This window comes from Olsenella profusa DSM 13989, assembly GCF_030811115.1.
GTDB classification, from domain to species: domain Bacteria; phylum Actinomycetota; class Coriobacteriia; order Coriobacteriales; family Atopobiaceae; genus Olsenella_F; species Olsenella_F profusa.
On the sequence record NZ_JAUSQK010000001.1, the window covers coordinates 688,583 to 803,925 of the forward strand.

At 63.7% G+C, this 115,343-nt stretch carries 92 protein-coding genes, 8 tRNA genes and 1 pseudogene (1 of these 101 cut by a window edge); 58 read left to right on the forward strand and 43 right to left on the reverse strand.

The features are described from left to right. Positions 1-30: 30 nt before the first annotated feature. The 3 genes from J2S71_RS03145 to clpB all read right to left on the reverse strand — a co-directional run bounded on the left by J2S71_RS03145 (position 31) and on the right by clpB (position 4,632). The gene (locus tag J2S71_RS03145) at positions 31-249 is read right to left on the reverse strand and encodes a hypothetical protein (protein WP_307388716.1); all 219 of its coding nucleotides are present in this window, start codon (positions 247-249) and stop codon (positions 31-33) included. 16 nt (positions 250-265) lie between these two features. Next, entirely contained in the window at positions 266-1,777 is a 1,512-nt protein-coding gene (locus J2S71_RS03150) for a PASTA domain-containing protein (RefSeq protein ID WP_307388717.1), read from the reverse strand. Between the two features lie 194 nt (positions 1,778-1,971). Then, positions 1,972-4,632: an ATP-dependent chaperone ClpB gene (gene clpB, locus J2S71_RS03155; protein WP_021726930.1), complete on the reverse strand. Its 2,661-nt coding sequence runs from the start codon at positions 4,630-4,632 to the stop codon at positions 1,972-1,974. A gap of 400 nt (positions 4,633-5,032) precedes the next feature. Between clpB and J2S71_RS03160 the strand changes: the two genes are divergently transcribed. The 6 genes from J2S71_RS03160 to pknB all read left to right on the forward strand — a co-directional run bounded on the left by J2S71_RS03160 (position 5,033) and on the right by pknB (position 14,731). Further along, positions 5,033-6,781, forward strand: coding sequence for a serine/threonine-protein kinase (locus tag J2S71_RS03160; RefSeq protein ID WP_307388719.1), 1,749 nt, complete (start codon positions 5,033-5,035; stop codon positions 6,779-6,781). Further along, the gene (locus tag J2S71_RS03165) at positions 6,768-8,006 is read left to right on the forward strand and encodes a DUF3662 and FHA domain-containing protein (RefSeq protein ID WP_021726931.1); all 1,239 of its coding nucleotides are present in this window, start codon (positions 6,768-6,770) and stop codon (positions 8,004-8,006) included. Before J2S71_RS03160 ends, J2S71_RS03165 begins: the two co-directional genes overlap by 14 nt. Continuing rightward, positions 8,003-8,416, forward strand: a complete 414-nt coding sequence (locus J2S71_RS03170; RefSeq protein WP_021726929.1) for an FHA domain-containing protein — start codon at positions 8,003-8,005, stop codon at positions 8,414-8,416. The genes J2S71_RS03165 and J2S71_RS03170 overlap by 4 nt, the downstream gene beginning before the upstream one ends. Further along, positions 8,413-9,705 (forward strand): Stp1/IreP family PP2C-type Ser/Thr phosphatase, encoded by a 1,293-nt coding sequence (locus J2S71_RS03175; protein ID WP_307388721.1) that lies wholly within the window; start codon positions 8,413-8,415, stop codon positions 9,703-9,705. The genes J2S71_RS03170 and J2S71_RS03175 overlap by 4 nt, the downstream gene beginning before the upstream one ends. 4 nt (positions 9,706-9,709) lie before the next feature. Then, positions 9,710-12,586 carry an FtsW/RodA/SpoVE family cell cycle protein gene (locus tag J2S71_RS03180; protein ID WP_307388723.1) on the forward strand — a complete coding sequence of 959 codons (2,877 nt, stop codon included), beginning with the start codon at positions 9,710-9,712 and terminating at the stop codon, positions 12,584-12,586. Between the two features lie 123 nt (positions 12,587-12,709). Further along, on the forward strand, positions 12,710-14,731 hold the full coding sequence (gene pknB, locus J2S71_RS03185) for a Stk1 family PASTA domain-containing Ser/Thr kinase (protein ID WP_307388725.1): 2,022 nt from the start codon (positions 12,710-12,712) through the stop codon (positions 14,729-14,731). Between the two features lie 397 nt (positions 14,732-15,128). Here the strand turns inward: pknB and J2S71_RS03190 are convergent. The 13 genes from J2S71_RS03190 to J2S71_RS03250 all read right to left on the reverse strand — a co-directional run bounded on the left by J2S71_RS03190 (position 15,129) and on the right by J2S71_RS03250 (position 27,069). Continuing rightward, positions 15,129-15,204, reverse strand: a tRNA-Arg gene (locus J2S71_RS03190). A gap of 246 nt (positions 15,205-15,450) precedes the next feature. Beyond that, positions 15,451-15,759 (reverse strand): 30S ribosomal protein S10, encoded by a 309-nt coding sequence (gene rpsJ, locus J2S71_RS03195; RefSeq protein ID WP_021727426.1) that lies wholly within the window; start codon positions 15,757-15,759, stop codon positions 15,451-15,453. A gap of 60 nt (positions 15,760-15,819) precedes the next feature. Next, positions 15,820-17,916, reverse strand: a complete 2,097-nt coding sequence (fusA, locus tag J2S71_RS03200) for an elongation factor G (RefSeq protein ID WP_021727459.1) — start codon at positions 17,914-17,916, stop codon at positions 15,820-15,822. Positions 17,917-17,937: 21 nt separating this feature from the next. After that, a complete protein-coding gene (rpsG, locus tag J2S71_RS03205; RefSeq protein WP_307388726.1) occupies positions 17,938-18,408 on the reverse strand; it encodes a 30S ribosomal protein S7 in 471 nt (156 codons plus the stop codon). A gap of 48 nt (positions 18,409-18,456) precedes the next feature. Next, positions 18,457-18,831, reverse strand: coding sequence for a 30S ribosomal protein S12 (gene rpsL, locus J2S71_RS03210; RefSeq protein ID WP_021727427.1), 375 nt, complete (start codon positions 18,829-18,831; stop codon positions 18,457-18,459). 214 nt (positions 18,832-19,045) lie between these two features. Beyond that, on the reverse strand, positions 19,046-19,399 hold the full coding sequence (locus J2S71_RS03215; protein ID WP_021727354.1) for an ArsR/SmtB family transcription factor: 354 nt from the start codon (positions 19,397-19,399) through the stop codon (positions 19,046-19,048). 134 nt (positions 19,400-19,533) lie between these two features. Further along, positions 19,534-20,247 carry a hypothetical protein gene (locus J2S71_RS03220; RefSeq protein WP_307388729.1) on the reverse strand — a complete coding sequence of 238 codons (714 nt, stop codon included), beginning with the start codon at positions 20,245-20,247 and terminating at the stop codon, positions 19,534-19,536. After that, the gene (locus J2S71_RS03225) at positions 20,234-21,130 is read right to left on the reverse strand and encodes a phosphoribosylaminoimidazolesuccinocarboxamide synthase (RefSeq protein ID WP_307388731.1); all 897 of its coding nucleotides are present in this window, start codon (positions 21,128-21,130) and stop codon (positions 20,234-20,236) included. The genes J2S71_RS03220 and J2S71_RS03225 overlap by 14 nt, the downstream gene beginning before the upstream one ends. A gap of 90 nt (positions 21,131-21,220) precedes the next feature. Next, a complete protein-coding gene (locus tag J2S71_RS03230) occupies positions 21,221-22,717 on the reverse strand; it encodes a sensor histidine kinase (RefSeq protein ID WP_307388732.1) in 1,497 nt (498 codons plus the stop codon). Between the two features lie 16 nt (positions 22,718-22,733). Beyond that, positions 22,734-23,453 carry a response regulator gene (locus J2S71_RS03235; protein WP_021727376.1) on the reverse strand — a complete coding sequence of 240 codons (720 nt, stop codon included), beginning with the start codon at positions 23,451-23,453 and terminating at the stop codon, positions 22,734-22,736. Between the two features lie 92 nt (positions 23,454-23,545). After that, positions 23,546-24,757 carry a Tat pathway signal protein gene (locus tag J2S71_RS03240; RefSeq protein ID WP_307388734.1) on the reverse strand — a complete coding sequence of 404 codons (1,212 nt, stop codon included), beginning with the start codon at positions 24,755-24,757 and terminating at the stop codon, positions 23,546-23,548. An 83-nt stretch (positions 24,758-24,840) separates the two neighbouring features. Beyond that, positions 24,841-26,190 carry an adenylosuccinate lyase gene (gene purB / locus J2S71_RS03245; RefSeq protein WP_307388736.1) on the reverse strand — a complete coding sequence of 450 codons (1,350 nt, stop codon included), beginning with the start codon at positions 26,188-26,190 and terminating at the stop codon, positions 24,841-24,843. Positions 26,191-26,208: 18 nt separating this feature from the next. After that, positions 26,209-27,069 carry a SinI family restriction endonuclease gene (locus tag J2S71_RS03250; protein ID WP_307388737.1) on the reverse strand — a complete coding sequence of 287 codons (861 nt, stop codon included), beginning with the start codon at positions 27,067-27,069 and terminating at the stop codon, positions 26,209-26,211. A 130-nt stretch (positions 27,070-27,199) separates the two neighbouring features. On the opposite strand from J2S71_RS03250, the pseudogene J2S71_RS12230 reads away from it, so the two are divergent. Together J2S71_RS12230 and J2S71_RS03255 are read left to right on the forward strand one after the other, a co-directional pair. Then, positions 27,200-27,352, forward strand: a pseudogene (locus J2S71_RS12230) (helix-turn-helix domain-containing protein); the annotation flags it as partial. A gap of 48 nt (positions 27,353-27,400) precedes the next feature. Then, positions 27,401-28,546: a DNA cytosine methyltransferase gene (locus J2S71_RS03255; RefSeq protein WP_307388738.1), complete on the forward strand. Its 1,146-nt coding sequence runs from the start codon at positions 27,401-27,403 to the stop codon at positions 28,544-28,546. 34 nt (positions 28,547-28,580) lie between these two features. Here the strand turns inward: J2S71_RS03255 and argH are convergent, their stop codons facing one another. The 6 genes from argH to J2S71_RS03285 all read right to left on the reverse strand — a co-directional run bounded on the left by argH (position 28,581) and on the right by J2S71_RS03285 (position 36,639). Beyond that, on the reverse strand, positions 28,581-29,972 hold the full coding sequence (gene argH, locus J2S71_RS03260; RefSeq protein WP_307388739.1) for an argininosuccinate lyase: 1,392 nt from the start codon (positions 29,970-29,972) through the stop codon (positions 28,581-28,583). 133 nt (positions 29,973-30,105) lie between these two features. Continuing rightward, on the reverse strand, positions 30,106-31,338 hold the full coding sequence (locus J2S71_RS03265; protein WP_307388740.1) for an argininosuccinate synthase: 1,233 nt from the start codon (positions 31,336-31,338) through the stop codon (positions 30,106-30,108). A 408-nt stretch (positions 31,339-31,746) separates the two neighbouring features. Further along, positions 31,747-31,822 (reverse strand) — tRNA-Lys (locus J2S71_RS03270). A gap of 38 nt (positions 31,823-31,860) precedes the next feature. Next, on the reverse strand, positions 31,861-33,141 hold the full coding sequence (locus J2S71_RS03275) for an aminopeptidase (protein ID WP_307388742.1): 1,281 nt from the start codon (positions 33,139-33,141) through the stop codon (positions 31,861-31,863). A 50-nt stretch (positions 33,142-33,191) separates the two neighbouring features. Next, positions 33,192-33,266, reverse strand: a tRNA-Gly gene (locus J2S71_RS03280). Between the two features lie 385 nt (positions 33,267-33,651). Continuing rightward, positions 33,652-36,639: a M28 family peptidase gene (locus J2S71_RS03285; RefSeq protein ID WP_307388743.1), complete on the reverse strand. Its 2,988-nt coding sequence runs from the start codon at positions 36,637-36,639 to the stop codon at positions 33,652-33,654. Between the two features lie 186 nt (positions 36,640-36,825). Here J2S71_RS03285 and J2S71_RS03290 point away from each other — a divergent pair, with 186 nt between their 5' ends. Beyond that, the gene (locus J2S71_RS03290) at positions 36,826-37,794 is read left to right on the forward strand and encodes a helix-turn-helix transcriptional regulator (RefSeq protein WP_307388744.1); all 969 of its coding nucleotides are present in this window, start codon (positions 36,826-36,828) and stop codon (positions 37,792-37,794) included. Continuing rightward, the gene (locus J2S71_RS03295) at positions 37,781-38,719 is read left to right on the forward strand and encodes a helix-turn-helix transcriptional regulator (protein WP_307388745.1); all 939 of its coding nucleotides are present in this window, start codon (positions 37,781-37,783) and stop codon (positions 38,717-38,719) included. Before J2S71_RS03290 ends, J2S71_RS03295 begins: the two co-directional genes overlap by 14 nt. A 13-nt stretch (positions 38,720-38,732) precedes the next feature. Here J2S71_RS03295 and J2S71_RS03300 read toward each other — a convergent pair whose 3' ends face one another. Both J2S71_RS03300 and J2S71_RS03305 read right to left on the reverse strand, forming a co-directional pair. After that, entirely contained in the window at positions 38,733-41,657 is a 2,925-nt protein-coding gene (locus tag J2S71_RS03300; RefSeq protein WP_307388746.1) for a helicase C-terminal domain-containing protein, read from the reverse strand. A gap of 19 nt (positions 41,658-41,676) precedes the next feature. Next, positions 41,677-42,651, reverse strand: coding sequence for a D-alanine--D-alanine ligase family protein (locus tag J2S71_RS03305; protein WP_021727393.1), 975 nt, complete (start codon positions 42,649-42,651; stop codon positions 41,677-41,679). A gap of 110 nt (positions 42,652-42,761) precedes the next feature. On the opposite strand from J2S71_RS03305, the gene rlmN reads away from it, so the two are divergent. Then, a complete protein-coding gene (gene rlmN / locus J2S71_RS03310) occupies positions 42,762-43,823 on the forward strand; it encodes a dual-specificity RNA methyltransferase RlmN (protein ID WP_307388747.1) in 1,062 nt (353 codons plus the stop codon). Positions 43,824-43,910: 87 nt separating this feature from the next. On the opposite strand, the gene J2S71_RS03315 is transcribed toward rlmN, so the two are convergent. From J2S71_RS03315 to rpmH, 9 genes are all read right to left on the reverse strand, one after another. Then, complete coding sequence (locus J2S71_RS03315; RefSeq protein ID WP_021727405.1) at positions 43,911-44,153, reverse strand: hypothetical protein; 243 nt, start codon at positions 44,151-44,153, stop codon at positions 43,911-43,913. Beyond that, the gene (locus J2S71_RS03320) at positions 44,143-45,018 is read right to left on the reverse strand and encodes a ParB/RepB/Spo0J family partition protein (protein ID WP_307388748.1); all 876 of its coding nucleotides are present in this window, start codon (positions 45,016-45,018) and stop codon (positions 44,143-44,145) included. The genes J2S71_RS03315 and J2S71_RS03320 overlap by 11 nt, the downstream gene beginning before the upstream one ends. Continuing rightward, positions 45,011-45,811: a ParA family protein gene (locus J2S71_RS03325; protein ID WP_307388749.1), complete on the reverse strand. Its 801-nt coding sequence runs from the start codon at positions 45,809-45,811 to the stop codon at positions 45,011-45,013. The genes J2S71_RS03320 and J2S71_RS03325 overlap by 8 nt, the downstream gene beginning before the upstream one ends. Before the next feature lie 108 nt (positions 45,812-45,919). Next, the gene (gene rsmG / locus J2S71_RS03330) at positions 45,920-46,642 is read right to left on the reverse strand and encodes a 16S rRNA (guanine(527)-N(7))-methyltransferase RsmG (RefSeq protein ID WP_307388750.1); all 723 of its coding nucleotides are present in this window, start codon (positions 46,640-46,642) and stop codon (positions 45,920-45,922) included. A gap of 98 nt (positions 46,643-46,740) precedes the next feature. After that, entirely contained in the window at positions 46,741-47,328 is a 588-nt protein-coding gene (locus tag J2S71_RS03335) for a Jag family protein (RefSeq protein WP_051333022.1), read from the reverse strand. A gap of 27 nt (positions 47,329-47,355) precedes the next feature. After that, a complete protein-coding gene (locus J2S71_RS03340; protein ID WP_307388753.1) occupies positions 47,356-48,117 on the reverse strand; it encodes a YidC/Oxa1 family membrane protein insertase in 762 nt (253 codons plus the stop codon). Between the two features lie 33 nt (positions 48,118-48,150). Then, on the reverse strand, positions 48,151-48,378 hold the full coding sequence (gene yidD / locus J2S71_RS03345) for a membrane protein insertion efficiency factor YidD (RefSeq protein ID WP_021727362.1): 228 nt from the start codon (positions 48,376-48,378) through the stop codon (positions 48,151-48,153). After that, positions 48,375-48,704: a ribonuclease P protein component gene (gene rnpA / locus J2S71_RS03350; protein WP_040652580.1), complete on the reverse strand. Its 330-nt coding sequence runs from the start codon at positions 48,702-48,704 to the stop codon at positions 48,375-48,377. Before rnpA ends, yidD begins: the two co-directional genes overlap by 4 nt. 4 nt (positions 48,705-48,708) lie before the next feature. Beyond that, positions 48,709-48,843, reverse strand: coding sequence for a 50S ribosomal protein L34 (rpmH, locus tag J2S71_RS03355; RefSeq protein ID WP_021727380.1), 135 nt, complete (start codon positions 48,841-48,843; stop codon positions 48,709-48,711). Between the two features lie 452 nt (positions 48,844-49,295). Between rpmH and J2S71_RS03360 the strand changes: the two genes are divergently transcribed. From J2S71_RS03360 to gyrA, 7 genes are all read left to right on the forward strand, one after another. Next, a complete protein-coding gene (locus J2S71_RS03360; protein WP_307388756.1) occupies positions 49,296-50,111 on the forward strand; it encodes an ATP-binding protein in 816 nt (271 codons plus the stop codon). A 136-nt stretch (positions 50,112-50,247) separates the two neighbouring features. Beyond that, complete coding sequence (locus tag J2S71_RS03365) at positions 50,248-51,735, forward strand: DnaA ATPase domain-containing protein (protein ID WP_021727363.1); 1,488 nt, start codon at positions 50,248-50,250, stop codon at positions 51,733-51,735. A 247-nt stretch (positions 51,736-51,982) separates the two neighbouring features. Beyond that, the gene (gene dnaN / locus J2S71_RS03370) at positions 51,983-53,086 is read left to right on the forward strand and encodes a DNA polymerase III subunit beta (RefSeq protein WP_021727374.1); all 1,104 of its coding nucleotides are present in this window, start codon (positions 51,983-51,985) and stop codon (positions 53,084-53,086) included. A 23-nt stretch (positions 53,087-53,109) separates the two neighbouring features. Beyond that, positions 53,110-54,189, forward strand: coding sequence for a DNA replication/repair protein RecF (recF, locus tag J2S71_RS03375; RefSeq protein ID WP_307392409.1), 1,080 nt, complete (start codon positions 53,110-53,112; stop codon positions 54,187-54,189). Beyond that, complete coding sequence (locus tag J2S71_RS03380; protein ID WP_307388759.1) at positions 54,170-54,730, forward strand: hypothetical protein; 561 nt, start codon at positions 54,170-54,172, stop codon at positions 54,728-54,730. Before recF ends, J2S71_RS03380 begins: the two co-directional genes overlap by 20 nt. 423 nt (positions 54,731-55,153) lie before the next feature. After that, positions 55,154-57,148 carry a DNA topoisomerase (ATP-hydrolyzing) subunit B gene (gyrB, locus tag J2S71_RS03385; protein ID WP_307388761.1) on the forward strand — a complete coding sequence of 665 codons (1,995 nt, stop codon included), beginning with the start codon at positions 55,154-55,156 and terminating at the stop codon, positions 57,146-57,148. Positions 57,149-57,193: 45 nt separating this feature from the next. Beyond that, positions 57,194-59,953, forward strand: a complete 2,760-nt coding sequence (gene gyrA, locus J2S71_RS03390) for a DNA gyrase subunit A (protein ID WP_040652615.1) — start codon at positions 57,194-57,196, stop codon at positions 59,951-59,953. A gap of 398 nt (positions 59,954-60,351) precedes the next feature. Here the strand turns inward: gyrA and J2S71_RS03395 are convergent, their stop codons facing one another. Continuing rightward, complete coding sequence (locus J2S71_RS03395) at positions 60,352-60,855, reverse strand: bifunctional nuclease family protein (protein WP_307388762.1); 504 nt, start codon at positions 60,853-60,855, stop codon at positions 60,352-60,354. Between the two features lie 162 nt (positions 60,856-61,017). Here J2S71_RS03395 and J2S71_RS03400 point away from each other — a divergent pair. The 17 genes from J2S71_RS03400 to J2S71_RS03480 all read left to right on the forward strand — a co-directional run bounded on the left by J2S71_RS03400 (position 61,018) and on the right by J2S71_RS03480 (position 75,269). Beyond that, positions 61,018-61,094 (forward strand) — tRNA-Ile (locus tag J2S71_RS03400). Between the two features lie 83 nt (positions 61,095-61,177). After that, a tRNA-Ala gene (locus tag J2S71_RS03405) sits at positions 61,178-61,253 on the forward strand. A gap of 129 nt (positions 61,254-61,382) precedes the next feature. Then, entirely contained in the window at positions 61,383-61,811 is a 429-nt protein-coding gene (locus J2S71_RS03410) for a hypothetical protein (protein WP_232204542.1), read from the forward strand. A gap of 420 nt (positions 61,812-62,231) precedes the next feature. Further along, positions 62,232-64,070 (forward strand): translational GTPase TypA, encoded by a 1,839-nt coding sequence (gene typA / locus J2S71_RS03415; protein WP_307388764.1) that lies wholly within the window; start codon positions 62,232-62,234, stop codon positions 64,068-64,070. Positions 64,071-64,153: 83 nt separating this feature from the next. Then, on the forward strand, positions 64,154-64,357 hold the full coding sequence (locus J2S71_RS03420; RefSeq protein ID WP_021727412.1) for a helix-turn-helix domain-containing protein: 204 nt from the start codon (positions 64,154-64,156) through the stop codon (positions 64,355-64,357). 309 nt (positions 64,358-64,666) lie between these two features. Beyond that, positions 64,667-64,757: transfer RNA gene (locus J2S71_RS03425), tRNA-Ser, on the forward strand. Positions 64,758-64,797: 40 nt separating this feature from the next. Next, positions 64,798-64,888, forward strand: a tRNA-Ser gene (locus tag J2S71_RS03430). 174 nt (positions 64,889-65,062) lie between these two features. After that, complete coding sequence (locus J2S71_RS03435) at positions 65,063-66,520, forward strand: DUF4013 domain-containing protein (protein ID WP_307388766.1); 1,458 nt, start codon at positions 65,063-65,065, stop codon at positions 66,518-66,520. 343 nt (positions 66,521-66,863) lie between these two features. After that, positions 66,864-67,157, forward strand: a complete 294-nt coding sequence (rpsF, locus tag J2S71_RS03440; protein ID WP_021727432.1) for a 30S ribosomal protein S6 — start codon at positions 66,864-66,866, stop codon at positions 67,155-67,157. Positions 67,158-67,202: 45 nt separating this feature from the next. Beyond that, positions 67,203-67,685, forward strand: a complete 483-nt coding sequence (locus tag J2S71_RS03445) for a single-stranded DNA-binding protein (RefSeq protein WP_021727468.1) — start codon at positions 67,203-67,205, stop codon at positions 67,683-67,685. A gap of 42 nt (positions 67,686-67,727) precedes the next feature. Next, complete coding sequence (rpsR, locus tag J2S71_RS03450; RefSeq protein WP_021727381.1) at positions 67,728-68,000, forward strand: 30S ribosomal protein S18; 273 nt, start codon at positions 67,728-67,730, stop codon at positions 67,998-68,000. A gap of 57 nt (positions 68,001-68,057) precedes the next feature. After that, positions 68,058-68,621 (forward strand): 50S ribosomal protein L9, encoded by a 564-nt coding sequence (rplI, locus tag J2S71_RS03455; RefSeq protein ID WP_021727445.1) that lies wholly within the window; start codon positions 68,058-68,060, stop codon positions 68,619-68,621. Between the two features lie 466 nt (positions 68,622-69,087). Beyond that, entirely contained in the window at positions 69,088-70,479 is a 1,392-nt protein-coding gene (gene dnaB / locus J2S71_RS03460; protein ID WP_307388768.1) for a replicative DNA helicase, read from the forward strand. Between the two features lie 79 nt (positions 70,480-70,558). After that, complete coding sequence (locus tag J2S71_RS03465) at positions 70,559-71,839, forward strand: adenylosuccinate synthase (protein WP_307388771.1); 1,281 nt, start codon at positions 70,559-70,561, stop codon at positions 71,837-71,839. Between the two features lie 293 nt (positions 71,840-72,132). Further along, complete coding sequence (gene purD, locus J2S71_RS03470; RefSeq protein ID WP_307388772.1) at positions 72,133-73,437, forward strand: phosphoribosylamine--glycine ligase; 1,305 nt, start codon at positions 72,133-72,135, stop codon at positions 73,435-73,437. A 13-nt stretch (positions 73,438-73,450) separates the two neighbouring features. Further along, complete coding sequence (locus J2S71_RS03475; RefSeq protein WP_307388774.1) at positions 73,451-74,215, forward strand: NUDIX domain-containing protein; 765 nt, start codon at positions 73,451-73,453, stop codon at positions 74,213-74,215. Between the two features lie 76 nt (positions 74,216-74,291). Continuing rightward, positions 74,292-75,269, forward strand: coding sequence for a hypothetical protein (locus J2S71_RS03480; RefSeq protein ID WP_021727450.1), 978 nt, complete (start codon positions 74,292-74,294; stop codon positions 75,267-75,269). 265 nt (positions 75,270-75,534) lie between these two features. Here the strand turns inward: J2S71_RS03480 and J2S71_RS03485 are convergent, their stop codons facing one another. Next, entirely contained in the window at positions 75,535-76,407 is an 873-nt protein-coding gene (locus J2S71_RS03485) for a bifunctional hydroxymethylpyrimidine kinase/phosphomethylpyrimidine kinase (protein WP_307388778.1), read from the reverse strand. Between the two features lie 437 nt (positions 76,408-76,844). Here J2S71_RS03485 and purE point away from each other — a divergent pair, with 437 nt between their 5' ends. The 14 genes from purE to J2S71_RS03555 all read left to right on the forward strand — a co-directional run bounded on the left by purE (position 76,845) and on the right by J2S71_RS03555 (position 93,902). Then, positions 76,845-77,306 (forward strand): 5-(carboxyamino)imidazole ribonucleotide mutase, encoded by a 462-nt coding sequence (purE, locus tag J2S71_RS03490; protein ID WP_307388780.1) that lies wholly within the window; start codon positions 76,845-76,847, stop codon positions 77,304-77,306. A gap of 1 nt (position 77,307) precedes the next feature. Further along, a complete protein-coding gene (locus J2S71_RS03495; RefSeq protein WP_307388782.1) occupies positions 77,308-78,261 on the forward strand; it encodes a class B sortase in 954 nt (317 codons plus the stop codon). Positions 78,262-78,306: 45 nt separating this feature from the next. Continuing rightward, a complete protein-coding gene (purM, locus tag J2S71_RS03500; protein WP_307392414.1) occupies positions 78,307-79,377 on the forward strand; it encodes a phosphoribosylformylglycinamidine cyclo-ligase in 1,071 nt (356 codons plus the stop codon). Beyond that, positions 79,374-80,036 carry a phosphoribosylglycinamide formyltransferase gene (purN, locus tag J2S71_RS03505; RefSeq protein ID WP_021727388.1) on the forward strand — a complete coding sequence of 221 codons (663 nt, stop codon included), beginning with the start codon at positions 79,374-79,376 and terminating at the stop codon, positions 80,034-80,036. The genes purM and purN overlap by 4 nt, the downstream gene beginning before the upstream one ends. Positions 80,037-80,458: 422 nt before the next feature. Beyond that, the gene (locus J2S71_RS03510) at positions 80,459-81,412 is read left to right on the forward strand and encodes a lactate/malate family dehydrogenase (RefSeq protein ID WP_307388784.1); all 954 of its coding nucleotides are present in this window, start codon (positions 80,459-80,461) and stop codon (positions 81,410-81,412) included. A gap of 277 nt (positions 81,413-81,689) precedes the next feature. Next, positions 81,690-83,162 (forward strand): radical SAM/SPASM domain-containing protein, encoded by a 1,473-nt coding sequence (locus J2S71_RS03515; RefSeq protein WP_307388786.1) that lies wholly within the window; start codon positions 81,690-81,692, stop codon positions 83,160-83,162. A gap of 255 nt (positions 83,163-83,417) precedes the next feature. Continuing rightward, a complete protein-coding gene (locus J2S71_RS03520) occupies positions 83,418-85,493 on the forward strand; it encodes an elongation factor G (RefSeq protein ID WP_307388788.1) in 2,076 nt (691 codons plus the stop codon). 288 nt (positions 85,494-85,781) lie between these two features. Continuing rightward, entirely contained in the window at positions 85,782-86,453 is a 672-nt protein-coding gene (hypB, locus tag J2S71_RS03525; protein WP_307388790.1) for a hydrogenase nickel incorporation protein HypB, read from the forward strand. 3 nt (positions 86,454-86,456) lie between these two features. Then, positions 86,457-89,363 carry an FAD-dependent oxidoreductase gene (locus J2S71_RS03530; protein WP_307388792.1) on the forward strand — a complete coding sequence of 969 codons (2,907 nt, stop codon included), beginning with the start codon at positions 86,457-86,459 and terminating at the stop codon, positions 89,361-89,363. Continuing rightward, on the forward strand, positions 89,364-89,708 hold the full coding sequence (locus J2S71_RS03535) for a hydrogenase maturation nickel metallochaperone HypA (protein WP_021727446.1): 345 nt from the start codon (positions 89,364-89,366) through the stop codon (positions 89,706-89,708). It begins immediately after the preceding gene. A gap of 150 nt (positions 89,709-89,858) precedes the next feature. Then, entirely contained in the window at positions 89,859-91,208 is a 1,350-nt protein-coding gene (locus J2S71_RS03540; RefSeq protein WP_021727409.1) for a hemolysin family protein, read from the forward strand. Between the two features lie 75 nt (positions 91,209-91,283). Then, a complete protein-coding gene (locus J2S71_RS03545) occupies positions 91,284-92,645 on the forward strand; it encodes a hypothetical protein (protein WP_307388795.1) in 1,362 nt (453 codons plus the stop codon). 70 nt (positions 92,646-92,715) lie between these two features. Continuing rightward, positions 92,716-93,165 (forward strand): YtxH domain-containing protein, encoded by a 450-nt coding sequence (locus J2S71_RS03550; protein WP_307388797.1) that lies wholly within the window; start codon positions 92,716-92,718, stop codon positions 93,163-93,165. A gap of 20 nt (positions 93,166-93,185) precedes the next feature. Then, on the forward strand, positions 93,186-93,902 hold the full coding sequence (locus J2S71_RS03555; RefSeq protein WP_021727350.1) for a PRC-barrel domain-containing protein: 717 nt from the start codon (positions 93,186-93,188) through the stop codon (positions 93,900-93,902). Here the strand turns inward: J2S71_RS03555 and J2S71_RS03560 are convergent. The 6 genes from J2S71_RS03560 to J2S71_RS03585 all read right to left on the reverse strand — a co-directional run bounded on the left by J2S71_RS03560 (position 93,871) and on the right by J2S71_RS03585 (position 101,012). Then, positions 93,871-95,523, reverse strand: a complete 1,653-nt coding sequence (locus J2S71_RS03560) for an ABC transporter ATP-binding protein (protein ID WP_307388799.1) — start codon at positions 95,521-95,523, stop codon at positions 93,871-93,873. The genes J2S71_RS03555 and J2S71_RS03560 overlap by 32 nt on opposite strands. 295 nt (positions 95,524-95,818) lie before the next feature. Beyond that, positions 95,819-96,736 carry a helix-turn-helix domain-containing protein gene (locus J2S71_RS03565; protein WP_307388801.1) on the reverse strand — a complete coding sequence of 306 codons (918 nt, stop codon included), beginning with the start codon at positions 96,734-96,736 and terminating at the stop codon, positions 95,819-95,821. A gap of 34 nt (positions 96,737-96,770) precedes the next feature. Next, complete coding sequence (locus tag J2S71_RS03570; RefSeq protein ID WP_307388803.1) at positions 96,771-98,006, reverse strand: Nramp family divalent metal transporter; 1,236 nt, start codon at positions 98,004-98,006, stop codon at positions 96,771-96,773. Position 98,007: 1 nt separating this feature from the next. Further along, complete coding sequence (locus J2S71_RS03575) at positions 98,008-99,846, reverse strand: magnesium transporter MgtE N-terminal domain-containing protein (RefSeq protein WP_307388805.1); 1,839 nt, start codon at positions 99,844-99,846, stop codon at positions 98,008-98,010. Between the two features lie 424 nt (positions 99,847-100,270). After that, positions 100,271-100,822 (reverse strand): LemA family protein, encoded by a 552-nt coding sequence (locus tag J2S71_RS03580; protein ID WP_021727429.1) that lies wholly within the window; start codon positions 100,820-100,822, stop codon positions 100,271-100,273. Between the two features lie 100 nt (positions 100,823-100,922). Next, a tRNA-Ser gene (locus tag J2S71_RS03585) sits at positions 100,923-101,012 on the reverse strand. 62 nt (positions 101,013-101,074) lie between these two features. Here J2S71_RS03585 and J2S71_RS03590 point away from each other — a divergent pair. Beyond that, positions 101,075-101,635 carry a nucleoside deaminase gene (locus J2S71_RS03590; protein WP_021727361.1) on the forward strand — a complete coding sequence of 187 codons (561 nt, stop codon included), beginning with the start codon at positions 101,075-101,077 and terminating at the stop codon, positions 101,633-101,635. Positions 101,636-101,726: 91 nt separating this feature from the next. Here J2S71_RS03590 and J2S71_RS03595 read toward each other — a convergent pair whose 3' ends face one another. After that, positions 101,727-102,821, reverse strand: a complete 1,095-nt coding sequence (locus J2S71_RS03595) for a glycerol dehydrogenase (RefSeq protein WP_307388807.1) — start codon at positions 102,819-102,821, stop codon at positions 101,727-101,729. 514 nt (positions 102,822-103,335) lie between these two features. Here J2S71_RS03595 and J2S71_RS03600 point away from each other — a divergent pair. The 8 genes from J2S71_RS03600 to J2S71_RS03635 all read left to right on the forward strand — a co-directional run bounded on the left by J2S71_RS03600 (position 103,336) and on the right by J2S71_RS03635 (position 114,074). Next, positions 103,336-105,195, forward strand: a complete 1,860-nt coding sequence (locus J2S71_RS03600; RefSeq protein WP_307388809.1) for a carbon starvation CstA family protein — start codon at positions 103,336-103,338, stop codon at positions 105,193-105,195. Between the two features lie 472 nt (positions 105,196-105,667). Then, positions 105,668-107,671 (forward strand): oxidoreductase, encoded by a 2,004-nt coding sequence (locus J2S71_RS03605; RefSeq protein ID WP_307388811.1) that lies wholly within the window; start codon positions 105,668-105,670, stop codon positions 107,669-107,671. A 192-nt stretch (positions 107,672-107,863) separates the two neighbouring features. After that, positions 107,864-108,850 (forward strand): thiamine pyrophosphate-dependent dehydrogenase E1 component subunit alpha, encoded by a 987-nt coding sequence (locus tag J2S71_RS03610; RefSeq protein ID WP_021727411.1) that lies wholly within the window; start codon positions 107,864-107,866, stop codon positions 108,848-108,850. Continuing rightward, positions 108,850-109,821 (forward strand): alpha-ketoacid dehydrogenase subunit beta, encoded by a 972-nt coding sequence (locus J2S71_RS03615; RefSeq protein ID WP_307388814.1) that lies wholly within the window; start codon positions 108,850-108,852, stop codon positions 109,819-109,821. The genes J2S71_RS03610 and J2S71_RS03615 overlap by 1 nt, the downstream gene beginning before the upstream one ends. A gap of 88 nt (positions 109,822-109,909) precedes the next feature. After that, on the forward strand, positions 109,910-110,929 hold the full coding sequence (locus J2S71_RS03620; protein ID WP_307388816.1) for an ATP-NAD kinase family protein: 1,020 nt from the start codon (positions 109,910-109,912) through the stop codon (positions 110,927-110,929). Between the two features lie 19 nt (positions 110,930-110,948). Next, positions 110,949-112,289, forward strand: a complete 1,341-nt coding sequence (locus tag J2S71_RS03625) for a dihydrolipoamide acetyltransferase family protein (RefSeq protein ID WP_307388818.1) — start codon at positions 110,949-110,951, stop codon at positions 112,287-112,289. 12 nt (positions 112,290-112,301) lie between these two features. Then, positions 112,302-113,744 (forward strand): dihydrolipoyl dehydrogenase, encoded by a 1,443-nt coding sequence (gene lpdA, locus J2S71_RS03630; RefSeq protein ID WP_307388820.1) that lies wholly within the window; start codon positions 112,302-112,304, stop codon positions 113,742-113,744. 30 nt (positions 113,745-113,774) lie between these two features. Then, positions 113,775-114,074 (forward strand): DUF6506 family protein, encoded by a 300-nt coding sequence (locus J2S71_RS03635; RefSeq protein WP_021727466.1) that lies wholly within the window; start codon positions 113,775-113,777, stop codon positions 114,072-114,074. Between the two features lie 533 nt (positions 114,075-114,607). Here J2S71_RS03635 and lplA read toward each other — a convergent pair. Then, positions 114,608-115,343, reverse strand: partial view of a lipoate--protein ligase gene (lplA, locus tag J2S71_RS03640; protein ID WP_307388823.1) — the 3' portion only. Its footprint extends 419 nt past the window's final position; 736 of the gene's 1,155 nt are visible here — the last part of the coding sequence; its start codon lies beyond the right edge, outside the window; it ends in the stop codon at positions 114,608-114,610.

Consider the following 115,343-nt stretch of genomic DNA (forward strand, 5'->3'; position numbering starts at 1 on the left):
TCCTTGCCGGGCGATAGGCGGCTACAGCGGCTACATCCAGGGATCGCGCTCAAAGAGCGGCTCGTGGCGCGCAGGGCGGTCGGAGAACGGGTCGTAGCCATCGTCATCCTCGTTCTCTGCGCGCAGATAGGGGTTCGGGGGCTTCCGTGTCGACGGTGTCGCATGCGCCCCTGCAGGCGAGATTGCACGCGCCGGCCGCATCGTCCCCTGCCCGGGCTGCGCGTCATGCCCTGTGAGCCACTCACCCATACGTCCCCCCGAGGCCCTAGGCCGTGTACGTGTCATAGTAGGCGATCATGTCGCAGACGTTGCCCCCGTAGGGCGAGAGGTCCATGGAGGCGTAGAGCGCCTTGGGTGCGGCTGTCGCGGTCGCACGGGTGCCGCCGCCCTCATTGGCGATCTCCACCGTCCAACAGTAGTCGCCCATCTCGCCATAGGCACACACGAACTGCTGGCCAGAGGCGGTGACGCCTGACGGCAGCACGATGCTGCCCTGGTTGATGGAGCGCAGCTGCCCCGAGAGGCCGCACATCGCCACCAGCTGCTGCAGCGCGGCATCGGAGAGGCTCGCGGCATCTGACGGCAGGTCAGCCGCGGGGAACTCGAGGCGCAGGCCCGAGTAGGCCGTCCCACTGCGGAGCAGATCCTCCGTCCCGCCCTCGTCGAAGGCGAAGTCATGCGAATAGGGCGTGTCGGTGAGCACGATGGCGCCCTTGTCCGTTGAGCTGTAGAGCGCCTCGAGATGGCCCGAGCCATTGGTGTAGGAGCTGGCAATCGTGAAGCCCTGCTGGGAAAGGAAGTATGAGAGCTCGAGCGCGTTGCTCTGGTAGTAGTCGACGAGGTGATGGTAGTCGGTGGGGAGCACGGCAGACACCGTGATCGTGACCGTGGCGTCTCGGTTTGCCCTGGCACCCCCAGCGGGGTCGCAGGAGATGACCGTGCCACGTGGCTTGTCGGACGGCGCGTAGACGACCTGCGCCTTGAGCCCGGCATCCTTGATGGCCTTCGTCGCCTCGTCCTGGGTCTTGCCCACCACCTGCGGCACGGCAAAGGGCCTTGCCACGGTGAGCGTGACGGTGTCGCCGGAGCTGAAGGCGTTGCCCGTCTTGGGATCGACATCGATGACGGTGTTCTCCGGCTTGTCCGAGAGGACGAGCTGGACGGCTATGTTCTGGGCACCCGCCGCCATGAGGGTGGCCTTTGCGTCGTCGACGTTCTTGCCCAGCACATCGGGAATGGTGCGGGAGACTCCCACGTACACGGTCACGGGACTGCCCGCATCCATGCGACTCCCCGCGGGTGGGTTGGTCGACAGCGCGGTACCGGGGGCGTCATCCGTCGGCTGGCTCTCCACCGTGACAGAGAAGCCCTTTGCCTCGAGGGTGAGCTGAGCCTCGGCCTGCGACTGACCGCTGACGTCGGGAACGGTGCGACCGCCCCAGACCTCGAGGGCATAGGAGGCATACACCCCAACGCCCACAAGAAGCACAATCAGCACGGCGAGAATGACGGGCGCCGTACGGCTGGCGCGGGTCTTGGGCGCCGGGACATCCTGGTCGCCGGCGGCGCCGGAAGAAAGGTCGCCCGTAAGCGGCACGACGTCCGCATCGCCTGCGGGCGCGGGGTCGGGTCGCCCCCTGAAGTCAGCGGGAAGGGGCTTGAGCTGCGTCTGAGCCACCTCCGGACGGGAGTCCGCGGGCACGTGCCCTCTCGTGTGGGTCGTTGGGTCGACCTCGGGTGTGGGAGCGGTCCCTCCCCTGTCGCTGTCGTGAGGCATGGCCGCTCCTCTCATACTGGCGGGATTACGTTTGTGCTGCTAGCGCCATGCGGCGGCGAGTGTGCCCACCACAAGGATAGCACGGAGGCGCGCCGCGCCCAATCCCCCACGCCAAGCGACCTGCAATGGGCGAGGGGGTGCGGCCACGTGTGACCGCACCCCCTCGCCCCATGACGCTCAGGGCGGCGCAACGGCTACTCCATGCTGTCTGGCTCGATGGGCTCGTCATCCATCGGCACGGCCGCAGCGGCACGATCGCCAGCCTCGTCGTCGCGCACGGCAAACAGGCGGTCATCGGGACCCACGTCGATGCGCACGGTGTCGCCCTCGTGAAGCCTGCCGTCGATGATGAGGCTGGCCACGTTGTCAACCACCTGGCGCTGGATGAGGCGCTTGAGCGGACGCGCGCCATAGACGGGGTCGAGCCCGTCAAGCGAGAGCGTCTGGACGGCGGCACCGGAGAGCGTGAGCGTGATACGCTCGCGCGCAAGGCGCTTGCGCACGTCCCTGAGCTGGATGTCCACGATCTTCTCGATGTCGTCCAGGCTGAGCGCATGGAACACCACCACATCGTCGATGCGGTTGAGGAACTCCGGCTTGAAGGTCTGACGCAGGGCATCGTTGACCTGCTTCTGCACCTCCTCCGGATCGCTTGACGCATTGGCCCCGGCGATGAACTGGCTGCCCACGTTGGACGTCATGATGATGATGGTGTTCTTGAAGCTCACGATGCGCCCCTGGCCGTCGGTGAGGCGGCCGTCGTCCAGCACCTGCAGCATGATGTTGAAGACGTCGGGATGGGCCTTCTCCATCTCGTCCAGCAGGATCACGCTGTATGGCTTGCGCCGCACGGCCTCGGTGAGCTGGCCGCCCTCGTCGTAGCCAACGTAGCCGGGGGGCGCGCCGATGAGGCGCTGCACGGAGAACTTCTCCATGTACTCGGACATGTCGATGCGCACGAGGGCCCTCTCGTCATCGAACAGGCACTCCGCCAGCGCCTTGGCAAGCTCCGTCTTACCCACGCCGGTGGGTCCCAGGAAGAAGAAGCTACCCAGGGGGCGATTGGGATCGGAGAGCCCCGCGCGGCTGCGACGCACGGCGGCGGCCACGGCCTCGACGGCCTCGTTCTGTCCGATCACGCGCTTGTGCAGCTCTGCTTCGAGACTCTTGAGCTTGTCCATCTCACCCTGCATCATCTTGGAGACGGGGACGCCCGTCCACGTGGAGACGACCTCGGCAATCTCCTCGGGCGTGACCTCCTCCTTGAGGATGCCACCCTCATCCTGCCGGGACGCAAGCGCACGCTCCGCCTCGTCATACTGCCTCTGCAGCGTGGGGATGGTGGAATAGCGAAGCTCGGAGGCGCGGGCGAGGTCGCCGTCGCGGATTGCACGCTCGACCTCGGCCTTCGACTGCTCGATCTGGCCCTTGAGGTCCTGGACCACGTCCACGGCCCTCTTCTCGTTCTCCCAGTTGGCCTTCATGCCATCGAGCTTCTCGCGCGTGGTGGCAATCTCCTTGCGCAGCACCTCCAGGCGCTCCTTGGATGCGGCATCCTCCTCCTTCATGAGGGCCTGCTCCTCGATCTGCCTCTGCGTGAGCTCGCGATCGACGGCGTCTATCTCGGCGGGCATGGAGTCGAGCTCCATGCGCAGGCGGCTCGCAGCCTCATCCACGAGGTCGATGGCCTTGTCGGGCAGGAAGCGCTCGGAGATGTAGCGGTTGGAGAGGTCCGCGGCCGAGACCAGCGCGGCATCGGTGATGCGCACGCGGTGGTGCTGCTCGTACCTCTCCTTGAGTCCACGCAGGATGGAGACCGTCTCCTCCACCGTGGGCTCGCTGACCATGACGGTCTGGAAGCGGCGGGCAAGCGCCTGGTCCTTCTCGATGTACTTGCGATACTCATCCAGCGTGGTGGCACCGATGGCATGGAGCTCGCCACGGGCAAGGGCCGGCTTCAGGATATTGCCGGCATCCATGGAGCCCTCGGTGGCACCGGCGCCCACAATGTTGTGCAGCTCGTCGATGAACAGGATGATCCTGCCGCTGGACTTCTCCACCTCCTTGAGCACGCTCTTCAGTCGATCCTCGAACTCACCACGGTATTTGGCACCCGCCACCAGGGCAGACATGTCGAGTTCGACGATGTCCTTGTCCTTGATGGTGGAGGGGACGTCCCCCGCAACGATACGCTCGGCCAAGCCCTCGACGATGGCGGTCTTGCCCACGCCCGGCTCACCGATGAGCACGGGGTTGTTCTTGGTGCGACGAGAGAGCACCTGGATGGTGCGACGGATCTCCTCGACACGCCCGATGACCGGATCGAGCTTGCCTTGACGGGCGAGGTCGGTCACATTGCGGCCGTACTGCTCGAGGGACTCGAACTGGGTCTTCTGATCCTGGCTGGTCACACGCTCGTCGCCCCGCAGGTCGTCATAGGCCTCCTGCACCCGCTTGCCCGTGACGCCTGCGCCCTTGAGGGCGCTGCCGGCATCGCCGTGCTCGTCTGCCAGCGCGCACAGCAGGTGCTCGCTGGTCACATAGCTGTCCCCCATCTTGCTGGCAAGCTTCTCCGCCGCGTCACCCACGCGCGCAAGCTCGCTCGAGATGCCCATCTTCGTCATGTCGCCCGTGACCTTGGGCTGACGCGCGATGGTGTCATCCACCTGTGCCTCCACCTGCGCGGGATCGGCACCCACGCGCTCGATGATGGCGCGCAGGTTGCGCTCGTCCGAGGAGAGCAGGGCCTTGAGAAGGTGAATGGGCTTCACCTCGCCGGCCTCCGCATCCGCGGCAATGCTCAGTGACGACTGCAGCGCCTCCTGGGCCGTGACCGCCCACTTGTCAAACCTCATATGCATCACCCCTCTGGTGGGCCACGCACATGCGGGATGGCGGGGCCGCTGTCCTATCGAGGCGTATTGTTCCCGCCCACGTTGGGTCTATACGTAAATCTAAGCGCTTATATATAAGATTTTCTATGCCGTTTGCTGAAGACCACATGACGCTGCGGCAGCGCACGGACACCGGCGCCGGGGCACCACCCCTTTCCGCCCCATGCGTGTCCCTTGGGCCGTGTGGATGGCCGGGGTGTCGGGGCGACCTTGACGACCACGGACGTTCGCCGTCTCGCGCGGGCAGATGTGCTGCGCTAGAATACAGGCGACGTCACGGCCAACGAAACACACCACACCCGCACAAGGAGCCGCCGTGAGAGAGCCTGCCAACACAGCCCCCGCCCCGCCGTCGCGGAGCATGCCACGCCCAGACGCACGTCCCTGCCACGAGACGATTCTGGGCCGCTACCGCGTGATGGCCACCAGCGGAACGGGCGGCTTTGGCACCGTACTCACCTGCTGGGACACGCGCCTACAGCGTCGCGTGGCCATCAAGCGCATGCCCCTGGCAACGGCGGACGGATCGCCCCCCTCTCGCCAGATCATCGATGAGGCGCTGGCCGAGGCACGGACCTCAAGCCTGTTGGCACACCCCAACATCGTGACGGTATACGACTTTGAGGTTGACCGCGACTGGGCCTACCTCGTGATGGAATACGTCGATGGCCCCACCCTCACCGAGCTGCTGGCGCGCGTGGAGGGGGGCACCCTCACCAATGACGAGGTGGCCTTCTTGGTGGAGTCCGTGGGGGGCGCCGTTGCCCTTGCCCACGAGAATGGCGTCCTGCACCTGGACATCAAGCCCTCGAACATCATGTTCGAACGTACGGGCACCATCAAGATCTGCGACTTCGGCATGGCGACGCTTGCCTCGGCCACCGGCTATGGAGGCGCACGGGGCGGCACCGTAGGCTACATGCCTCCCGAGCAGCTGGAGGGCGGCATGGTGGACGAGCGTACTGACGTGTTTGCCCTGGCCGTGGTCTGTTGGCAGGCCCTGCTCGGAGAGAACCCCTTCCTGGCGCCCACGGCGCAGGAGTCGCTCACGCGCATGGAACGCGGTCCCCGCAAGTCCATCGACCGCATGGATCCCGAGATCAAGGGCATGGCAGCCGAGGCCATCATGCAAGGCGTCGACCCAAGTCCCGCGGGCCGCCCGCCATCGATCGAGGCGTTTTCCCATGAGGTGGCCTTTGGCCTGGGGGATGCCGGGGCTGGCGCCGCGTCCATACGGCACCTCCTGGAGCAGTATGCCAACGACGGGGAGGTGCCCGACAACGGCGAGGTGCGCAAGCGGCTCCCGCTCTCCTTTCGCTACCCCTGGCTCGAGGGTGCCGTCGCGCGCGGCCTGGCAGCGCTCACCTGTGCCATCCTGGCGCTCGAGACGACACGGATCCTGCTGGCCGGCAGTGGCACCGCCCAGGCGGTCACCTGCGTGCTCGCCGCTGGGGCATCGGCCGCATGGCCACCTCTCGCCTCGGTGCTCGCCATCGGCGGCGTGTGCGCCGCCGTGTTCGCCACGTCGGACTCGGTGGCATCCATCATGATGGGCGGCACTGTGCTGGTGCTGCTCGTGACATGGTGGGCCTACGCGGGGCGGGCGACCCAACTCACCTCCACGGCGCTTCTGCTGCCCGTATGCACGGGAACGCCCGCACTCGCCCCCTTCGTGGCGGCCTTCTCCGAGACGCCCGGCCATGCCATGCTCGTCTCCCTGGTATCCTGGCTGCTGGCACAGCTGACGCGCGACCTCATGGCGACGGGCTTCGTAGCCACCGCCACGCTGCCCCTCCTGGCCGGTCAGGTCCTCTCGCCAACGGGCCTCGCATCGCTTGCGTCCACTGCGGCCGGCGCCGGCCTCGGCTCGCTCATCACCCGCCGTGGCAGCGTGGGCGCGGGCATGGCGGCTCAGATCCTCTGCCTCGTCCTGGTGCCCGGGAGGCTCCTCGTGAGTGCGCTGGTGGAAAATGGCGGATTGTGGGGCGCTGAGAGCTGGGTCTCTCTCGGTCTTGGGGTACTCTTGTGTGTATTCTTGTGCATTGCGACCGCAGCCAGGGGTCCCATGTACCCTGACGAGGAGGCTGGACAGATCGATGAAGCTGCTTAAGACATTCGAGAGTCGCATGAGCGATGTCTTCGGCGAGGCTCCGCAGGGATTTACCGCACCATTTTCGCTGAAGAAGCTGGCAAAGCGTACCGTCCGCGAGATGGAGGGCGAGACGTTCGTGGTCGATGGCGTGGACACCGCGCCGGCGCTCTTCACGCTGCTGGTGTCCCCGACGGACGACACCGCACTTCGCCCGCTCTACTCCAAGCTCACCAAGGAGATCGTCTCGTTCGTGGAGGCCCAGGCCAAGGCGAGGAGCTACGTCTTCGTGGGAAGGCCACTCGCACGCTTCATGGTTGACCCATCGCTCCGTAGCGGCAGGTTCGCCGTGTTCGCGGAGAACGTTGACGCCCGCACGCTCACGCGCCTGCGTGACGAGGAGGAGGCGTTCCTCTCCAGTTCGCTGGGGCTCGGTGGCGCGGCGGCCGCGCCTCGCGACGGCGAGGGCGCCTCGGACTATCTGCGTTCGCACGCACGTTCGGAGCGGAGGCCTCGGACGATGCCTGCCGTCGCCGAGCCAAAGGACGATCAGGAGCCTCTGGAGCCGGCCGTCTCCCTGGACGATGACCCCTATGTGGCACCCGCGCCACAGGACGGCCTTGTGGACTTGGGCATAGATGCCGACGTCAGCAAGACGCCGATGGAGCGCGGCGAGGCATCTGACGCATCCGCGGGACTTGCCGTCCTGCCCAACGACGTGGTCCAGGATGCGCTGCAGGATCCCTATGACGACGCCTCTGGGGAGGGCGAGCCAGAGGAGCGGGCGCCCGAACCTGACGGTCTCCCTGGCGCGCCCGTGCGCCCGGCACGCCCGTCGCACCTCGCACCCCCGGCGGATTCCCACCCCGTGGCGGTGCCAGCGACACAGCGGCGCAACGTTCCCCTGGTCAATCAGCAGCGCCAGTCCCCCGTCGCCGGACGTGCCGCCGACGGCCCCTCATGCATGCTCGTTGACCACCAGACGGGGCGCACGTACCGCGGCGTCGCGCCAGAGACCATCGTCGGCCGTGAGCGCACGCCGGGGGGCATCGTCATCCATGACCCCAACGTCTCGCGACGCCATGCGGAGCTCTCCTATGATGGCCACAGCTGGCACATCCGTGACCTTGGATCAACCAATGGCACGCTTGTCAACGACGTGGACGTTGACGTCTGCACCCTCCGAGATGGCGACCTCATCACCCTCGGCCTCACCAACCTCGTGTTCCAGGAGGAGGCTCGATGATTGACCTTGCTCTCTTTGGTGGTCGTCTCGTCCTGGTCGTCATCCTCTTCCTGTTCCTGTTTGCCGTCATGCGCACAGGGGTGGGACTCGTGCACGGCCAGCGCAAGGACGCCGCCATCTGGTCGGTTGACGTGGAGAAGGGCGAACGTCGCCTGCGTGGCCTGCATGTGGACATGCTCGGCCCCGTGGTCATCGGCCGCTCCCCCTCCTCGGACATCGTCATCGACGAGCCCTACGTCTCCGCCACGCATGCCCGCTTCACCCTGCAGGGCCCCGCGCTGGTGCTCGAGGACCTCGGATCCACCAACGGAACCCTCGTCAACGGCCACGCGATCACCCAGCCCGTGACCCTGCGCGATGGCGACGAGGTGCAGGTGGGCGATGCCGTCATGCGCGTGAGCCGTCGATGAGGGGCTTCCCGATACATAGGGAGGACATCGAGGAGCTGCTCGGTGCCCGCACGGCACCCGAGCCCGTCCAGAGCCCGGGTCACGAGAGGGTCGTCGTCGAGGATCGCGAGGGCTCGGGCACCAAGAGCGGCAGCTCGGCCGCGCTCTCATGGGGAGCGCGCACCGACGTGGGTCTGGTGCGCGACCACAACGAGGACTCCTTCCTGGTGCAGCCACCCGTCTTTGCCGTGTGTGACGGCATGGGTGGCCATGCCGCGGGCGAGGTGGCAAGCTCCATCGCCGTCGAGACCATTGTCAGTCACGCGCCGCTCCATGCGGACGACGTGCTGCTGGGTGCCGCCGTGGAGGCCGCCAATGCCTCCGTGATCGATGGTGCGGCCCTGGGGGTCGGCAAGCCCGGCATGGGGTGCACGGCCTCCTGCGTGCTCATCGAACGTGGCAGGATGGCCATCGCCCATGTGGGTGACTCGCGTGTCTACCTGCTGCACCAGGGGACGCTCGTGCGCCTCACGCACGACCACTCCTACGTCGAGGAGCTCGTGGATGCGGGCGAGATAACGGCCGACGAGGCCCGCGTCCACCCCTCCCGCTCCGTCATCACCCGTGCCCTGGGCAACGACCCCGACATGTACGCCGACCACTTCCTGCTCGACGTCATGCACGGCGACCGCATCATCGTGTGCTCCGACGGCCTCTCCTCCATGATCGAGGACTCCCGGATAGAGGCGCTCTCCTGCTCCACCGCAACGCCCCAGGCGGCGGCAGACGCCCTGGTGGCGGCGGCGCTCAAGGCCGGTGGCTCGGACAACGTGACCGTCGTGGTCGTGGACGTGCTGGATGACGGGACGTTCGACCGTCATCGCTTAAGGCGCAGGCGCATCGCCGTCACCGCTGCCATCGTGGCCGCCGCACTCGTGGGCGCCCTTGCCCTCGGGATCGGGCTCTTCGTGAACAGCTCCTGGTACCTCGCAGACAATGCCGGCACCGTGGGCATCTACCATGGCGTCAACGGCAGCTTCCTGGGGATTCCCCTCTCGCAGCTCGACGAGACGACCTCCGTGCAGACAAAGGACCTCCCCGCACCCGTGCAGGAGAGCCTCTCCGAGGGGCTGACCGTCTCCAGCGAGAGCGAGGCACACGACACCGTGGAGAACTACCGCGACCAAATAGATGCCGACAAGAGCGCTGCCGCCGTGGCGGCCAACCGTTCGACCACGGGCACCGACACATCGGCGGACAGACCGGCGACGCCGGAGAGCTCCGACGGCGCACGACCGGGTGGTGAATAGCGTGATGCCTCAACTAAACACCAGGCGCAATGGGGAGCTGGCACTGCTCGTGCTCGCTGCCATACCCGTCATTCTGCTGTGGGCGATGTATGTCATCAGCATGCAGGTTCCCCTCAGCCTGGGGGCGCTTGCGGTGCCGCTGGGGCTTTTCGTGGCGTTCGCCGTGGCCCACGTCGCCGTGCGCATGTATGCGCCGGGCGCCGACCCCTGTCTGCTCCCCCTGGCGTTCTTGCTCTCGGGCATAGGCATCGCGTTCGTGACCAGGCTCGCACCCTCATTGGCGGATGGCCAGGTCATATGGCTCTTCATCTCCGTGGCAGCCATGGTTGCGGCGCTCATCATGGTTCCCAGCGTAGAATCGCTCGCCCAGTACAAGTACACCATCGGCATCGTCGGCATCGCCCTCCTGCTGCTGCCCATGCTCATTGGCACCGAGCGCGGCGGCTCCAAGCTGTGGCTCGCGCTGGGCCCCTTCTCGTTCCAGCCAGGCGAGCTGGCGAAGATCCTCATCGTGGTCTTCCTCGCCGCCTACCTGGCCGAGAACCGCGAGCTGCTCTCCGCCTCCACCAGGCACATCGGCCCCCTCTCGCTGCCGCGTCCACGCATGCTGGCACCCATGCTCATCATGTGGGGCATCTCGCTGCTGGTCGTGGTGTTCGAGCGCGACCTGGGCAGCGCCCTCCTCTTCTTCACGTTCTTCGTGGTCATGCTCTATGTGTGCACGGGACGTCTGAGCTACGTGCTGGTGTCCATCGTGCTGTTGGCCATCGGCGCCATGCTCTCATACCACCTGTTCTCACACGTGCAGGTGCGCGTGCAGATTTGGCTCGACCCGTTTGCCGACGCCTCCAACAAGGGCCTCCAGATCGTGCAGTCGCTCTTCTCGCTGGCGGACGGCGGCCTTGTGGGCAGGGGCATCGGCAAGGGCATGCCGACGCTCATCCCCGTCGTCGAGTCCGACTTCATCTTCTCCGCTGTCGGCGAGGAGATGGGCCTCCTGGGCGCCAGCGCCGTGCTCATCTGCTATCTGCTGCTGGCAATTCGCGGCCTCACCACCGCCGCCCGCGCGAAGTCCGATGTCGCGGCCTTCACGGCCGTGGGCCTGTCGGCAGCCGTCCTGGTGCAGGCCTTCGTCATCGTGGGCGGGGTCACCCGGCTGCTGCCCCTGACCGGCGTCACCCTGCCCTTCATGAGCCAGGGCGGAAGCTCGCTCTTGGCCACCTTCATCATCCTGGGCCTGTTGCTCAAGGCGGGCGACGAGGGAACGGGCCGTCACGCCCAGATGGAGATGACCGACGCGCAGGCGTCGTCGCTGCTCGCGGGCGCACATGCCAGTGATGACGAGGATGTCGAGGCCGCGCAGGTGGTACACGGCTCGCATGCCCGCGCGCACTTCGGCATGCTCACCGCCGAGTCGGGCGTGCTGGGGCGCGTCGCCCTGGGCAAGCGCCTCACCGCCCTGGTGGTGGTCTTCTCCGCCATGGTCATGCTGCTTGTGGCAAACCTCACCTATATCCAGGTGTTTGATGCCGGCACGCTGCAGAGGATGCCCAACAACAACCACACCATCACCCGCACGGCACACGTGCAGCGTGGGGCCATCATCACCTCCGATGGCGTGACGCTGGCCGAGTCGCTCGCACAGTCCGACGGCACCTATGCCCGGAGCCACCCACAGGGAGCCCTTGCCACCCACACCGTTGGCTACGTCTCCACCCAATACGGCGCCACGGGCATCGAGTCCTCCTATAACGACGTGCTCACGGGCAAGTCGGATTACTCCAGCTGGCTGAACGCCCTCTACTCTGTGGCGGGCGTGCAGATGCCGGGCTCCTCGGTGGTGCTCACCATCAACTCCCAGATGCAGAAGGCCGCTCAGGATGCGCTGCGGGGCAAGACGGGAGCCATCGTCGTGCTCGACCCCACCACGGGCGCCGTGCTCGCCAAGGCGTCTTCGCCCAGCTACACCTATGACAACATCTCCAGTCTCGTCTCGGCCGACTCCGGCGCGGGCGAGCTGGTGGATCGCACCACACAGACGCTCTACACGCCCGGCTCCACCTTCAAGGTGATCTCTCTCGCGGCGGCGCTGGATAGTGGGACCGCCACGTTGAACACCACCTATCCCGCACCCGCCTCCCTCAACATCGGTGGGGCTCCCGTGACCAACAACGACAATGACAGCTGGAGCAGGCTCTCGCTCAAGGACGCCTTCGCATACTCCACCAACACCGTCTTCGGCCAGCTGGGCACCCAGATCGGTGCCAACAGGCTCGTCTCCTACGCCAACGCCTTCGGCTATGGAGCCGCCCTGGGCCAGGACTTCTCCGCTCAGGCATCCCTCATGCCCAGCCCCTCGGAGATGACTGAGTGGGAGACGGCATGGGCCGCCGTGGGACAGCCCGTGGGCAACCACGCGAGTCCCGCCGGGCCTCAGGCAACCGTCATGCAGAACGCCGTCGTAGCCGCGGCGATTGCCAACAGCGGCATAGCCATGAACCCCTATGTGGTCGATCACATCCTCTCACCCGAGGGGGCCACCACCTCCACGACGCAGTCCAAGGCCCTGGGCCAAGCCGTCTCCTCGCAAACGGCCTCCCAGGTGAAGGAGGGTATGCTCGCCGTGGTGGAGGGCGGGTCGGGCACCGGCGCGCGCGTCCGCGGCGTGAAGGTGGCCGGCAAGACGGGCACGGCGCAGACCTCATCCTCCGTCGCCAATTCGCTCTTCATAGGCTTCGCGCCCTATGACCAGCCCACGCTTGCCATTTCCGTATGCATCGAGGGCTCCGAGTCCAACGACGTCCACGGTGAGGCGGCCACGGTGGCAGGCAAGGTGCTGGCCACCTGCCTTAACGTACAGGCAATGGGGGCGAGTTCCTGATGAGGGACGAGACGCTACGGCCCCATGCAGGGTGCCAGTCAGGCACACCGAACGTGCAGGGGGACACGCATACGCTGATGATGACTGGCGGCAGGCACGAGCCGCCTTGGGATGGGAGAGAGAATGGCTGACAGGATTCTGGGCGGGCGCTACAAGGTTCAGGACAGAATCGGAACCGGTGGCATGGCCATGGTGTATCGGGGCCTCGACGAGGTCCTGGGCAGAACCGTCGCCATCAAGACGATGCTGCCACAGTACGCCTCCGACCCATCGTTCGCCGCCCGCTTCAAGCAGGAGGCCCAGGCTGCCGCCGCTCTGCAGAGCCCCTACATCGTCTCGGTGTACGACTGGGGGCAGGATGGCGACACGTACTACATCGTCATGGAATACCTGCGCGGAACCGACCTCAAGAACGGCATTCGTCGCCATGGCGCCCTGGACTGCAAGAAGGTCGCACAGATTGGCTCGCAGATTGCGCAGGCCCTCTCCGTGGCTCACGCGCACGAGATCATCCACCGCGACATCAAGCCACAGAACATCATGGTTCAACCCGATGGCAACATCAAGGTGATGGACTTTGGCATCGCCCGCGCCAAGAACAGCCATCTCACGCAGGACAATTCCGTGCTGGGCACGGCCCACTACGTCTCTCCCGAGCAGACACAGGGCAAGGAGCTTGGGCCCACCACCGACATCTATTCGCTGGGCATCGTCATGTACGAGGCAGCCACCGGCAGTGTGCCCTTCGATGGCGATGATGCCATCTCCGTGGCGCTCAAGCAGGTGAACGAGCAGCCGGAACCTCCCAGCAAGCGCAATCCCAAGGTGGACGCCGCACTGGAGGGCATCATCCTCAAGTGCATGCAGAAGGACCCCGCCGACCGCTTCCAGACGGCCAACGAGCTGGCCCGCGTGCTGAGGGACTACCTCGCCGGTCGCATCCGGGCGGTCAACAGCGCCACGGCATCCGTGGCCCCGGCGGCCGTCCCGATGGGGCAGGCGACCGCACCCCTGGCTTCGAACACCTCGAACATGCCACGCGCAAACACGACGGCGCGGCGCATGGGCACGGGACGCATGAAGCCACAGACGGCCACCGAGAAGGCCCGCAAGGAAGAGGAGGAGCGCAAGCGCAGACATAGGCGCCGCCTCATCATCGGGGCCATCGTGGGCGCACTCGCGCTCGTGGGCATCGTGGCCGCCATCGCAAATGCCATGGGACTGTTCAACCAGACGCGCGCCGTCCCCAACCTCAGCAACCTCACCGAGGAGCAGGCACTCGCGGAGATTGACGGCAGTGGTGGCTTCTTCCAGCGCGGCTCCGTGAAGGAGGAGTACAACTCCACTGTCGCGCAGGGGCTCGTGATAGATCAGACGCCCGACGCCGGCCAGAGCGCGCCGCGTGGCACCCAGATCGACCTGGTGATCTCCAAGGGGCCAGAGCCCGCCGCAAGCGTGACGGTACCTGACCTCACGGGCATGTCGGCCCAGGAGGCGGATGCCGCCCTCAAGGCCGTCGGGCTGGTGGGCCAGCCAGGCGACGACGTGAGCGACGACAAGGTCGATGCCGGCAAGGTCGCCGCGCAGAATCCCGCAGCAGGCGCGACCGCCAAGGCGGGGGACACCGTCACCTACCAGCTCTCCAAGGGCCCCGAGACCACCAGCGTGCCCAGCGTCGTGGGCATGACCCAGGACCAGGCCACCAAGAAGCTGCAGGATGCCGGCTTCACCGTGACGGTCAAGAACGCCGACAGCGACTCCGTGGAGAAGGGCAAGGTCATCTCGCAGTCGCCGAGCTCGGGCAGAGCAGCCAAGGGATCGACGGTCACCATCACCGTATCCAATGGCTCGTCGACGGTGGACGTGCCGGATGAGACAGGGAAGGATGAGGAGGCTGCCAAGCAAGATTTGAAGAGCAAGGGCTTTTCGGTGACCGTCCAATACGAGGCGAGCAAGACCGTGGAGAAGGGCAAGGTCATCTCGCAGTCGCCGAGCTCGGGTAGTGCCGGCAAGGGGTCGACGGTCACCATCACCGTAAGCACGGGCCCGTCAAACAGCGACAATGGCGGTAAAGGCAAGAGCGACGGTGGCAACGGTCCGGCTCCAAGTGACCCAACAAACGGAACGGATGGCGCCAGCCCCTGACAGGATGGAGCGACGGCATCCCAGCAGGGGACTGCACTCCCCCTCCCCGCTGCCGACTCCCTCTCTTCTCGGGCTGTCAGCGGATGGTCGCGCCCCTCTGCCCCCATCCAGGAGCGTTTTGGCCCCAAGTGCGTGATGGGCCCAGCGGCGTATGCCTCTCCAACGCCTTGGAAAGCGAGTGCATGCGCGCCTTTATGCTGGTGGGGAAGTACCGAGACGACATCCGAGGCCATGACATGCCTCATATTGCGCGTTTGATGACCCCGTTTGGGTGACTTCCATCACGCACTTGGGGCCAAAACGCTCCTCCCTCGCCTCAATATGGTCGCGGGGCAAGGGGCATCGAGGTCTCAACGAACAGGCCGGCCGCATGTGCGGCCGGCCTGGGACATGCATATGGTGACCCCGGGCGGATTCGAACCGTCGACACCAGGTTTAGGAAACCTGTGCTCTATCCCCTGAGCTACGGGGCCATGCAAGCAATGATTCTAGCATCTCTGGCGCACGCCCACCGCCGACAACGCCCCGTATCGCAAAGACTCTGGCATGGCGCCACCCTAGGGAAATGGCCCCGCGGCGGCGAGGACTCTAGCAAAGTTCACGGCGCTGAGTCTATGTCAGGCTACGAGACTTCGTGCCAGCCCGAACGCACAGAGATAGGCACCCGGCGGCAGAAGCCAACCGGGTGCCTCCCCTCTCGCCCTGTACGTCGGGAGAGCCTAGAGCTTGATCTCGATGTCCACGCCCGCAGGCAAATCGAGACGCATCAGCGAGTCAACCGTGGTCGAGCTGGGATCGAGGATGTCGATGAGGCGCTTGTGGGTGCGCATCTCGAACTCCTCGCGCGAGTCCTTGTCCTTGTGGGGCGAGCGGATGACCGTGTAGAGGTTGCGCTCGGTGGGCAGGGGGATGGGGCCAGACACGCGGGCACCCGTCTTCTGCGCGGTGTCGACGATGAGCCTCGAGGACTGGTCGACGACCTCGTGATCGTAGCCCTTGAGGCGGATCCTGATCTTCTGGCTGGACACGATACTTACCTCCATCATGAGCGAGCTCGAACGGGAGCTGGGCGCTCGTTGCGTGGTTACTTACGAAGCGTTTCCGCCGTTCTTGGACACGATCTCCTCGCGGATGTTCTTGGGAACGGGCTCGTACGAGTCGAACTGCATGGTGTAGCTCGCACGGCCCTGCGTCTGGGAGCGCAGGTCGGTGGCGTAGCCAAACATCTCGCCCAAAGGCACCTTGGCACGGATGACCTTGGTGTTGGTGCGATCCTCCATGCCCTCGATCTTGCCGCGCCGGCCGGAGAGGTTGCCCATGACATCGCCCATGTACTGCTCGGGCGTCTCGACCTCCACCTGCTCGATGGGCTCGAGGAGCACGGGGTTGGACTGCTGTAGGGCGTTCTTGATGGCCATGGAGCCGGCAACCTGGAAGGCCTGTTCGGAGGAGTCGACCTCGTGGTAGGAACCATCGACCAGGGTCACCTTGATGTCCTGGACGGGATAGCCGGCGATGACGCCTGACTCGAGCGCACCCTGGATGCCCTTGTCCACCGAGGGGATGTACTCCTTGGGGATGGAACCACCCACCGTGGCATTCACGAACTCGTAGCCAAAGCCGGGCTCCATGGGTTCCACGTCGATGATGGCATCACCGTACTGGCCGCGACCACCGGACTGGCGGACGAACTTGCCCTGCACGTGCTGCACGGCATGACCGGCGGTCTCGCGGTAGGCGACCTGGGGCTTGCCCACGTTGCACTCGACCTTGAACTCGCGGCGCAGACGGTCGACGATGATCTCCAGGTGCAGCTCACCCATGCCGGCGATGATGGTCTGGCCGGTCTCGTGGTCGGTGTGCACGCGGAAGGTGGGATCCTCCTCGGCGAGCTTGGCGAGGCCCACGGACATCTTGTCCTGTTCGGCCTTGCTCTTGGGCTCCACGGCCACGTCGATGACGGGGTCGGCAAAGTCGATGGACTCGAGTACGATGGGGTGCTTCTCGTCGCAGAGGGTGTCGCCGGTCGAGGTGTTCTTGAGGCCCACGCAGGCGACGATGTCGCCGGCGGAGCAGTTCTCGCGGTCGACGCGGTCGTTGGCGTTCATCTCGAGAATGCGACCCAGACGCTCGCGGTTGTCCTTGAGGGAGTTGTAGACGTAGCTGCCCGCATCCGCCTGACCGGAGTATACGCGGATGTAGGTGAGCTTGCCCACGAAGGGGTCAGTCATGATCTTGAAGGCCAGGGCACTGAAGGGCTCCTTGGGATCGGAATGACGCACCTCGGTCTCACCCTTGGGGTTGGTGCCGTCGATCTCCTTGACGTCCAGCGGGCTGGGAAGGTAGTCGATGACGGCATCGAGCAGCTCCTGGATGCCCTTGTTCTTGTAGGCGGAGCCCACGAAGACGGGATTGAGCTCGTTGGCAAGCACACCGGTGCGGATGGCGCCCTTGAGCAGATCCACGGGAACCTCCTCGTCCATGAGCACCTTCTCCATGAGTTCGTCGGAGTAGTTTGAGGCGGCGTCGAGCAGCTCCTCGCGCTTCTGCTGGGCAATCTCGGCGAACTCGTCGGGAATCCCTTCCATGGGCTCGGGGTAGATCATGCCCTTCTCATCTTCCTTGAAGTCCCACGCGGTCATGGTGACGAGGTCGATGAGGCCCCAGAAGTTGGACTCGGAACCCATGGGAACCTGGGTGGCCACGGCCACGGCACCGAGGCGGTCCTTCATGGTGTCGATGGCATGCCAGAAGTCCGCACCAACGCGATCGAACTTATTGATGAAGGCGATGCGCGGCACGTCATAGTTGGCAGCTTGGCGCCAGACGGTCTCGGACTGGGGCTGGACGCCCGCGACGGCATCGAAGACGGCAACGGCGCCGTCGAGGACGCGCAGGGAACGCTCGACCTCGGCCGTGAAGTCCACGTGGCCCGGGGTGTCGATGATCTGGATGACGTGATCCTTCCAGAAGCAGGTGGTTGCGGCGGAGGTGATGGTCACGCCACGCTCCTGCTCCTGAACCATCCAGTCCATGGTGGCGGCACCGTCGTGGACCTCACCTATCTTGTGGGTCTTGCCGGTGTAGTAGAGGATGCGCTCCGTCGTGGTGGTCTTGCCGGCGTCGATGTGCGCCATGATGCCGATGTTTCGGAGGTCCTCGAGCTTGTACTTAGCCTTTGCCATGTGTTGTCTGCTCCCCCGTGCCTAGAACCGATAGTGCGAGAACGCGCGGTTGGCCTCGGCCATCTTGAAGAGGTCCTCGCGGCGCTTGACGGAGGCGCCCACACCGTTGGCGGCATCCATGATCTCGTTGGCGAGGCGCCCGGCCATGGTCTTCTCCTTGCGGTCACGCGAGAAGTTGACGATCCAGCGGATGGCGAGCGTGGTGGCACGACGGGAGTTGACCTCCATGGGCACCTGGTAGGTGGCGCCGCCCACGCGCTTGGGCTTGACCTCGAGGGTGGGGCGCACGTTGTCCATGGCCTTCTTGAAGACGGACAGGGGATCCTGCTCGGTCTTCTGCTGCACGAGGTCGAAGGCGCCATAGACGATGCGCTCTGCGGTGGCCTTCTTGCCATCGAGCAGGACCTTGTTGATGAGCTGGGTCACGAGACGGTTGTTGTAGACGGCGTCGGGAGTGACCTCACGACGGATTGCTGCTGCACGACGCGGCATGTTGCATCTCCTCAGAACTGGTTGCGAATTCAGACGGAACGCTTGTGGCTACTCCTTGGGGCGCTTTGCGCCATAGCGGGAGCGAGCCTTCCTGCGATCCTGAACCGCCGCGCAGTCGTAGGCGCCGCGGACGATCTTGTAGCGGACGCCGGGGAGGTCGCGCACGCGGCCACCACGGATGAGCACGATGGAGTGCTCCTGAAGGTTGTGGCCCTCGCCGGGAATGTAGGCGGTGACCTCGATGCCGTTCACCAGGCGCACGCGGGCGACCTTGCGCAGTGCCGAGTTGGGCTTCTTGGGCGTGGTGGTGAAGACGCGGGTGCAGACGCCACGCTTCTGCGGATTGTGCTGCAGGGCAGCGTTCTTGGACTTGGCCTTGTGGGACACGCGGCCCTGGCGGACGAGCTGGTTGATGGTAGGCAAAGCTGTTCTCCTTCATGAGGGCTTACGGTGGGTGGTGCGCAAGCACCTATGCATCAGAGGGGGCGCAGCACCGTCTCCTCGGATCTTCAGCGCGACGAATGACTTTACTCGCGCTCCGTGCTGTTGTCAAAAGACCACGGCTCCGGGTGTATCCCTATTCCGGGCAGATTACATGCTTTGCACACAGCTGGCACCCCGGCTCGCGGCGGGTGGCCTACGGCAGCTCCGACGCATCCTCGGCACCGGCGTCTTCGGCGGCATGGGCGAGCCCGATGCACATGAGGTCGGTCACGTGCTCGTCGGAGAGCGAGTAGATCATGCGCTGGCCATCGCGGCGCGCAGACACCAGGCCACGGTCACGCAGGAGCCTGAGCTGATGCGATATGGCCGACTGCGAGACGCCGCACACCTCCTGGAGCTCCGAGACCCCTCGCTCCCCCTGCAGGAGCACGCCGATGATCTGGAAGCGCGTGGAGTCGGAGAGCGCGTCGAAGATCTGCGTGGCACTATAGACCACGTCGTCGTTGTCGAGCAGCTCGCCTATCCCGTCTGCATCGATCCCCCGCATGGGGCTCCCTGCCCTCTCCCGAAAGGGGCGCATGCCCCATGGCCAGCCTGCCTGCACCTACCTCAGTGTAGCGCCCCAGGCACAGGCGGGGCCCTCGTCAACGGGGTCGCGCCGCGGTGTGCGCACGAGGGCGGCTATCTGCTCTGCTCGTGCCGCGTGGATCGCCTGGCGCGGCGCGCCTCCTTGGCCTTGGCCCTCTCGGATGCCCGGGTGGCACGCTCGCGATCGTCGGACTCAATGATCTGCTGAAGCTTCTTGGGTGTCATGCTTGCCGCCAGCTCGCTCGCCGCGTTTCGGATGGGGCTCACCTTGCGCCAGTCATAGACGAAGCCGCCGATGATGGCACCATAGGACAGCACCAGGCAGACGATGGCAAGGAAGCCCGCCACGGTGCTGTAGTCAAGGTTGCCGCCAGGGAATGCGCTGAGGGCGGTGGAGACAAGAATCAAGGCCATGCCCACGCCCATTGTGATCCACCACACCCGTTGGTTCCTGCGGTACTCCGGATTGCGCCGCATCAGCACCCGGGCGGCCTGCGCCACCCGATCATCCTGCTCACGCCGCGCACGGCGCGCGTTCTTGCGCTCCTCCCTGCTCATCTCGGCGTGGCTCTTGCCGCTGGCCGCCTGCCTGCCCGAGCGCACCGAGCTCGCGCTGACCACACGCACGCCCCGTGCCGCCTCGCGGGCGGGCTTGGCGCGGGCGACCGAGCGCCGGGCAAAGCCGCGGGGTTCCTCCGCCTCGTCCGCGTCGGACGTGTCCTTGGGGGCGCCCTTCTTGGGAAGGCCCAGGCCTCCTGCCCCGGCCGCCTCCCTGCGGGCGCCTTCGATGGTCTCACGCAGTGACATTGGACTCCTTCATGGGCTTGAATGCGGTACCGGTGATCCTCTGGAATGCCTCCTCGTAGCGGCCGGTCGTTTCCGTTATGACCTCGGCGGGTAGGTGGGGTGGCTCGCCCGTCATGTCCCAGTTGGCCCTGAGCCAGTCTCGCACATACTGCTTGTCGTAGCTGGGCTGCACCCTGCCGGGCTCGTAGCCCTCCGCCGGCCAGAAGCGGCTGGAGTCGGACGTGAGGCACTCGTCGATGAGGGTGAGCTGGCCATCGATATAGCCAAACTCGAACTTGGTGTCGGCGATGATCATCCCGCGGCTCGCGGCGTAGTCTGCTGCGGCGCGATAGAGCTTGAGCGACGCGGAGCGCAGCCGCTGGGCCACCTCGTCACCAACAAGCTCGGCACAGCGATCAAACGAGATGTTCTCGTCGTGGTCGCCCAGCTCTGCCTTGGTGGACGGTGTGAAGAGGGGCTCTGGCAGCCTGGAGGCCTCCGTGAGGCCGGCAGGGAGCTTGATGCCGCAGACGGTGCCGTCCTGGTCATACGTCTTCTTGCCCGAGCCGGTAAGGTAGCCACGCACGATGCACTCGATGGGGATGGTCTGGGCCTTCCGCACCAGCATGGAGCGACCCATGAGGTAGCTGGCATAGCGCTGATACCCTGCGGGGTAGTCCGCCACGTCCATGGAGATGAGATGGTTGGGCATGAGGTTGGCGAACCTATCGAACCAGAAGCGCGAGATGCGCGTGAGCACCTCTCCCTTGTGGGGAATCTCGTCCGGCAGGACGAGGTCGAACGCGCTGATGCGGTCGCTTGCCACCATGAGCAGGTTCTCCCCGCAGTCGTAGAGGTCACGCACCTTACCATGGGAATCGGGACGAAGCTCCATAGCCGCCATGCTTTGGCCTCCTTTGGGTGTCGTCACAAGGATGGGCGTCCTTGATTGTAGCGCGTCGCCTCCCGCGCGTGACCACGCGTGGGCACATGGCTATCCAAGCGATTCCTTGTGGACAAGCGGTATGCGAATCGTAAACGTGGTTCCCTTGCCCAGCTCGGACTCCACGTCGATGGCGCCATTATGGCGGCCGACGATCTCCTTGGTGAGGGCCAACCCCACACCCAGCCCGCCAGAGACGCGCTCACGGCTGGCGTCAGAGCGCCAGAACCGAGAGAACACGCGGGAGACATCCTCCTTGGCGATGCCCATGCCCGTGTCCTGCACGGAGAGCAGGGCCATGCCACCGCGCCCACGCCCAACGCTCACAAGCACCTGCCCGCCCTCTGGCGTGTAGCGCAGGGCGTTTGACATGAGGTTGGTGAGCGCCTCACGGATGAGGTCGGGACTGACCTCCGCAACGAGCCGATGGTCGTGTGTGCGGTCGTCGAAGTTAAGCCGCAGACCCTGGTCGGCGAAGAGCTGCTGCTGCACGGAGACCAGACTCTTGACGAGCGTGACCAGGTCCGTCCGTTCGACCTTGAGTTCCGTGGAGCCATTCTCCAGGCGCGAGAGGTGCAGCATGGCATCAACCAGGCGAGAGAGGCGGCGGACCTCCTTGTCGACGGTCTCGAGGTGCTCGCTGTCGGTGGGCAGCACGCCATCCTGCATGGCCTCCACCGTGGCAATCATGGCCATGAGGGGCGTGCGCAGCTCGTGGGCCACATCGCTGGTGAGCCGGTGCTCGAACTTGATGTCCCGCTCCAGTTCGGATGCCATGCCGTCGAAGGTCTCACCCAGGCGGCCGACCTCATCGTCCCCCTTGAGGCCCGTACGCGCCGTGAGGTCGCCGTTCCTGATCTGCATGGCGGTGTAGGTGATCTTGCGTATGGGCCTCAGCAACCTGCGGGAGGCAAAGTAGCCAATGACGGTGGCGGCTATGACGCTGATGATGCCCGCCTCGATGATCGCCTGGTACGAGTCCATCTTGAGGTCGTTGTCACTCTCAGCCAGCAGGAAGCCCGACCCCAGGGACCACATGCGCACCGTTCCCACGACGGTGCCACCCGCGTCAACGATGGGGGCATCGACCACCTTCGAGGCGTCTGTCTGGGAGAGGCTGGGAATCAGGCGGTCGGGGTGGCGGTCGGAGCCATCATAGATGACCTCCCCGGCAGAGGAGAGCACCTGAACGCTCGCATCGTCACTGCTGTCATCGAGGGCCGCCGCGCGGGCGGACACGTCATCAGACCAGCCGCCGGCATCCTCATAGCAGCGCGCGATCTCGATCGCACCCCGGTCTGCCATCTGCTGCAGCCTCTGGTGCGAGTGGCTCTCGAAGCGTCTCTCCCAGACCACGGCAAGAACCAGGGCGAACACAAGCGTGGTGGCAATCGCCGTAAGCACGAAGAACAGCACCGAGCGTCCGCTGAAGGTCTTCCCCGGTCCAGCGGGACGCGAGTGACGCTGCATGGTGCTATAGCGGGACTCCCCCGAAGGGGGCTCGCCGTTGTTCCCGGGGAAGCTCGTGTGTTCCCGTTCCGTTGCCATGGCTACCTATTGGCGTCTATGCATCCTGAGCATCAGGCTTCTGCGCCGCCTCGAAGCGATAGCCAACCCCATGCACGGTGTAGAGCCATTTGGGGTTGCGCGGGTCATCGCCTAGCTTGGCACGAAGGTTCTTCACGTGGGAGTCGATGGTGCGCTCGTAGCCCTCGAAGTCGTAGCCAAGCACCTTCTCCACCAGCTCCATGCGGGTATAGACGCGCCCTGGATAGCGGGCCAGGGTCGTGAGGAGCTTGAACTCGGAGGCCGTGAGGTCGATCTCGGAGCCATTCACCAGCACCTTGTGGCCAGAGATGTCTATGACCAGATCGCCAAAGTCCAGGACCTCCAGCTGGGGCTCCGCCTCGGCGTGGGCGCGGCGCAGCAGCGCGCGCACGCGGGCGACGAGCTCGCGCGGAGAGAACGGCTTGATGAGATAGTCATCGGCGCCCAGCTCAAGGCCAATGATGCGATCCTCCACCTCACCCTTTGCGGTGAGCATGATGATGGGCACGTTCGAGGTCTCGCGCACGGCGCGACAGACCCTCTCACCCGAGAGCTTGGGGAGCATGAGGTCGAGAATGATGAGGTCGAACGTGTGCTTCTCGAACTCCTCGATGGCGCTTTGCCCATCGCCAACCCCGCGGACGATATAGCCCTCCCGCTCGAGATATGCTGCAACGGCATCGCGAATGGTCTTCTCATCCTCGACAACGAGGATCTTCTTTTCTTCCGTAGCCATAGGGCCTCCTCTGTCTAGCTGAACGCCCACCTGTACACAAACTCTCTGCATTTCCTCCATATTAGCGCAGGGAGGATTGGAATGCACGGACTTTAGAGCGCGAACGCACGCACGCTGACCGATTCGGGATAGCCCGTGTCCTGCGTCTTGACGGTCGCATAGGTGACGAAGGTATCACACGTCCCGGCGCGCACGGGATACTCGCCATAGTCAAGCGCCCTGTTCGCCGCAGGAAGCGTGGCATAGGTGCGCGCATCGGTATCGATCACAAAATAGGACGCGTTGGCACGGACGATATAGACGCTGCCCTTCCCCGCGACGGGCGCGGACGGCTCGCGGGAGAGCGCCACGAAGGGTCCCTCCCCATGACCGATGTAGGTTCCCATCTGCCCAAGCAGTCCGCCGGACGAGTAGTTGGCCTCGATGGAGAATGCAAAGTCGTCTCCCATGCGCACGGCACTGAAGGGCTTGACTTCCGAGGGAAGCACGAGCTGGTCGATCTGAGAGCCCATGCCATCGGAAAGGCCGTAGGCCGTGATGCCGTAGTATGTGCCGGCGTCCGCGTTCACGCGCGGGGTGAGGGTGACGATGCCATCGGACACGGTCGGAGCGGTGCCAAAGCGTCCGGGGGAATCGACAGCCGTCGTGGCGGAGGAGTCACCCACCGTCCAGAGGTAGCAGTAGGAGTGTTCGGAGCGCCTGCTCCCGGAGTTGGAGGGCATGACCTGCCAGATGACCATCTTGCCCGAGACCACGAAGGACGCGGGATCCCAGTCGGCGCCCGCAGACCAGAGCGACGTGGGGTCGCCCGCGAGCTTGCCACTCGAAAGCGCCGTCGCATAGAGAGCCCAGTCATGCGTGAGCAGGTCGAGCTCGACCCAGGCATAGACCGAGTCGGAGCAGCCCACGTCGTAGATGACCACGTTGCCCTTGTCGTCGGCGACCGGTTCGGTCACCAGCTCGGAGATTGCCCCCGACGAGATCGAGAACGTCGACGCCTTCACCATGGGGGCGGCGGACGATCCGGCCGTCGTCGCGGCGACGAGCGATCCCTCGCTGGGCTTGAGGACGTTACCCACGGCGATGGTCCAGGAGCCCGTCTCCTTGAGGGAGAGCTCGGCGGAGGAGTAGTTGCTTTCGTTGGTGCTGGGATCTATGACGTAGTCGGCAGAGCCCCCATCCACCACCGTAGGACGGGTGGAGCCATCATCTTTGTGCTTGCAGCCCGCAAGCACGCCGATGGAGGCCACGGCAATGCCCGTCGCCACGCCAGCGCGGAAGAGCCCGCGCCGCGTCGTGGTCAAGAACCCCTGTGTCCGTCTGCCCATCTGTCGCCCACCACCCCCGGGCTGTCCCTAGTGGAGGCGCCCAGTATACTCGCATGCCGCTACTCGTCGAAGCTCAGCCGTTCGAGGCGGTCGAACACCACGTCGACACGCGCCAGGAAGCTCCTGGGGTCAAAGATGCGGTCGAGCTGCTCTGCCGTGAGCGTGCAGAGGGGGTCTGCCGCAAGCTTCTCGCGAAACGAGGTACCCGAGACGCACTGCTGCACCTCTCGCCAGGTGTCCATGGCGTTCCTCTGCACGATCTGGTAGGCGTCCTCGCGCGTGATGCCCGTGTCCACGAGCGCCAGCAGCACCTTGGAGGAGTAGATGAGGCCCCGCGTCCTGTCGAGGTTGGCCAGCATCCGTTCCCGATAGAGCACGAGGCCATCGACGACACGGATGAGGCACTGGAGCATGTGGTCGAGCGCGATGAGGCTGTCGGCCTGCGCGACGCGCTCGGCGGAGCTGTGGCTGATGTCGCGCTCGTGCCACAGGGCCACGTTGTCGAAGGCCACCTGCGCGTTGGCCTTCACCACGCGTGAGAGGCCACAGACCTTCTCCACGGTGATGGGGTTGCGCTTGTGGGGCATGGCGCTGGAGCCCTTCTGGCCCTTCCTGAACGGCTCTTCCACCTCGAGGGTGTCCGTCCTCTGGAGGTTGCGCAGCTCGGTGGCGATGCGCTCGCAGGTGGCAGCCATCGTCGCCAGCACGCCCGCCAGGTAGGCGTGATGGTCGCGACTGATGACCTGTGTGGAGAGCGGGTCAAAGTCCAGTCCCAGGTGCCCGCAGACGTAGGCCTCCACGCGGGGGTCGATGCTGGAGTAGGTTCCCACGGCGCCGCTGATGGCGCCCACGGCGACGCCCCTGCGGGCGTCGAGCAGGCGGTCGAGGTCACGGCGCAGCTCCCAGGCCCAGGAGCCAAACTTCATGCCAAAGGTCATGGGCTCGGCGTGGATGCCATGCGTGCGCCCCACGCAGGGCGTGTCGCGCTCCTCGAAGGCGCGGCGCTTGCAGAGGGCACCCAGCGCGCGCACGTCCTCGATGATGAGGTCGCAGGCCTGCGTCAGCTGGTAGCACAGCGCCGTGTCGCCCAGGTCGGAGCTGGTCATGCCATAGTGAATCCAGCGGCTGGGCTTGGGATCCCCCTCGGGGACGTCCCTGTCCACATAGGCGCCCATGTTGGTGAGGAAGGCGATGACGTCATGGTTGGTGACGGCCTCGAGCTCGTCCACCTCGGCCCTGTCGAAGGCCGCGTGGTCGCGGATCCACTTGGCCTCCTTTTTGGTGATGCCATTCTCCCCCAGCTCGGCATGCGCCTCGCAGGCGAGCACTTCGATCTCCTGCCAGATGGCGTACTTGTTCTCAAGCGAGAAGATGCGTCCCATCTCGGGACGGGTGTAGCGGTCGATCATGTGGATTCCCTTCGATTTCTATCCCTCATCACCAGTGATAAGATCCGGATTCTTCGAAGCAACCTTGGCAACAAACTCAAGGTAATCTCGTTCGCTTAATAGGTCATCGGCGATGTTTTGGGTCAATCCACCCGGACCTCTCAATAGCGCTACAAGGTCAGGCCAATATGTGACAATGCGACCGTCTTGTCTTTCCGCCTTCATTCGGTGCCACACTTCTGCCCCTCTATACTCGCGAAAACCCTTTCCCGAGCTATTTTCTGTGTTCGTCTTATTTTTCACTTGGAACATATGAACACAGTCTCTGTGGCAGAAATCAATAGCTGTTAGAATGGTGCCACGACACCAAATCCACCCGTATGATGCTACTTTTTGGCCGATATACTCTTCCAGTAGGTTACCGCCTATATTCTCTGCAGACATGAAAAGGTTATGATGTGTTGCCCATTCATAGGCTAGGGCCTCTGAACCAGCATGATAAGGAGACTCCACCATCTTAACGAGCGCTTCATCCGTAACGGTACCCTTTTGGTTGGCACACCGTTCGCTAGGAAGTATCTCCCAGGCCTTGACATATTTTCCCACCCACTTCCTAAGCCATAGCTCCAAAAACTCGTCTGCACTGAGATTGAGGGATGAGTCCCTCATGGGTATTGAAGGAACCATACCGCGTGTCTGTCTAGCGGATAGGATGGGAAAAAGGGACTTCATCTCATGTGATCTCGCCACGGCATCATATTTACAGGTGCTTGCCGTGATAAGATGATCCACAATCGATTCAAAAAGTTGTTGAACCGGCCTATGGTGAGAGTCACAGTAGGCTATGGAATCTTCTAGTTTGCGTTTTATAGCCTGTTTGTCAGCGTTTTTGGAAGCCATGATTCCCCATTCTACAAATTAATAGTGCCGTCAGAGAATTATCTCACTACTATGTGCAACTCAGGGTAAGTTTAATGGTAGTATGGTCTATAATATTTTCATAATCTATATTATTTTAGTCCCTTATCAGATGGGAGGCTCCTTGACTCTTCTTAGTACCAGCGCAGTTGCAGACATGCTAGGCATAACGCAACAAACCGTCTCAAGAATATCGCGAGAGGGGGTATTACCCTACGAGATATGCGGTAGTAGAAGAGTCTACAACCTCAATGACATCGATGAATATATGCGGAGAGAAAACCTCTCAAGAGCTCCCCATGATCATCCTCGAATGGTTGACGACTTACCTGAGATAACTGCTATTTCCTTCTTCTCGGGAGCATTGGGGCTAGATATCGGCCTTGAAGAGGCGGGGGTACCAATCCTGCTACATGCTGAGAATGACACGAAATGCCGTATGACAATTGATACCAATTCCCCCGAGGCGGCTCTGCTGGGGGACGTGAACAGCCTTGGTGTTGAACAGGTTCGTACCTATGCTCGAATACCAAGCGGAAGAGAAGTTGATGTTATGGTAGGAGGGCCACCTTGTCAGTCTTTTTCGACGGCAGGTGCTCGAAGAGCGTTCGATGATGCAAGAGGAAACGTATTTCTGCGCTTTCTCGAACTTGCAGAGGAGATTCAGCCCCGATATCTCGTAATTGAGAACGTGCGAGGCTTACTCTCAACAGCTTATCCACTTAAGCCCGGCGGCAACCCTGTACATGGAGGCGCGCTTCGACTTATCCTCAATCGGCTTAAGTCAATGGGTTATGGCGTGAGCTTTAATCTGTATAATTCTGCAAATTTTGGTTCCCCTCAAATGCGTGAAAGGATCATCGTCGTCGGAAAACGTGATGGAACTATTGCGCCTTGGCTAACACCTACAAACTCATCTGATCCGATATGGTCTCTCCCCCAATGGAGGACATTTCGTGAGGCCGCATCTTCCATCGATGGTGAACAGCACTTTACTCAGTTTCCCGACAAGAGGTTGCGTTATTTTAAGATGCTCTCTGAAGGTCAATATTGGAAAGATTTGCCAAAAAACGCACAGGCTTTAGCAATGGGTAAAGCGTACCGACTCTCTGGGGGAAAAACTGGCTTCTATCGTCGCATATGGTGGGACAAGCCATGTCCCACTCTAGTAACGAGCCCCACCATGCCTGCAACCGACTTGTGTCACCCTACCGAGAATCGTCCTCTTTCTATCGAGGAGTACCGAGCGGTACAGGAATTTCCAAAAAACTGGATTGTTCGCGGTGGATTAACTGACGTGTATCGCCAACTTGGAAATGCAGTACCGATTGCTCTAGGGAAAGCGGTTGGTCAGACAATTTTAAACGATATGATTGGAATTGACACTTCAATCCCCTATCGCGATTTTCCTTACTCACGATACAAACGTACGAGCAATATCACTTGGAAGATGCCGTAGTCAAAATCTTGAAGTCACATCTAACGCTCGGAATTTACCCCATCGGCTGACCGTCGCGCTCGAGCACCGACGAGGCCTCGTCCAGCTGTTCGACCACCGCATCGTGGCCGGTGCCGCCGTAGGTGTCGCGCGCGTTGGCGATGCCTGCAGGATCGAGGTCATGAGTGATGTCGTCATCGAAGAGGGGGCTCGCCGCGCGGAACTCATCGGCCGTGAGATCCTCCAGATCCTTGTGATGCTTCTCACAGTACAGCACGAGCTTGCCCACCACCTCATGCGCCTCACGGAAGGGCATGCCCCTCTTTGTCAGGTAGTCGGCCACGTCGGTGGCCGCGGTGAAGCCACGGCCCGCCTGGGCGAGCATCGCGTTGGCATGCACGGTCATGGTCTTGAGCATGCCCGCCACGATCGCCATGCAGTCGTGCAGGGTCCGAGCCGCATCTGTGGGGCCCTCCTTGCATTCCTGCAGGTCCTTGTTGTAGGCAAGCGGCAGGCCCTTCATCGTGGTCAGAAGCGCCATGAGGTCGCCGTACACGCGTCCCGTCTTGCCGCGCGCGAGCTCGGCAAAGTCGGGGTTCTTCTTCTGTGGCATGATGCTCGAGCCGGTGGAGTAGGCGTCCGAGAGCGTGACGAAGCCAAACTCCGTGCTGCTCCACAGCACGATCTCCTCGCAGAGGCGCGAGAGGTGCATCATGGACACGCCGCAGGCGTACTCGAGGTCGAGCAGGTAGTCACGGTCGCTCACCGCGTCCATGGAGTTGGGGATGGCGTGATCGAACCCGAGGAGCTCCGTGGTGAGCTGTCGGTCGAGCGGGTAGGTGGTGCCGGCAAGCGCCGCCGAGCCCAGGGGGTTGGCATCGGCCGCGCGCAGGGCGGCGAAAAGCCGCGTGAAGTCCCGTGTGAACATCCAGAAGTACGCCAGCATGTGGTGGGAGAACAGCACGGGTTGCGCATGCTGCAGGTGCGTGTAGCCCGGCATGACCACGTCCAGGTTGTCCTTGGCGACGCCCAGCAGCACCCGCCGCAGTCCCAGGTTGCCCTCGAGCAGCTCTCGACAGAGGTCCTTCGCATACAGGCGCAGGTCCGTGGCAACCTGGTCGTTGCGCGAGCGTCCCGTGTGCAGGCGCGCGCCGGGCGTGCCGATGGCTGCCGTGAGCTTGGACTCCACGGCCATGTGGATGTCCTCGTCGTTCACGTCGTAGGCAAAGCCGCCGGCAGCCATCTGATCTGCTATGTCCGCAAGGCCCGCATCGATGGCCGCCTGATCCTCGGGCGAGATGATGCCCTGCGCGGCCAGCATCTTCGCGTGGGCACGAGAGGCGCGGATGTCCTGCTGCATCATGACCTTGTCGGCCTCGAGCGAGGCGCCAAACTCCTGCGTGAACTCGTCCACGCCCTGCTCGAACCTGCCGCCCCACAGTGCCATGAGCCCTCCTTCATGTGCCAGAGCATCCGTCGCCGCATCCCAGTGTACACAACGGCCCCGCTCCCCTGAGAGAAGCGGGACCGCAGCCGTCACCCATACGCCATGCGTCATGGGCAATCCGGCCGAGAGACCCCTATGCCCCCTGCAGGCCCGAGCCGGGACCCTGGATGCGAGACCAGGTCTTGGACTGCAGGCCGTGGATGGTGATGAAGCCCTTGGAGGCTGAGTGGTCGAAGCTGTCACCCTCGTCATAGGTGGCCAGGTTGTAGTCGTAGAGGCTGTAGTCGCTGTGCAGGCCATCCACGAAGAGGCCACCCTTGCAGAGCTTGATGCGAACCTCGCCGGTGACGTACTTCTGCGTGTAGGCGTTGTACGCGTCGATGGCCTCACGATTCTGCGAGAACCAGAGGCCGCGATACACGGTGGATGCCCACTCCACGTCGAGCTTGGCCTTCTGCTTCAGGGTCTCGGCGTCGAGGCACAGGGTCTCGAGCGACTGATGGGCCTGGATGAGAAGGAGCGCGGCGGGACACTCGTAGCACTCCCGGCTCTTGATGCCCACAACACGATCCTCGATCATGTCGATGCGGCCGAAGCCGTTGCGCCCGGCAATCTCGTTGGCCTTGATGATGCAGTCGAGAAGCGGCATCCTCTCGCCATCAATCGAGACGGGCAGGCCGCCCTCAAAGCCGATGATGACGGTCTCGGGGTCGGCGGGGCAATCCTCGGGGTTCTTGGTCATCGTCCAGATGTCCGAAGGCGGCTCGTTCCAGGTATCCTCGAGCACGCCACACTCGATTGCGCGACCCCACAGGTTGTCATCGATGGAGTAGGGCTTCTTGTGGGTGGTGGGCACGGGCACGCCGTGGGCTTCGGCCCATGCCATCTCGGAGTCGCGCGTGGTGAGATCCCACTCGCGCACGGGCGCGATGATGTTCAGCGTGGGGTCGAGGGCGTGGATGGAGGCATCGAAACGCACCTGGTCGTTGCCCTTACCGGTGCAGCCATGGGCAACGTGCTTGGCGCCATACTGGTGCGCGATGTCCACGAGGTGCTTCGAGATGATGGGGCGAGAAAGTGCGGAGAGCAGTGGGTAGATGCCCTCGTACTTGCCGTTTGCCCAGATGGCCTTGGAGATGATGGCCTCGGCGTACTCCTCGCGCATGTCCACGGCCTCGGAGGCAATAGCACCCATGTCGAGGGCCTTCTGCTTGATCCAGGTGAGGTCCTTCTCGTCCTGACCAACGTTGCCGCAGATGGCAATGACGTCCATGCCCTTCTCGACCTGCAGCCACTTCACGATGACAGACGTGTCCAGACCGCCGGAATATGCGAGGACGACCTTCTCCCTGGTGCTTTCTGACATGATGCTTCTCCCTATTCTCCGCTCGCATCCGCCACCTGCGGACATCGAGACGTATTGGCTGGTTGGTGGTGCCCCTCTGGTCGCTGCGGGCGCCGGCAATAAAAAGCACCCGGCGAGCCGGGTGCCGTTCAGTTCAAAGACACGTCATGAGCCGAGCTCATGGGAACCGAAGCTACACGCACGGGCGTCGCAGCGAGACTCGTCGATCATGGCGTCGGAGGGAGCGTGTGGCCCACTCGATGGTCATGGCTTCCTCCCTCTGTCTCGTGCGCTGCGCGCGGCGGCTTCTGCGGAGTACTGTAGGCAACCCATGGATGCCCACGGGCACGAACGCGATCCCTTAGCCATATGGAAACAAACGGCGATGACGGGGCCGGGGAAAGACGCCTCCCCGGCCCCGTGCGCTTCTGGTGGGTCGTGAGGGCCTCGAACCCTCGACCTTGGGATTAAAAGTCCCCTGCTCTGCCAGCTGAGCTAACGACCCGTGGCGCTGATTCTACCACGCGGGCGCTCGCGGCCGCGCTAGTCCGTCTCCCAGGCCCACTGACCGTTGACGAAGACGGGAACCGCCTCACCGCCTTCGGTGTAGCCCGTGATGTCCATGTCATCGGTACCGATCATGAAGTCGACGTGCATATGCGACTGATTGACGCCGTGCACGAGCAGCTCGTCCGGGCTCATGTCAAAGCCGCCCTCCACACACTCGGGAAAGCCCATGCCCAAGGCCAGATGGCAGCTGGCGTTCTCGTCGTAGAGCGTGTCAAAGAACAGTCTGCCGTTGCGGCGGATGGGCGTGTTCTTTGAGATGAGGGCGCACTCGCCCAGGCGGGTGGCGTTCTCGTCAGTCGTGAGGATGTGCTCCAGGACGTCCTTGCCACGCCGTGCCTCACATTCCACGACGCTGCCGTGCTCGAACCTCAGCCAGAAGTCGTCCACGATGGTGCCGTCGTGGACGAGGGGCAGCGCGGAGTGCACGATGCCGTCGGCCCGCATGCGATCGGGTGATGTGAACACCTCCTCGGTGGGGATGTTGGGAAAGAACACCGTTCCGTCCTGCGTGCGGGCAGCGCCGCCCTCCCAGACGTGCGCCTGGGGGAGCCCAACCGTCAGGCTGGTCCCGTTCGAGGCGACGTACCGCAGGCGGTCGAAGCACTGGGCGTTGAGGAAGCGCTTCGTCTTCTCGAACGTGGCGTTGTGCGTCTCCCAGGCGCTCTGGGGGTCCTCGCCATCTGCGCGTGCGACGTTGAGGATGGCCATCCAGAGGTGGTAGACGGCCTCCTCGTCGGGTTGTCCCTCGAAGACCTTGCGCGCCCAGGCGACCACGGGTACGCCTGCAATGCACCAGGCGTTATGTCCGAAGTCCATGCCCTCACGAAACGATCGGCAGTCACGGTTGCGAGCGAGCATGGCGGCGGCTGGCTTGGCAGGGTCTATCCCATCGAGGGCCGATGGGTCGCTCCCCTCCAGAAAGAGAAAGGACGCACCCGACTCGGCGAGCGAGTTGAGCTGTTCGCGCCTCCAGCCTGGCGTGCTCCTGAAGTACTCGATGTCCACGTTCTCGTACTCAAGCCGCTTGAGGGCATCATCGTCCCAGATGACCGTCACATGTCCCACACCGGCCCCGTAGGCCGCCGCGACGACGATGCGCGCGAAGTCCGCACCTTCCACCGGGGCAAAGACGACAAGCTCCTGCCCGGGTCGTACGGCCGCCCCCTTGCGCACCAGCAGCTCGGCATACCCTTCAATTTCCGGTTGCAGGCCCTCCAGGGCATGAAGGCACTCGTCCGGAGTCATGTCGCTCATAGGCCCCCCTCAAAAAGCATGGGTCCCAGAGGGACCCATGATGTGAGCTATGGAGCGGGCAACGGGACTCGAACCCGCGAATGATGGCTTGGGAAGCCATTGCCTTACCACTTGGCGATGCCCGCGTGTGTGAGGATTCTATCACAGGCATCGGGACCGCGTTGCCCACGTTTGGGCGCCTTCGAACCGTGTGGGAAACTTCGCCTCCCCTGCCTGCGTCGGTGCGCACGGACGACGAGACGACGCCCCATCCCGCAGACTCGTGCAGGCCCAGGCAAGGGCTGCGCAAGATCGGGCCGCTATGCTCTCCCCAGCTCGGAAGGGAGCACGCCATGAGAGACGAGAGGGGCCCCACGCCCAACGAGGTGTGGGATCGCAGGCCGCAGGCCAACGTGCCTCCCACCACGCGCCTCATGGGCGGGGACATCCCGCACGGTTCATGCCCCAGTGGGATAGGCCATGCCGGCAGACGCGCGCTCGGCCTCTGCGCATGGCCCCCTCCCCACATCCCTATGAGCGACGGATCAGTTCGGCCACCAGCTCGGTGACGTCCACCACCTGCGCCGCATCGACGTTGGCGGCGGTATCGTCGGCGGAATGAGCGTTGGCAGGGGTGCCGGCCTCGCTCATGCCCATGACGGTCATCGCGCGCATGGACGACTGGAGGGCGCTGTACGCGTCCGTCTCAGCCCAGTCATGACGCCTCTTGGCCAGGCTTATGTGCAGGTCGGACGCAATGGTGCTCAGCAGGCGCACCATGCGACGGTCGGCACGACGAGGCACCGACGCGCCTTCGGAGGTGAGCAGCGTCAGGTCGCCGGCACCGATGCATTCCAGGTTGACGATGAAGGCACCGCGCGCCTGCTTGCGGTACTCGGCCAGGAACTCCCTCATGCCGGCATGGTTGAGCTCGGAGGCACCCGTTGCCACAAACCACACGTCATGTGCGATCAGCTCGTCATCACCCATGCCAAGCACGGCCTCGCGCTCGCGTTCCTGATCGGGCTCGTCGGCGGCGTTCCGCTCGACCACACGAAGGTCGGAACGGGTCGTCGCACCACCCTTCCAGTGGCTGGGATGATCGGCGTCGTGACTGGGGCGCGTGTCGTTCCTCAGCTTCCTCTCTCGAGCTCGCGGGGTCGGCTCCGTAGAGTCAAGATCCTCCCCCTCGGCTCCCTCGGACGCCGCAAGCGGATCGCTTGGGGCCTGGGCGGGATCGGGGAGGTCAAAGAGCACGGCACGACGGGCGGTCGAGGAGACCTGGGGCGCATACTCGGCCTTGCCCCAGTTGGGGTCCTCGACGCCCTCGGGGCGCGATGTGCGCTCGGCGGGACCGGACGGTTCGTCGTCCTGAACATGAAGACCACTGGTATCAAGGTCGCCGATGGTGCCAAGGTCCTCGTGCGGAGCGTCCATCGCGGCAGTGTCCGAGACGGAGCCCCCTCCGGAGGGTGCGTCCTCGGACGAGCCCGCACCCTCCCGCTCGGTGGCGTCGTCGGGTGCCCCATCATCCTCCAGCAGCTCGGGCACGGCGATGTCAGCGTCATCAAGAGGTTCGTCGTCCTGGGGCTGACGCCGATCGAGCCCCGCGAAGAACGCGCGGATCCGCTGGCCTATGCTCGGCGCATGCTCCCCCTCGTCCTCAAGCGCCTCATATTCGGGAACAGGGACGCTCTCGAGAAGCTCATGGGTTCTCTCCCGGCGGGCCTGGGCGTGTGCATGTGGCTCCCCGGACAGGCCATCGTCCCCATATCCCTCCTGCACCTCAGGCACATAGGGGCGTCCTTCGCCCGCACGCTCCTCGGCGGCGCGGCGCGTGTACCCGTTGTCCAGGAAGGATGGTGCATAGCCGGTATGGTGCGCCGGCTCCTCGACCCCCACGCCCTCTTCCGGCTGCGGCTCCTCCTGCTCCGGCTCGGGCTCAAGGAAGTCCTTTACGGAGAAGTCAGGAATTTCGGGGATCTCCGGCAATGTCGAAAGATCAAGGTCAGGAACGGGCGGCAGGTCGTAGACGATCTCGCAATCCTTGGGAAGGATGTTGAGGCGCTCGATGAACGCCGCACCACGTCGCACCGACTGGGACGCGGTGAGGTCAAGCTTATGGATGGGGGGGATGGATGGCGCTGAGACCTGCGTGGGCCCACCCTCTGCCGGTGGCTCTGGCTCGGCGGTGCCGATGGGCTCGGACGCGCTCACCATGGGAGCCTCGGAGGACGTGGGCTCTTCGGATTCCGTGGGCTCTTCGTGCTCGGGCACCTCGGGCTCGGCCTGCTCGTCTTCGGGCCCGGGCATCTCCTCGGGCGCAGCGGCCTCCTCGGGCGCTGGTGCTGTCTCGTCCATGGTCTCCGCGACCGCAGGCTCGATCTCCTCAAGAGGCGTCAGGATGGCAGGCGCCCCCTCGCCCTTCGTCGCGTCATCCGGCTTGGACGCGTCGGGAGCCTCGTCATCGATCCCCTCATGGGTCGTTGCCTCGCGAATGCGCCTAAGCATGCCCGTCGCACCCTCGCGCACCTTTCCAAACATGGTGGGTAGGCCTTCCGCGCCCTCGTGCGACACCTTGCGCCCATCCACCCAGTCGGCATCAATCTGGATGGTGCCGGGCGAGTAGACGTGAGTCGCATCCCCCTCCGTCTCGGTGCCTGCTTCAGGTGGGGCGGCGTTCCCATCCTCGGTCGAGGAAGCTTGGCCCTCCTCGCCCCCCGTATCATCCCGCACAGTGGGTGAGGCAATGGCCGCATGGGGATGTGCCTGCGCCCATCGTTGTGTCTCGTCGGTGCCGGGGCGAATCTTGTCCAGGACCCCGAGCATGGCAGCAACGGCGGCCTTGTTGTCGTTGGCACCCTCCGTACAGGGCGCAAAGCGCTCGTACACGTCATTGACGCCAATGGCCAGAAGCGGCAGGGACGCCACGATGCCAATGATCCAGAACACGTGGCGCGCCGGTGCGGGAAGGAAGCCCATCACCTGGAAGAGACAGCACGTCGCAACCATGAACACGCACCAGAAGGCAGAGCGCTTGAGCGCGGGCAGATAGCGGACGAGCGTCCGCCGCCACAGCAGGCCCTCGTTGGGTGTGTCGTAGTGGGCGACGATCACGATCGGTCGGTTGCCCTTGACCACCAGGGGTCCCGAGGCGCGATGCACACCGATGACGTTCTGGCTGCGTGCCTTGGGTCCCAGATTGGCTAGGATGTCATAGCCACCAAAGCGCAGGGCAAGCAGGACGATGCCCACGAGCACGATGACCCTGCCGATGGCGCCCGCGGCCGAGCCCAGCACGCCACCGAGGACGATGCCCACGAACAGCAGGAGATAGACGATGCTGTGCGCAAGGTCCCCCGCCACGGGCATGTCAAATTCCTGAAGCGTGGTGTCAAGTCCGTGCTCGTCCATCAGCTCCTTCACCAGGTGGGCGGCGTCAAGCTCCTCCTGGCTGTTGGCAGGTGCGATGTCAACCTGGTCATTGAGGTAGTTGAGATAGTTGCGCGTCGATGCCATGCTCTTTGTTCCTTTGCCCTAGACTGCAGGTTGGTAGAGCGGTCTGACCGTGAATTATACGTCTATCGCAACAACTTTGCCGCGCGGCCACTATCCTTACGTCCTAAGCGGACGCGAGACCCCGCGCGAGGCATGGTCGGGCGCGATAGTGACCTCGCACGCCATTGGAAGAGCTTGGGGGCGCATATGACAGCATCTGGTGACGCAGGCACCTCCAAGACGTACCTCACGGCCCAACGGCTCGCAGGTCTCGTGCTGGGGTTCTCCAACAGCAGGACTCCCCTCTCCTCCACAATGCTGCACGAAGCCTACTATCCGGACACGCGGTCGAAGAGCTTTCAGAGGGCCTTTGAGCGAGACCGCCAGAGGCTTGAGACGATGGGCTTCGTTGTGTGCGAGGTGGGCAGGAATGCGAACGGCGTGTCCCTTTGGCAGGTCGACCGCAGCCAAAGCCTGGTGGAGGGGGTCGCCCTCTCCGAACGGGACGCGCTCGTCGTGGACGTGGTGTGCCGTTCTCTCGCAAGCGATGAAGAGTTTCCCTATGCGACCGAGCTTGGGAGTGCGCTGCGCAAGATCGATCGCTACTTTGCCGAGGATGCCGTGGCATATCCCGCCGTTCGCGTACACAACGAGACGGCACGGACGCTGGTCTCCTGCCTCTCGAGACGTCAGACGGTGCGTGCGGTCTACACGGACGCCGGGGGGATGACCACTACGCGCGACCTCGAGCTGTTGGGAAGCTTCACCCTGCGCGACCATGCCTATTTCGTGGCCCGCACACGGCAGCGGCCCAACCACAGACCCCGTACCTATCGCCTCGACCGCTTCACGCAGGTACAGGGAATCGGAAGTCCGGCGGCATACGACATTCCCATGGACTTTGACGCACGGGACTGGTGCCTGCTGCCCTTCCAGCTGGGTGCCACCTGTGCGGAGGCAACGTTCCGACTTCCCGAGGCCCCCGATCCCAGCCTCGCCGCGCGACTCTCGTCCAAAGGGACGTTCCTTTCGGACGGCAGGTGGCAGACGAACGTGGCAGACATCCAGTGTGCGGCGCGGTGGGCCATCGCCACCGGTCTCGTGCCCACGGCGCCACAGGGGCTTGTGACCGCGTATGACCATGTGCTCGAGGAGGCGTCCCGTGTGCGCCCATAGACGGGGCAGGAGAAGGGGGACGGACGTCACCGCCGAACTGCTCGCCCTTCTCTCGGCACTCGATGGGAAGGGGAGCGTCATCGATGCGGAGGGCATCGTGAGGCGCCTGGGCTGCACGCGCGAGCATGCCCGGGAGCTGCTCGAGAGTCTTCTTGCCCTGAGGGATTCGGACGGGATCGGGCTTCCCCTGCTGGTGGATGACCAGGAGGGAAGGGCCGACTCCTTGGACATGGCCTTTGGTGGTGGCGTACGGGGATATGCGCTCACGCTGACCCCCCTGGAGACACAGGCGATCATCGCCGCGCTGAGGACGATGGGCGTTGGGGAGGAGGGCCTCCTTGCCCGTCTTGAGCGGGCAAGGAGGCCCTCGCAGACGTCCACGCACGAGCTCCTTGCGCTGCTCGGTAGGGAGCTCGCCTCATCCAGCACCCTTGCCATCTGTGCCGAGGCAATCGCCGAGATGCGCGAGCTCTCGTTTGCCTACCACAAGCCCCAAGGGGAGCCTGAGCTTCGACACGTGTGGCCCGAGGAGCTTCGCCCGCAGGACGGCCTTTGGTACCTTGACGCCTATGACATCGACCGTGCCGGGACACGCATGTTCCGCCTCGACCGCATGAGCGAGGCACAGGTAGGGAGGCACATCTACAGATCGGCCCCCGAAGGCGACGACGTCACCACATCGATGACGGTCACGCTGCATTTTGCCCCCGGCGCACCACTGCGGGAGCTCGATTGGCCTCGGCTCGAGATTCGTGCCGTAGAGGAAGCCTCGGGCGTCGTGACGGCAACCATACCCTACTTTGGGGGCGATTGGCTCGTGAGGCACCTTGCCGCCTGCGGCGACACCGTGACCATCGATGACCAGCAGCTTGCTCGGCGGGTACGGGCCTATGCCGCGACGCGGAGGCAGGCTATGGGCCGCTAGGCCATCAGCGTTGTCAACGTTCGCGCGAGGAGCGCCACAGCCTGATGAGGCGGCCCACGTTGTCACACTCCACCTGCATTGCATCGGGATTGGGAAGCGAGCTTGTGAACTGCCTGCCATAGCGCTTGCTCACCAGACGGGAGTCCGCCAGCACGAGGACGCCTGTGTCGGTGGCGCTTCGTATGAGGCGGCCTGACGCCTGCTTGACGGAGATGACGGCCTCGGGCAGCGAATGGCGCCACCATGAGCGATCCTCGCGCAGCTCGCGCTCCCTCACCAGCGGATCCTGGGGACTGGCAAACGGCAGCTTGGGAATGACGACGCAACGCAGCGTGTCTCCCCCGGCATCAAACCCCTCCCAGAACGAGCGCAGGGCAAAGAGCGAGGTCGACGTGTGAGCCATGAACTGCTCCCGCAGGCGGCGTGGGGATGCGCCTCGGTTCTGGCACAGCAGGTCGATGCCCTCCCGCGCAAGGCGCGCCTGAAGCGCGCCGTACAGGCACTCCATGTCCCTACGATTGGTGAAGAGCGTGAGGGTGGAGCCGCCCATCGCAACGTGTACGTCAAAGAGCAGTCCCTCGAGGCGCTCCAGGTAGTGCGCGTCGTTGGGCTGCGGCATGTCACGCGCGATCACCACCGACATGTGGTTCCCGAAGTCAAAGCTCGACCCTAGGCGCACGTCCCCATGCTCGCTCGCAGGAAGCCGGTCGAGTCCCACGGCATGGTCGAAGTGGGCGAAGCTCTCCCCCACCGCCATGGTCGCAGAGGTGAAGACCACGCTTTCCATCTCAGGCAGCCAGCGTTCGGCAAGGTCGGCACCGATGTCAAGCTTCTCCGCAACCAGACGCTCGACGCCCACGGCGCGCCTCGCACGGCTCAGCTCGGCAGAGTACACGTAGCTCTCGTCCGTACCCTCCATGATGAGACGCATGGTATCCAGCAGCTCCGTCGAGAAGCGTCCTGCCTCGCCGAGGTCGGTCGCAAGCTTGGCCGAGCTGCCCCCAATGGCCTCCTGCGCCTCGCCAATGTCCTTCGCGAGCTCACAGAGCCGCTGTTCGGCGGCCTTGAACGCCTCGTACAGGACCCGCCACTCACCACTCTTGCGAACCGCGCCATCGACCCACAGGGTGAGCGTCTCATAGCCCCCACCCGTGACGAGACCGGAAAGATCATGTAGGTGGAGGAAGAATTCGCCCATGGAGACGGACGCGCGCGCCGCGCAGGAGGAGGTCTTCGTCAGAAGTCGTAGAAGGAGAGCGGAGCCCTCCAACGATGATGCCTCCCCCATAAGCGTGTGGATGATGCCGGCCCTCGTGGTCCCCAGCGTCTCGAAGCCCCTGCGAACCGCCTCCCCCGAAACCTCACGCGCCCACTGGCGGCGGGCCTCCTGCTCGAAGCCGTGGGCCTCGTCCACCACCCAATGGCGTATGGGTGGCAGGATCTTGCCCTCCATGTCCACGTTGCACAGGAGCAGGGCATGGTTCGTCACGACGACATCGCATGCCGCGGCGCGCCGCCGCGCCGCATGCACGAAGCACTCCTTGGGAAAGAAGGGGCACATGGCGCGCAGGCACTCGGTGGCCCTCACCGTGAGCATGGAGCGCGGCACGTTGCGCCAGCGGATCCCCAGGGCATCGAGATCCCCATGGACCATCTGGCAGGCATAGGCATAGCTCACCGCCAACGCCGTGAGCATGTCGGATCGCACGGTCCTCATCGAACGCCCGCCATCGCAGGCGGCCTGCGTGGGAAGGTCCAGGGCAGTCGCGAGCTCCAGCCGGTGCAGGCAGAGATAGTGCTCGTAGCCCTTGAGGCCTGCAAAGCTCACGCCTCCCGGCAGGGCGCGGTCAAGTGCGGGCAGCTCTTGGGTGACAAGCTGGTCCGCCAGGGCGTTCGTCTTCGTCGCGACGCCCACGGTCACGTTGTTGCGCTTGGCAAGCAACGCCTCGGGAAGGAGGTAGGCCATGGACTTGCCAACCCCCGTCCCCGCCTCGATCGCACGATGGGTGGAGGTTCCCAGGGCCCTGGCGACCTCCTGTGCCATGTGGAGCTGGTCGGGGCGCTGCTCGTAGCGTTCATACAGGGAGGAGACCACGCCGCCAGGCTTGAATGCCGTTTCTACCTCCTCCGGGGCCGGAGCCGTGGGCGGCGAGGCGGCGTCGGCGGCGTCGCGCTTGGGCCCACGGCCTCCCGATGCCTCCATCCCAAGCCTGAGGCGCATGTCACGGAGGGAGAAGGGCTCGGTGGAACTCATGTTCGCGATGTGAGAGAACACGGGACGATAGGGCCAGTCGACCTCAGGATGCATGCCCGCCAGAAGGGACAGAAGCCCCGAGGGCAGGTCAGAGAGACCAAGCAGGATGATGCGCCACATGCCACAGAGGGCGTCCACGTCATCCATGGCACGGTGTGTGACACCGTCACAACCAAATGCCGTGGCCATGTCGGAAAGTCGATGCGTCCTCAGGCAGGGCAGCGCAATGCGCGAGAGCGCCAGGGAATCAATCCACAGGTCGCTCACGGAGGAGCCACCGGCGGCCTTCTGGATGAACGTGCGGTCGAACGTGGCGTTGTGCGCGATCACAGGCATGCCGCCCACAAAGTCGGACAGGCCAGCGACCGCCTCGCGCGGTGTGGGAGCATCGGCCACGTCCACGTCACGGATGTTCGTGAGGCGCGCAATCTCCGGGGGTATGGGCTGCCCCGGGTTCACGAAGGTGTGATAGCGCCCCACCACGGCGCGCCCCTCCAGCCGTGCGGCGGCGATCTCGATAAGCTCGCAGTCCCTGAACGAGAGTCCCGTGGTCTCGGTGTCGAGCACGATGACACCGTCCTCCAAGGGTCCAAAGTCCACCACCTCCGCACGCGCGGAAAGGCCGAGATAGGCATTCCTCGTGCTCGCGGGAATGTCGGGAAGGAGAAGGTCCTCTAGCTGCATGCCGTGCTTCGCCCCATGCCTATCGTGGCGTCCGTGCGTCGCACTCGTCCAGCGCGTCCTGGACGAACCGCTTGCAGAGCTCGGGGAAGCCGATGCCCGCGCGGGCCGCCGCGTCCGGCAGGAGGCTCCGCTCCGTCATGCCAGGAACCATGTTCGTCTCGAGCATGACCGGCGTTCCGTCGTCCTTGACGATGAGGTCCGTCCGTGAGACGCCCCGGCAACCGAGCGCCTTGTGGGCGGCGATGCCCATCTCCTCGGCACGACGATAGACGTCCTCGGGCAGGCGCGCGGGAATCACATGATGCAGTGCGCCCGCCTCGTACTTGACCGTGACGTCGTAGAAGTCCGCATCGAAGACGATCTCCACGATGGGCAGGGCATAGGGCTTGGCGGTCCCCACAACGGGCACCGTGATCTCGATGCCCTCGATGCATTCCTCGATGAGCACGTCATCCCCCCCGGCCCCTGCCCTATCCACGGCATCCTGGAGCTGGCGGGCGGCCGTCACGCGACTCACGCCAAAGCTGGAGCCGTTGGAGGCAGGCTTGACGAACATGGGGTAGCCGAGCGTGTCCTCAAGGGTGCTGACGTCCTTCGGGGTAAGCACGGCGTCATGCGCGACCGTCATGCCCCGAGGAAGCGTGATGCCTGCCGCGGAGCACACCGTCTTGGCAACGGACTTGTCGGTCGCCACGGCCGAGGCAAGCACGCCCGAGAACGTGTAGGGAAGGTGCAGTATCTCGAGAAGGCCCTGGATGCAGCCATCCTCCCCATAGTGGCCGTGCATGGCGACGAACGCCACGTCGTAGCCGCCGTTGGCAAGCGTGGTGACAAAGCCGTCATCCGCCACGTTCAGAACCTCCACCTGGGTAAAACCGACCTCATGCAGGGCCCTCTCGACATTTCTGCCCGATTCCATCGAGATGGGGGCCTCATCGGACCAGCCGCCGGCAAGGATGGCGACCTTGTTCTGCGTTAGCTCGGGCTTTGCCATGGTGGCTCCTTATTGCTCAGGTGAGGTACGCTAGACTCTCATCGACGAGCACTCGTCGACTTTGAGGATACTCCACCTCACCGGTGAACAGCGAGCAAGAACTGACGGACATGCAAGACGCCAACAGAGCCTCCCGCGAGCGTACGGACCTCCATGCCCTGACCCATGGCCAGCTCGTGGAGCTCCTCGCAAAACTTGGACAACCAGGCTTTCGGGCCAGGCAGATCGAGGACTGGGTGTGGAACAAGAACGCCTCGTCGCTGGATGACATGACCAATCTTCCCAAGGGACTGAGGGCCGAGCTGGCACGCCGTGTCACCCTTGACTCCGTCACCGAGGTCGCGCGTCAGGTCTCGCAGGACGGTAGCCATAAGTACCTGCTACGCCTTGAGGATGGCACCACCGTGGAGTGCGTGGGCATGCCATCGGCGGGCAAGCTTGCCGTCTGTGCCTCCAGTCAGGCTGGCTGTGGCATGGGGTGCGCCTTCTGTGCGACGGGGACTGCCGGCCTCACCCGCTCCCTCACAGCTGGGGAGATCTACGAGCAGGTCATGCATGTACGCGACGACTTTGGCCGCCGTGTGACGAGCGTGGTGCTCATGGGACAGGGCGAGCCCTTCACCAACTACGATGCAACGCTCGCGGCGCTCAGAAGGCTCAATTCCCCCGATGGCACAGGCATTGGCGCGCGCCACCTGACGGTTTCCACGTGCGGCATCATCCCCATGATCAGGCGCTTTGCCAACGAGCCAGAGCAGTTCACCCTCGCCGTCTCGCTTCACTCCGCCGTGCAGCGCACACGCGACCTGCTCATGCCAGGCGTCAAGAAGTACTCCCTCATGCACCTCTATGACATCATGGGCGAATACGTCGACAAGACGGGGCGGCGACCAACCTACGAGTATGCGCTCATCAAGGGTGTCAACGACACGGAGGATGAGATTGGCGCGCTGTGCGACTTCTGCCGCGGCAATCTCGCACACGTCAACCTCATCAGGCTCAATGACGTCAGGGGCTCGAAGTTCCGACCGTCCTCGGATGCGAAGGCGCAAGAGTTCGTGCGCCGCCTTGTGAGCGTCGGTGTCGAAGCCACCATCCGGGCCTCGCGTGGCTCTGACATAGATGCGGCCTGCGGACAGCTCAGGCAGAACGCTGGTCGCATGTTGAGGTAGTCGCCCATTGCGTCCAGAGAGAGGGGAGGGTGGCGGTGACGAACAAGTGTTCGTCACCGCCACCCTTAGGGTCGCATGCGCTGGCAACTAGAATCCTACACTCTCCCATTCCTGCCTGAGTTCCTCGCGGTTACGGGCGAGCACCTCGTCCTCATCTGCATACGAGCGGCGTATGCCCAGTGCGTCGGACACCCTCCCATAGCCATCCACAACCGTCATGACCGCACTCCTCAGGTTCTCACGGGCATCGTCGGTAAGCAGGAGTCGATAGGCTGCCACTGCCGTCCCCACAAGCACGCCTGTGAGGATAAGTCTCCCTTTACTCCTCATCGGGATCCTCCATCCTCGCCTTAAGGAGTCTGGCAACCAGCTCCGCCAGTTGATCCTCGTCGGAGAATTCGATTTCAATCTTGTTCTTGTTGCGCACGTGCTTTACCCGAACATTCGTATCAAGCGCGAGACGAAGCTGCCGTGCAGCACGTCTGAATGAGCCGGGAGTAGGTTCACGTACGGATTTAGGCGTCTTCGTGCCAGAAAATAGTGGGGCAAGACGTTCTGTCTGTCGGACGGTCAGCCCATCGTGGAGAACCCTCTGGGCAAGTTTCTCTCTCTGCTCGTCACCTGCCACGGCAAGGATCGCACGTGCATGACCGGCAGTAAGGACTCCCTCCGCCATCATATCCTGCACGGTCTGAGGCAGGTCAAGCAGTCTCAGTGTGTTGGCTATGGCCGATCGTGACTTGGAGAGCACATGACCAAGCTGCTCTTGTGTAAATCCATTGTCCCTGATGAGCTTCTCATACCCCTGAGCCTCCTCGATGGGATTCAAATCGGTGCGCTGCAGGTTTTCGATAAGTGCGATCTGGAACACTTCACTGTCGGAGATATCGCGCACTACGGCTGGTATTTCCTTCAATCCAGCCAACTTTGCCGCTTGATAACGGCGCTCGCCCGCAACGATCTCATAGCCCGTTCCAGACTTGCGAAGCAGAATGGGCTGAATGACACCATTCTGTTGGATGGAGTCAGAAAGCTCATGGAGCTTTTCCTCATCAAAGTTCTTGCGCGGCTGGTTCTTGTTGGGTTTGATCTTGTCCAATGCGATGGACGTGTCAGGGGCAACGGCCGCTATCTCGGCGTCCGCCCCTCCCATGAGTGACTCTAACCCCTTGCCGAGTCCCCCTTTTCTAGCCACGGCGCATCACTTCCTTTGCGAGCTTGGAGTATGCAACGGCACCCTTGTTGATACGTGAGTAGAGGTTGATGGGGACGCCGTGTGATGGCGTCTCTGAAAGCTTGACGCTTCGTGGAATGACGGTCTTAAACACCCTGTTCCCAAAGTAGTTTCGTACCTCCTCCACGACTTGCTTTGAGAGTGTCGTTCTGCCGTCATACATCGTCATCAGAACGCCAAACACATCGAGGTCCGGATTGAGGTTGCCACGGACCATCTTCATGGACTCCAGAAGCTTCGTCACACCTTCCAGCGCATAGAACTCACACTGTATCGGAATCAGGAGTGAATCGGATGCCACAAGGGCGTCCACCGTCAAAAGGCCGAGGGATGGCGGACAGTCTATGAAGACGTAATCAAAGTCGTCTCGGATAGGATCCAGTATTCCTTTGAGGATTGTTTCACGTGAAACCTTACTTACAAGCTCGATCTCTGCGCCAGCGAGCTGGATCGTCGCAGGAATCATATACACATAGTTTTGGCATGTCGGAATGATGAGATTCTCGATTTCATAGTCATGGAGGAGGGCATCATAGACATCCGCATCAAGTCCCTCTTTGTCTATTCCGTAACCGCTTGTCGTATTGCCCTGTGGATCAAAGTCGAGAACGAGAACCTTCTTCCTATTCTCACCCAGATATGCCGAGAGGTTCACGGCCGTCGTTGACTTACCGACACCTCCCTTTTGATTGATGATTGAAATGACATGGGCCGGACGATCTGGATAACCCCGTTTTATTTCCTTGTAGTCCACAGATGCCTCCTCGAATTAGAATGATCTACCTATGCATTCGATCAAGCTGCTCCCATCATACAGGAGATGTACCTCATGAGACGACAGGAGGAAGGTATGTGACCGTTCCTATAAGGGCATATGCTTTGCCATGCCAGCCTGTCGTGGAAGCCTTACCGTTGCTGCACCAGTCTTCCTATAGCTCAGAATCTCTCGATGCCCCATGTCCAGAGGTAGTTCGAAGGTTTCACGTGAAACATGATGAAAGCCACAGAGTGGGGCAACTTGCTTGGCATGACGAAGCTCTGTGTCAGGAACGTGTGCCTTCGAGCAGACGAGCAGTCCATCGCGTTTCAGAAGTGGTGAGGCATACTCGAGGAGGACTGAGATCTCTGCGACGGCCCGTGCGGTGACCACATCAAAACACAGAGGATTACTGCGCGCAAGGTCTTCAGCGCGAACAGTCTCGACGCTCACCCTATGTCTGAGTCCCAGCTCCTCTACGAATTCACGTACTGCCCTAGACTTCTTTCCAACGGAATCTATGAGAAGCCCCCGCCAGGCACCCATGACGACCAAGGGTATTCCCGGAAAGCCAGCTCCGGTTCCCACATCGACGAACTGGGCATGGTCGTTGCTGGATATGGTCTGAGGAATACCCTTCATGAAGAGCAGGGAGTCAAGGATGTGCTTTACGATCCCCTCACTGATCGAATCGATCCGCGTGAGGTTGAGAACCCTGTTCTTCTCAATCACAAGGTTTAGGTGTCGGAGCACGAGCTCCGCTTGATCGAGTGACAACGGGACATCATATGAGACGGACATACGCAGAAGTTCCTCGAGACTATTCATCGTCACCTCAGACAGAAATTTATGACTCAACCATTCTTGACAAAAAAGGAGGAGAGACAGCGTCTCTCCTCAGAGTACCAGCAGTTGATCTGATTGGACTAGCTGCGCATATATGTCACAATCACACGGCGCTGCGGTTCTTTGCCCTCAGAGTGCGTGGAGACGTTCCCATCGTCAACGAGAGCAAGGTGAACGATACGGCGCTCATAGGCGTTCATGGGAGCCATGCACACGTCTTGTTGCAGCTTGCAGGCGCGATTGGCGGCGGTCTTGGCCAAGGATACCAGCTTGTCCTTGCGTCTTGTCTTGTATCCTTCGATGTCGACTATGATGGGGTAGTGGAAGTGAAGGCGATTGCTCAGGTAGGAACTCACGATCATCTGCAAGGCATCAAGCGTCCGCCCATGCCGCCCTATGAGTACGGCAAGATCTCCACCGCTGATGTCCAGGATGAGCTCGCCATCGTCTCCGTCATACTCATCGACGGAGACGTTCTCCTCACCAAAGTAGGAGAGCAGCGACCGCAGGTAGCTCACGGCAAGGTCGGCAATGGCATCGACGTCCACGTCCGTCAGACCCTGATCTCCTTCGTACCGTGACTTGATCTCGGCGAAGGAGTCATCGGATGAGGAAGTGACATCATCTTGGACATCCACATCATAAGACTCAGTCTCAGAATCGAACATATGTTCGTTATTCATATGAGCCTCCGTTTACTTGGACTTCTTCTTTGGGCGAGGCTTATGCTCCTTGCGCACGACCTCAACTTGCGCGCCCTGCGCTTCGAGCTTGGCCTCGGTCTCTGCCTTGACCTTGTCCATCACACGCTGGGTGACGACCTTCTGCTGGATGACCTGCCACACGGCAGACGTGTCATAGTACAACAGGACGGCTGCAGGGACGCCCCAGCCGAACCACAGCATCATGACAGCAATGACGATACCCATGAGAAGCGACTGGCTCCGCTGCTCGTTGGGGGTGTTCTTGAGGTTCATCACCATGGGGATGAGCGTCAGCACGCCGAAGGCCACATCAAAGAGGATGTACACCCAGGCGCCCACGAGTCCGACCGAACCGACCATGTCGGACACCGACACTGAGATGGAGGGCATGATCCCCAGGAAGTGGGCGTCGGTGGGAACGTTGCGGGCAACCGTGAACAGCGCGAAGAAGATCGGCATCTGCAAGATGACCGGCAGGCACCCACCAAGAGGATTGAACTTGTTCTCGGAATAGAACTTCTGCATCTCCTCGTTCATGCGCGCCGGGTCATCGGCATACTTGTCCTGAATCTCCTTCATCTTTGGCTGGAAGGCCTGCATGCGAGCGGATGACGCCGTCGAGCGCGTCATGAGCGGCGTCAGAAGCACACGGATGATGAAGGTGAGCACGATGACGGCAAGGCCCCAGTCATTCGTGAAGCCCGCGAGGCCAGCCAGGATGCTGGTGAGCAGATTGACAAACCAATCCCACATGGTTCCTCCGGTTAGGTAGGTGACCTTTGATCATTAGGGTACGGGGTCGTACCCGCCATGATGAAACGGATGGCAGCGCAAGATCCGCTTGAGGGCGAGCCAGCAGCCCATACGCACACCATGGCGCTCAAGCGCCTCGAGCGCATACTCGGAGCAGGTGGGCTCGTAGATACAATGGGATTTGAACAGGGGAGAGATCGTATCCTGATAGAGTCTCACACCCCGTACGAGCGCCGCCTGGACGACACCATCCCTGCTCACGAGCGAACACCAGCCTTCTCGACGAGAGACCGAAGCGCGGACGCAACTTCCTGTGGGGTGCAGTCATGCGTGTCGCGCGTCGCAAAGAGAATGACATCCGCTCCCTTCATGGGAAGGCCACTCTGTCGAGCGGCCTCGCGGAGCACCCTCTTGCACCTGTTCCGGAACACCGCCGTGCCCAGTCTCTTTGGAGCAACAAAGGCGACCTTCCCCCAGTCGCCTTTGTCACCTGAACGCACTGTCATGCGCACGAGTCTATGGCTCATGCGCCGTCCGTTTGAGAAGACCCTCTCAAATTCACTTCTGGATTTGATGGTCCCCGTCATGAGACTAGACGGTCAGCTGCTTGCGGCCCTTGGCGCGACGACGCGAGAGGACGGCGCGGCCGGCCTTGGATGCCATGCGGGCACGGAAGCCATGGGTCTTGGCACGCTTCCTCTTGTTGGGCTGATAGGTACGCTTCATGTGTAACCCCTCCTGGGACGGTGTCATCAAAAATGGTGTCAACAAGCCACAAGATTGTAGAGGCGCCCCGTGGGATGTGTCAACTAAAGGACAGCTAGGTCACACAATTCATCCGTGACCGTCGGCCATCGAGCACAAGGGGCGTGCCATCCTCATTCACCATCCCACCGATGGCATGAATGAATACGGGGATGGCTGCGCCCGGACGACCCGGGTAATGGTAGAATCATTCATCCCATTCCTCGAATCGGCATGGAGTTATGAACGATGTTTCACCAGTGTTGAAAACATTCATCCATATCTATTCGTGAACGAATGTTTTCATCAATGATGAAAGAGTGGCGAGGGGATGCTTCGGCGTGACAAGAGACTTCTATCCATTCGTAGAGGAGCATCCGGCCTCTCCCGCCACCCCCGACCCTCCCTCGCTTCATGTTGACTACCCAGCTCGTGTGGCTGTGTATGATGATGCCGCGACCGCGCCACGCGTGGTGATCATCGGGCCAAAGGGCGTTCGCGACTATCTCGAGGAGATAACGGCAACCGTCTCGCGCCTTGCCAAGGAACAGGGGGGCAGCATCCCCTTCATGGTCATCCGCGAGGTCGTCGAGAACTTCATTCACTCATACTTCCAACAGCCGACCATCAGCATCCTCGAGGATGGCAACACCATTCGCTTCAGCGACCAGGGACCAGGGATCCAAGAGAAGGAGCGGGCGCTCGAATATGGGACGACCTCCGCCACAGAGGAGATGAGGCAGTACATCCGCGGCGTGGGGTCGGGCCTGCCCTATGTCCATCAGTACATGCAGGACAAGGGCGGCTCGCTCACGATCGAGGACAACATAGCCGGCGGAGCAGTGGTGACAATCTGCGCGAAGGCCCCAACCGTATCAGGAGGTGGGAGGGCGCAGGCCCTTGGCCAGCCGCCCATCCGGACCGCACAGCAGGCTGCGACCACGGGACAGCAGGTCGCCTGGCAGCCACGGGCACAGGATGCGGCGACTGCCCGGCAGGCACAGCCACGACCCCTCTTCCCGGCTCCCGCACCGATCGAGCTGAGCGCCCGCGGCCGCACGATCCTCAGCTGGCTGACCACGCATGAGAGCGTTGGTCCCACGGACCTCGCGAGAACCTATGCGGGATCACAGCCAACCTGGTCGCGGGAGCTCCAGCGCCTGGAGGAGATGGGGCTCGTCGCCAAGCGCGCGGGCCAGCAGAAGCGCTTCCTCACCGCCTCGGGACGGGCCATCCTCAACCTCCCCTAGGCCGCCACACGACAAGCCAAGGGCACAAACTCAGGACGCCGCAACCCTCGATCGAGTTTTCATCATATACTGGTGCCCCAGTTTTCAACATGTGTGAGACGGGCGTCACGCAACGGGGCGGGCAGATAGGGAGTACATGGCCAAGGAAGACGGACAACTGCTCTGGGCGGATGCCCTCACCCTCATCGAGGCAACGAACATGCAGCCAGCGACCATTGCGATGCTCAAGAGCTGCGAGGTGGAGGACTTCAGTGGTGACACCCTCACCATCTCCACGGGGCTCGGGTTCGCGCGCATGCGCATCCAACGCGAGAGCGACACGATCGAGCGCCTGCTCGAAGAGGCGGCGTTCCAACCCGTCCACCTTGTCGTGGAGCTGACGGCGCGCGCACGGGAGCCCAAGGCAAGCATCTCGAACGAGATAACCCAGGCCGAGGCACAGCACCTCCAGACATCAGCTGTCACCGCCACATCCGGCGCCGCCGCAGCGACGCCCATGGCACCCAACCTCTCCACGCTGCTCGATGACCCCGCCGCCGTACGCGAGAGCAAGCTCACGTTCGAGCGCTTTGTGGCCGGAGAGGAGAACATGCTTGCCTTCGAGGCGGCAAAGCAGGTGGCCAACGGTGAGAACAAGGGGTACAACCCCCTCTTCATCTTCGGTAAGAGCGGCCTCGGCAAGACGCACCTCCTGAGGGCCATCCAAAACTACATCGTCCTCAACGACTCGAGCAGGGCCTGCTCCTACCGCACCGCCGCGGAGTTCGTGGAGGACTACCGCATAGCCTGGAACGACAAGGAGACCTCGGCCCGAAGCGCGCTCTCCACCAACTACCAGAGCGTGGACGTGCTCATCATCGATGACGTGCAAAACATGAGTACCGCGGCGGGATCGATTCGCTTCTTCTTCGAGACGTTCAACGCCCTCATGGCACGTGGCAAGCAGATCGTCCTCGCCGCCGACCGTTCGCCCCTCCAGCTTGGGATGGGGGAGAGCAAGTTCGACGAGCGCGAGACGAGCCGCATGGACTCAGGGGTGACCGTAAGCATCCAGGTACCCGACTATGAGCTCAAACTCAACCTCATCAACACCTTCTATGAGCGCATGAGGCAGGATGCCGAGTGCGAGCATATCGGGGGCATGTCCGGAACCATCTCCAAGGAGATGCGACGGCTCATGGCCGAGCGCGCGGGAACCAACATCCGCACCATGGAGGGGTTCGTGCAGACCTGCATCATCAATGCCACGCGCCTGGGCGAGAAGGGGCAGGACCTTGGCAGGGATGACATCATAAGAATCGCCGCCGCAAAATGGCCCAGTGCCCAGCGCACCATCTCCATCGAGCAGATCCAGAAGGCAGTGGAGAGCTACTATGATGTGTCCCACGATGACCTCGTTGGCGCCAAGCGCAACAAGGAGGTTGTCGAGCCGCGACACGTATGCATCTGGCTCGTGCGCGAGCTGACGGACAACACCCTCGCCGACATCGGCAAGCGCTTTGGCGGAAGGAGCCACGCCACCGTGAAGCACAGCATCAAGTGGGTCGAGACGACGCGCAAGGAGGACCGGATCTTCCTCGATCACCTCGAGAGCATCAAGGACAGCATCATCGCCAAGAGCTAAATGGAGACAAGTTGGTGCAGTCCGTGTCGAAACGCGTTCATAACCGGCCTCTCGATGTAGAAGGAGTTTTCGACACGGGAGGCCGTGTTGGCTATGGTGAGGGGACGATGAACGACGAGAGGGGAATAACGCAGCGCTGACCAGCACATCCCCTCGGTTATTCACATTTCGACAGACCTTATTAGTACTACTATCCTTATATATAGATAGCTACTATTAGATATGGGATCACGATGGAAGGCACCTCATGAAGTTCTCCGTCAGTCAGTCGTCACTCGAGCAGGCCCTCTCCATCGTCGGCAAGGGCATGGCGTCGAACTCGACGCTCCCCATCCTCTCTGGCATCTACCTCAAGGTACGGCAGGGTACCCTCACCCTCGAGGCGACCGACCTCACCATCTCCATCCGTCACGAGACACCGGCAAACGTGGAGGAGGAGGGAGAGGTGGTCGTTTCGGGCAAGATCCTCGCCAACATCGTCAAGACGCTCTCCAACGCGGCCGTCACGTTCAGAGATGAGGGGAGCCTGCTGACCATCACCTGCGAGAAGTCGACCTTCCGTCTCAACACCCTCGAGTCCTCGGATTTCCCGGAGTTTCCCCAGTATTCGCTCGAGCGCTCCATCGAGCTGCCAAGCGATCTGCTTACCAGGATGGTCGATAAGGTCTATCGGGTCACGTCGAGGGACAGCTCGCGACCGGTGCTGGGGGGCGTGCTCCTCTCCGTCGTGGACAACACCATCCGTCTGGTGGCTACCGATTCCTACCGCCTGGCCATCTGTGACTCCAACACCGAGACGAGCACCTCAGAGGAGGAGTTCGTCACTCTCGTGGCCGGCACCACCCTGCATGAGGTGCTCACGATGCCCTCCCTGGAGGGGCGCATCCTCATTGGGACGACACAGAGCCAGGTCGTGTTCTCGTTTGGCACCACGACCTATGTGGCACGCAGGATCGAGGGCACCTTCCCCAACTACAAGCAGCTCCTTCCCTCCTCATGCAACACGTCGGTGACCATTGACGTGGAGGGGTTCTCCGCCGCGCTCAAGCGCGTGTCCGTCATCGCGCTGGCAAACCCATCCGTCCGCTTTGACATCGATGCCGATGGTAAGGTCATGAAGCTCTCGGCCTCCTCGCCCGACCAGGGTGAGTCGACCGAGCTTTTGCCCGTGGAGGTGACCGGAGAGAGCGTTGCCATCGCCCTCAACTACCACTATGTCTTTGACTGCGTCAATGCGGCATCCAATGAGAGGCAGATCACGCTTGAGCTTCAGAGCACCATGCAACCAGGCATCTTCAAATCGTACGGGAGGATCAACTACCTGTATCTGCTCATGCCCGTGAGGATGTAGCCTTGGGTCTTGCTGCCTCCACATTGACCCTTGATGATTGGAGGAACTTCGGGCACCTGGAGCTCGCTGTCTCCCCAGGCATGACCATCCTCCATGGCCAGAATGCCGTAGGCAAGACCAATGTCGTCGAGGCGCTGCAGCTGCTTACGGCAGGCAGCTCGTTCAGAAGGCCACATGCCGCGGAGTTTGTTCGCGAGGGGGCCACGTCCGCCCGAGCGGCCCTGGCTCTTACGGGAGATGGCCGTGTGGTGGACATGGCGGTGTGCGTGGCGGACGGAAGGAGGCGCTTCGCGCGCAACGGCAAGAAGTGCGCCGCCGCCGACGTCCCCCAGACGCTTATGAGTGTGCTGTTCAACCCTGACGACCTCTCGTTCGTCAAGCGCGGTGCCGCCTGGCGCAGAGACGAGCTGGATGGCTTTGGCCGCCAGGCCAACCGTGGGTATGGTCGCCTGTCGGTCGCCTACCAGCGCGCCATCGAGCAGCGCAACCATCTCCTCAAGGAGGATCGTCCGGACCTCTCCATGCTCGCCGCCTGGGACGCATCCGTGGCCGCTGGCGGTGCGGCGCTCCTGTCAGCCCGTCTGCGGCTGTTCTGCCGTCTGAGGGGCCACCTCGTCGCCGCCTATGGCGAGATTGCCCCGGGCGAGCGACTGACGTGCACCTATAGGTCCTCGCTTGGTGCCGAGGAGGAGCTGGTGGGACTGTCGAGGGATACCCTCGCCGAAAGGCTGGCAGATGCGCTTGAGAGGACGCGTCCAGAATCGCTTCGGCGCCAGCAGACGACGGTCGGCCCCCAGCGTGACGAGCTGGCCTTCCGCATCGACGACCGCGACGTGCGATCCTTTGGAAGCCAGGGGCAACAGCGCTCCATCGTCCTCGCCTGGAAGATGGCGGAGGTCCGCCTGGCCCACGAGATCGTGGGCCAGGCGCCGCTCCTGCTGCTTGATGATGTCATGAGCGAGTTGGATGCCCGACGCAGGGAGACCATGACGCGCTTCGTACAGGGTGGTGTGCAGACGGTGGTGACCACCACCAATCTGGGATACTTTCCACAGGAGCTCCTCACCAAGGCAAGGGTGGTGCATGTTGGCCTATCGCTCTGATACGGATGATACGGAAGAGGCTCTGCGCGAGGTGCTACAGGAGGAGATGCCGTCGCATTCCGTGGAGACCCCTGCGACGCTCATGCAGGGACTGATCTCCCATGACATGTGGTCGAAGATGGGGGAGGCCCAGCGGGCAGGCTGGGCATGGAATGTTGCGAACGGCGAGGTCGAGCGCACACATACCACGGGCGTATACGTGCGCCACGCCGCCAACGCCACACATGACCTCATCCTCGGGGTGTACGTGGACACCCATGCCCGCCTGAGCGACTTTAGTGCCAACCGGGAGGTCTATCGCATACGCCTGCACGAAGTCGGATTCGATGTGACGGCCATCGAGTTCAAGCTCAACAGACGGCCCTTCCGTCCCCGCAGCCATAGGCGCGAGGACACGGACGGCACGCGCGACGTAAGGAGGGTGGCCCTCTCGCCAGAGGATGAGGAGCGCGTCGAACAGGAGGTGTCGGTGCTCCCTCCCAGGCTGAGAGATGCTGCCCGACGTGCCATGACGGCAAGCCTCCAACGGGATGGCTTATAGGCTGGCCGCTCCGATGGGCAGCCTCCGGCCGCGTTCCGGGGGCATCCGTGTCGTGGCATACGCATGCAGGGGACCGGGTCGCCACCCCGATCGCCAGCCTGCCCCACTGGGTGTCGCGGGGGCTGGTGTGTGCGGCATGGCAAGATAGTCACGTGTGCAGACGCTGGTTCGTCCCATACACGGGCACGTGTCGAATGGGCTAAATACAAGCCTCTCAGTGGCTTTGAAAAGATATCTGCCAGTTTTGACAAGAGAATACTTTGTGTCCGGACGTTTTGGCATGGTTTAAGCCGCCCATATGGCTTAAAATCAATAGGTCTGGTCATACCGATGGAATGCAGCCATCCGGACGCGCGGCATGCCTCCCTTGTCCTGGTTCCCTCCGTGGCCAGACCCCTCTGTGTCATCCGAGGAAGGAAACACGTGGCAAGGAACGAGAACAAGTACGGCGGCAACGAGATCAAGGTCCTCGAGGGGCTTGATCCTGTGCGCAAGCGCCCGGGCATGTATATCGGCACCACCTCTGCCTCTGGCCTGCATCATCTGGTATGGGAGATCGTGGACAACTCCGTGGACGAGGCCATGGCTGGCTTCTGCACGAGAATCAAGGTCACCATCCACATGGATGGCTCCATTACCGTCGAGGACAATGGTCGTGGCATCCCCGTGGAGAAGCACCCCCAGAAGGGGATCCCCACACTGGAGGTGGTCCTGACCATCCTGCACGCCGGTGGCAAGTTCGACAACGCGGCCTATAAGGTCTCCGGAGGCCTGCATGGCGTGGGCATCTCCGTGGTCAATGCCCTCTCCAAACGGCTCGTCGCCACGGTCAAGCGCGATGGCGGCATCTATCAGATGGAGTTCTCGCGCGGCAAGGCCACCAGCAAGATGAAGAGGATAGGCACCTCCAAGGCCACCGGCACCACCGTGACGTTCTGGCCCGATGAGGAGATCTTCGAGACCACCACGTTCAGCTACGATACCCTGCATGACCGCCTGCAGGAGACGGCCTTCCTCAACAAGGACCTCAAGATCGTCCTCACGGACGAACGCGAGCTGACGCCGCGTGTGGACGAGTTCTGCTACTCCGGCGGCATCATCGACTTCGTGAGGTTCCTCAACGAGGGCAGGACCATCCTGCCGGGGTGCTCCAAGCCCATCTACATCGAGGGCACGAGCGACCCCGACGTGCCCGTCGACAAGAAGGGTGAGGTCGAGGTCTCGCTGCAGTGGACCTCCGCGTTCTCCGAGACGGTGATGTCTTTCGCCAACGACATCTACACCGACGAGGGTGGCATGCACCTCGAGGGATTCCGCACGGCCCTCACCAAGACCATCAACGACTACGCCCGCAGCCACAAGCTGCTCAAGGAGAGGGACGCCAACCTCACGGGCGACGACGTGCGCGAGGGCATGACGGCGGTCATCTCGGTCAAGCTGCCCGATCCGCAGTTCGAGGGACAGACCAAGGCCAAGCTGGGCAGCTCCTACATGCGTGGCCTCACGAACAAGATCGTGGCCAACGGGCTATCCGACTACCTCGAGGAGCATCCCAACCAGGCGAAGGAGATCTTCAAGAAGGCCTCCCAGGCTGCCAAGGGACGCCTCGCCGCCCAGAAGGCCCGCCAGGCCACGCGACGCAAGGGCCTTCTCGAGAGCGCGGCCCTGCCGGGCAAGCTGGCTGACTGCTCCGTGCGCGACGCCACGATGACCGAGCTCTTCATCGTGGAGGGCGACTCGGCCGGTGGTTCGGCAAAGGATGGCCGCCGCCGTGACATCCAGGCGATCCTGCCCCTGCGCGGCAAGATCCTCAACGTGGAGCGCGTGGGCGATCACCGGGCCTTCAGCTCCGACACCATCCAGGCGCTCATCACGGCCATAGGGACGGGCGTAACCACCGCGAGTGGTGAGGGGGGAGACTTCGACCTCTCCAAGGCCCGCTACCACAAGATCATCATCATGACCGATGCCGACGTCGATGGGGCGCACATCCGCATCCTGCTCATGACCTTCTTCTACAAGTACATGCGCCCCCTCCTTGATGCGGGCTATGTGTACTCGGCCTGCCCACCGATCTTTGGCGTGAAGGTGGGCAAGAGGATCCACTACGTGTACCCTGACAGCAAGACACCCGAGGAGGTGCTGCTCAAACAGGCAATCGACGAGCATGTGCCCATCGATGTGGAGGGTAGGCGACGCAAGTACAGCGTCCAGCGCTATAAGGGCCTGGGGGAGATGGATCCCCAGCAGCTCGCTGACACCACCATGGATCCCAAGGGCCGCATCCTACAGCGCATCTCCATCGAGGATGCCGGAAAGGCGGCGGTCGCCGTCTCTCATCTCATGGGCACTCAGGTGGAATACCGTCGCAACTATATCGAGCGCCATGCCAAGGACGCCCGCTTCCTTGACATCTAACGGGGGGAATGCCACGTGGCAGACGATACCAACAACCAGGGGGGCATGGGTGCCGGTGATGGTACTCGGATGCCTGATGACCTGCGCGAGCTGCTCGACAGGGCGGAGCATGACCAGGAGGGCTCCGACACCCCCATCTATGATCCCGGCGCCGAGGACGAGACGGGTCTCGACGATGGGGATGACGGCGCACTCGAGGTGGGGGAGGACGACCGCGAGCCGTCTGATGAGGCGGACATCCACGGTGGCAGTCTTCAGTTCCGCGAGTTCGGTCACGAGATGGAGCAGTCGTTCATCGAGTACTCCATGTCGGTCATCACAGCGCGCGCCTTGCCCGACGTGCGTGATGGCCTGAAGCCGGTGCACCGCCGCATCCTCTACGCCATGAACGAGGCGGGCATCTTCCCCAACAAGCCGCACAAGAAGTCGGCCTGGACCGTGGGCGAAGTCATCGGCAAGTACCACCCGCACGGCGACTCGGCGGTCTATGACGCCATGGTGCGCCTCGCCCAGTGGTTCTCCATGCGCGTGCCGCTCGTGGACGGCCACGGCAACTTTGGCAACATCGATGGCGACTCGGCGGCCGCCATGCGCTACACCGAGAGCCGCCTGGCACGCCCGGCCATGGAGCTCCTGCGCGACCTCAACAAGGACACGGTGGACTGGCAGCCCAACTACGACGAGTCGCTCCAGGAGCCGGACGTGCTGCCGGCGCGCTTCCCCAACCTGCTGGTCAACGGCTCGCAGGGCATCGCCGTGGGCATGGCCACCAACATCCCACCCCACAACCTGGGCGAGGCCATCGACGCCACGTGCATGATGATCGACAACCCAGAGGTCACGGTCGACGAGCTCATGGGCGTCATGCCGGGACCGGACTTTCCCACGGCCGGCGTCATCATGGGCTCCGAGGGCATCAAGCAGGCCTACGAGACGGGGCGCGGCATCATCACCCTGCGCGCGAAGGCACATGTGGAATCCACCAAGGGTGGGCGCAACAAGCTCGTGTTCACCGAGTTCCCCTATGGTGTCAACAAGGGCAACCTGCAGGAGAAGATAGCCGCGCTCGTCAATGAGAAGCGCATCGAGGGCATTGTCGACATGCGCGACGAGTCCAATCGTAAGGGCCTGCGCCTGGTGATGGAGCTCAAGCAGGGGACCATCCCCGAGGTCGTACTCAACAACCTCTACAAGTACTCGTCGCTGCAGGCGTCCTTCGGCATTATCGACCTCGCCCTCGTGGACGGCGTTCCCAAGCTGCTCTCGCTGTCCGAGATCCTGCGGTGCTACATCGATCACCAGGTCGATGTGGTCACGAGGCGCACCAAGTTCGACCTGGCAAAAGCCAAGGCCCGCGCTCACATCCTCGAGGGCCTGCTCGTCGCGCTCGACCACATCGATGAGGTCATCTCCATCATCCGTTCCAGCCGTACGGATGCGGAGGCCTCGGAGCGGCTCATTGCGCGCTTCTCGTTCACCAAGGAGCAGACGACGGCCATCCTCGAGATGCGCCTGCGCCGGCTCACCGGCCTCGAGCGCGACAAGCTCCAGGACGAGCTGGACGGTCTGCGCCGCGCCATCGCCTACTATGAGGAGCTTCTGGCCGACAAGCAAAAGATCCTGGCCGTCATCAAGTCGGAGATGCTCGAGATCAAGGAGAGGTTCGCCGACAGGCGCCGTACCACCATCTCCGATGCCCCGGTCGTGCTCGACGTCGAGGACCTCATCGCTGAGGAGGACATGGTCATCACCGTGACCCATGCCGGCTACGTGAAGCGCCTGCCCGTAGCGACCTATCGCTCCCAGAAGCGCGGTGGCAAGGGCATCCAGGGGCTCTCGCTCAAGGACAACGACTTCGTGAAGGATCTCTTTGTGGCGTCCACCCACGACTACGTGCTGTTCTTTACCAACAGAGGCAAGGTGTATCGCGTGAAGGTGCACGAGCTGCCCATCGGATCGCGCCATGCGCGCGGGTCCGCACTCGTCAACGTGATCCCGCTCGAGGAGGGCGAGCACCCTACGGCGGTCATCACCACGCGCGAGTTCCCCGCGGACGAGTTCCTTATGTTCGCCACCAAGAGCGGCATGGTGAAGAAGACCGCCATGAGCGACTACGACAAGAGCCGTCGCGACGGCATCATCGCGATCAACCTCAAGAGGGATGACGAGCTCGTCAACGTGCGTCGCGTGAGACAGGGGGAGAAGGTCATCCTGTGTTCCACGGCCGGCAAGGCCATTCTGTTCGACGAGTCCGAGATAAGGCCCACCAGCCGCGCCACCTCGGGCGTGCGAGGCATCGCGCTCAAGGACGGAGCCCGCATGCTTGATATGGAGATATCCAACGGCAAGGGTGACCTGCTCGTCATCACCGAGAGGGGCTATGGCAAGCGTACGCCGGTGGCAGAGTATCCCGAGCACAAGCGTGGTGGTCAGGGCGTCGCAACCATCTCCATGACGGCCAAGAAGGGCGACCTTGTTGCGTGCCGCGTGGTTGGCCCGCAGCACGAGCTCATGATCGTCTCGGAGGAGGGCGTGGTCATCCGCGTGAAGACCGCGGACATATCGCGTCTGGGCCGCGCCACACAGGGCGTGAGGATCATGAACCTCTCGCAGGGCGATCTCGTTGGTGCCGTCGCGCGCATGGTGGCCCACAAGAAGAAGGCCGCCAAGGCCGGAAATCCCCTGCAGGGCACGCTGGACCTTGCGTCCGTCGGCGCACGCGAGGCGGATGACGAGGAGCCTGTGGACATCGGCGGCGAGGAGGAGCTGGACGATACGCTCATCGAGGAGGATGCTGAGGAATAGCAGCCCTCACGAGGTACGAGTCGTCTGTGATCCATGTCCGGACAGTGGGTAGCCGCCCGCTCGGCGAGTCGACCATTGTCCCGAGCAGGGCGCGCTCGGGTCCGCGCAGGCCCACGCTGTCGTCCCCGTCGGTCGGGATCTGTTGCGAGGCTTCCATTGCGGTCGCTGTCCCTCTCCGGATCCGTTATCTCGCGACTGCGAACCCTAGGGCGGGGGCCGCTTCCCTGCCTAGACCCGCCCACACCAACGATCCCGGCGTGGTATCCCCTTCTAGATGAGATCAAAGAATTGCAGGTGGAATACCATCCCAATAGCACTAGGTGGAGGCCATCGCACCATAAGGCGCATACGGCTCACATCGGGCGTCGGTGGGGTGCCCGGGAGCGGTGGGGTAGGGGTTACTTGAAGTCATCGGGGGAGAGATGCTCCACGAAGTCGTGAAAGTCCTTGAGCTCCTGCCGCTTCTCGTCCTGCTCGACCTGGTCAAAGTCCGGCATGGACGCGCGTTCGACGACATGCTCGTCAGCAAAGATGGGCACCCGTGCGCGCACGGCGAGGGCGATGGCGTCGGAGGGGCGCGCATCCACCTCTATGTGACGGCCGGACTCGCAACTTATGTTGAGATGTGCATAGAACGTAGTGCCGCGGACATCGATGATCTCGATTGAGTCGATAGAGCCCCCCATATGTCTGATGACATCGAGCATGAGTCCGTGCGTGAGCGGGCGCTCCTGGTCGGACCCATCCACCCCGGCGGAGATGGCTGCGGCCTCGATGGCTCCGATGCGGATGGGCAGCTGCACGCTGGAGTCGTCCTGTGTGGTGCCTCGTGGCCTCAGCACCACAAGTGACCCCACAGGTCCCGTGCCAATCATGATGGTCTGGATGTCCATGCGTACCATGTGCTTCCTCTCTAGGCCCTCGACGATGGGACGGCCTGTGGTCATGGTACCCTCACGGGAACATCGAAAACAGGAGAGGATCACCAGCTACAGGTTGAGACAAATTGCCTTCTCTTTCTGTTGACCCAGCTCCTCTCGCAGTGTAACATGTCTCCCTGCGTTGGGCCCGTAGCTCAGTTGGTCAGAGCGTCCGGCTGATAACCGGGAGGTCACAAGTTCGAACCTTGTCGGGCCCACCACCCCTTTGATAATAGGTGCCCCAGCGTGTCAGAGTCGCCGCTGGGGCACTTATTGCCTCGAGTTGCCCGTATCGGGCGCACAGGGGGACGTAGCTCAGCTGGGAGAGCGCGGGCTTTGCAAGCCTGAGGTCGAGGGTTCGATCCCCTTCGTCTCCACCACATGGCCGGGCCGGAGCGTCAGCTCCGGCCCTTTTTGTCTCTTGCGGTGGGCGGCTCTCGCGTTACACTCGGCTCAGGGACAATGACGAGGGGACAGATGGGACAGATATGTCAGCCACAGCCAGGCGTATGGATGGAATCTCTCCCGAGTTGGATGAGCTCTCGAGTACGCTGGCAGGTGACGCCCTCGACCTGTTGGCGGAGGGTTCCAGCCTCGATGTGCTCCTTGTGGTGCAGGATGCTGCCGGCATGACCGAATCCTATGTCCTCTCTGGGGACGGCACCGAGGCCTGCCTGAAGGGGGCCCACGACAGGGTGGCAGCCCTCGGCAGGGAAGGTGACTCCGCCGGTATGGGCCCTGCCGTCCGCTATGTCCTTGCCTATGAGGGTGCCGTGGCCGATGAGGCGGGTGCCTATCGGGACGCCCTCATGCTCGAGTTTGGCGAGCGCGGCTACAAGTCCTACTCTGCCTTTGCGCTCTTTGAAGGGAGGGGCACGGGAGATCGGTTCGTGTGGAGTGACCCTGCCCCTGCTGGGGAGCTGGAGCCACTCCTGTAGGGGGTCATAGAGGGGTCATGGTGGGTGGACAGGGCCGGGTCTGTGCCTTCCAGGCGCGTTTTGGCCCCAAGTGCGTGATGGCCTGGGCTCGCTCAGGGCAGAATTGGCATGCCAGCTCCTCTGGAATGACACATATGGCCATATTTTGTTGGAAACAGAACGAACTTGATGCCGAATGGGTCCCAGAGAGGTCGATTGTGGCGCTCCCCATCACGCACTTGGGGCCAAAACGCGCCCATGTGGATCGAAAGGGTACCCCTCTCTGCCCCTTTTCCTCCCGCCGGTCGCTCGCACTCCCGGTGTACGAGCAGTTTACGTGGAACATCCCCACCGGAGAGCGTTTCGTGGCCCTCCTGATATACAGTCGGAGGGCTGAACATCGTATCCCTGCGCCAGCAGGGCAAGAGACACAGAGGGTCCATGCTCCAAGAACACATCCGCAACATAGCCATCATCGCTCACGTTGACCATGGCAAGACCACGCTGGTCGACAAGCTCCTGCGCGCCACGGATGCCTTCCGTGACAACCAGCAGGTGGAGGAGCGTGTGCTTGACTCCAACGACCAGGAGCGCGAGCGCGGGATCACGATTCTCGCCAAGAACATCTCCATCGGGTACCACGGCATCAAGATCAACGTCATCGACACCCCTGGCCATGCCGACTTCGGCGGCGAGGTGGAGCGCGTGCTCAAGATGGCAGACGGCGCCCTGCTGCTCGTGGATGCCGCCGAGGGCCCCATGCCGCAGACGCGCTTCGTGCTGCGCCACGCCATCGATGCTGGTCTCTCCATCATGGTGGTCATCAATAAGATCGATCGCGACGGTGCCAACCCCGAAAAGGCACTCAATGACTGCCTGGATCTCATGATGGATCTGGGTGCCACGGACGGACAGCTCGAGTTTGCCATGGAGCACGTGGTGTATGCCTCCGCGGCCAATGGCTTCGCCCGCCTCGATCCCACCGATGGCAACGAGGACATGTTCCCCCTGCTCGACATGATCGTGGATGCCCTTCCGGCCCCCGACGTGGACGTGGACGGCCCACTTGCCATGCAGTGCGTGACCATCGACCACTCCGACTACGTGGGCCGCATCGGCATCGGTCGCGTGTACTCCGGCACCATCCACGACGGCGACAGGATCCTTGTGGTCAAGAACGATGGCAGCCGTGCGATGGCGCAGGTCAAGCAGCTCTTTACCTTCGACTACCTCGGACGCAAGGAATGCCAGGAGGTCGTTGCCGGCGACATCGGTGCCGTGGTGGGCATCGACGGTACCGACATCGGCGACGTCTACACCGACCCCGACAACCCCGTGGAGCTCGATCCCATCGAGATCGACCCACCCACGATGTCCATCGTCTTCGAGCCCTCCACCTCGCCACTCGTGGGTCGCGAGGGCGACGTCGTGGGCGGCCGCCAGCTCAAGGAGCGCCTCGAGCAGGAGCGCGAGAACAACGTGACCATGCACATCGAGGAGCTTCCCGACAAGACGGGCATGGAGGTCTCCGGCCGTGGCATCCTGCACCTCTCGGTGCTCATGGAGCAGATGCGCCGCGAGGGCTTCGAGTTTCAGGTGGGCAGGCCCCGCGTGCTCTTCAAGAGGGGGGAGGGCGGCGAGCGTCTCGAGCCCATCGAGCAGGCCGTGGTGGAGTGTCCGGGTGAGCACTCCGGCAAGGTCATCGAGCTCTTTGGCAACGTGGGTGGCACCATGTCCAACATGGAGGCCGGTACCGCGCAGACGCACCTCGAGTTCAGAATCCCCACACGCGGCATCATGGGCCTCAAGAACCGCATCCTCAACGTCACGCATGGCGAGGCCGTGTTCTACCACACTTTCCTCGAGTACGGTCCCTTTGCCGGAGAGATCGGCACGCGCCAGAACGGCGCCATGATCTCCATGTCCACCGAGAAGGCCGTGGCCTACGCCCTCGGCACGCTCCAGGAGCGCGGCCAGCTCTTCGTGGGGCCGGGGACCGAGTGCTATGAGGGCATGCTCGTGGGCGAGCGCAGCCGCCCTGGCGACATGGTCGTCAACATCGCCCGCACCAAGAACCTGGGCAACCAGCGCTCCTCGACGGCCGACATCTCCGTACAGCTCACGCCGCCAAGGGCCTTCACACTCGAGGAGGCCCTGGAGTACATCATGGATGACGAGCTGGTTGAGGTGACGCCCAAGAGCATCCGCATGCGCAAGCGCATCCTGAACGAGACCGAGCGTCGCAAGTGGCGCGTGCGGCACGGCATGGTGGACAAGTAGCTGGCCGTTTGGTTTGTCGATGCGGCCGCGGGGTCCTCACCTGCGACTGTGGCGCCTGTGACGATGCGATCGAGGGGTGGGCCATGGATGGACATGACTCGCTAGGAGAGACCATACGGGACCTCCGCAGACAGCAGCACGTCACGCAGGAGCAGCTTGCCGAGGGCATATGCTCGCCCATCACGGTCTCGCGCATCGAGAACGGGCACCAGATGCCCTCCAAGGCCATACTGGACGCCCTGCTCTCGCGCCTGCATTCGAGCGTATACCAGCTGTGCAACGTGTAGTACCAAGGTATGACAAGGTGCTGGTGATGGAAGACGGTCGACTCGAGGATCAGAGTCGCTGACAGTGCCCACGGTCACCACGCGAGAACGCCACGACAACGTACCGTCGGCCTATGCGCCGCGCGCGAAGCAACAGCCCCCGAACTGGGGCTTTCCAGGAAGAATGGGATGCTATGCTGCGGAGCCACGGTGGTCGGACGGGCGTACGCTCTCTCGCATGTCGGCAGGTGCCGGCGAGGGGAACAGGTGGAGAGAAAAACGGCTTTCCCTCATTGGTGGACTTACGCTATACTTCGCCTACGGCCTTGTGGAGAGTTGTCCGAGTGGCCGAAGGAGCACGATTGGAAATCGTGTATACGCCTAAAGCGTATCCTGGGTTCAAATCCCAGACTCTCCGCCAGAACTCTCACGGCGTCCCTCGGGACGCCGTCTCACCCTACGGAGGGGTGGCAGAGTGGTCGAATGCGGCGGTCTCGAAAACCGTTTACCCGCCTTGCGGGTACGAGGGTTCGAATCCCTCCCCCTCCGCCATTGTGTGCCAAGTCCGCGGATGCGGGCTTTTTATGTTTCACATAAGGTTGGACTGTCATTCGTTAACTCATTATCAAGTTGTCAATTTCCCATTGATAGGGCAATGGGGTTCGCCGTACCATAGAGCCCATTCTCTGCGCGGAAGGACTGCGCAGATGACGAAGGGAGCTTTTCATGCCACAGAACGTCGGGTATTTCTCCTATGCTTGGGGCCTCCTCAAGCGTGACAAAGGGTGGCCAAAAGTCATTCTTCTGCTTGGTCTGGCGATGCTCGTCCCGGTGGTGGGGTGGCTGGGTGTCGCCGGCTATATCTATGAGTGGGGGCGCCTGACCGCGTGGGGCGTGGACGCCGCGCCGAAGCAGTCGGGAGTTCAGATTGGTGAATGCATCAAGAGTGGCTGGCGCGTCTTTGTCTCTAGGATTGGCTGGGGGGTCGTATGGGGCCTCGTCGCATGGTTCGTGGGACTTGTCCCCGTTCTGGGAAGCATCGTTGTGATCGTCGTCGGCATCTTTGTAGAGACCTTCCTTACGGTCTGTGCCATCCGTGCCGAGATCTATCAGGACTTTACCGCTGGCTATCAGATCAACCGCATCTATGAGATGATCAAACGCGACTTCAAGGGCTTTGCCAAGGTTACCGGCATCAGCCTGCTCATGAGTCTGGTGCTTGGCGTCGTCCTCGCGCTCGTCTCCATGATTGGGTTTGCCGGCACGGGTGCGAGCTTCATAGGGACCGTGGGCAGCACAGGGTCTCACTACAGCACGCAGGCCGTCGCACGCATACTCGGATCGTTCTTCATGGTGGCCCTGATCGTTGTCATGATCGGGCTGTTCTTCCGCTCTTGGATCGATTGCATCACCACCAATATGGTTGCCCTGTGGATGAGGCAGTTCAATGTTCCCGCGTGGGGTGCCAGTGGCGACCCGCTGCCTTGGTCTCCCACCCTCCCTACGGGCGGCGCCTCTGCCGCCCCACAGGTGACTCCACAGCAGCAGCCCCCGTATGGGTACGGACAGCCCCAGCAGGCGGCTCCACAGCAACAGCCTGCGGGCTATCAGCAGCCCTATGCACAGCCACAGGCTCAGCCCCAGCCGTATCAGCAGCCTGTGGGCTATCAGCCCCAGGCTGCCCCCCAGCAGAGCTGGCAGCCCTACCAGCAGCCTGCACCGCAACCTGTTGCGGTACCCCTGACCCCTCAGCAGGCAGCCATGCCTGACGGTGGGTATCCCGTCGCCGCGCCCCAAGGTGTCCCTGCGGCAACTCCGGTGCCCGCGCCACCCGCTCAGCCCGCGCCCGCCGCGCAGCCCGCTTCGGAGGCGGCTCAGCCCGCTCAGCCTGCCGCTCCGCAGGCGACCCCCGCCTCCCAGCCCGCTCCCGCGCCCGCCGCTCAGCCCGCTCAGTCCGCTCCCGCGCCCGCCGCGCAGCCCGCTTCGGAGACGGCTCAGGTGGCTCCTGCCCCCCAGCCCGCTTCGGAGGCGGATCAGCCCGCTCAGCCTGCCACTCCGCAGGCGGCTTCCACCTCCCCGTCCGCTTCGGAGGCGGCTCAGGCGACCCCTGCCCCCCAGCCTGCCGTGCCGCCGTCGCCTGCTCCCGAGCCCTCCGATGACGCGAGTGGAACCCCGCAGCAGTAGGTCTCGTCAGGTAGCGGTCTCAGAGAGAGGTGTCCCACAGGGGCGCCTCTCTCTTCTGTTGACCATATGGAGAGAGGGGATGACGCAAGAGCGCATATCGCTCTCTGCAGGTCACCTACCAGAGCGAAGTGTGGACAGAGTCCACTCTCTGCAGGCCTTGGGGACAGTTCTGCCAGACACGAGTCCTACCATTGACCCAGATATGAGAACTGTGTGGTCGAGGTCCGCTGAGGGGAGGACGGATGGGAAGGCCAGGTCCTCTGTGCTACAGTGCACACTTGACCTTTCCTGCCCCGGACGCACCTTCACCAACCGGGGCCGCTAGTCCAGAGGAGGTGACAACATGAAGGCTTATGAACTGCTGTATTTTGTCGATCCTGCAGCAACCGAGGAGACGCGCGCCGCTGTGATGAGGCGCATCGAGGTCGCCATCACCGAGAACGGTGGCATGGTCGGCGGTGTCGAGGACTGGGGCAAGCGTAAGCTCGCCTTTGAGGTCGATAAGCTCAACGAGGGCGACTACACCCTCATCAACTTCCGCACAGATCCCAGCCAGATTGCCGAGCTCGACCGTATCCTTCGCATCAACGATGCTGTGAAACGCCACATGGTCGTGCGTCGTACCGACGAGGACTAAGTGCGGGAACGAGCCATACGTCTCACGGATGAGAGGTAGTGAACGATGAGCATCAACAGGGTGAACATCTCGGGCAACCTCACGCGCGACCCCGAGCTGAGGCAGACCACGTCCGGCACCGCCATCCTGCGCTTCGGTGTGGCCGTCAACGACCGCCGCCGCAACCAGAGCGGCGAGTGGGAGGACGTCCCCAACTTCGTGGATTGCGTCGTGTTCGGCAACCGCGCCGAGCCGCTCAGCCGCTTCCTCTCCAAGGGCTCAAAGGTCGCCGTGGAGGGCAAGCTCCGCTACAGCTCCTGGGAGAGGGACGGGCAGCGTCGCAGCAAGCTGGAGGTCGTCGTGGACGAGGTGGAGTTCCTCTCGCCCAGGGGCGCCGGCGCGCAGGGTCCCCAGGGGGGCTACCAACAGTCCAGCCAGCAGCAACCCAGCTACACGGCGCCCGCTCCCGCACCCGCCCCCGCACCGCAGAGCCCTCCCGTCCAGAAGCCCCCCTCTGCGGACGTCTATGACGAGGACATTCCGTTCTAGGATCTTGAGAGGCGACATCGTCGCCGGAGAAAGGTATAAGACATGGCCAAGCAAAGGCAAGTCGAGCAGCGTCAGCCGCGTCGCAAGTACTGCCAGTTCTGCAAGGAGAACGTCGAGTTCATCGACTATAAGGACACCCAGCTCCTTCGCAAGTACATGACCGATCGTGGCAAGATCAAGCCCCGTCGCGTCACGGGCGCCTGCACGCAGCATCAGCACGACATCGCGCTCGCCATCAAGCGCGCCCGTGAGATGGCGCTTCTGCCGTATGCCGCCAGCGTGGTCTCCACGCGTGGCGGCCGCAATCGCGGTTAGGCGTGCACATCATCAGGCAATAGTCGGCACCAAGGCCGACGTCGTTAAGGAGTACCCATGAAAGTCATCCTTCTGGATGAGCTCAGGGGCAAGGGCGGCGAGGGCGACATCGTAGAGGTCGCCCAGGGCTATGCGGAGAACTTCCTGTTCCCCAACAAGATCGCCCAACCCGCCACCCCGGGCAACATCAAGCAGCTCGACCAGCGTCGCAGTGGCATCGAGAAGCGCGAGGAACAGCGCATCGCCACCGCACGTGCGATGCGGGAGAGGCTCAACGGCAAGACCGTGATCGTCGAGGCACGGGTCGGTGAGAACAACCAGCTCTTTGGCTCCGTCACCACCGCCCAGATCGCCGACGTGATCAAGGCGCAGCTGGACGTGGAGGTTGATCGCAAGCGCATCACGCGTACCGCGGCAATAAAGACGGCTGGTAGCCACAGTATCGAGATCAACCTCTACCGTGACATCAATGCGGAGCTTGCGGTGCTGGTTGGCGTGGCCGAGGAGGAGCTTGCCGCAGACGAGCAGGCTGCCGCCGCGACCGCCGTCACCGAGGGCGCGGAGGCCGCCGAGCAGGCTGTCGCCGAGCGCGCCGCCGTCGAGGGGCATGAGGCCGAGTAGCATCGTCCTTCCCCGGCGCGTCATCGGTGGTTTTTGAACAAAGGCGTGCCTCATGTGAGGCTCGCGAGGAGGTACAGCCCAGAGTCGGGCGGGGAAGGCTTCGGACAAACACCTGTTCCGGGGCCTTCCCCTTTTGTTCGAGTGTCGAGTACACCCCATGTACCTGCAAGAACATTAAGCATATCCTTTCATTCAGAATTGTTGCAGGTAAAAACCCTCATGTGCGGGCGGAGACTTCCTGGCAAGCAGGAATGTTGAAAACTGGGCCAGAAGGATATTTTCAAAATTGTTGATAACGTTGAAAAGCCGCGGAATCAAAGCTCAGCGCAGAGCGGTATCAACAAAGCGCAGGTGGAGGCAAATTTGACATTTTTCGCAGCGAGGGTAGCGTATCCCCGGAGTACGGGTTCAGATGAGTTTCACCCGTCCCCATCAGCCCAGACAGAGCCTCTTGGAGTGGGTGAGCATGCCGCAGCGTCGGGAGAGCCAGAACGAATACGACACGTCGCCCCTCGAGCGGGGCGCGTCCATGCCACAGGACAGCGCTGCCGAGGCGTCCGTCCTCTCTGCCATGCTCGTCTCCCCGGAGATCCTGCAGGAGTGCCTGGTGGAGCTGGAGCCAACCGACTTCTATCAGTATGCGCATCGCACGATCTTCCTGGCCATGAACGAGATGTTCGACAAGGGCACGGCCATCGACCCCATCTCGCTGGCGGACCATCTGCGCAGTGCGGCCCAGCTCGACAAGGTGGGTGGTGCCAGCTATCTGCTGGATCTCAACAAGGAGGGTCCGTCCCTCGTCAACTGGCCGCACTATGTGGACATACTGCATCGCGATGCCACGCTGAGGGACATCATCACGGCATCGGCAAAGATCTCCGCCCTGGCCTTCGATGCGCCGGAGGACACCAAGGAAGTCGTGGACTCTGCGGAGAACCTGCTGCTGGGCGTGACCAACCGCGAGATAAGGAGCGGCTACTCCACTATCGGTGACGTGATGGGGGACCTCTATGACGAGCTGGCGGAGGCGGCACAGAACCCCAACGGCATCATAGGCGTGGAGACGGGATTCTCCACCATCGACGCTCGGCTCCAGGGGCTCCGCGAGGGCCAGATGGTGGTCATCGGCGCCCGTCCTGGCGTGGGCAAGACGTCGTTTGCCCTCAACCTTGCCGTCAATGCGGCGGCAAAGGGCACGAGCGTGGCCTTCTTCTCCCTTGAGATGTCCAAGACGGAGATCGCCCAGAGGCTCCTCTCGTCCTATGCGCGCATCCCACTCACGGCCATTCGTGGCGCGCACATCAAGAGCGACCAGTGGAGCACCGTCTTCCAAGCCACACAGGAGCTCTCGACCCTCGACCTCATGATCGACGACACGCCCGGTACCACCGTGACGGAGATTCGCGCCAAGGCGCGCCGCATGCTCAAGGACAAGCCCAGGAAGCTCATACTCATCGATTACCTGCAGCTGCTCTCGCCCCCGTCGGGGCGGCGCACCGACAGCCGCGCCACTGAGGTCAGCGAGATGAGCCGTGGCATCAAGATCATGGCAAAGGACCTCGTCTGTCCCGTCGTGGCGCTCTCGCAGCTCAACCGCCAGGTCACGGATCGCAAGGGTCAGCGTCCACAGCTCTCTGACCTGCGTGAGTCTGGGTCGATCGAGCAGGATGCCGATATCGTCATCCTGCTCGACCGCTCCATGACCGAGGAGGAGGCCGCGCGCGACGACCGTCCCGACCCCAACGTGACCGACTTCATCATCGCCAAGAACCGCTCCGGCCCGCTTGACATCGTGCCGCTCATGTTCCTCGCGGGCTCCACCAAGTTCGTGGAGGTCGACAGGAACTTCCAGGAGTAGCCGACGAACTGCTCACCGCCTCGCCCGGTGCCTACGCCTATACTGGTGAGGTACCGCACGCTCTTCGAAGGGAATCAGCATGTCCGCATCAGTTCTGGTTGGCACGCAGTGGGGCGACGAAGGCAAGGGCAAGGTGACCGACCTCATTTCCGGCAGCTTTGATGTGGTGTGTCGCTATGCGGGTGGCGCGAACGCCGGCCATACCGTTATGGCGAACGGTCACAAGCTCGCCCTGCATCAGGTTCCCTCCGGCGTCATGTACAAGGGGACGTACCCCGTGATCGGCAACGGCTGCATCGTCGACCCCGAGATCCTTCTCGGCGAGATCGACACGCTCGAGGCCCAGGGCATCTCCTGTGCGGATCTCAAGATCTCCAGCAACGCGCACATCGTCATGCCCTATCACAAGGACCTCGATGGCGCCCACGAGAAGAGGCTCGGCAAGAACCTCATCGGCACCACCAAGCGCGGCGTCGGCCCCACCTACATGGATAAGATGAACCGCACCGGCCTGCGCGTGCAGGACATGCTTGACGAGAAGATCTTCCGCGAGAAGCTCGAGGCCGCATTGGCCTATACCAACCCCATCCTGGAGAAGGTCTATGGCATGCCTACCTATACCGTGGGGCAGATCTGTGAGACCTACCTGCCATATGCCGAGCGCATCCATCCCTACATCGTCGAGAGCTCCCTCTTCCTGAACGAGCAGCTCGAGGCCGGCAAGAACATCCTCTTCGAGGGCGCGCAGGCCACGATGCTCGACATCGACTTTGGCACCTATCCGTTTGTTACGTCCTCCAACTGCACCGCTGGCGGCGCCGTCACCGGCTCTGGCGTTGGTCCCACCAACATCGACCGCGTGCTGGGCGTCGCCAAGGCGTACCTCACCCGCGTTGGCTCTGGCCCCTTCCCCACGGAGCTCTTCGATGAGGTTGGCGACAGGCTCGGCGAGGCTGGCCACGAGTATGGAGTCACCACGGGTCGCAAGCGCCGCTGCGGCTGGTACGATTCCGTCGTCGTGAACTACGCCGCTCGCGTCAATGGTCTGACCGACCTTGCCATCACCAAGCTTGACGTCCTGGGCTGCCTGGATCAGATCAAGGTCTGCGTCGCCTACGAGTGCGACGGTAGGCTCTACAAGACCGTCCCCGAGCACCAGGGCGTGTTCTACCATGCCAGGCCCGTCTACGAGACACTCCCCGGCTGGAACTGCGACATCTCGGGCGTGCGCAACTTCTACCAGCTCCCGCGCGAGGCCAAGGACTATATCGACTTTCTGGAGCAGCTTGCCGATGTCCGCGTCTCCATCATCACCGTCGGTCCCGACCGCGAGCAGACCATCGACCGCTACTGGAGGTAGGCGCGCGTGACAGGCGCCCCCAACAACAGTGCGACACAGTTCACCATAGTGTGTGACCTTGCCGTCGGAGCGCCACGGGTCATAGCCGCCTTGGAGAAGCTCCTGGACATCAACGAATTCGAGTCGGTGGGTGCAGGCGTGCTGGAGGCGGCGCCTACGTACCCGCATCCAGCGCCTTGTCCGATGAGGCCCGTGGTATCGTGGGCGGCGGGAAGCGTGTGACGCGGGGGCACGAACAGGAAGCCAAGGGATCGGGCGCCCTCTCGGGCGCCCTGGATGCAAGGGGGCAGCATATGGTAACACGTGACAGGGAAGCGGTGGACATCCTCCTTCTGGGGTCCGGGGGGAGGGAACATGCGCTTCTCGCCAAGCTTGCCGAGTCACCCCACGCCGGCAGGCTGTGGGTCGCCCCGGGCAATGGTGGCATGTTCCAGCTCGCCGAACGAGCGGACGTCTCCATGGAGGACGGGAACGCCGTGGCCGCCTTTGCCCGCGAACACGGTATTGGCCTGGTGGTCATCGGCCCCGAGGCGCCGCTCGTCGGTGGCGTGGCCGACGTGGTGCGCGCCGCAGGCATCTCCGTGTTCGGCCCCTCGGCCGAGGCCGCGCGGCTGGAGGGCTCCAAGGAGTTTGCAAAGCAGGTCATGGCACGGGCGGGCGTGCCCACGGCGGCGTACCGCAGCTTTACCGACGAGGCGTCCTGTGCTGCCTATGTGCGTGAGGTCGCCGGTCCCTGCGTGGTCAAGGCGGACGGCCTTGCGGCGGGGAAGGGCGTCATCGTCGCCCAGACCACCGAGGAGGCCCTGGCCGGCGTGCACGAGTGCCTCTCGGGGGCGTTCGGCGACGCGGGCGCCAAGGTCATCGTGGAGGAGCTGCTCGAGGGCCCGGAGTGCTCGCTCCTCGCCCTCACGGACGGCACCACCGTGGTGCCCCTGGCCACCTCGCAGGATCACAAGCGCGCCCTCGACGGAGACCGCGGGCCCAATACGGGTGGCATGGGCGTGTACTCCCCGGTTCCCATCCTGCTGCCCGGTGAGCTGGATCGGATGGTTGCCATCGAGCAGAGGGTCGTCGACCAGCTGCGTGCGGACGGCATCGCCTACAGCGGCTGTCTCTACGGGGGCTTCATGCTCACGAGGGACGGCCCCAAGGTGCTTGAGTTCAACGCCCGCTTTGGCGACCCAGAGACCCAGGTGGTCCTGCCACGCATGAAGGCGGATCTTGTGGAGTGCTTCCTCGCCTGTGATGAGGGCACCCTGTGTCCCGACATGGTCGCATGGGATGACGACTGGGCCGTCTCCGTGGTACTGACGAGCGCAGGCTATCCCGGTGCGTACGAGAAGGGCAAGCCCATATCGGGAATCGACGAGGCCAATGCCCTTCCCGGCGTGACCGTCTATCATGCGGGTACCGCCCTGTCGTCCGACGGGACCGTGCTCACCAATGGGGGGCGCGTCCTCGATATGACGGCGGTGGCGCCTACCTTCGAGGACGCACGCAACCGTGCCTATGAGGCGTGTGACAAGATCTGGTTCGAGGGGAAGACCTATCGCCATGACATTGGCATGAAGGCCATCAAGGGCCGTGAGAGGCTGTAGGGGGACGGTTACCATGTCAGACGTCATAACCGCACGTGACGACGAGGGGGATCAACGGGCGCGCCGAGAGCGCGCCACCGACGGTCTCAGGGAGCATGCGTCTGCCTTTGCCTTTGATGGCGATCGCAGCGGGCAGGGACATGGCTCCGGGCTTCCCCAGCGTCGCCATCTGGTGCAGGGCGATGACGATCCGCGCGACCACATGCTTGCCGAGGAGGTCCTCTCGGAGGACGTGTCCTGGGAGGGACGCATCTTCAACGTCGACCGCCTACAGGTGCGCCTGCCCGATGGGCGCACCGCCCTCCGCGATGTCGTGCGCCATCCCGGAGCCGTTGCGGTGGTGGCGCTCACGGATGACGGACGGATTTGCCTCGTGCGCCAGTACCGTACGGCGCTGGGTCGCGTGACGGTGGAGATTCCCGCCGGAAAGCTCGACCCCGGCGAGGATCCGCTCGACTGTGCCCGGCGCGAGCTCACCGAGGAGACGGGTATGGCCGCGCAGCACATGGCGTTTCTCACCACCATCGCCACCTCTGCGGGCTTTGCCGATGAGACCATACACATCTATATGGCAACGGGCCTCTCGTTCGTGGGGTCCGATCCCGATACGGACGAGTTCATCAACGTGGACCTCGTCGATCTCACCGAACTGGTCGATGCCGTCCTCGATGGGCGCATCGAGGACGCAAAGACGGTTCTCGGCGCACTTGTCTGCGACGCCATCGCACACCGTCTGAGCGTTGATGACGCGGCACCGAACGGAGGAGATTCTCAGTAGGCGAGGGGCATGCGTATACTGGGCAGGGGTCGTGTCTCTGCTGACACGTGCGACATGCGTACAGGGAAGAGGCCTGATGGCAAAGAAACGGGGAGAGATCGCACGCATCCAGCGCAATGCCCTGAGCGCTGAGGAGGCCGAGCGTCTCTTTGGCACGGTCGATGAGACGGGCCACACAAACGAAGAGACGGCTCGGAGCCAGCGTCGCCGCCGCGGCCAGCGTGGTCAGGGCGTCGATATCGACCCGCTCTCGGATGCCGACCCCTCGGGCTCCAATGTCGAGAAGGTCATCACGCGTACGGCCATCACCTTCGTCATCGTGCTCTTCGTCGCCGTCGTTGCGCTCCAGGTGGTGACCACGGTGGTGCGTCATGCGAGCACGGCCAACCTTGCCGAGGACGTCAACATCACCAACGTTGCCACTGCACTCCAGAATGGCGTCGAGTGGGGCAACGGCTTCACGCAGTTCCCCACGGACTACTCCGTGCAGGAGGCGGACGAGAACACGCACCGCATCGAGGTCACCGTCACGGACACCTCGTCCAAGAACGCCCTCGAGGCCTTCTCCGGGGCACAGATCCAGGCCGCTGCGTTCTCGGTGAACGCCTTGCTCAACCCCAACATCAATACCGTGGTGTACCACGTGAACGTCTATGAGGACGAGAACGGCAAGATACAGGACGCGCACCTCCTGGGGCTCGTGCGACCCTCCGGCAGCATGAAGACCCTCATGACCTTCGTGTGGACCAAGACGACCACGGTTGGCGGTGGCGTACGCTTCAACTGCATCATCACGGGGCTTGACGATGCCACGGCGGCTCAGCTGCAGAAGGCGATCACCTCGGACAATACGCCCCAAGGCATCCTCAGCTCCATTCTGGGCAATGATGGCAATGACACCACAACCACCAAGGTCGACGAGGACGATGGCGCTGACCCACGCGCGGACGGCTCGTCCGATGGCTCCTCGGGCACGGATGCCTCTGCCAAGACGTCCACCACGAGCCAGAACCAGGACACCTCGCTTGATGCCAGCCAGCCTGGTGGCAGGTAGCGAGGGTGTGCCCGCACGTCGCGTGCCAAGCGGCGGGCCACGACAGCTGGTATGTCGCGTTGGTAGGTAGGTCACGCTGGTCGGTAGGCTACAACGGTCGTGCGAGGTTTCCGGAGAAAAATCGTCCCGCATGCTGACTCTTGTCTGCACGCGGGACGAAATGATGAAAAAACCTCGCACGACCAGAAAAGAACCTCGCACGACCAAAGCGATGGTCAAGGTGACAGCAAAAGAGCTGCCCAAACGTCGATGGCTGGGAGGCGGCCTATCGCAACAGGTCGGTCACCTCGCCCAGCACGCTCTCGAAGCTCACGCCGCGCTGCTGATAGTGAGGCTGCTCACGCGAGACGACCATGGCGTCGTGAACCAGCGCCCCCGCAAACCCCACGGCGTCCCTCAGGCTCCTTCCACACATGATGGCCGCAAGCAGCCCCGAGGCAAAGAGGTCGCCCGTGCCGTGCAGCAGGAAGGGAAGCCGCTCACCCGAGGTCTCGTCCAGGTCGACGTCCTGGCCAGCCACAAAGTTGCGGATGAGCCCATCGTTACGCGCGACGCCCTTTATGACCACGACCTTGGCGCCCCTGTCCAGGAGGGCATCCATCATGCGCGTCACGTAGGCGTCGCTCACGTCCTGCCCCTCGTAGGGGATGCGCGTGAGGATGGACGCCTCCGTGAGGTTGGGCGTGAGGACGTCCGCCCCCTCGACGAGCCTGCCAGTGGCCTCGCACATCTCGTCGCTGTAGGTGGGGTACTTCCTGCCGTTGTCCCCCATCACCGGGTCGACCATGCGCAGTGCCGTGGGGTGCTCGCGGTAGAGCCGCTCGATGACGCCCACCTGCTCGGCCGAACCCAGGAATCCTGAGTAGATGGCATCGAGCTCGACGCCCTCCTGATCCCAGGCATCGAGGTAGTCGTCGAGCATGCTGGTCGTATCGTGCATGTGGAACACGGGGAAGCCGGTATGCGCCGAGAAGAGCGAGGTGGGGATCGGGCAGACGTCGCAGCCCGCCGCGGAGAGCACGGGGATGGCCACCCCCAGCGAGCAATTGCCGTAGCCGCACAGGTCGTGCACGGCGGCGACGCGGGGAATGTAGGCCCCTGAGCGTTGGTAGAGCGTGAGTTCCTTGGCAGTTGTCATGGTGTTTCCTCTCACATGGACTTATGGACCAATGCTGTGGGGAAGCATAGGCGAATGGCCTGCCGCAAGGCTGTGCAGCAGGGAAAAATCATAAGATGAAAGTTGAGTAGTAAATAAATTGTGCATTATATATAGTTAGCCTTATCTCCCCATGATCTATGCTAAATCAACGTTATAGATAGGGAGGTGATTGGTGATGTGCATGACCATGAGGAACTAAAGCAGGCGTGAGGGAGTATGTCGGATCAGATTGTGAGAGACATAACTGGTCGCCATTCCTTTTATGGGAAAGAAGAATAGAATGCTCGTAACGGCAAAGACAGCACGCGTACAGATGGCAGATGATGGACTAATTCTTGGGGTTGGCTCAAGACGGACTGTGGTTCTAGAATCTGATGCGGAATATGCGTATGCACCACACTTTGCTGGGAGGATCCATGGTCGAAGGCGCAGTGGTAGGAATCATCATGGGGTCGAAGTCGGATCTCCCCGCCATGGAGGCCTGCACCAAGCAGCTCGAGGAGTTTGGCGTGCCCTTTGAGCTGGTCATCGCCTCGGCCCATCGTACGCCCGACAAGGTGCGCGAATGGGCGGCGGGTGCGGCGGACCGCGGCCTCAAGGTCATCATCGCCGCCGCCGGCAAGGCGGCCCACCTGGGTGGCGTCGTTGCCGCCTACACGCCCCTACCCATCGTGGGCGTCCCCATGAAGACCTCCGACCTGGGTGGCATGGACTCCCTGCTCTCCATGGTGCAGATGCCCTCGGGCGTGCCCGTTGCCTGCGTGGCCATAGGCGGGGCCAGGAACGCGGCCATCTATGCCACGCAGATCCTGGCGACCTCCGATGCCCGCTGTGCCGAGGTCATCGCCTCCTTCAAGAGGCGGATGGCGGAGGCATAGCATGGCGGGCGGGACCGGCAGGCACCTGAGACGCAGCCCCGCGGGGGGAGCCCCGCACGCCTCCCCGTCTGAATCGGCACGTGCAGCCAGGGGGGCGGCGCCTCGTGCCGTTGGCGTGAGGCCCGTGCGCGTGGGTGGTGGCCGTCATGGTCGTGCGAGGCATCGCGGCGGACGCCGCACCGTCTCCAACGTCCTCATCGTGGTGGGCGTGGTGCTGCTCCTGGTTGCCGGTGGCCTGTGGGGCTTCGCACAGCTGCGCTACCATGAGGCCAACGTGCAGAACGAGAGGCTCGCCGCCTATGCCACCGTCTACGATGATGCGAGCCAGGCCCCGCAGATAGACTGGGAGGGTCTCAAGGCCATCAACCCCGACGTGGTCGGCTGGCTCTACGTGCCGGGCACCACCATCGACTATCCCGTGTACCAGTCCACGGACAACGAGTACTACCTGCGTCACTCTGCCACGGGTGATTGGCTGGTGTCAGGCCAGGTCTTCATGGACTACCAGAACACCGCTCCCGGCATGGTTGACCAGCAGAGCATCATCTACGGGCACCACATGCTCGACGGCACCATGTTCGAGCAGATAGCCGCCATGGACGACCAAGCCACCTTCGATGGCATCAGCACCATCTGGTACGTCACCGAGCAGGGGGCCTGCGAGCTCGAGCCGCTCCTCCTGTACTACACGCGGGCGGACAACCAGGACGTGCGGCGGTTCGGCTTCGACTCCCCGGACGCCTTCCACTCGTATCTGCAGGGGCTCCTGGGCGATGCCGTCACCATGAGCGTGGATGCCAGCCAGGTCATTGCGGGCACCGACCACGTTCTCTCACTGGTAACCTGCAACTACTATCGTGACTACTACCTGCCGGATGGCACCAACGGCCGTACGGTGCTGGTGTGCGTGCCCAAGGCGGAGGCCGCGGCCGCCCGTGCGGCCTCGGGTGGCTAGGTGGACGTCGGACGAACCGGGGCCAAGCCCCAGACGGGAGAGGCGATGAGCGAGCGCGAGCGGCGGCATGTCACGTACGCGGATGCGGGTGTGGACGTCGAGGAGGGTGCGCGTGCCGTCGACGCCATCAGGGACGCCGTGCGCGCCACGAGCCGCCCCGAGGTCATCGGTGGTCTGGGGGGCTTTGGCTCGTGCTTCTCCATGAGGGGATTCAAGGACATGGAGGACCCGATCCTCGTCTCGGGTACCGACGGCGTGGGCACCAAGCTTGCCATTGCCCAGCTGCTCGACCGCCACGAGACGGTGGGCCAGGACCTCGTGGCCATGTGCGTGGACGACGTGGTGCCCGTCGGTGCCGAGCCGCTCTTCTTCCTGGACTACCTTGCCCTCGGCAGGCTCAAGGCCGAGCATGTCGCCACGATCGTCGGTGGCATTGTCGAGGGCTGTCGCCTCGCGGGCTGCGCGCTCGTGGGCGGCGAGATGGCCGAGCATCCTGGCGTGATGGCCACGGACGACTATGACCTCGCCGGCTTCGTGGTGGGCATCGTCGACCGCCCCAGGATGCTTGGTCCCGAGCGGGTCCACGTGGGTGACGTCATCCTGGGCCTGCCCTCGAGCGGCATCCACTCCAACGGCTACTCCCTCGTGCGCAGGGTGGTCATCGAGGGCAGGACCACAGGGCAGCTCGAAGCCTATGACAGCGGGCTGGGGGAGTCCATCGCCGATGCCGTGCTGCGCCCCACCACTATCTATGCCGGTGCGCTCACGCGCACCCTCAAGGCGGATGCGCCCATCCATGCCATGGCCCACATCACGGGCGGCGGCATCACCGAGAACCTCAATCGTGCCCTGCCGACGACGGTGGACGCTGCCGTCGACCGCGGTGGTGCCGCAGGGCCCGCCTGGCAGGTGCCACCCATCATCACGTACTGCGTGCGGGCGGCGGGCCTTACCCTCGACGAGGCCTACAGGACCTTCAACATGGGGGTGGGTATGAGCCTCATCGTCGCCCCCGGTGATGTGGATGCCGTGCACGCGGCGCTTGCCGCCGAAGGGCTGGAACCCTTCGTGATGGGGACGTGCGTGGAGGGCTCCGGAAAGGTGGTCTACCGATGAGCATTTGCTTGGGTGTTCTCATCAGCGGTTCCGGCACCAACCTACAGGCCATCATCGACCGCATGGCGGCCGGTACGCTGGACGCCACCATCGAGCTGGTCGTCTCGTCGCGTCCCAGCGCCTATGGCCTCAAGCGTGCCGAGGCCGCAGGCATCCAGACGCTGACCCTCTCCAAGGAGATCTATGCCGATCCCGAGCGGGCGGACGAGGTCATCGCCAGCTCGCTCAGGCGTGCGGGCGTCGACTACGTCATCATGGCCGGCTACATGCGCATGGTTCACGAACCCATCCTGGCCGCGTTTCCCAACAGGGTCATCAACCTGCACCCGGCGCTCCTTCCTAGCTTCAAGGGGGCGCACGCCATCCAGGACGCCTATGACTATGGGGTCAAGGTGACGGGCGTGACCGTGCACGTGGCCGACGGGCGCTACGACTGTGGCCCCATCATCGCGCAGCGCGCGCTGGCGGTGGAGGAGGGCTGGACCGTTGACGAGCTGGAGGAGCACATCCATGCCATCGAGCATGAGCTCTACCCGGACGTCATCCAACTGCTCGCCGAGGGTCGCGTGCGTGTCGACGGTGGCAGGGTGCACGTTGACCCGCCGCTCGCAGAGGGAGCAGCGGGCGACGGCGCGGCGTCTGTCACGGCGACTCTGTGATAGGCCACCATGCGAAGGTGCGCGGAGACACGGGCGTCGACGTTGGGCAGCGTGTGGGCGCGGCCGTCCTCCATGAGGCACTCCTGACAGGCGACGATGCGGTGCGTTCCCCCCTCACAGAATCCCGAGCGAATCCCTCCCTTGGGTCCTGGCGCATAGGGGATGTGCATCCTCTTGATGGGGTGTGATATATGGACGAGGCTCCAGCGACCTGGGAACCATTCCAACGCGCCCAGACGGCTGCCTGGGGCACCGCCGCAGGGCGTCCGCCGTCGTTTTGTGTGGTGCCGTCCGGCACCGTCGCCTGGGGCGATTGACGGGGACTAGAATGACGCAGATACCAATTTGCGCGAGCCACCGCTCCACGTGTCGCGACGCGAGGGAGATCGAGGCCGCGCCCTGCGCTTTGATGGGAGACATGTATGGGCGACATAACCAAGATAGGCGTCATTGGCATGGGTCACGTGGGGGCGCACGTGGCAAACGCGATTCTCTACCAGGGGCTTGCGGCGGAGCTGTACTGTGTCGACTCCCAAGAGGGTAAGGTGTCCTGCGAGGTCAATGATCTGCAGGATGCCATGCCCTTCTACCCGCGCCAGGCGCGCGTCTACAACTGTCATCAGGACTATGAGGCCCTGCTCGACTGTGACGTGGTGGTCAACGCTGCCGGCCACGTCGCCCAGGCTGCCGGCAACCGCGACGGAGAGCTCGTCTGCACCTCGGGTGAGACCAAGGTGTGGGCGCCACACTTTAGGGGGTACGAGGGCGTCATCGTGACCATTGCGAATCCCTGTGATGTCATTGCGACGCTCGTCTGGAAGCTCTCGGGACTCCAGCCCAACCAGATCGTGGGCTCCGGCACCGCGCTCGACTCCGCGCGCTTCCGCCATGCGCTCTGGGCCGAGACCGGCTATAACCCCACCTCCATCACCAGCTGGATGATTGGCGAGCATGGATCCAGCCAGTTTGCCGCATGGTCGCACGTGTCGTTTGGCGCCATGCCCCTCTTGGAGCTCGAGCGGGTCGACCCCGAGCGCTTCACCCTCGACAAGGATGCCATCGAGGAGGCCGTGCGCCAGGGTGGCTATGTCACGTATGATGGCAAGGGATGCACGGAGTACTCCATCGCCAACGCAGCCGTCGAGCTGGTCAAGGCGGTCGTGCAGGACTCCAGGCTCATTACGCCCTGCGGGACGCTGCTGCCAGACGAGGGCTATTATGGTGAGCGCGGGCACTTCACCTCCATCCCCGCGGTCGTGGGTGCCGATGGCGTCGAACGGACGCTCAAGATGGAGCTCTCCCACGACGAGCAGGAGAAGTTCCACGTCAGCTGCAGACACATCCAGGAGAACGTCGAGAGGGTCAGATGCTGGTAGCATTCGTCTATGGGCTGCGCTTGAGGTTGTCGAGGCTTCGCAGGGCCTGCGCCAGCGGGCCCTGGGGCACCCTCAGGCGACTGCCAGGCATCAGGGGAGGTGCCTCGAACCATCATGGCGGACGGCTGTTCCGAAAAGGCCCGAAGCGTCGGGTTGTCCATGCAGCAAATGGGGTACACTAAAGCGCGTTTTAAACGTGAGTCAAAACTTTGAACGTCGCAGGAAGTCCAGATGTCGCGACACGAGGGGTTGGCTCAAGGCAAGGGAGGCAAAGCTCATGCAATCGAAGATAGCGCATGCAGCGGAGCGAAAGGCATTTGGTTTTGCCATCGATCAGATCATCAAGAGTGCTTCTGGCAAGAGTCGCGAGCAGAACGTCGAGCATCTCATCGATATGGCCGGCAAGCTCCTCAAGGACACCTCGCCCGGTGCCACGCGTGGCATCCGCAAGGGGCTGTATCCTGGGTCAAAGTGGGAGAGGTACCTCTTTGACATCATCGACACGGCAGATCACAACGTCCTCAAGCAGACCGTGCTCAACGGCGGCTATGAGGGCGCCTTCCGTGGTCTGCGTGCCTGTACCGAGAATGCCGAGAAGTACCAGTGCAACGTGCCGTGGATCATCCTGTTCGATCCCACGAGTGCCTGCAACAAGCACTGTGTCGGCTGCTGGGCGGCCGACTACGGCAACCGTCTCAACCTCACGTATGACGAGATGGACAAGCTCGTGAGCGAGGCCAAGGCGCTCGGCACCCACATGTTCATGCTCACCGGCGGCGAGCCGCTCGTCCGCAAGGCCGATATCCTCAAGCTGGCTGAGAGGCACAACGACTGTCTGTTCAACATCTTCACGAACGCCTCCCTCATCGACCAGGCCTTCTGCGACGAGGTCAAGCGGCTGGGCAACATCATCTTCTCCGTCTCGCTGGAGTCATATGAGCCCTCCGTCAACGACGGCCGTCGTGGCGACGGGTCCTTCGGTGAGGTCATGAGGGCCTTTGACCTCATGAGGGAGAACGGCCTGCTCTTTGGCACCTCCACGGCATACACGCGCGACAACACCGAGGCCGTCAGCTCCGACGAGTTCTTCGATCTCATCATCGAGAAGGGTGCCCGCTGGGCCTGGTACTTCCACTACATGCCCGTGGGCGAGGGCGCCAACGCCGACCTCATGCCCACCGTCGAGCAGCGCGAGTACATGCTGCACCGTATCCGCGAGGTCCGCGCCATCGAGGGCGGCAAGCCCATCTTTGCCATGGACTTCCAGAACGACGGCGAGTTCGTCGGAGGCTGCATCGCCGGTGGCCGTGTGTACTGTCATGTGAACGCCCGTGGCGATGTGGAGCCCTGCGTGTTCATCCACTACTCCAGCGCCAACATCAAGACGGAGGACAGCTGGCTCGACTGCCTGCGCCAGCCCATCTTCCAGGCATACCGCGAGAACTACCCCTGGAACGACAACATGCTGCAGCCCTGCCCCATGCTGGAGAACCCTGCCATCCTGCCGCGCATCGTCAAGGAGTCAGGCGCCAAGACCAGCGAGTACGTTGCGCCCGAGGCTGCCGAGGACCTCTGCAGGCGCACCCTTCCCTATGCCAGGGAGTGGGCTCCCAGGGCCAAGGAGCTATGGCTTGACGAGCACCCCACGGGCAAGAAGGTCTACGAGGACGAGATGTCCATGATGGGTACCGATCGCAAGGCAAAGATCATCGCCCAGGACGACGCCGAGGAAGAGGCGGTGCTCGACTAGCCTGTCACCCATGTCCACGCGCACGCAGAGGGGCCTTGGCCACAGGGGCAAGGCCCCTCTCGTGACCGCGCCGCATGCCACGCCCACGGTTCGTGTGTCGGCGCTCCCCGATGCCCCCGCGCCAACGGCCACCACCACGGCTACGCTTAGTCTTGGCGTGCGCAGCCGCGTCGCCCGCAAGCGTTACAGGTGCACGGTGACGCCCCATCGCTTCTTTTGGCGCCGTCACCCTGCAGTGCGATCCGAGGAGGGATCATGGCTACAGGCACTGGAAAGGTAAAGAACCTCGCACTCGTGGGCCAAGGTGGCGTGGGCAAGACCATGCTGGCCGAGGCCATGCTGCACCTCACGGGCAAGACGTCCCGTCTGGGCGGTCACGCCGGCACCAAGCCCACGCTTGACTACGATGCCGAGGAGGGCGCTCGCGGCTTCTCCATCTCCACCACCATCGCGCCCGTCGAATACGGGGGCTGCCGCATCAACGTGCTGGATGCCCCGTGCTATCCCGACTTCGTGGGCGATGCCTACGGTGCCCTCGCCGCAGCCGAGACCGCCCTGTTCGTCATCGATGCCGCCGCTGGTCCCGGTGCCATCACCACGCGCCTGTGGTATGCGGCCGAGGATTTCTCGCTGGCGCGTGCCCTCTTCATCAACCGCCTCGACCGACCCGACGCGGATTGGGACACCGCCCTGCTTGCGGCTCAGGAGCGCTATGGCAATCGCCTTGCCGCCGTCACCATCCCCATGGGGTCGGGCGAGGCGTTCTCCGGCATCGTCGACGTGGTGCACCAGAAGGCCCGCACGCTCAGGGACGGGAAGGTGGAGACGACGGACGTGCCCGCCGAGTATGCGGATGCCGCACGTCAGGCCCATGACCAGCTCGTCGAGCTTGTTGTGGAGGCCGATGACGACCTCATGATGAAGTACCTGGATGGCCAGCCCATCACGCCTGAGGAACTCGAGGGCCTGCTTGCCCAGGCCCTCATGCAGCGCGTGTTCGTGCCCGTGTTCGCCGGTTCCTGCGTGCGTGAGGAGGGCGTCATCTCGCTGCTCGAGGATGTGGCGGAGTGGTTCCCCACGATGGCCGACTATGGCCGCGTGCCGCTCGTGAACGGCGAGGAGCTGGAGATCTCCCCGGATGACGATCGTCCCGTGGCCTTCGTGTTCAAGAGCCTGCAGGATCAGCAGAACGGCAAGCTCTCCTTCATCAAGGTGCTGGCAGGTACCATCACCCCTGGAACGGAGCTCACCTGCGCCCGCACGCGCAAGACGGAGCGTCTCGGCCACCTCTATCGGATGACGGGACGCGAGACCGTCGACCTCAAGCAGGTGGCCGCGGGCGACGTCTGCGTGGTGCCCAAGCTCGAGGCGCTCACGGGTGATACGCTCTCGGTGACGGGAAAGGTGGAGGCAGCGGCCTTCCGCTTCCCCAACTCGCTCTACCGCGTGGCCATCGAGCCGGACGAACGCGGCAGCGAGGGCAAGGTCTATGCCTTCCTGGAGAGGAGCGCCGAGGCCGATCCCACGCTCTCCGTGGCCCGTGACGAGGACACCGGTCAGACGGTTGTCTCCGCCATCGGCGAGGCGCAGGTGAGCGTCCTGCTCGATCGCCTGGAGGAGCGGACGGGGACCTCCGCGCACACCGTCAGGCTGCGGATTCCCTATCGTGAGACCATCCGTCGCGTGGCCAGCGCGCAGGGCCGCCACAAGAAGCAGACCGGTGGTGCCGGCCAGTATGGCGACTGCTGGCTGCGTGTGGAGCCCAACCCCGGGGCCGGCTATGAGTTCGTGGACGAGGTCGTGGGCGGCCATGTCCCGCGCAACTTCATCCCGGCCATCGACAAGGGCGTGCAGGAGACCATGGCCGACGGCGTGCTTGCGGGCTATCCCATGATCGATGTCAAGGTCGCCGTGTATGACGGCTCGTACCACCCGGTGGACTCCAACGAGATGGCCTTCAAGACGGCGGCGCGCATCGGCTTCCAGAAGGCCGTGGCACAGGCGGAGCCCGTGCTGCTGGAGCCCATGGCACACCTCTCCATCACCGTGCCCGACAGCTATGCCGGCTCCGTGATGGGCGACGTCTCCGCATCGCGCGGCCGCATCGAGGGCATGAACGCCGCGTCCGACAAGGGTGCCCTGGCGGGATCGACCACCATAGAGGCGACGATCCCCTACGCCGAGGTCACGGACTACGCCACGCGCCTTCGATCGCTCTCGCGCGGTACCGGTGAGTTCACGCTCGAGCTCTCCGGCTACGAGCAGGTGCCGCACGATGTGCAGGAGAGGCTGGCGGCCGAGTACGAGCAAAAGCGGGCAGGGGGCAGGTAGACCGACCGGACTGCCTGTTGCGCCTCGAGTGCTCCTGCCCTCACGGCAAGAGACCCCTGTTGTGAGGGCACTATCTCTGGCCGGCTGGAGGCGCCGCGCCGCCGTACAGGCGAAACCCTCCCCAGCGGCATCCGTCTTTCCACGCACGCCTGTTAGGGTATGTTCAGCTGTGAGGGAGACGGCACGGGGTGGGCGCAGGTGCGTCCAAAGGGGATGCGTCCGGTGCCCCACGGTACGGGGTCGTGGGGGGTTGCCCTGCGTGCCAGGAGCGCACGGGAGGGGAAGCGCATGGAAGAAGTCAGGGTAATCGAGCTCAAGGAGAGCGTCTTCGCCGACAATGACGCCGAGGCGGACCGCGTGCGTGAGGACCTCAGGTCTCGCGGGCAGTTCCTCCTCAACGTGATGAGCTCGCCCGGATCCGGCAAGACCGCCACGCTTGCGCGCCTCATCAACCTTCTCAAGGACGACTATCGTATAGGTGTCATGGAGGCCGACATCGACGGTGCCGTGGACACCGACCGCATCATCTCGCAGACGGGCGCCCGCGCCATCCAGCTTCACACGGGCGGCATGTGCCACCTCGACGCCGGCATGACGCGCACGGGCATCGATTCACTTGACGCTACAGGCCTTGACCTTGTCTTTCTTGAAAACGTCGGCAACCTTGTATGCCCCGCCGAGTTCGACACCGGGGCCTCCAAGAACGCCGTGATCCTCTCCGTTCCCGAGGGAGACGACAAGCCGCTCAAGTACCCCCTCATGTTCGAGAGGGCCGACATCGTCCTCCTCAACAAGATCGACGTGCTGCCCTACTTCGACTTCGGCCTCGATGCGTTCGAGGCCTATCTCCGCCAGCGCAACCCCAACTGCCAGCTCATCAGGATTTCAGCCAAGACGGGTGAGGGCATGGACCAGCTCGCCGATTGGGTTCGTCACGAAGTCGACCTCTGGAGGGCGTAGAGGATGCCGGAACAGTTTGAGCAGCCCCGCTCCACCTACCAGAGCGAGGCAGGGCGCAATGCAGCCGTGGCCAAGCTCGGCCGCAAGATCACTGACGTCGTCAAGCACAAGATCGGTGGCGTGAAGACCGATGACCCAGAGTACTGGGGCCTCAAGGAGGTCCTCACGGATGAGATGGTCGACCTCGCCAACCGCATGAAGCTCCGCCAGTTCTACGACTTTGACGGCATGATGGCCCTCGCTCCCCAGATCGAGCCCGCGCACCTGCAGGAGCTTCTCGACCAGATGAGCGTCGTTGGCATCATCGAGTACGACTACGGTGACCATTACAACGATGACGGCCCCGTCGCAGACGCACCGCGCACCAAGCGCTGGCGCCTGCCGTTCTTCGTGCCGGGCTCGGCCGAGCTCTTCAACTCGAGCAAGGACCGCGTCGACAAGAATCCCGCAGTGGCAAGCTTCTTCGAGCGCATGACCTTCATTCCGCTTGCGGGCGTCACCCAGATGGTCCCGCCCGGCGGCGACGGCATCGGCATGCACGTCATCCCCGTCGAGGAGGCCGTCAACTTCCAGAACGAGGCCATCAAGGTTGAGCGCATCTCCCATTGGCTCAAGAAGTACGAGGGGCACATCGCGGCTGGCATTTGCTCCTGCCGCTACTCGCGCACCAAGCTGGGCGAGGGCTGCGCCGATGACCCTGACGACTGGTGCATTCAGGTGGGCGACATGGCCGACTACACCGTCGAGACGGGCCGCGCCCACTACATCACGACCGATGAGGCGCTCGAGATCCTCAAGCGCGCCGAGGACAACGGCTTTGTCCACCAGATCACCAACATCGACGGGGAGAACAAGATCTTCGACATCTGCAACTGCGACGTGAAGATCTGCAACGCCTTGCGCACGAGCATGCTCTTCAACACGCCCAACCTCTCGCGCAGCTCCTACACCGCCAGGGTGACACCTGAGAACTGCGTTGCCTGTGGCCTGTGCGTGGAGTCCTGCCCCGCAGGCGCCGTGAAGCTTGGCCAGAGGCTCTGCCGTGCCAACGGCGAGCAGCCCAAGTATCCGCGCGCCATCCTTCCCGACGCCATCCGCTGGGGCAAGTACGCCTGGGACGAGAACTACCGCGACACCGCCCGCATGCACAACACCTGGCCCACAGGCTCCGCTCCCTGCAAGGCAGCCTGCCCGGCGCACGTTCCCGTGCAGGCCTATCTCCAGAAGGCCAAGGAGGGCAAGTACCAGGAGGCCGTCGAGCTTATCCGCACGATGAACCCATTCCCCGCCGTGTGCGGCCGCATCTGCAACAAGCGCTGCGAGGACGCCTGCACGCGCGGCACCATCGACGAGCCCGTCTCCATCGATGCGGTCAAGAAGTTCGTGGCCGACTACGACCTCGCGCAGGCGGGGCACGCCGTTCCGGGCCGCGCGGTGCCTTCCCTCCACGGCCGCTTCGACCAGAGGATCGCCATCATCGGTGCCGGTCCCGCAGGCCTCTCCTGCGCTTACTACCTTGCACTTCTCGGCTACTCTCCCGTCGTGTTCGAGAAACGCGAGCAGCCCGGCGGCATGATGATGTACGGGATTCCCTCCTATAAGCTCGAGAAGGACGTGCTTCTCGCCGAGGTCGAGATCATCAAGAGCCTGGGCGTCGAGATCCGCTGCGGTGTCGAGGTGGGCCGCGACATTACGCTCGGCCAGCTGCGCGAGCAGGGCTTCGAGGCCTTCTTCGTGGCCGTTGGCTGCCAGGGCGGCAGGCGTCCCGGCGTCCCCGGTGACACCGCAGAGGGCACCGACGTGGCCGTGCACTACCTTGAGGACTCCATGTCCAAGGGCAACCCTGCGCTGGCAGGCGACGTCGTGGTCGTCGGTGGCGGTAACGTGGCCGTGGACTGTGCCATGAACGCCAAGCGCCGCGGCGCCGGCATCGTCACGATGGTCTCGCTCGAGCAGCGAGACGAGATGCCCGCAACCAACGCCGAGATCGTCGAGACCCTCGAGGACGGCGTCTGCGTCCAGAACGGCTGGGGGCCCAAGGAGGTCCTGACCGATGAGGACGGACGCGTCACGGGCGTCATCTTCAAGCGCTGCACGCAGGTCATCGACCCCAAGACTAAGCGCTTTTCGCCGCTCTATGACGAGGACGAGACCATGGCCGTGGCCTGCGACCAGGTGGTCTTCGCCATCGGCCAGGCCATCGAGTGGGGCGGTCTTCTCGACGGGCGCTCCGTCACCTTCCACCACGGCAACTATCCGCAGGCAGACGCCCTCACCTTCCAGACGGCCGACCCCGACATCCTTGTGGGTGGCGACGTCCTCACGGGCCCCAAGTTTGTGATTGACGCCATTGCCGCCGGTCACTATGCGGCCGAGTCGCTTCACCGTCGCGTACAGGCCGGCGCGAGCATGACCATCGGTCGTGACCGTCACGACTACCTTGAGTTTGACAAGGATGACCTTCTCATCGACTCCTACGACAACGCCGGGCGCCAGGAGGAGGGCATGGACCTCGAGGGTGCCGATCGCTTCCGCGACACGCACCGCACGCTCACGGCCGAGCAGGTGGCTACAGAGACCAGGCGTTGCCTGAGCTGCGGCCTCTCGGTTGTCGACCCCAACAAGTGCATCGGCTGCGGCATCTGTACGACACGCTGCAAGTTTGACGCCATCCACATCTACCGTGACCATCCCGAGATGTCCGACATGCGTGCGGCAGAGGACAAGGTGGCTGGGCTTGCTTCCTATGCAATCAAGCGTGCCATAAGGATCGTTGCCAACTCTGGCTCCGAGGAGGCCAAGATCATGCGCGAGAAGCGCCGCGAGTACGATCGCACCCACAGGGAGCTCGAGCGCACGCACCCCTACACAGGCAACGCAAGCGACGAGACGCGCAGGGAGAACGCGTAGATGCACGAGCTAGGCATTGTCGTGCACGTGATCGATATGGTCGAAGAGGCCGCCCGCAAGAACGGCGTGAGCAAGGTGGTGCGCGTTGACCTCGAGGTGGGCGAGGTCAGCACCATCGTACCCAGCTACTTTCGCGACTGCTTCGAGTGGGCGAAGCTCCGCACGGAGCACATGCGCGAGTGCGAGCTCAACATGATCATCGTGGCAGGCATTTCGTACTGCCGAGACTGCAAGAAGACCTACCGAACGACGGAGTACGGGAAGGCCTGTCCTGTCTGCGGAGGCCACAACACCTACCTCGTGACCGGCCGCGACGTGATGGTGAAGGACATCCAGGCAGTGTAGCGACTGCTCCGCGTGCATGTGCGATGCAATCGCCAACAGGCATGGGCGAGCCTCGCTGCCCGCGTCCCCGAAAGACGTCCGTGGGCATACTTTGCTAAAATCGAAAGCCAAGACTTCTGTCTGCCAGTTCAGGAGGTTGCGCACACGCGCATGGACATAGCCCTCTCCATTACGGTCACCGTACTGCTCACCATCGCAAACGGCTACTTCTCGATGTCCGAGATGGCCCTCTCCACGGCACGCAAGGTGCTGCTCGATCACGACGCCGAGGAGGGTGACCGTCGTGCCGCAGCTGCCTCAGCCGTCGTCGAGAATCCCGACCGCTTCCTCGCCGCCATTCAGGTGGGCATCACGCTTTTGGGCTTCTTTAGCTCCGCCTTTGCGGCGACCAGCCTCTCTGCGCCGTTCGGGGCTTGGTTTGCGTCGTTGGGTGTCGACGAGAGCATCGCCACGGGTCTGGCCACGGTCATCATCACGCTCGTCGTCTCGTACTTCTCCATCGTGGTGGGAGAGCTCGTGCCCAAGCGCATGGCCATGGCCGATGCCGAGGGCATGGCCAAGCGTGTGGTGGAGGCCATCAGTGGCTTTTCGCATCTGGTTCGCCCGCTGGTGGCGCTTACGGCCGCCAGCGCAGACGGTCTTGCCTGCCTGCTGCACGTGAAGAGCACGGACGATCGCCAGGACGTCTCCGAGGACGAGATCCGCTACATGGTGACGGACTCCGACGAACTCTCCGACGAGGAGAAGTCCATGATTCACGAGGTCATCGACCTCGGTGACACCAACGCTCGCGAGGTCATGGTGCCGCGCGTGGACGTGACCTTCATGGAGGACGACTCCACGCTGGGCGACGTGCTCGACGTCATGCGTCGCACGGGCTACTCGCGCATCCCCATCTACCATGAGGATCTCGACCGCATCGTGGGCATCGCCCACATCAAGGACCTCATTGGCCCCGTCCTTGACGATCATGCGGCAGGCGAGGACATCCGCACGTACGTGCGCAAACCCGACTTCGTGCCCGACACCAAGGACATCATCCCTCTGCTCTCCGAGATGCGTGGCGCGCACGACCAGATGGTCATCGTGGTGGACGAATACGGTGGTACGGCCGGTGTCATCACGATTGAGGACATCGTTGAGGAGGTCGTGGGTGAGATCGAGGATGAGTTCGATCCCGACAACAAGTACCTGACACGCCTCTCGGATCGCGAGTGGCTCGTGGACGGACGCTTCTCCATAGACGATGCCATCGAGTTGGGGTGGCCCATCCAGGACTCCGAGGAGTACGAGACCATTGCGGGCTTCGTGTTGGACGTCGCCGACGGCCTGCCCAGGCCCGGCGAGGAGTTCAATGTGGACGGCTATGTATTCCACGTGCAGTCCATGCGCGGCAGACGCGTGTCGCTGCTGCGCGTGACGGCTCCCGAGCAGTCCCTCGAGGCGGGGGACGCCGAGCGGGATGACGGCGCCTCCCCCGAGGAGCAGGGCGACGGTTAGCGCACCAGGCTACGCCTGCGGCGTGGCACTGGTACAATGCAGGGCATGTATACGTTGCAAGGGAAGGTTTGCCCCATGGCGCAGCTCATCGAAATCAAGAGGGTCGAGGTTGGGCTCACCAACCTCAGGGCGCGCGTTCGCCTGAGTGACGACGCACCCCTCATGACCAGCGAGGACCTTGTTGCCACCACGCGCATCTACTATCTCATGCCGCACATCGTCGAGCATGTGTGCCTGGGGGACGCGAACGATACCTTCAAGGACGTGATGGGTGACACCGAGATACCCCACCTGCTCGAGCATATGGTGGTCGAGCTGCTCTCGCAGTCAAGCGAGTCCGGCGAGGTCACCTCGGGCCGCACCTTCCCCGTGGAGGACGACGGGCGCAGCTACGACATCGAGGTCTCCTGCCCCGACGACGTGCTGGTGATGGGCGCGCTGTCCAGTGTCGTGTGGATTGCCAACTGGGCCTATGGTGGCGGTGGCGAGCCCGAGCCCGACGTCGAGGCCATCGTGGCGGGACTCACCAACATGGTGCAGCACATCGGCGAGGTTCATGCCATGACGTACCAGCAGCAGGTCGAGGAGCAGCTGCAGGCCGAGCTCAATGCTGCGTACGAGGAGAGGTACCGCGAGCGCCAGGCGCAGATCGAGGCGCGCGAGGCGGAGATAGCCGCCCGGCGTGCGGAGGTGCGGGCCGAGGCGGAGAGGCTCGCCGAAGAGGAGCGCCAGCGCCGCGAAGAGGAGGAGCGCGCCCGCAAGGAGGCCGAGGAGGCCGCCCGCCGGGCACAGCGGCCCTCATGGGCGGTTGACCTCGAGGCGTACGACCGAGCCCAGAAGGCTCGGCGTCAGGCGGCCGCCGAGGATGGCGCCCCCACCGCCGCCACCCCTGTCCCAGAGGCGGAGGACTCGATGGAGTCCGTGCCTGGGCCCGAGCCCACCGAGGCGCCGGAACCCGCCCGCATCGAGCAGGAGCCAGAGCCTGAGAGGGAGCCCGAACCCGCACCGTCTGCCGGAGAGGAGCCGGAGTCGCAGTCGCCTGCGGCCAGCGACGCCTCCTCCCAGGATGAGAGCGAAAACTTTGCCGCTCAGCTGAGCAGCCTCTTTCGCTCCCAGCCCAAGGTCGAGTCCGTCGTCCCCGACGAGACCGTCGCGTACGCCTGCCCCCACGACGCGGATGTGCCCGAGGAGGAGGCTCCCCCGCAACCTGTCGAGCCGGCGCCTGTGGCGGACATCCCGGGACCCCTCGCGGATGACGACTATGAGTTCCCCGAGCCGGAAGAGGAGCCTGGGGAAGAGGACTACGATGACGAGTACGACTACCCCGAGCCGGATGAGGAACCCATCCAGGACCCCCGCCCGGGGCCGGTGCGTCCGGAGCCCTCCCATTCCTGGGAGGATGACGAGCACATCCCAGGTCCACATAGAGTACGCTAGGCATGGCACGCCGCATGGCGCGGGTTCGTCAGCCGTCCTGGTTGGTTGCCAGGAGCGATAGGAGGATGTCATGAGCACTAAGGGAGCACTTGGTTTTGTGTTGGGTAGCATCTTTGGAGCCGCGGCCGGCGTTGCCGTCGGCCTTCTCGTTGCCCCTCGTACGGGTGCGGAGAGCCGTGCCATGGCAGCGGATGCCGTCAACGATGCCTGGGACAGTGCCGTTGACTCCTATGAGCGCGGCACGCGCATCGTAAGCGAGAAGATCAACAGCGTCCGCCCCGTGGCTGATGCGACCACCGATGAGCTGCGCGCGAAGGTCGACCTGGCACGAGAGCGCATGGATCAGCTGCGCAGCTCGCTCTCTGACGCCGTCAACACCACCACGGAGCAGGTACAGGATGCCGTTAACACCGTGGCGGACAAGGTGAGCGCCGTGGCGGACGAGGCTGGGACCCAGAAGGCCGAGTCGGTCCATGTCGAGATCGTGGATTCGGACCCTGCCGAGGAGGGACAGGAGTAGCCGAGGGTACGGCAACGCACATGGCGCATCTGAGCGACTACATCCGACAGAAGGCCTTTGTCCCCAAGGGCAAGGGTGGCAAGGCCAAGCTCAAGAGGCTTGGCCGCTTGCATATGACGGTGTTCTCACCGAAGGGTGACACGGTGGTGGGATTCCTGATACGGCGTCCCGATGTCATGGGCATGGTCAGGCGACCCGACGTGTTCGTGGCGCTTGACAGCCTTTCCAAGGCGGAGGATGGCTTTCAGGTCTCCGACGAGAGGGGGGCCATTGATGACACCGCCCGCAGGCGCCTGGGCATCGACTGGGATCGCTGCCTCATGTGGGAGGGCATGGATGCCGTCACCGTGGATGGGGGCACGCTTGGCCATGTGAGCGACGCCGAGTTTGACCCTGCCACGGGCAAGGTCTCCCTGTTCTGCGTGGGTGACGGAGGCGTTGCCGAGTCGCTCGTGGGCACCGTGCGCATCCCCGCGGCACAGGTCAGGGGCTATGGCGACGGCATGATGGTGGTCGCCAACAAGGCTCGGGACCACAGGCCGTCGGGAGGGGTCGCCGGCAAGGCGGGCACCGCCTACGCCAAGGCCAAGGCTCAGGGGGCACAGACCGCCAAGAGGGCCGATGATGTGGCCTCACGGGCCGTGGACAAGGGGTCAAAGGCGCTGGGCAGGCAGCTGGGGAAGACGAAGGGCATGTTTGGGTCGTTCATGGACGAGTACAGGAGGGCAAGTCGCTAGGGCCGCACACCTGAAGCCTTCCGCTCTGGAGGGACAGTACGGCGTCGTAGCGTCGTGCGTGTGAGCCGTCCAGATGATGCGTGACCGCGATGACGGTCACCCCCTTGAGCGAGAGCAGCACATCCTCTATCTGAGCGGCGGTCGCCCGATCGAGTGCGGACGTCGCTTCGTCCACGAGGAGCAGTCGCTTGCCATGCAACAAGGCCCGAGCGATGGCCACACGCTGGCGCTCTCCTCCCGAGAGCCTGGAGCCATTCTCCTGTACGGGGGTGTCGAGTCCCTCTGGGAGTGCGGACACCACACCCTCGAGACCCGCGAGTCGCACGGCCTTGTCCACCCGCTCATCGGGAAGGCTCGCCCCCAGACAGATGTTCTCGCGCAGTGAGTCGTCAAAGAGAAACACGTTCTGATGGATGAAGGCGGCATCCGGTGCCGTGCCACCCTTGCCGTCAACCAGCACCGTTCCCGAGGATGGGGTGAGCCTGCCCGACAGCAGCCCAAGCATCGTGCTTTTGCCGCAGCCACTCTGACCGATGATGACATACTTCCTTCCTGCCTCAAAGCGCATGGAGCAACCGCTGATGACGGTCCGTTCCCCACTCCCATACGAGAAGCTCACGTTGTCCAGCGCGAGCGACTGCGTGATGCTGCAGCGTACCGCTTGCGGATGTTCACGTGCCACCTGTTCGAGCTCCCCCATGTCCTCGAGGAGGGGGGAGCAGGCCCTGATCTTTCCCAGTTTGCCCGACAGCTCGGATGCGGGGGCGATGACGCTTCCGGAGAGCTGCGTCACGGCAATGACGCTACCTATGCTTACCAGACCCCATACGGCGAAGACGCCCGTGAGGCCCATGATGGCAAACTGCATGATCGTGCCGGTGGCGCTGGCCATGCCGCTGACGCACGCCATGGTCCTCGCCAACCTCGCCTTGTGCCCCTGCAGCAATCTCGCCTGTCGGTCAATCTTGTCGGTCATGGGGCGCTCCGCGCGAAACGACCACAGCACCTCCCTGCCCTGTGCCGCATCGCGAACGCAACCGTTGTAGGATTTCGTGCCCCTGATGACCAGGTCCTGGGCATGTGATAGGCGCCCGGCGAAGAGCCGGGGAAGCACGGTTGGCAGGGCCATGCCCACCAGGGAGACGCACGCGATGAGAGGGTTGAGCCATACGAGGAGGGCGACGCCTATGGCGATCTGGAACAGGGAGTCCACTACGTCAAGCGTGCCCATGAGCCAGTCATGCTCGAGCGTCTCCATGTTCTGCCCGAGTACTGTGAGCTGCTCCGCACTGTCACGGGCACCTGCGCCGGTTCGTGCCATCATGCCCCGCGCACCCGCGCCACGCAGCCCGACCATGACGTCCCTGACGATCGATGCCCTGATCATGCCCGCCGCAAGGCTCATGATGCCCAAACCCAGAGAATAGGCGATGGAGAAGAGGGTGAGGCTCACAACGGGCGAGAGGTCCCCGCTCGCGAGGGAGGCGGAGACCGTATCGATAAGGGCGCTCAACAGCAGCGCCACGCCCATGAACAGGATGGAGAGGATGAGGTCGGCAAGCAGGTAGGCGACGAGCTGTGCGGTACGTGCGTAGCTCTTGATCCATGAGATGCCCAGCATGATAGGTCTCTTTCCTCCAAGGTGATGCTCCATGTCGAGGGTGGGCCGATGATTGGCAGCATAAGGTTGCTGCCAATCATCGGTGCCTGTGGCATCAGTTCCCGACGATGATGACGACCAAACCCGCGTGCACGCGCTGCCTCACGTGTCCCTTCATCTGACTGCTCATGTGCCCACCTCCTTCTTGTGTCGGTGAGCACATCATGGCAGGCGGGCTGACGACACTCCATAACGAAGCGTGTACGTTTCAGCCTACGCAAGATGTTATGTGGTGGTGGGGTCTGGCACCCTGGTCTCAGCTCCCCTGGTGTCGCATCCACGCGCGTATGGCATGCGCGTAGTCATGCATCTCGCAGAGGTCGAGGTACGCGGCGACCGTCCTCAGCGTCGATGCCGCCTCTGTCGTGTCGCCGGCACGAAACTCCAGCCGGGCAATCCCGGCAAGGATGAACGGCATGAGGCCCAGCTCATCCTCCTTGATGCTTGTGTCCCTTGCCAGATCAAGATAGGTGCGCGCCTCCTTCGCCTGTCCGAGCTCCTCAAGGATGTTCGCCAGGTTGACCATGAGGGAGAGGCACAGGACGAGCTGCCTGCCCTCAAGACCTCCCTGGCGCCTGAGGGCGGCGAGCGTCCTCTCCCCAAGGCGGATGGCGTCCATGGGGCGCCCCGCACCGTGCAGGGCCACGACCATGAGCGACAGCAGCTCTGCCTCTCTCGACGAGAGCAACCTGACTTCCAGGTCATGCACGTCTATGTCTGGCTGGGAGAGCCTGAGCCCCTGCTCCAGCAGTTCAAGTGCCCTCATGCAGTCCTCTGGGGAGTCCTGCGACCTGATGAGTGCCGCGGCCTCGAGCTCGAGCACCCTTTGTCGCTCCCCAGGCGACCCCGTCTCCCGTGCCGACGAGCGCAGGTCGCTCAGCAGGACCCTTCCCCTGTCCGCATCAAGGTGATTGATGGCGTTCCATGTCGCCTGGCTGAGCCGATCGAAGGCCTGCCGTTTCGCGCTTCCCGCGCTGCTCTCGAAGAGCTGGTAGCCATCCAGCCCCAAACGGTCCATGAGCGCATCAAGCAGTGCCTTGGAGGGCCGCTGCCTGCCACTCTCTATGCGCGAAATGGAGACGGGGGAGCAGATCCCCTCCGCAAGCTGTTCCTGCGTGAGACCATGCTCCTTGCGGAGTCTCCGGACCAGGCTGCCAAGCTCATGTTGGCTCATGGTGCAAGCCTCCCGTCATGCCTCAGGTGCAAGGTTAGAATCCCATCGCCTGGAAGGCGAACATCAGCACCGTGAGGATGACGACCGCCACGATGGTAAACCAGGTGAGTGCGTTCCATATGCGCCCGTTGGCGTGACGCCCCATGATGTGGTGGTCGCTGGCGATGAACACCATGCAGAGCAGCAGAACGGGGAGCAACACGCCATTGATGACCTGCGAGACCATCATGATGCCAAAGAGGCTGGCACCAGGGATCAGCACGACAGCCGCGCTGGCGACGGTGATGGCCGCAATGGTGCCGTGGTAGACGGGCGCGTCCCTCCATCCGCTGCTCGCACCGCGCTCCCAGCCAAAGGCCTCGCAGACGGCGCCGGCGGTGATGCCGGGCATGACGCAGGCCGCCAGGAACGATGCCCCAACGAGCCCTGCGGCGAAGAGGGCGGAGCTGTACTCACCAGCCAAGGGCACGAGCGCCTGGGCGGCATCGGCCGCATCGTTCACCTGCACGCCCGCGGGGTAGAGCACCGCACCCGTGGTGAGGATGATGAACCAGGTGATGAGCTCGGCAGCGATCACGCCGGTGACGTTGTCGGCGCGCTGGCCGGGGATGTCGGTCTCGTCCAGGTTCTTCTCCACCACGTTGCTCGCGACCATGAAGATCATGTAGGGCGAGATGGTGGTGCCGGCATTTGCCACGAGCAGGGAGATGTAACTGGGGTTCGTGGATATCTGTGGCACGAGGGTGTCATGCAGTGCGTCACCCCAATCGGGACCACATATGACGCCGGCGATGACATACGTCACGAACACGCAGCTGATGGTCAACAGGATCCGCTCTATGCGGTGGTACGAGCCACTCATGGAGAGCAGCCAGGTGGCAATGGCCGCCACGGGAACCGACACCACCACGGGCACGCCGAAAAGCGCCATGCCGCTGGCGATGCCGGCAAACTCCGAGAGCGTGACGGCGAAGTTGGACACGATGAGCGCAAGCATGGCCACGGCCGAGATGCGGACGCCAAAGCGCTCCCGGATGAGCGAGGCGAAGCCCTTGCCCGTGGCGCACCCCATGCGGGCGGCCGTCTCCTGTACCACCACGAGCAGCACGCCCATCACGGGAACGGTCCAGAGCATACCAAAGCCAAACTGCGCTCCGGCCGTCGAGTAGGTTGCGACGCCACCCGCGTCATTGCCCGCGAGTGCGGTGAGCAGGCCGGGTCCCATGGCGGCCAGGATGGCGAGCGCGCCGGTCCTCCTCTTCGTGGCCATGCTATGTGCCCATGCCGTTCATGAGGGCGGACACGATGCCAACGAACGCCAGCACGGCTATCGCCATGGCGATAGCCTGTAGCGCGAGACCGGAGGTCTCGCGGCCACGACTCTCCCTGCGTCGCAGCACGATGAGGTAGAGGGGGCAAAGCACAAACGAGAGCAGGACGCTCGCGGCCGCCGCCGTGAAGCCGTAGGCTCCCACGCGTGCCACCCGACTGAATGGGCCTGCAAAGAACGTGCCGAAGATGCCCGTGGAGACGAGGGCGATGAAGGCCGCAAAGAGCAGCCCCAACCCGATGCCCTTGACCGTAAAGCCTGCGACGGAGGGCGAGTCCTCGTCATCGGGGTCATTCTCGATGAAGAAGTTGGTGACGAAGGTGGCGGAGTCGAGGGCCGCCACGATGGCAGCGGGCATGGCAAAGCCCAGCGCCATGACCTCGCCGCGCATGCCCGTCCCCAGGAGTGCGGCAAGCAGGGAGAAGCCGATCATCCAGAACAGGAACCACAGTTCGTTGCGGCAGAGCCAGAGGATGTCATGGGATCCCTTGCTTCCGTCACTGTCGCCATGTCCCGCGCCGGCGATCTGCAGGTCCTCCTCATGTTCCTCCTCCAGGACGTCGAGCGCGTCGTCCACGGTGACGATGCCCAGCAGACGATGGGCATCGTCCACAACGGGCATGGCCAGCAGGTTGTACTTGGCGATGTCCTTGGCCACGTCCTCCTGGTCGTCGTCGGGCCCGGCGGTCACCAGCTCATCGTGGGCGATGGACGAGAGTTGCAGGTCCCCGTCATGCGAGATGAGGTTCCTCAGGCTCACCACGCCGGAGAGGTGGTCCTCGTCGTCCTTGAGGTAGATGTAGTTGACGGCCTCGAAGTCCTCGTCAAGGCTGCGTATGGCGGCAACGGCATCCGCCACCGTTGCCTGCTCGGGGAGCGAGACGGCCTCGGAGGTCATGATGCGGCCCGCCGTGTTCTCCCGATAGCCCAGCAGCTGGTTGATGGCCTTGCGCTCCTTGACACCCATCAGGCGCAGGAGCTTCTCGGCCTTGTCGTAGTCAAGCTCGCTCACGAGCTCCGCGGCGTCATCGGGATCCATCTCGGAGAGCAGGCGCGAGGCGGCGTCCTCGTTCATGTCGTCCATGAGCTCCGCCGCCATGGAGTCATCGGCGAGCTCGGCGATGGCGTCGGCCGCCTGCTCCTCATCGAGCTGGGCAAACACCTGGCCACGCAGGCGCGGGTCAAGCTTCTCGATGATGTCGGCGATGTCAGCGGGATGCAGCTCGTCGAGTGTCTTGTGCGACACGGAGAGCTTCACGTTGGAGAGGTCACGGTCGATGAGGTCCATGTAGTTCCATGCGATGATGCGTTCGGGAATGGCCCTGCCGAGGGACCTGGCGAGGCGAAGCACGAGACGCTCCAGTGCGGGTGAGAGGGAGCGCAGCAGGCCGCGGATGCCCACCTCGGCACCAAGGAGACGCAGCTGGTTGGCGTTGGTGTCCGAGAGCTTGAGGTCGTTCACGCGCACCACGCGCGCGCCGCGCGTGTCCACGATCTGCTTGTTGAGCAGGTCGCGGGCCACAAGCACCTCGTCGGGTTGCAGATAGCTGAAGCGAATGTCCGTGGAGACCACCTTGAGGTGAATCTCGCTCTCGTCAAAGGAGTCGACGTACTTGCGCCAGCTGATCATGAACGGCGTGCGACCCGGACCCTCGACGGCAAGGGAGGTGATGCGGGGGAAGACCTCGCCCGTGGCGATGCCCAGGTCATTGACTCTGCCGATGCGCTCGCCCTTGGCGTCGAGCACCGGGTTTCCTACGAGCTGTGAAAGGTAGATCATGCAGGCTCCTTTGTGGGCCGGGCGCGTGTCATGGGCATGGCGCGCCGCATTCACCGGGCGTACCCCGCGGTGAGGCCGACAAAGGAAGGCGCGTCACCGCGGGGTCATCGACTGTGAGGTCGGGGTTTCATCGATGACCTTTCTCCTTGGCTGCAGGGGGAGGTGACGTAGCCTTTCAGGCATGCGCCATGCCCCAACGGAAGATTGTACACGTCGGGAGGGCATATGCCCCACGCGCCGCCCGACCGGCATGAGTCGTTCGCAAATTATCATGTCCTTGCCGAGGATGCATCACAAACAACAAGAGCACTAGCTGCGGCGATGCAATGTGAGAGCCATGCGCATATGCGAACGACTCCCACGACGAGCGCGGAGGAATGCGAACGACTCGAAGAGCAGGGGTGCAGAGGGACGCTGCCGCAGGCTAGAACTTCACCTGGGGAGCCTGGCGCGCTGCCGTGTCGACAACCTCGAAGCCCTGACGCGTCTTGAACCTGCTGCCCGCGACGATGTTGCCAGGGAACGTCTCGATGGCGTTGTTGTAGGTGAGCACGCAGTCATTGAAGCTCTGGCGCGCATATACGATGCGATTCTCGGTATCGGTGAGGTCGGCCTGGAGCTGCTGGAAGTTTGTGTTGGCCTTGAGCTCGGGGTAGGCCTCGGCCACGGCAAAAAGCGACTTGAGCGTGTCAGTGAGCACGTTGGAGGCCTGCATCTTCGCCTCGGGCGTGGTGGCGTTGGCGACGGCTGCACGAGCCTGCGTGACGGCCTCGAGCGTGCCGGACTCGTGCGCGGCGTATCCCTTGACCGTCTCAACGAGGTTGGGAATGAGGTCGTTGCGGCGCTGGAGCTGTGCGTCTATCGTCTGCCAGGCGTTGTCGCAACGATTGTCCTTTGTGACGATGCCGTTATAGAGCGAGACGAACCACACTGCGAGCACAATGATGACAACGACGATGATGCCAAGGATGGGCATAGTCAGTTCCTCCATTCGTCTGCCTGACCACTGCGGGCAGCCCTTCGATTTGCTGTAGTATACCCGCTTGTGGAGAAATGCCACCTGGGCGGAGGCCCAATGGCGGAGGGGGAGGGATTCGAACCCTCGGAACGGGTTACCGCTCGACGGTTTTCAAGACCGTTGCAATCGACCACTCTGCCACCCCTCCGCGTGATGGAGCAGATATATCCTACAACATGTGATCTTTTTGTCATGCGAGAGGGAGACGGTGTGATTCGGGCAAGTGATGACGAGAGGTTCATGCGCCTTGCACTGCGCGAGGCCCGGCTGGCGGCACAGGAGGGGGAAGTTCCTGTTGGGGCCGTGGTGGTCTATGACGCCACACGCGATCCGGCGAGCTCCCTTTACATCGATTCAGAGAGGTCACGGATGGAACGCGAGGACGCACCGGCGCCCCGGGTCATCTCCAGTGCGCATAACCGCCGCGAGCTCGATGAGGATCCTGCGGCGCATGCCGAGTTCCTTGCCATGGAGCTTGCCTCCTGCGAGCTTGGGCACTGGCGGCTTTCGGGCTGTACGGTCTACGTGACGCTGGAACCCTGTCTCATGTGTGCGGGTCTTATGGTGAACGCGCGAGTCGACGGTTGCGTGTATGGCGCGAGCGACCCCAAGGGCGGTGCGGTTGGGTCGCTCTTTGACGTGAGCGCGGACGAGCGCCTCGATCACAACTTTCCCGTGCGGGCGGGTGTGCTCGAGGAGGAATGCTCCCACCTGCTGAAGGACTTCTTCCGCGACCGTCGACGGGGACACCGTCGGCATGCCTCGGCGTAGCTCCTATCGAGCAGAGGCGTTGAGCGAGAGGGGGGCGGCGCGCATGGCTGGGGCGCGTCGCCCCCGCAGCGTCGGCGTCCTTCCGATGGGCCTAGTCGCCCAGCGCCTTCTTGCCCATGGAGTCGGCTGCAACTATGGATGCGTAGAGCTCGTCGGGTGTGACGTCGCCAGCGAGGTTGTGGATGGTCTCGCCCGGCACGCAGGCGTTCCTGGCAATGGTGTGCACCTGGTCATCGGAGCTGATGCCCAGCTGCTCGAGCGTGACGGGAAGGCCAACCTCCAGGCAGAAGTCCTGGACGTCATCGAACTCGTCTTGCGGAGCCCCCTCGAGCACCAGTTGGACCAGGGTACCAAAGGCGACACAGCACCCATGCGGAGCGCTGTGGCCGCCAAGCGCCGTAAGGCCGTTGTAGAACGAGTGCGCAGCCGCACAGTTGACGTTGTCGGCACCGACACCAGAAAGGTAGACGTTTGCCTCCACGATGGCATCCAGGGCAGGCGTGACCACGTTGTTCTCGCAGGCGACGATTGCCTGGGAGCCATAGTCACGGAGCGTCTCGTAGCAAAGCTTCGCCAGGGCCATGCCGGCACGCGTGATGCCGGTTCCCTCCAGGCTGGGCGATTCGGTGCGGAGGGAGGAGCGCCCCTCGAAGTAGGTGCCGAGGGCATCTCCCATGCCAGCGATCAGGAACCTGACGGGCGCGTTGGCAATGACCTGGCTGTCCACCATAACGGCATCGGGGTTGGTGGGATAGAAGAGGTATTTGTCAAAGCTGCCGTCATCGTTGTAGATGACCGAAAGGCCCGTGCAGGGCGCGTCTGTGGCTGCGACGGTGGGTATGGCGACGATGTGCGTGTCCGTGTAGTGGGCGGTCGCCTTGGCCGTGTCTATCGCGGAGCCTCCTCCTGCCGCCACGACGGTGTCAATCTCGTGCTCCTCGACCAGCTCCCGCATCCTTGCGATTTCGCCCTTGCTTGAGACGCCGCCGAAGATCTCCCACTGGCGAACGTCATCGGAGTCCGCAAAGCTCTCCTCGATCTGATCGTGGCACGCCTTGTAGCCACTTTTTGAGCACACAAAGAGCCATCGGCTGCCCATGTAGCCCATCTCATCCTTGAACTTGAGAAGGGCTCCCTTTCCTTGGACGTACTTGAGGGGTTCGCGCATCGCTCGTAGCAGCTTCATGACAGCTCCTCTCATGGAGTCACCGCTTCTCATGGCGGTGAAAGACACTGCAGAGTATATGTGGGTGCCGTGAGGGCGCGGCCGCTCAAGGCGCGACTATTCGCCGGATGTTGTGCCAGCTGGCCTGGAAGGCAGGGAAGTCCGGCCGCCGTGTCTCCGGTATGCCCCAGAGGATGGCGCGTTCGGGGTCTGGCGACGTCCCCACATGTTTGGGCCGTGCGCTTGTGTCATGTGCTGCCTTAGCGAGGGCCCGGCCGAGCGGGTCGTTCGTCCATGAGGTGGCTGCGGTCGTAGATGGTGGGCTTTTCCGTCCTGTGTGCGGACGGTTTCGGAGACGTTTCCCTTTGCCCCGGAAAAGCCCGTGAGTGATACCACAGCCTTACGGGTATCAGGCCCCAAGTATGGTGTGCCGCGCTAACGGCAGGGGATAGACCTGCCCGGGATGCGCGACGTCCAGGTGGCAGAGGGAGTGTGCCCTGCATGCAGGGCGCTTCCGTGCGGAGAGGTAGTGGCAATGAATGGATTGACCGTCATCGTCATCGCGGCGGTGGTCTTGGTCATCGGCTATGGGGCGTATGGCCGTTGGCTCGCAAGGACCTGGGGCATCGACGAGGGTGCGCTGACGCCCGCCGTGCGCATGGAGGATGGCAGGGACTACGCGCCCGCATCGCGCTTCTCCGTGTTCGCGCACCAGTTCTCGTCGATCTGTGGCGCTGGTCCCGTCACGGGGACCATCGTGGCCATGATGTTCGGCTGGCTGCCCGTGCTGCTGTGGGTGCTCGTCGGCGGCGTCTTCTTTGGCGCCGTGCACGACTTTGGCGCCCTCTACGCCTCGATCAAGAACAACGGCAAGTCGCTGGGCCAGCTCATCGAGAAGTACATCGGGAGGACGGGCCGCCGCCTCTTCCTCCTGTTCAGCTTCCTGTTCTGCTGTATCGTCGTCGCCGCGTTCACGGCCATGGTCGCGGGCACGTTCGCCTCGACCTTCGATGCCAGCGGGGCCGTTGACGTCACCAAGTCGTATGCGGCGGGATGCGCGGGGACGATCTCGATCCTGTTCACGTTCGTGGCCATCGGCTTTGGCTGGGCCTGTCGCACCTTCGACCTCAGGGGCGTGGCCAAGTATGCCCTTGCCATCGCCCTCATCGCCGTGATGTTCGTACTGGGCATGCTCTTCCCCCTCTACCTCAACCTGATGGGGTGGACGGCCGTCGTGGCCATCTACCTGGTCTTCGCATGCGCGATGCCCATTCAGGTGCTCAAGCAGCCACGTGACGTGCTCACGGCGATCATGATGGTCGCCATGATCGTCTGTGCCGTGCTGGGCATCGTCGTCATGGGCCTCGACGGTCAGGCGACGATGACCGCTCCCATGATTGCCTCGCCCGAGCAGCTCGGCGCGCTTGCCGCCAAGGGCAACTACCTGTTCCCGCTGCTCTTCGTCTCCGTCGCCTGCGGCGCCCTTTCCGGCTTCCACAGCCTCGTGAGCTCGGGTACCTCGTCCAAGCAGCTCTCCAACGAGCGGGACGCCCTGCCTGTGGGGTATGGCGCCATGGTGCTCGAGAGCTTTGTGGGCACGCTTGCCGTCGTCGTGGCAGCTATCATGTTTGGGGACATGAACACCGTCGGCACCGGCGCCCTCAATGCGGGCGTTGCCAGTACCCCGTTTCAGATCTTTGCCGCCGGTGTGGCGCGCGGCATGCAGAGCTTTGGCGTCAACGGCACCTTTGCGACCGTGTTCATGACCATGAACGTCTCGGCGTTGGCGCTCACCTCGCTGGACGCCGTGGCACGCATAGGCCGCACGTCATTCCAGGAGTTCTTCTTCAAGACCAACGACGTTCAGGCCGAGAAGGCCATCGAGAAGAGCGCCGGCCAGAGGCTCGTGACCAACACATGGTTTGCCACCATCATCACCCTGGTCATCGGTGTGGGGATGTCGCTGGGCGGCTATCTCAACATCTGGCCGCTCTTTGGCGCCTCGAACCAGCTGCTTGGCGGCATGACCATGATCACGCTCGCCGTGTTCTGCAGGTGCACGGGGCGCAAGGGGTTCATGCTGTACGCGCCCGTCGCGTTCCTGCTCTGCTGTACGTTCACGTCACTGACCATGAGCGCCATCAACTGCCTCAACGCGGTCGTCACCAACGCCACGCCGGCCGTGCTCGCCACGAGTGGGCTGCAGCTCGTCTTTGCGGTGCTGCTCATGGTTCTGGGGCTCATCGTCGCCTACAACTGCCTCAAGGAGCTCTTCCGGGCCAAGGCGGGATCCAAGCCTGACGAGGAGCCCGAATGGACGGAGCTCGGCCGCGCGCATGTGACCGAGGTCAGGGCCAAGACCACTACGGGTGACGCAGAGGCCACGGCCGTATAGGGGGAGCGGCTCTCTGCCGGGCCCCGGGAGGGGGTGGACCGGCAGGCTGCCATCACCTCGCAGGACATGACAGCCCACGCGGGGCATGGGTCGCCGCTTGCACGGACGCGTCCCATGCCCCGCGTGGGCTGTCCGTCACCGAGGCTGGGACGAGTGCCGCTGGCCGACAATTTGCAGCAATTTAAACGATTTGTCTCTCCGCGAGGAGTGGCTCTCGATATCCTTAACCTGGATGTATGTCTGCTGCCCCCGCATCGACCCCTGTCGAGTGGTGTGCGGCTCTGGAGGTGGTGACTGCTGCCAGCGCCCTCTACGAACCTTGAAGACTAGAAAACGTTGAGCATAGCCGATGCGATGCGCGGTCGTGAATCACCGGATCTCTGGGACAGGCGTGCCAAAGGACGGGGGATGGCCGTGGCGATGGGGTTGCCTGCGACACCGCGAGAGGGTCTTGGGTGAGGAGAGGGTTCCCATGGCAGAGCGAACAAGGATGTTCACAAGCATCAGAATCGGAAACGTCGAGGTGAAGAACCGCCTGGCGCTGGCGCCGATGGGTGCCTTCGGGCTGGTGGACAGGTACGGTTGCTACAACCAGCGGGCGATCGACTACTATGTCGAGCGGGCGAAGGGCGGCACGGGCCTGCTGATCTCGTCGGTGACGAAGGTCGAGAACACGGTTGACTCGATGATAGACGGCTTCCTGCCCTGCACGGACATCGACCCCGCCCGCTTCGTGCTCACGGCCTCCGAGATGACCGAGCGCGTCCATGCCTATGGCTCCAAGATGTTCCTGCAGCTCTCCATGGGCTTCGGCCGCGTCCTGGTCCCCGCGCTCGCGAAGAAGCCACCCGTCTCCGCATCCGCGGTGCCCAACTTCTGGGACCCCTCGGTCACGTGTCGCGCCATGACTATCAAGGAGATCGAGTTCGTCATACGCAAGTTTGGCGAGGCGGCTGCCATAGCCAAGCGGGCCGGCTTCGATGGCGTCGAGATCCATGCGGTTCACGAGGGATACCTGCTTGACCAGTTCACGACCGCCTTCACCAACCACCGCACGGACAAGTTTGGTGGGGACCTGAGGGGCCGCACGACCCTGCCCGTCGCCATCGTCAAGGAGGTCAAGGGCACGGTGGGAAAGGACTTCCCCGTCGTCCTGCGCTTCTCGATCAAGAGCTGCGTGAAGGGTTTCAATTCGGGAGGTCTCGAGGGCGAGGACTACCAGGAGTTCGGGCGCGACGCCGACGAGGGCTACACCATCGCTCCCTGGTTCGAGGAGGCGGGTTATGACGCCTTCGACGCCGACGAGGGCTCCTACGATGCCTGGTACTTTGCCCATCCCCCCGTCTACCAGCGGCATGGCCTGTATCTCGACCATACGAAGAGGCTCAAGGAGGTCGTCTCCGCCCCGGTCATCGTTGCGGGCAAGAACGACATCCCCGAGCTCGCGGAGAGCGCGCTCGCGGAGCGGAAGGCCGACATGATCGTGCTGGGTCGAGCGCTCCTGGCGGATCCCTCCTGGCCCCAGAAGGTGCTCTCGGGTAAGGAGGACCAGATCAGGCCCTGCATTGGCTGCCATGTGGGCTGCATGGGGCGTGGATTCGAGGGCAAGCACCTCTCGTGTGCCGTCAACCCCGCGTGTGGTCGCGAGCGGCTGTATCGGATCGAGAGGATTGCGGAGCCCAGGAAGGCGCTCGTCGTCGGTGGTGGCGTGGCGGGCATGGAGGCCGCCCGCGTCCTGAGTCTGCGGGGCTTCGAGGTGTCGCTGTACGAGGCCACCGACAGGCTGGGAGGAAACATTCTGCCCGGCTCGGTACCCGACTTCAAGGCCGATGACCGCCGCCTGATCGCCTACTACGAGCGCCAGATGGAGGTCCGGAAGGTCGACGTCCACATGGGCGCGCGGCTCACGGCTGATCAGGTCGGTGACATGGATGCCGACGTCGTCATCCTGGCCACCGGCTCCACCATATGCACGCTGGACGTGCCCTGCAGCCATCCCGAGCGTATGGTCGATGCCGTGTCGGTCCTCGAGGGCGCGCCGGTCGGCCAGAGGGTCACCATGATCGGCGGAGGGCTCGTCGGCTGCGAGACCGCCCTGTGGCTTGCGCAGCAGGGCAAGGAGGTCACCGTCGTCGAGATGCTGCCGGCGCTCCTCTCTGCGGGAAGGCCCGTCCCCTTCATGAACAAGGACATGCTCCTGACGATGATGAGGCGCGAGGGCATCAGGGAGATCACGAACACCTCCCTGCTGGAGGTCACCGAGGAAGGGGCCGTCCTCGTAGACAACCACTTCAGGACCTCGACCGTCCCCTGCGACACCGTGGTGACCTGCACGGGGTTCAAGGCCAACGACCAGCTGTTCAAGGAGCTGTACGGCAGGGTCGAGCACCTCTACAACGTGGGGGACAGCCAGGTGGCGGCGGATGTGATGACGGCGGTCTGGCAGGCCAACGAGGTCGCCCTCAACGTTTCGTGACGTGATGTGACGGCGCCGCCGGCGAGGGGAGGCGCCCGACGTCGCCGTCGTGGCAGGGGCCTGCGAGGGGCGTGGTGGCCCACGCCCCTTGGGGCCATGGCTTCATCGAAGATGGGAGACTCGTATGACGGTATCGATGCATCGGTCGTGACGGACAGGGCCCAATTTCGCTGACAAGGGAGGCGCGTCCCTATGAAGGTGCCTACTAACGAAGACATGAAGGGCATGTACGAGACCCTCGTGAGGATTCGCACGTTCGAGAGCAGGGCGGTGGACCTGTTCGCGGAGGGACAGATTCCGGGCTTTCTTCACTCCTATCTCGGAGAGGAGGCGATTGCCACCGGCGTGTGCGCGAACCTGGAGAGGACGGACTTCATCACGAGCACGCACAGGGGCCACGGCCACATCATCGCCAAGGGCGGCGACACTAGATACATGATGGCCGAGCTGTATGGCCGCACGACCGGCTACTGCAAGGGCAAGGGCGGCTCCATGCACATTGCGGACAGGGACCTGGGGATCCTGGGCGCCAATGGCATCGTGGGAGCCGGACAGGACATCGCCGTGGGGGCGGGCCTCTCCATCGCGTACCGGGGGACCAACCAGGTGACCGCCTGCTTCTTCGGTGATGGCTCCACGAACCAGGGAACCTTCAACGAGGCCCTCAACATGGCGTCCATCTGGAAGCTTCCCATCGTCTTCGTCTGCGAGAACAACCAGTTTGGCATTTCCATGAGCCAGTCCAGGCACCAGGCTATCAAGGACATCGCGGATCGCGCCGTGTCCTACGGGTTCCCCGGCATCGCGGTCGATGGCAATGACGTCATGGCCGTCTATGAGGTGGCGCGAGAGGCGGTCAATCGCGCCCGGCAGGGGCAGGGGCCAACGCTCGTCGAGTGCAAGACCTGGAGGTGGCGTGGCCACTTCGAGGGCGACCCGAGCGTCTACAAGGATCCGGTGGAGCAGGAAGCCTGGATGGAGAAGGAGCCCGTCAGGCGCTACCGTACGTTCCTCGAGGAGAACGAGGTCATGACCGCGGACGAGATGGATGCGGTCGACAAGCGGATTGACGACGAGATCGATGCCGCGGTCGCGTACGCGCAGGAGAGCCCGTTGCCGCAGCCGGAGGACGTCGTCAAGGACGTCTATACCGATATCGTAGAGGAGGTGCGTCACTGATGAAGACCATGAAGGCTATGGAGGCCCTCCGCGAGGGCATGTGCATCCGCATGAGAGAGGACGAGAACGTCCTTTTGCTCGGCGAGGATGTCGGCGCGTTCGGCGGATGCTTTGGCGTATCCGCGGGCATGCTTGACGAGTTTGGGCCCGAGAGGGTTCGTGACACGCCCATCTCCGAGGGTGCCATCATCGGCGCGGCGACGGGCTCGGCGGCGACGGGGCTGCGCCCCATCGCTGAGATCATGTTCTCTGACTTCCTCACGGTTGCCATGGACCAGGTGGTGAACAACGCCGCGTTCATGCACTACATGTTTGGTGGCAAGATCGAGCTCCCGATGGTCGTTCGGACCGTCAATGGCGCCGGCGCGCAGGGGGCGGCGCAGCACTCGAAGTCGATGGAGGCATGGGTCACGCACATCCCGGGCCTGAAGGTGGCGTTCCCCTCCACGCCGCAGGACTGCCTGGGCCTGATGCTCGCGTCCATAGATGACGACAACCCCGTCATCTTCTTCGAGCACAAGATGGCATACGGCCGTGCGGGGGAGGTGGCCTCAAGAGATCCGATCCCCCTGGGCAAGGGCGACATCAAGCGGGAGGGTGACGACCTGACGATCATCGCCTACGGCAACCAGCTGTTCGTGGCGCTGGATGCGGCCGAGGCGCTGGCCAAGGAGGGCATCTCCGCGGAGGTCGTGGATCCTCGCACGCTGTACCCCCTCGACAAGGACCTGATCGCCCAATCGGTCGAGAAGACGGGCAACGTCATCGTGACGTCCGAGGAGTTCAAGCGGGGAAGCTATGCCGGTGAGATATCCGCGTTCGTCTCAGAGGAGCTCTTCGACGACCTCAACTCACCCGTAAGGCGCGTCTGCGCGCTCGACACCCCCGTTCCCTTCGCTCCGATCCTGGAGCAGACCTTCCTCCCGAAGGCCGAGGACATCGTCGCGGCCGCACGGGAGCAGCTGGGATAGGGGGCCGGAGGGCTCGCCCGGTGGCCTGTGACGGGGCGCCGGACGGGCCCCTCCCCGATGGGGGGATGCCTGAGAGGGAGGTCGGATGATGCCAAGCCTGGGAATCATTGCAAACCCCGCTTCTGGCAAGGACATCCGCAGGCTGGTGTCCTATGCGACGATCATCGACAACCAGGAGAAGGTGAACATCGTCAAGCGCCTGGTGCTGGCTGCCCAGTCCCTCGGGGTGGACGAGGTGCTCTTCATGCCGGACAGCTATCACTTCGGCGAGGTGGCGATGGGCGAGCTGACGGCAGACCGTACGCTGAGGGCCTCGTACGAGGTCATGGACCTTCCGATCTTCGCGACCCAGGAGGACACCATCCGGGCGGCCGCCGAGATGGAGCGGCGCCATGTGGGCTGCATCGTCGTTCTGGGTGGCGATGGGACGAGCCGGGCGGTCGCGAAGTCGGTCCGCGACACGCCCATCCTTCCGCTGTCCACCGGTACGAACAACACCTACCAGGAGATGATCGAGGGGACGGTCGCAGGCATGGCTGCCGGCATCATCGCGGGCATGGAGGACCCGTCCCCCTGCTGCATCCGGGACAAGAGGATCGAGGTTCGCGTCAATGGCGGGTTCCGCGACATCGCCCTGATCGATGCCGTCATATCGAGCGACCTCTGGGTGGGGGCGCGGGCGATCTGGAATGCGGATGACATAGGGACGGTGATCGTCACCCGCTGCAGTCCTGCGAGCATCGGCTTCTCGGCGGCCGCCGGCTGTCATTGCGTGATCCTTCCGACGGACGACCGGGGCCTTGCGCTGGAGCTCGCCGGCGGCAGCCATGCCGCGCGCAGGGGAGGCGGGCGGCGATACCGGGCGCCCATCGCGGCGGGCGTGCTGAACGAGATAGAGGTCCTGGACTCCAGGGAGCTCGGCCTCGATGAGCCCTATCGCATCGAGGTCGGGGCAGACGGCATGCTCGCCGTGGACGGGGAGCGGGAGGTCCGCATCGCGAAGGGCGACGTGCTGGACTTCACCATCACGCGCAACGGCCCGCTGCGCGTGATGGTGCGCAAGACGCTCGACCAGGCGGTCGACGACAACCTGTTCGAGCTCCGCTAGTCGAGAGGAGGCGTGCGTCATGGCTGAGAAGGTGCTGATGCCCAAGCTGGGCATGACCATGACGGAAGGTACCGTCGAGGAGTGGAGGGTGAAGGAGGGCGATGCGGTCGAGAAGGGCCAGGCGATCGTCTCGGTGGCGACCGACAAGCTGACGAACGATGTGGAGGCGCCGTGCGAGGGGGTGGTCTTGCGGATACTCGCCGCGGAGGGCGCGTCGGTCCCGGTGTCAGCCACCCTCGCCTACCTCGGCGCACCCGGTGAGGCCATCCCCGAGGAGGGGGCCACCGATAGGACCGTCGCCCAGGCCGCGCCCGCGGGACCTGCGGACGAGGTCACCGCGGTGCCGAGGGGGTCCTCCAACAGGGACGTGAGGGCCGCGCCGGTTGCGCGGAAGCTGGCGAAGGAGCATGGCGTTGACCTGTCGCTCGTGGAGGGAACGGGGCCCAACGGGCGCATCAGGAGGGAGGACGTCGAGGCCTTCCTCGCGGCACAGTCCCAGGGTGAGGCGCAGGCTCCCCTTCGCGTGAGTCCAACCGCGCGGAAGCTCGCGGAGGATACGGGCGTTGACGTGAGCCAGCTGGACGTCGGCGGGCGCCGCATCATGAAGGACGACGTCCTGGGCGCAGCCGGTGGGTCCGTGCGGGCCAACGTGGCGGCCGAGCCGGAGGGCGATGACTATCCGCCGATGAGGGTCAGCTCCATGCGACGCAGCATCGCCAGGAACATGACGGCGTCCTGGCACACCTCGCCACGCGTCACCTACACGCACCCGGTCGACTGCACGGCGCTCAAGGCCCTGCGCACCACCTTGCGGGAGCCCTTCGAGGCAGAGGGGCTCAAGATAACGTACAACCACATCATCATGAAGGTCGCGGCCCAGGCCCTGATGGAGTTCCCAGACATCAATGCGAGCTTTGACAGCGAGCAGCTGACGCGGCATGCCCACGCGAACGTCGGGCTTGCCGTCGCCAAGGGGGATGGCCTGATCGTCCCCAACGTGAAACGGGTGGAGGCCAAGGCGCTGAGGGAGGTCTCCCGCGAGACGGAGGGCCTGATAGCAGCCGTCCGGGACGGCAGCATCGGCATGGATGACGTCATGGGTGGGACGTTCTCCATCACGAACCTGGGACGGTATGGCGTCACGGGCTTCTCGCCCATCATCAATCAGCCTGAGCTGGCGATCCTGGGTGTCTGCGCCATCGTCGACACCCCGGTCGTGCGCGACGGCCGCGTGGTCATCCGTCCGATGATGAACCTCTGCCTGGCTGCCGACCACAGGGTCGTGGACGGCGTCATGGCCGCCGGGTTCCTACGGCGCATCGCGGAGCTCGTGGAGAATCCCTACCTGCTGCTGGCGTGAGGGGGCAAGAGCATGGACAGGACAGGAGCATCACGGGCAGCCACCTCCGGAAGCAGGACGGTCATCGTGATAGGGGGCGGGCCGGGAGGGTATGTTGCGGCAATCCGTGCCGCACAGCTCGGGGCCGCCGTCACCCTGATCGAGCGGGAGCACATTGGCGGCACCTGCCTCAACATCGGCTGCATACCGACCAAGTGCCTCCTCCACAGCGCGGAGCTGCTCTGTGAGATCCGGGACTGGGGGACGGAGGTCGGCATCGACGTGGATGGTGCGCGGGTCAACGTCCCCCAGCTCATGGCCCACAAGGACAGCGTGGTCAACCAGCTCACTTCCGGTGTGGCCGGGCTCCTTCGCCTCCACGGCGTCAAGGTGATCGAGGGTGAGGCGAGGTTCACCGGACGACGGGAGATCGAGCTGACCAGGCGGGATGGGTCAGGGGAGACGATGGGTGCCGATGACCTCGTCGTTGCCTCGGGCTCCGTCAACGCGGTGCCCCCCATCCCGGGCCTGAGGGAGGTGCCCGCCTGCATCGACTCGACGGGGGCCCTGGGGCTCACGCGCCTGCCCGAGTCGATGGTCGTGATTGGCGGCGGGGTGATCGGCGTGGAGCTGGCCTGCGCCTATGCGGCATTTGGAACGAGGGTCGATGTCGTCGAGGCGCTTGACCACGTGCTCCCGATGCTCGACGGCGACCTCACCAAGATCGGCATCGCACACATGAGGCGGATGGGCATCAAGCTCCACCTGTCCTGCCCCGTCCAGAGGGTGGAGGAGCGCGCCGGAGGGGCGACGGTCGTCTGCAGGGACGAGAATGCGGGCCAAGAGGTCACCTTCGAGGCCGAGAAGGTCCTCGTGGCGGTCGGGCGCGCGCCCAACACGGCCTCCCTCGACCTCGCGGCCGGCGGCATCGACAACGAACGGGGCGCCATCCGTGTCAACGACCGCATGCAGACGAACGTCAGGGGCGTGTATGCCATCGGGGACTGCGTGTGGGGGCATGCGCGGCTGGCCCACACGGCGATGGCCATGGGAGAGGTCGCCGCCGAGACCATCATGGGCCTGGAGGCACGGTACGACGAATCGACAAACCCCACCTGCGTCTACATGGAGCCGGAGGCGGCGTCGGTCGGCCTGACGGAGGAGCAGTGCCAGGAGCGGGACATCGCCTATCGAGCCGCGAGGTTCCCCCTGGCAGGCAACGGCAAGGCGCTGATCGAGAATGGTGGCGAGGGCCTGGTCAAGATCATCGCGGAGCCACGATACGACCAGATTCTGGGCATGCACATCATAGGGCCGCGAGCAACCGACCTCATCAGCGAGGGGGCCCTGGCGATTCGCCTGGAGGCAACGGTGGACGAGCTGGTGAGCACGATTCACGCGCACCCCACGATCTCCGAGGCCGTGAGGGAGGCGTCCCTCAGCTACTTCGGCCGCGCGATCCACGTCAAGAGCTGAGGGCCATACCAACGAGAAGGAGGTACTGGCATGAAGAGGGCCGCATTCATCTTCCTGGCACCCCAGACGGACCCGTCCGTGCATCGGGGCACCGTGAAGACGCCCACGATGGACCTGGATGCGATTGCCGTGCCCACCTACGCGGAGGCGGCACGGGTCGCGAAGGACCTCGTGGACCAGGGGCTCGGCATCATAGAGCTCTGCGGAGGGTTTGGCATCCGTGGCACGTACGTCGTCAAGCAGGCGGTTGGCGACAGGGCCAGGATCGGTGTCGTGCGCTTCGACGGGCATCCGGGACTGGATGACCGGTCGGGGGACGAGCTGTTCTGATATGTAGATAGAGCTGTCAAGAGGCAAGGCGGTCCCAGCCCGAGGTTCTTCGGGTTGGGGCCGTCTCCTATTGCCCGCCCCGCCGTGCTCCGCGCTGGTACGACGGACCATGGTCGGGGCCTCCTGTGGACGTGGCAGGCCGGACGACTCCTACGACCGAGCCTAGCCCACGATGCCCCATGAGGGCTACCGCTTCATGGAGCGAGGTCCCGACCGCTCCATATATCGTCTAGGGGTCAACGTTAACGCTACTTGACATAAGGTGAGTGGGGCGGATGTCGTGGCGTCGGCGTCCGCCCTCCCTACTCGAGGGGTGTCGCCCAAAGTGCACACGCAACGCGTTTCGCCCAGCGTTTGCCCAGTTGGCGTTTTCGAATATACGTTGCGTGTGCACTTTAGGCGGGGCACTTCAAGTATCACGATGCACGTCACCGTGATAACGCCTCCGCGTTTGTCGTTCCCGCGTTCCCTAGCGCCCCAGCGTGCCGTCAGGCGCGAGCAGCGACGGCGCGCAGGCGGGCTTGGTGGCCTCCCTACGAGGGAAAGACCGTCGACAGGACCTCCTCCATCGTGATGCCGCCAAACAGGGCACCGATCGCCTGCCGCTCCAAGACCTCGCGGACGGCATCCCTCCGATAGGGGCAGCCGACGAGTTCGTCCGTCAGCGTCCCAAGGGGCACCAGGGAGAGGAAGTCGCCGAAGAACCGGATGTCGGCGATCCTCTCCCGCGTGATGGACGCCCGCACCTCCAGCTCGCCGCCGTTCCACCAGCGCCTGTTGCGCAGGTCATAGGCCGGGGAGCGCCCAAAGACCCATTCCCAGCTGTCGTACTTCTCCGCCTGCAGGCGACGGACCAGGTCCAGCTCCCCATCGTCCAGCTCGTCGGGCACGAGGCCGTCCCCCGCCAGGGCCTGTCTCACATAGGCCCAGAATTCGGGGAGGGTCATGTCGCAGCCCCTCCGTGCCAGGCACGCGCGGATGTTGCCGATCCTGCCCCGGACGGACTGGGCGCGCTTTGCGCGAAACTTCTGGGGATCCACCCGCAGGGCGCCGGCGATGAGGGACGGATCCGAATCGAAGAGGAGCGTCCCATGATGAAGGACCCTCCCCCCGGCCAGCCGCTGCGCCGTCCCCGACACCTTCCTCCCATCGACGACGATGTCGTTGCGACCGGAGGCGTGTGCGCCGAGGCCCAGCCCACGCAGGGCCTCGACGATGGGCAGGGTGAAGCGCCCCAGCATCAGGTGGCTCGCGTCCCCCGCGTCGGCC

Excerpts from the sequence above, each read along its gene's own strand:
- J2S71_RS03395 (WP_307388762.1), bottom strand. The coding sequence starts at position 60,855 with ATGGTACGCATGGACATCCAGACCATCATGATTGGCACGGGACCTGTG.
- J2S71_RS03265 (WP_307388740.1), bottom strand. The coding sequence starts at position 31,338 with ATGTCAGAAAGCACCAGGGAGAAGGTCGTCCTCGCATATTCCGGCGGT.
- J2S71_RS03635 (WP_021727466.1), top strand. The coding sequence starts at position 113,775 with ATGAAGAGGGCCGCATTCATCTTCCTGGCACCCCAGACGGACCCGTCC.
- J2S71_RS03250 (WP_307388737.1), bottom strand. The coding sequence starts at position 27,069 with ATGGCTTCCAAAAACGCTGACAAACAGGCTATAAAACGCAAACTAGAA.
- J2S71_RS03170 (WP_021726929.1), top strand. The coding sequence starts at position 8,003 with ATGATTGACCTTGCTCTCTTTGGTGGTCGTCTCGTCCTGGTCGTCATC.
- rnpA (WP_040652580.1), bottom strand. The coding sequence starts at position 48,704 with ATGACGGGGACCATCAAATCCAGAAGTGAATTTGAGAGGGTCTTCTCA.
- rpsR (WP_021727381.1), top strand. The coding sequence starts at position 67,728 with ATGGCCAAGCAAAGGCAAGTCGAGCAGCGTCAGCCGCGTCGCAAGTAC.
- J2S71_RS03445 (WP_021727468.1), top strand. The coding sequence starts at position 67,203 with ATGAGCATCAACAGGGTGAACATCTCGGGCAACCTCACGCGCGACCCC.
- J2S71_RS03480 (WP_021727450.1), top strand. The coding sequence starts at position 74,292 with ATGGCAAAGAAACGGGGAGAGATCGCACGCATCCAGCGCAATGCCCTG.
- J2S71_RS03275 (WP_307388742.1), bottom strand. The coding sequence starts at position 33,141 with ATGAGCGACATGACTCCGGACGAGTGCCTTCATGCCCTGGAGGGCCTG.
- J2S71_RS03615 (WP_307388814.1), top strand. The coding sequence starts at position 108,850 with ATGAAGACCATGAAGGCTATGGAGGCCCTCCGCGAGGGCATGTGCATC.
- J2S71_RS03625 (WP_307388818.1), top strand. The coding sequence starts at position 110,949 with ATGGCTGAGAAGGTGCTGATGCCCAAGCTGGGCATGACCATGACGGAA.
- rpsG (WP_307388726.1), bottom strand. The coding sequence starts at position 18,408 with ATGCCGCGTCGTGCAGCAGCAATCCGTCGTGAGGTCACTCCCGACGCC.
- rlmN (WP_307388747.1), top strand. The coding sequence starts at position 42,762 with ATGCAAGACGCCAACAGAGCCTCCCGCGAGCGTACGGACCTCCATGCC.
- fusA (WP_021727459.1), bottom strand. The coding sequence starts at position 17,916 with ATGGCAAAGGCTAAGTACAAGCTCGAGGACCTCCGAAACATCGGCATC.
- J2S71_RS03560 (WP_307388799.1), bottom strand. The coding sequence starts at position 95,523 with ATGCTGGGCATCTCATGGATCAAGAGCTACGCACGTACCGCACAGCTC.
- J2S71_RS03365 (WP_021727363.1), top strand. The coding sequence starts at position 50,248 with ATGGCCAAGGAAGACGGACAACTGCTCTGGGCGGATGCCCTCACCCTC.
- J2S71_RS03160 (WP_307388719.1), top strand. The coding sequence starts at position 5,033 with ATGCCACGCCCAGACGCACGTCCCTGCCACGAGACGATTCTGGGCCGC.
- rpsF (WP_021727432.1), top strand. The coding sequence starts at position 66,864 with ATGAAGGCTTATGAACTGCTGTATTTTGTCGATCCTGCAGCAACCGAG.
- J2S71_RS03540 (WP_021727409.1), top strand. The coding sequence starts at position 89,859 with ATGGACATAGCCCTCTCCATTACGGTCACCGTACTGCTCACCATCGCA.
- dnaN (WP_021727374.1), top strand. The coding sequence starts at position 51,983 with ATGAAGTTCTCCGTCAGTCAGTCGTCACTCGAGCAGGCCCTCTCCATC.
- J2S71_RS03465 (WP_307388771.1), top strand. The coding sequence starts at position 70,559 with ATGTCCGCATCAGTTCTGGTTGGCACGCAGTGGGGCGACGAAGGCAAG.
- J2S71_RS03305 (WP_021727393.1), bottom strand. The coding sequence starts at position 42,651 with ATGGCAAAGCCCGAGCTAACGCAGAACAAGGTCGCCATCCTTGCCGGC.
- J2S71_RS03510 (WP_307388784.1), top strand. The coding sequence starts at position 80,459 with ATGGGCGACATAACCAAGATAGGCGTCATTGGCATGGGTCACGTGGGG.
- J2S71_RS03380 (WP_307388759.1), top strand. The coding sequence starts at position 54,170 with ATGTTGGCCTATCGCTCTGATACGGATGATACGGAAGAGGCTCTGCGC.
- purN (WP_021727388.1), top strand. The coding sequence starts at position 79,374 with ATGAGCATTTGCTTGGGTGTTCTCATCAGCGGTTCCGGCACCAACCTA.
- J2S71_RS03580 (WP_021727429.1), bottom strand. The coding sequence starts at position 100,822 with ATGCCCATCCTTGGCATCATCGTCGTTGTCATCATTGTGCTCGCAGTG.
- hypB (WP_307388790.1), top strand. The coding sequence starts at position 85,782 with ATGGAAGAAGTCAGGGTAATCGAGCTCAAGGAGAGCGTCTTCGCCGAC.
- J2S71_RS03340 (WP_307388753.1), bottom strand. The coding sequence starts at position 48,117 with ATGTGGGATTGGTTTGTCAATCTGCTCACCAGCATCCTGGCTGGCCTC.
- J2S71_RS03435 (WP_307388766.1), top strand. The coding sequence starts at position 65,063 with ATGCCACAGAACGTCGGGTATTTCTCCTATGCTTGGGGCCTCCTCAAG.
- rsmG (WP_307388750.1), bottom strand. The coding sequence starts at position 46,642 with ATGAATAGTCTCGAGGAACTTCTGCGTATGTCCGTCTCATATGATGTC.
- J2S71_RS03600 (WP_307388809.1), top strand. The coding sequence starts at position 103,336 with ATGAATGGATTGACCGTCATCGTCATCGCGGCGGTGGTCTTGGTCATC.
- clpB (WP_021726930.1), bottom strand. The coding sequence starts at position 4,632 with ATGAGGTTTGACAAGTGGGCGGTCACGGCCCAGGAGGCGCTGCAGTCG.
- J2S71_RS03495 (WP_307388782.1), top strand. The coding sequence starts at position 77,308 with ATGGCGGGCGGGACCGGCAGGCACCTGAGACGCAGCCCCGCGGGGGGA.
- dnaB (WP_307388768.1), top strand. The coding sequence starts at position 69,088 with ATGCCGCAGCGTCGGGAGAGCCAGAACGAATACGACACGTCGCCCCTC.
- purB (WP_307388736.1), bottom strand. The coding sequence starts at position 26,190 with ATGATCGACCGCTACACCCGTCCCGAGATGGGACGCATCTTCTCGCTT.
- purM (WP_307392414.1), top strand. The coding sequence starts at position 78,307 with ATGAGCGAGCGCGAGCGGCGGCATGTCACGTACGCGGATGCGGGTGTG.
- J2S71_RS03570 (WP_307388803.1), bottom strand. The coding sequence starts at position 98,006 with ATGGCCACGAAGAGGAGGACCGGCGCGCTCGCCATCCTGGCCGCCATG.
- J2S71_RS03255 (WP_307388738.1), top strand. The coding sequence starts at position 27,401 with ATGGTTGACGACTTACCTGAGATAACTGCTATTTCCTTCTTCTCGGGA.
- J2S71_RS03530 (WP_307388792.1), top strand. The coding sequence starts at position 86,457 with ATGCCGGAACAGTTTGAGCAGCCCCGCTCCACCTACCAGAGCGAGGCA.
- J2S71_RS03515 (WP_307388786.1), top strand. The coding sequence starts at position 81,690 with ATGCAATCGAAGATAGCGCATGCAGCGGAGCGAAAGGCATTTGGTTTT.
- J2S71_RS03420 (WP_021727412.1), top strand. The coding sequence starts at position 64,154 with ATGGATGGACATGACTCGCTAGGAGAGACCATACGGGACCTCCGCAGA.
- lpdA (WP_307388820.1), top strand. The coding sequence starts at position 112,302 with ATGGACAGGACAGGAGCATCACGGGCAGCCACCTCCGGAAGCAGGACG.
- J2S71_RS03230 (WP_307388732.1), bottom strand. The coding sequence starts at position 22,717 with ATGGCAACGGAACGGGAACACACGAGCTTCCCCGGGAACAACGGCGAG.
- J2S71_RS03610 (WP_021727411.1), top strand. The coding sequence starts at position 107,864 with ATGAAGGTGCCTACTAACGAAGACATGAAGGGCATGTACGAGACCCTC.
- pknB (WP_307388725.1), top strand. The coding sequence starts at position 12,710 with ATGGCTGACAGGATTCTGGGCGGGCGCTACAAGGTTCAGGACAGAATC.
- purE (WP_307388780.1), top strand. The coding sequence starts at position 76,845 with ATGGTCGAAGGCGCAGTGGTAGGAATCATCATGGGGTCGAAGTCGGAT.
- J2S71_RS03180 (WP_307388723.1), top strand. The coding sequence starts at position 9,710 with ATGCCTCAACTAAACACCAGGCGCAATGGGGAGCTGGCACTGCTCGTG.
- J2S71_RS03565 (WP_307388801.1), bottom strand. The coding sequence starts at position 96,736 with ATGAGCCAACATGAGCTTGGCAGCCTGGTCCGGAGACTCCGCAAGGAG.
- typA (WP_307388764.1), top strand. The coding sequence starts at position 62,232 with ATGCTCCAAGAACACATCCGCAACATAGCCATCATCGCTCACGTTGAC.
- J2S71_RS03550 (WP_307388797.1), top strand. The coding sequence starts at position 92,716 with ATGAGCACTAAGGGAGCACTTGGTTTTGTGTTGGGTAGCATCTTTGGA.
- J2S71_RS03620 (WP_307388816.1), top strand. The coding sequence starts at position 109,910 with ATGCCAAGCCTGGGAATCATTGCAAACCCCGCTTCTGGCAAGGACATC.
- J2S71_RS03285 (WP_307388743.1), bottom strand. The coding sequence starts at position 36,639 with ATGGCATCGACGCGCAACTATCTCAACTACCTCAATGACCAGGTTGAC.
- J2S71_RS03475 (WP_307388774.1), top strand. The coding sequence starts at position 73,451 with ATGTCAGACGTCATAACCGCACGTGACGACGAGGGGGATCAACGGGCG.
- J2S71_RS03225 (WP_307388731.1), bottom strand. The coding sequence starts at position 21,130 with ATGGCGGCTATGGAGCTTCGTCCCGATTCCCATGGTAAGGTGCGTGAC.
- J2S71_RS03545 (WP_307388795.1), top strand. The coding sequence starts at position 91,284 with ATGGCGCAGCTCATCGAAATCAAGAGGGTCGAGGTTGGGCTCACCAAC.
- J2S71_RS03535 (WP_021727446.1), top strand. The coding sequence starts at position 89,364 with ATGCACGAGCTAGGCATTGTCGTGCACGTGATCGATATGGTCGAAGAG.
- purD (WP_307388772.1), top strand. The coding sequence starts at position 72,133 with ATGGTAACACGTGACAGGGAAGCGGTGGACATCCTCCTTCTGGGGTCC.
- J2S71_RS03175 (WP_307388721.1), top strand. The coding sequence starts at position 8,413 with ATGAGGGGCTTCCCGATACATAGGGAGGACATCGAGGAGCTGCTCGGT.
- J2S71_RS03165 (WP_021726931.1), top strand. The coding sequence starts at position 6,768 with ATGAAGCTGCTTAAGACATTCGAGAGTCGCATGAGCGATGTCTTCGGC.
- J2S71_RS03520 (WP_307388788.1), top strand. The coding sequence starts at position 83,418 with ATGGCTACAGGCACTGGAAAGGTAAAGAACCTCGCACTCGTGGGCCAA.
- rplI (WP_021727445.1), top strand. The coding sequence starts at position 68,058 with ATGAAAGTCATCCTTCTGGATGAGCTCAGGGGCAAGGGCGGCGAGGGC.
- J2S71_RS03485 (WP_307388778.1), bottom strand. The coding sequence starts at position 76,407 with ATGACAACTGCCAAGGAACTCACGCTCTACCAACGCTCAGGGGCCTAC.
- J2S71_RS03410 (WP_232204542.1), top strand. The coding sequence starts at position 61,383 with ATGGATGGAATCTCTCCCGAGTTGGATGAGCTCTCGAGTACGCTGGCA.
- J2S71_RS03315 (WP_021727405.1), bottom strand. The coding sequence starts at position 44,153 with ATGAGGAGTAAAGGGAGACTTATCCTCACAGGCGTGCTTGTGGGGACG.
- J2S71_RS03335 (WP_051333022.1), bottom strand. The coding sequence starts at position 47,328 with ATGTTCGATTCTGAGACTGAGTCTTATGATGTGGATGTCCAAGATGAT.
- J2S71_RS03290 (WP_307388744.1), top strand. The coding sequence starts at position 36,826 with ATGACAGCATCTGGTGACGCAGGCACCTCCAAGACGTACCTCACGGCC.
- J2S71_RS03555 (WP_021727350.1), top strand. The coding sequence starts at position 93,186 with ATGGCGCATCTGAGCGACTACATCCGACAGAAGGCCTTTGTCCCCAAG.
- rpmH (WP_021727380.1), bottom strand. The coding sequence starts at position 48,843 with ATGAAGCGTACCTATCAGCCCAACAAGAGGAAGCGTGCCAAGACCCAT.
- argH (WP_307388739.1), bottom strand. The coding sequence starts at position 29,972 with ATGGCACTGTGGGGCGGCAGGTTCGAGCAGGGCGTGGACGAGTTCACG.
- J2S71_RS03235 (WP_021727376.1), bottom strand. The coding sequence starts at position 23,453 with ATGGCTACGGAAGAAAAGAAGATCCTCGTTGTCGAGGATGAGAAGACC.
- J2S71_RS03300 (WP_307388746.1), bottom strand. The coding sequence starts at position 41,657 with ATGCAGCTAGAGGACCTTCTCCTTCCCGACATTCCCGCGAGCACGAGG.
- gyrA (WP_040652615.1), top strand. The coding sequence starts at position 57,194 with ATGGGTGCCGGTGATGGTACTCGGATGCCTGATGACCTGCGCGAGCTG.
- J2S71_RS03150 (WP_307388717.1), bottom strand. The coding sequence starts at position 1,777 with ATGCCTCACGACAGCGACAGGGGAGGGACCGCTCCCACACCCGAGGTC.
- J2S71_RS03595 (WP_307388807.1), bottom strand. The coding sequence starts at position 102,821 with ATGAAGCTGCTACGAGCGATGCGCGAACCCCTCAAGTACGTCCAAGGA.
- J2S71_RS03215 (WP_021727354.1), bottom strand. The coding sequence starts at position 19,399 with ATGCGGGGGATCGATGCAGACGGGATAGGCGAGCTGCTCGACAACGAC.
- J2S71_RS03145 (WP_307388716.1), bottom strand. The coding sequence starts at position 249 with ATGGGTGAGTGGCTCACAGGGCATGACGCGCAGCCCGGGCAGGGGACG.
- J2S71_RS03575 (WP_307388805.1), bottom strand. The coding sequence starts at position 99,846 with ATGATCTACCTTTCACAGCTCGTAGGAAACCCGGTGCTCGACGCCAAG.
- J2S71_RS03220 (WP_307388729.1), bottom strand. The coding sequence starts at position 20,247 with ATGTCACTGCGTGAGACCATCGAAGGCGCCCGCAGGGAGGCGGCCGGG.
- J2S71_RS03605 (WP_307388811.1), top strand. The coding sequence starts at position 105,668 with ATGGCAGAGCGAACAAGGATGTTCACAAGCATCAGAATCGGAAACGTC.